This is a genomic window from Mesorhizobium sp. WSM4832 (genome assembly GCF_055811115.1).
The window spans coordinates 54,408-164,643 of sequence record NZ_JBVVQH010000016.1; the positions used below are offsets into that span (position 1 = coordinate 54,408).

Annotated in this window: 114 protein-coding genes and 4 tRNA genes (1 of these 118 running past the window's edge); 84 read left to right on the forward strand and 34 right to left on the reverse strand. The window is 62.6% G+C overall.

Annotated elements, in window-relative coordinates; all coding sequences use genetic code 11:
* Positions 1-137 precede the first annotated feature (137 nt).
* The 4 genes from AC0L2L_RS21970 (at position 138) to AC0L2L_RS21985 (ending at position 3,580) form a co-directional block, all read left to right on the forward strand.
* Positions 138-569, forward strand: a complete 432-nt coding sequence (locus AC0L2L_RS21970) for a CBS domain-containing protein (protein ID WP_473581124.1) — start codon at positions 138-140, stop codon at positions 567-569.
* A 156-nt stretch (positions 570-725) separates the two neighbouring features.
* Positions 726-2,225: an Asp-tRNA(Asn)/Glu-tRNA(Gln) amidotransferase subunit GatB gene (gene gatB, locus AC0L2L_RS21975; RefSeq protein WP_473581126.1), complete on the forward strand. Its 1,500-nt coding sequence runs from the start codon at positions 726-728 to the stop codon at positions 2,223-2,225.
* A gap of 4 nt (positions 2,226-2,229) precedes the next feature.
* On the forward strand, positions 2,230-2,724 hold the full coding sequence (locus tag AC0L2L_RS21980; RefSeq protein WP_473581128.1) for a GNAT family N-acetyltransferase: 495 nt from the start codon (positions 2,230-2,232) through the stop codon (positions 2,722-2,724).
* Positions 2,725-2,743: 19 nt separating this feature from the next.
* Positions 2,744-3,580 carry an AIM24 family protein gene (locus tag AC0L2L_RS21985; RefSeq protein ID WP_473581130.1) on the forward strand — a complete coding sequence of 279 codons (837 nt, stop codon included), beginning with the start codon at positions 2,744-2,746 and terminating at the stop codon, positions 3,578-3,580.
* Between the two features lie 36 nt (positions 3,581-3,616).
* Here AC0L2L_RS21985 and panC read toward each other — a convergent pair whose 3' ends face one another.
* Complete coding sequence (gene panC / locus AC0L2L_RS21990; protein ID WP_473581132.1) at positions 3,617-4,468, reverse strand: pantoate--beta-alanine ligase; 852 nt, start codon at positions 4,466-4,468, stop codon at positions 3,617-3,619.
* Positions 4,465-5,304, reverse strand: a complete 840-nt coding sequence (gene panB / locus AC0L2L_RS21995; protein WP_473581134.1) for a 3-methyl-2-oxobutanoate hydroxymethyltransferase — start codon at positions 5,302-5,304, stop codon at positions 4,465-4,467. Before panB ends, panC begins: the two co-directional genes overlap by 4 nt.
* A 268-nt stretch (positions 5,305-5,572) precedes the next feature.
* Here panB and AC0L2L_RS22000 point away from each other — a divergent pair, with 268 nt between their 5' ends.
* The 3 genes from AC0L2L_RS22000 (at position 5,573) to AC0L2L_RS22010 (ending at position 7,092) form a co-directional block, all read left to right on the forward strand.
* Positions 5,573-5,971: an NADH:ubiquinone oxidoreductase subunit NDUFA12 gene (locus AC0L2L_RS22000; RefSeq protein ID WP_473581136.1), complete on the forward strand. Its 399-nt coding sequence runs from the start codon at positions 5,573-5,575 to the stop codon at positions 5,969-5,971.
* 118 nt (positions 5,972-6,089) lie between these two features.
* A complete protein-coding gene (locus tag AC0L2L_RS22005; protein WP_473581138.1) occupies positions 6,090-6,647 on the forward strand; it encodes a DUF2155 domain-containing protein in 558 nt (185 codons plus the stop codon).
* Positions 6,648-6,708: 61 nt separating this feature from the next.
* Positions 6,709-7,092 carry a hypothetical protein gene (locus AC0L2L_RS22010; protein ID WP_473581140.1) on the forward strand — a complete coding sequence of 128 codons (384 nt, stop codon included), beginning with the start codon at positions 6,709-6,711 and terminating at the stop codon, positions 7,090-7,092.
* Between the two features lie 3 nt (positions 7,093-7,095).
* Here the strand turns inward: AC0L2L_RS22010 and aat are convergent, their stop codons facing one another.
* The 6 genes from aat to AC0L2L_RS22040 all read right to left on the reverse strand — a co-directional run bounded on the left by aat (position 7,096) and on the right by AC0L2L_RS22040 (position 12,544).
* Positions 7,096-7,713 (reverse strand): leucyl/phenylalanyl-tRNA--protein transferase, encoded by a 618-nt coding sequence (gene aat / locus AC0L2L_RS22015; protein WP_473581141.1) that lies wholly within the window; start codon positions 7,711-7,713, stop codon positions 7,096-7,098.
* Positions 7,714-7,725: 12 nt separating this feature from the next.
* Positions 7,726-9,069, reverse strand: coding sequence for an acetyl-CoA carboxylase biotin carboxylase subunit (gene accC / locus AC0L2L_RS22020; RefSeq protein ID WP_027170424.1), 1,344 nt, complete (start codon positions 9,067-9,069; stop codon positions 7,726-7,728).
* Positions 9,070-9,079: 10 nt separating this feature from the next.
* A complete protein-coding gene (gene accB / locus AC0L2L_RS22025; RefSeq protein ID WP_473581142.1) occupies positions 9,080-9,547 on the reverse strand; it encodes an acetyl-CoA carboxylase biotin carboxyl carrier protein in 468 nt (155 codons plus the stop codon).
* A gap of 26 nt (positions 9,548-9,573) precedes the next feature.
* Positions 9,574-10,008 (reverse strand): type II 3-dehydroquinate dehydratase, encoded by a 435-nt coding sequence (gene aroQ / locus AC0L2L_RS22030; protein WP_473581143.1) that lies wholly within the window; start codon positions 10,006-10,008, stop codon positions 9,574-9,576.
* Positions 10,009-10,244: 236 nt separating this feature from the next.
* Positions 10,245-11,072, reverse strand: a complete 828-nt coding sequence (locus tag AC0L2L_RS22035; RefSeq protein ID WP_473581145.1) for a DsbA family protein — start codon at positions 11,070-11,072, stop codon at positions 10,245-10,247.
* A 59-nt stretch (positions 11,073-11,131) separates the two neighbouring features.
* On the reverse strand, positions 11,132-12,544 hold the full coding sequence (locus AC0L2L_RS22040) for a M48 family metalloprotease (RefSeq protein WP_473581146.1): 1,413 nt from the start codon (positions 12,542-12,544) through the stop codon (positions 11,132-11,134).
* A 187-nt stretch (positions 12,545-12,731) separates the two neighbouring features.
* Here AC0L2L_RS22040 and AC0L2L_RS22045 point away from each other — a divergent pair, with 187 nt between their 5' ends.
* Together AC0L2L_RS22045 and AC0L2L_RS22050 are read left to right on the forward strand one after the other, a co-directional pair.
* On the forward strand, positions 12,732-13,880 hold the full coding sequence (locus AC0L2L_RS22045) for a pyridoxal phosphate-dependent aminotransferase (RefSeq protein WP_473581147.1): 1,149 nt from the start codon (positions 12,732-12,734) through the stop codon (positions 13,878-13,880).
* 5 nt (positions 13,881-13,885) lie between these two features.
* Positions 13,886-14,815: a glutaminase gene (locus AC0L2L_RS22050; RefSeq protein WP_473581149.1), complete on the forward strand. Its 930-nt coding sequence runs from the start codon at positions 13,886-13,888 to the stop codon at positions 14,813-14,815.
* A gap of 184 nt (positions 14,816-14,999) precedes the next feature.
* Here AC0L2L_RS22050 and AC0L2L_RS22055 read toward each other — a convergent pair whose 3' ends face one another.
* A complete protein-coding gene (locus tag AC0L2L_RS22055; RefSeq protein ID WP_473581150.1) occupies positions 15,000-17,912 on the reverse strand; it encodes an Rne/Rng family ribonuclease in 2,913 nt (970 codons plus the stop codon).
* 646 nt (positions 17,913-18,558) lie between these two features.
* Between AC0L2L_RS22055 and AC0L2L_RS22060 the strand changes: the two genes are divergently transcribed.
* From AC0L2L_RS22060 to AC0L2L_RS22090, 7 genes are all read left to right on the forward strand, one after another.
* Positions 18,559-19,815: an N-acetylmuramoyl-L-alanine amidase gene (locus tag AC0L2L_RS22060; protein WP_473581280.1), complete on the forward strand. Its 1,257-nt coding sequence runs from the start codon at positions 18,559-18,561 to the stop codon at positions 19,813-19,815.
* Between the two features lie 229 nt (positions 19,816-20,044).
* Positions 20,045-22,501, forward strand: coding sequence for a penicillin-binding protein 1A (locus tag AC0L2L_RS22065; protein WP_473581152.1), 2,457 nt, complete (start codon positions 20,045-20,047; stop codon positions 22,499-22,501).
* A gap of 127 nt (positions 22,502-22,628) precedes the next feature.
* Positions 22,629-23,760 (forward strand): peptide chain release factor 2 gene (gene prfB, locus AC0L2L_RS22070; protein WP_473581153.1). Its coding sequence is split into 2 segments (ribosomal slippage): positions 22,629-22,694 and positions 22,696-23,760, totalling 1,131 coding nucleotides; the frame shifts between segments, so codons are not numbered across the junction.
* Positions 23,761-23,914: 154 nt separating this feature from the next.
* On the forward strand, positions 23,915-24,319 hold the full coding sequence (locus AC0L2L_RS22075; RefSeq protein WP_473581155.1) for a GFA family protein: 405 nt from the start codon (positions 23,915-23,917) through the stop codon (positions 24,317-24,319).
* A gap of 296 nt (positions 24,320-24,615) precedes the next feature.
* Positions 24,616-24,993 (forward strand): hypothetical protein, encoded by a 378-nt coding sequence (locus AC0L2L_RS22080; protein WP_473581156.1) that lies wholly within the window; start codon positions 24,616-24,618, stop codon positions 24,991-24,993.
* Between the two features lie 153 nt (positions 24,994-25,146).
* The gene (locus AC0L2L_RS22085) at positions 25,147-25,515 is read left to right on the forward strand and encodes a GFA family protein (protein ID WP_473581158.1); all 369 of its coding nucleotides are present in this window, start codon (positions 25,147-25,149) and stop codon (positions 25,513-25,515) included.
* 135 nt (positions 25,516-25,650) lie between these two features.
* Complete coding sequence (locus AC0L2L_RS22090; RefSeq protein ID WP_473581160.1) at positions 25,651-26,301, forward strand: YiaD family glycine zipper/OmpA-like lipoprotein; 651 nt, start codon at positions 25,651-25,653, stop codon at positions 26,299-26,301.
* Positions 26,302-26,375: 74 nt separating this feature from the next.
* On the opposite strand, the gene AC0L2L_RS22095 is transcribed toward AC0L2L_RS22090, so the two are convergent.
* On the reverse strand, positions 26,376-27,260 hold the full coding sequence (locus AC0L2L_RS22095) for an NmrA/HSCARG family protein (RefSeq protein ID WP_473581162.1): 885 nt from the start codon (positions 27,258-27,260) through the stop codon (positions 26,376-26,378).
* A 131-nt stretch (positions 27,261-27,391) separates the two neighbouring features.
* Between AC0L2L_RS22095 and AC0L2L_RS22100 the strand changes: the two genes are divergently transcribed.
* Both AC0L2L_RS22100 and AC0L2L_RS22105 read left to right on the forward strand, forming a co-directional pair.
* Positions 27,392-28,285, forward strand: a complete 894-nt coding sequence (locus AC0L2L_RS22100; RefSeq protein ID WP_473581164.1) for a LysR family transcriptional regulator — start codon at positions 27,392-27,394, stop codon at positions 28,283-28,285.
* A 332-nt stretch (positions 28,286-28,617) separates the two neighbouring features.
* Complete coding sequence (locus AC0L2L_RS22105) at positions 28,618-29,226, forward strand: hypothetical protein (RefSeq protein WP_473581165.1); 609 nt, start codon at positions 28,618-28,620, stop codon at positions 29,224-29,226.
* 78 nt (positions 29,227-29,304) lie between these two features.
* On the opposite strand, the gene AC0L2L_RS22110 is transcribed toward AC0L2L_RS22105, so the two are convergent.
* The 7 genes from AC0L2L_RS22110 to AC0L2L_RS22140 all read right to left on the reverse strand — a co-directional run bounded on the left by AC0L2L_RS22110 (position 29,305) and on the right by AC0L2L_RS22140 (position 36,901).
* Positions 29,305-30,846 carry a DEAD/DEAH box helicase gene (locus tag AC0L2L_RS22110; RefSeq protein ID WP_473581167.1) on the reverse strand — a complete coding sequence of 514 codons (1,542 nt, stop codon included), beginning with the start codon at positions 30,844-30,846 and terminating at the stop codon, positions 29,305-29,307.
* Positions 30,847-31,137: 291 nt separating this feature from the next.
* Positions 31,138-31,911: an NAD kinase gene (locus AC0L2L_RS22115; protein ID WP_473581169.1), complete on the reverse strand. Its 774-nt coding sequence runs from the start codon at positions 31,909-31,911 to the stop codon at positions 31,138-31,140.
* Between the two features lie 446 nt (positions 31,912-32,357).
* On the reverse strand, positions 32,358-33,116 hold the full coding sequence (locus tag AC0L2L_RS22120; RefSeq protein ID WP_473581171.1) for an MBL fold metallo-hydrolase: 759 nt from the start codon (positions 33,114-33,116) through the stop codon (positions 32,358-32,360).
* A gap of 2 nt (positions 33,117-33,118) precedes the next feature.
* Positions 33,119-34,183: an ABC transporter ATP-binding protein gene (locus AC0L2L_RS22125; protein WP_473581173.1), complete on the reverse strand. Its 1,065-nt coding sequence runs from the start codon at positions 34,181-34,183 to the stop codon at positions 33,119-33,121.
* Positions 34,180-34,989 carry an ABC transporter permease gene (locus AC0L2L_RS22130; protein ID WP_473581175.1) on the reverse strand — a complete coding sequence of 270 codons (810 nt, stop codon included), beginning with the start codon at positions 34,987-34,989 and terminating at the stop codon, positions 34,180-34,182. Before AC0L2L_RS22130 ends, AC0L2L_RS22125 begins: the two co-directional genes overlap by 4 nt.
* Positions 34,965-35,810, reverse strand: coding sequence for an ABC transporter permease (locus AC0L2L_RS22135; protein WP_473581177.1), 846 nt, complete (start codon positions 35,808-35,810; stop codon positions 34,965-34,967). Before AC0L2L_RS22135 ends, AC0L2L_RS22130 begins: the two co-directional genes overlap by 25 nt.
* 8 nt (positions 35,811-35,818) lie before the next feature.
* Positions 35,819-36,901, reverse strand: coding sequence for a polyamine ABC transporter substrate-binding protein (locus AC0L2L_RS22140; RefSeq protein ID WP_473581178.1), 1,083 nt, complete (start codon positions 36,899-36,901; stop codon positions 35,819-35,821).
* 92 nt (positions 36,902-36,993) lie between these two features.
* Between AC0L2L_RS22140 and AC0L2L_RS22145 the strand changes: the two genes are divergently transcribed.
* Positions 36,994-37,608 carry a TetR/AcrR family transcriptional regulator gene (locus AC0L2L_RS22145; RefSeq protein ID WP_473581180.1) on the forward strand — a complete coding sequence of 205 codons (615 nt, stop codon included), beginning with the start codon at positions 36,994-36,996 and terminating at the stop codon, positions 37,606-37,608.
* Positions 37,609-37,674: 66 nt separating this feature from the next.
* Here AC0L2L_RS22145 and AC0L2L_RS22150 read toward each other — a convergent pair whose 3' ends face one another.
* From AC0L2L_RS22150 to AC0L2L_RS22160, 3 genes are all read right to left on the reverse strand, one after another.
* Positions 37,675-37,842 carry a hypothetical protein gene (locus tag AC0L2L_RS22150; RefSeq protein ID WP_473581182.1) on the reverse strand — a complete coding sequence of 56 codons (168 nt, stop codon included), beginning with the start codon at positions 37,840-37,842 and terminating at the stop codon, positions 37,675-37,677.
* 7 nt (positions 37,843-37,849) lie between these two features.
* On the reverse strand, positions 37,850-38,011 hold the full coding sequence (locus tag AC0L2L_RS22155) for a hypothetical protein (protein ID WP_473581184.1): 162 nt from the start codon (positions 38,009-38,011) through the stop codon (positions 37,850-37,852).
* Positions 38,012-38,188: 177 nt separating this feature from the next.
* Positions 38,189-38,264: transfer RNA gene (locus AC0L2L_RS22160), tRNA-Thr, on the reverse strand.
* A 150-nt stretch (positions 38,265-38,414) separates the two neighbouring features.
* Here AC0L2L_RS22160 and AC0L2L_RS22165 point away from each other — a divergent pair.
* From AC0L2L_RS22165 to AC0L2L_RS22175, 3 genes are all read left to right on the forward strand, one after another.
* Complete coding sequence (locus AC0L2L_RS22165) at positions 38,415-38,582, forward strand: hypothetical protein (RefSeq protein WP_473581186.1); 168 nt, start codon at positions 38,415-38,417, stop codon at positions 38,580-38,582.
* A 135-nt stretch (positions 38,583-38,717) separates the two neighbouring features.
* Positions 38,718-38,918: a hypothetical protein gene (locus tag AC0L2L_RS22170; protein ID WP_473581188.1), complete on the forward strand. Its 201-nt coding sequence runs from the start codon at positions 38,718-38,720 to the stop codon at positions 38,916-38,918.
* Between the two features lie 206 nt (positions 38,919-39,124).
* Complete coding sequence (locus AC0L2L_RS22175) at positions 39,125-39,436, forward strand: BA14K family protein (RefSeq protein ID WP_473581190.1); 312 nt, start codon at positions 39,125-39,127, stop codon at positions 39,434-39,436.
* Between the two features lie 113 nt (positions 39,437-39,549).
* Here AC0L2L_RS22175 and AC0L2L_RS22180 read toward each other — a convergent pair whose 3' ends face one another.
* The gene (locus AC0L2L_RS22180) at positions 39,550-39,912 is read right to left on the reverse strand and encodes a hypothetical protein (protein ID WP_473581192.1); all 363 of its coding nucleotides are present in this window, start codon (positions 39,910-39,912) and stop codon (positions 39,550-39,552) included.
* A 165-nt stretch (positions 39,913-40,077) separates the two neighbouring features.
* Between AC0L2L_RS22180 and AC0L2L_RS22185 the strand changes: the two genes are divergently transcribed.
* Complete coding sequence (locus AC0L2L_RS22185; RefSeq protein ID WP_473581194.1) at positions 40,078-40,437, forward strand: hypothetical protein; 360 nt, start codon at positions 40,078-40,080, stop codon at positions 40,435-40,437.
* 3 nt (positions 40,438-40,440) lie between these two features.
* Here the strand turns inward: AC0L2L_RS22185 and bhcR are convergent, their stop codons facing one another.
* Positions 40,441-41,259: an HTH-type transcriptional regulator BhcR gene (gene bhcR / locus AC0L2L_RS22190; protein WP_473581196.1), complete on the reverse strand. Its 819-nt coding sequence runs from the start codon at positions 41,257-41,259 to the stop codon at positions 40,441-40,443.
* A 203-nt stretch (positions 41,260-41,462) separates the two neighbouring features.
* On the opposite strand from bhcR, the gene gcl reads away from it, so the two are divergent.
* From gcl to AC0L2L_RS22205, 3 genes are all read left to right on the forward strand, one after another.
* Positions 41,463-43,244, forward strand: coding sequence for a glyoxylate carboligase (gene gcl / locus AC0L2L_RS22195; protein WP_473581198.1), 1,782 nt, complete (start codon positions 41,463-41,465; stop codon positions 43,242-43,244).
* Positions 43,245-43,271: 27 nt separating this feature from the next.
* Entirely contained in the window at positions 43,272-44,069 is a 798-nt protein-coding gene (otnI, locus tag AC0L2L_RS22200) for a 2-oxo-tetronate isomerase (protein WP_473581200.1), read from the forward strand.
* A gap of 225 nt (positions 44,070-44,294) precedes the next feature.
* A complete protein-coding gene (locus AC0L2L_RS22205) occupies positions 44,295-45,182 on the forward strand; it encodes a 2-hydroxy-3-oxopropionate reductase (RefSeq protein WP_473581201.1) in 888 nt (295 codons plus the stop codon).
* A gap of 118 nt (positions 45,183-45,300) precedes the next feature.
* On the opposite strand, the gene AC0L2L_RS22210 is transcribed toward AC0L2L_RS22205, so the two are convergent.
* Positions 45,301-46,155: a TrmH family RNA methyltransferase gene (locus tag AC0L2L_RS22210; protein ID WP_473581203.1), complete on the reverse strand. Its 855-nt coding sequence runs from the start codon at positions 46,153-46,155 to the stop codon at positions 45,301-45,303.
* A gap of 198 nt (positions 46,156-46,353) precedes the next feature.
* On the opposite strand from AC0L2L_RS22210, the gene AC0L2L_RS22215 reads away from it, so the two are divergent.
* Positions 46,354-46,438, forward strand: a tRNA-Tyr gene (locus tag AC0L2L_RS22215).
* A gap of 87 nt (positions 46,439-46,525) precedes the next feature.
* Positions 46,526-46,599: transfer RNA gene (locus tag AC0L2L_RS22220), tRNA-Gly, on the forward strand.
* 91 nt (positions 46,600-46,690) lie between these two features.
* On the opposite strand, the gene AC0L2L_RS22225 is transcribed toward AC0L2L_RS22220, so the two are convergent.
* A complete protein-coding gene (locus tag AC0L2L_RS22225; protein WP_027170388.1) occupies positions 46,691-47,146 on the reverse strand; it encodes a YidB family protein in 456 nt (151 codons plus the stop codon).
* A 128-nt stretch (positions 47,147-47,274) separates the two neighbouring features.
* On the opposite strand from AC0L2L_RS22225, the gene AC0L2L_RS22230 reads away from it, so the two are divergent.
* On the forward strand, positions 47,275-47,532 hold the full coding sequence (locus tag AC0L2L_RS22230) for a GlsB/YeaQ/YmgE family stress response membrane protein (RefSeq protein WP_027170387.1): 258 nt from the start codon (positions 47,275-47,277) through the stop codon (positions 47,530-47,532).
* Positions 47,533-47,605: 73 nt separating this feature from the next.
* On the opposite strand, the gene AC0L2L_RS22235 is transcribed toward AC0L2L_RS22230, so the two are convergent.
* Positions 47,606-48,493, reverse strand: a complete 888-nt coding sequence (locus tag AC0L2L_RS22235) for a DMT family transporter (RefSeq protein WP_473581205.1) — start codon at positions 48,491-48,493, stop codon at positions 47,606-47,608.
* Positions 48,494-48,718: 225 nt separating this feature from the next.
* Here AC0L2L_RS22235 and tuf (AC0L2L_RS22240) point away from each other — a divergent pair, with 225 nt between their 5' ends.
* The 6 genes from tuf (AC0L2L_RS22240) to AC0L2L_RS22265 all read left to right on the forward strand — a co-directional run bounded on the left by tuf (AC0L2L_RS22240) (position 48,719) and on the right by AC0L2L_RS22265 (position 57,250).
* Positions 48,719-49,894: an elongation factor Tu gene (gene tuf / locus AC0L2L_RS22240; RefSeq protein ID WP_473581206.1), complete on the forward strand. Its 1,176-nt coding sequence runs from the start codon at positions 48,719-48,721 to the stop codon at positions 49,892-49,894.
* Between the two features lie 219 nt (positions 49,895-50,113).
* Positions 50,114-51,718: a COG3904 family protein gene (locus AC0L2L_RS22245; RefSeq protein ID WP_473581282.1), complete on the forward strand. Its 1,605-nt coding sequence runs from the start codon at positions 50,114-50,116 to the stop codon at positions 51,716-51,718.
* A gap of 182 nt (positions 51,719-51,900) precedes the next feature.
* Positions 51,901-52,386 carry a group II truncated hemoglobin gene (locus tag AC0L2L_RS22250; protein ID WP_473581208.1) on the forward strand — a complete coding sequence of 162 codons (486 nt, stop codon included), beginning with the start codon at positions 51,901-51,903 and terminating at the stop codon, positions 52,384-52,386.
* A 149-nt stretch (positions 52,387-52,535) separates the two neighbouring features.
* Positions 52,536-52,611, forward strand: a tRNA-Trp gene (locus tag AC0L2L_RS22255).
* A gap of 926 nt (positions 52,612-53,537) precedes the next feature.
* Positions 53,538-54,731, forward strand: a complete 1,194-nt coding sequence (locus AC0L2L_RS22260) for an AAA family ATPase (protein ID WP_473581209.1) — start codon at positions 53,538-53,540, stop codon at positions 54,729-54,731.
* A gap of 155 nt (positions 54,732-54,886) precedes the next feature.
* Complete coding sequence (locus AC0L2L_RS22265; protein WP_473581211.1) at positions 54,887-57,250, forward strand: S8 family peptidase; 2,364 nt, start codon at positions 54,887-54,889, stop codon at positions 57,248-57,250.
* A 42-nt stretch (positions 57,251-57,292) separates the two neighbouring features.
* On the opposite strand, the gene AC0L2L_RS22270 is transcribed toward AC0L2L_RS22265, so the two are convergent.
* Entirely contained in the window at positions 57,293-57,538 is a 246-nt protein-coding gene (locus AC0L2L_RS22270; protein ID WP_473581212.1) for a hypothetical protein, read from the reverse strand.
* Between the two features lie 639 nt (positions 57,539-58,177).
* On the opposite strand from AC0L2L_RS22270, the gene secE reads away from it, so the two are divergent.
* The 9 genes from secE (at position 58,178) to AC0L2L_RS22315 (ending at position 71,230) form a co-directional block, all read left to right on the forward strand.
* Positions 58,178-58,381, forward strand: a complete 204-nt coding sequence (gene secE, locus AC0L2L_RS22275; RefSeq protein ID WP_027170383.1) for a preprotein translocase subunit SecE — start codon at positions 58,178-58,180, stop codon at positions 58,379-58,381.
* A 27-nt stretch (positions 58,382-58,408) separates the two neighbouring features.
* Positions 58,409-58,936 carry a transcription termination/antitermination protein NusG gene (nusG, locus tag AC0L2L_RS22280; protein ID WP_027170382.1) on the forward strand — a complete coding sequence of 176 codons (528 nt, stop codon included), beginning with the start codon at positions 58,409-58,411 and terminating at the stop codon, positions 58,934-58,936.
* A gap of 184 nt (positions 58,937-59,120) precedes the next feature.
* Positions 59,121-59,549: a 50S ribosomal protein L11 gene (gene rplK / locus AC0L2L_RS22285; protein WP_095765524.1), complete on the forward strand. Its 429-nt coding sequence runs from the start codon at positions 59,121-59,123 to the stop codon at positions 59,547-59,549.
* A 4-nt stretch (positions 59,550-59,553) separates the two neighbouring features.
* Positions 59,554-60,252 (forward strand): 50S ribosomal protein L1, encoded by a 699-nt coding sequence (gene rplA, locus AC0L2L_RS22290; protein ID WP_473581215.1) that lies wholly within the window; start codon positions 59,554-59,556, stop codon positions 60,250-60,252.
* A gap of 445 nt (positions 60,253-60,697) precedes the next feature.
* Entirely contained in the window at positions 60,698-61,216 is a 519-nt protein-coding gene (rplJ, locus tag AC0L2L_RS22295; protein ID WP_473581217.1) for a 50S ribosomal protein L10, read from the forward strand.
* Positions 61,217-61,270: 54 nt separating this feature from the next.
* Positions 61,271-61,648, forward strand: coding sequence for a 50S ribosomal protein L7/L12 (gene rplL, locus AC0L2L_RS22300; protein ID WP_473581218.1), 378 nt, complete (start codon positions 61,271-61,273; stop codon positions 61,646-61,648).
* 260 nt (positions 61,649-61,908) lie between these two features.
* Positions 61,909-66,045, forward strand: a complete 4,137-nt coding sequence (gene rpoB, locus AC0L2L_RS22305) for a DNA-directed RNA polymerase subunit beta (RefSeq protein WP_473581219.1) — start codon at positions 61,909-61,911, stop codon at positions 66,043-66,045.
* A 184-nt stretch (positions 66,046-66,229) separates the two neighbouring features.
* Positions 66,230-70,426 (forward strand): DNA-directed RNA polymerase subunit beta', encoded by a 4,197-nt coding sequence (gene rpoC, locus AC0L2L_RS22310; RefSeq protein WP_027170376.1) that lies wholly within the window; start codon positions 66,230-66,232, stop codon positions 70,424-70,426.
* 138 nt (positions 70,427-70,564) lie between these two features.
* Complete coding sequence (locus tag AC0L2L_RS22315; protein ID WP_473581220.1) at positions 70,565-71,230, forward strand: O-methyltransferase; 666 nt, start codon at positions 70,565-70,567, stop codon at positions 71,228-71,230.
* A 284-nt stretch (positions 71,231-71,514) separates the two neighbouring features.
* Here the strand turns inward: AC0L2L_RS22315 and AC0L2L_RS22320 are convergent, their stop codons facing one another.
* Positions 71,515-72,444: a Gfo/Idh/MocA family protein gene (locus AC0L2L_RS22320; RefSeq protein WP_473581221.1), complete on the reverse strand. Its 930-nt coding sequence runs from the start codon at positions 72,442-72,444 to the stop codon at positions 71,515-71,517.
* 84 nt (positions 72,445-72,528) lie between these two features.
* On the reverse strand, positions 72,529-72,810 hold the full coding sequence (locus AC0L2L_RS22325; protein ID WP_473581222.1) for a transcriptional regulator: 282 nt from the start codon (positions 72,808-72,810) through the stop codon (positions 72,529-72,531).
* A 462-nt stretch (positions 72,811-73,272) separates the two neighbouring features.
* On the opposite strand from AC0L2L_RS22325, the gene rpsL reads away from it, so the two are divergent.
* The 38 genes from rpsL to AC0L2L_RS22515 all read left to right on the forward strand — a co-directional run bounded on the left by rpsL (position 73,273) and on the right by AC0L2L_RS22515 (position 101,261).
* Positions 73,273-73,644 (forward strand): 30S ribosomal protein S12, encoded by a 372-nt coding sequence (gene rpsL, locus AC0L2L_RS22330; protein WP_006202128.1) that lies wholly within the window; start codon positions 73,273-73,275, stop codon positions 73,642-73,644.
* A gap of 9 nt (positions 73,645-73,653) precedes the next feature.
* A complete protein-coding gene (gene rpsG, locus AC0L2L_RS22335) occupies positions 73,654-74,124 on the forward strand; it encodes a 30S ribosomal protein S7 (RefSeq protein ID WP_027170372.1) in 471 nt (156 codons plus the stop codon).
* Positions 74,125-74,153: 29 nt separating this feature from the next.
* Positions 74,154-76,244: an elongation factor G gene (gene fusA / locus AC0L2L_RS22340; protein WP_473581223.1), complete on the forward strand. Its 2,091-nt coding sequence runs from the start codon at positions 74,154-74,156 to the stop codon at positions 76,242-76,244.
* A gap of 65 nt (positions 76,245-76,309) precedes the next feature.
* Positions 76,310-77,485 (forward strand): elongation factor Tu, encoded by a 1,176-nt coding sequence (gene tuf / locus AC0L2L_RS22345; protein WP_473581206.1) that lies wholly within the window; start codon positions 76,310-76,312, stop codon positions 77,483-77,485.
* 68 nt (positions 77,486-77,553) lie between these two features.
* On the forward strand, positions 77,554-77,862 hold the full coding sequence (gene rpsJ, locus AC0L2L_RS22350) for a 30S ribosomal protein S10 (protein ID WP_006205468.1): 309 nt from the start codon (positions 77,554-77,556) through the stop codon (positions 77,860-77,862).
* Positions 77,863-77,923: 61 nt separating this feature from the next.
* Positions 77,924-78,640: a 50S ribosomal protein L3 gene (rplC, locus tag AC0L2L_RS22355; protein ID WP_027170369.1), complete on the forward strand. Its 717-nt coding sequence runs from the start codon at positions 77,924-77,926 to the stop codon at positions 78,638-78,640.
* Positions 78,640-79,260: a 50S ribosomal protein L4 gene (gene rplD / locus AC0L2L_RS22360; protein WP_027170368.1), complete on the forward strand. Its 621-nt coding sequence runs from the start codon at positions 78,640-78,642 to the stop codon at positions 79,258-79,260. The genes rplC and rplD overlap by 1 nt, the downstream gene beginning before the upstream one ends.
* On the forward strand, positions 79,257-79,550 hold the full coding sequence (locus AC0L2L_RS22365) for a 50S ribosomal protein L23 (protein ID WP_027170367.1): 294 nt from the start codon (positions 79,257-79,259) through the stop codon (positions 79,548-79,550). Before rplD ends, AC0L2L_RS22365 begins: the two co-directional genes overlap by 4 nt.
* A gap of 22 nt (positions 79,551-79,572) precedes the next feature.
* Positions 79,573-80,406, forward strand: coding sequence for a 50S ribosomal protein L2 (gene rplB, locus AC0L2L_RS22370; RefSeq protein WP_027170366.1), 834 nt, complete (start codon positions 79,573-79,575; stop codon positions 80,404-80,406).
* A gap of 16 nt (positions 80,407-80,422) precedes the next feature.
* On the forward strand, positions 80,423-80,701 hold the full coding sequence (gene rpsS / locus AC0L2L_RS22375; protein ID WP_015317982.1) for a 30S ribosomal protein S19: 279 nt from the start codon (positions 80,423-80,425) through the stop codon (positions 80,699-80,701).
* Positions 80,702-80,703: 2 nt separating this feature from the next.
* Positions 80,704-81,093, forward strand: coding sequence for a 50S ribosomal protein L22 (gene rplV / locus AC0L2L_RS22380; RefSeq protein WP_006205462.1), 390 nt, complete (start codon positions 80,704-80,706; stop codon positions 81,091-81,093).
* Entirely contained in the window at positions 81,093-81,815 is a 723-nt protein-coding gene (gene rpsC, locus AC0L2L_RS22385) for a 30S ribosomal protein S3 (protein ID WP_473581224.1), read from the forward strand. The genes rplV and rpsC overlap by 1 nt, the downstream gene beginning before the upstream one ends.
* Positions 81,816-81,842: 27 nt before the next feature.
* A complete protein-coding gene (rplP, locus tag AC0L2L_RS22390; RefSeq protein ID WP_027170364.1) occupies positions 81,843-82,256 on the forward strand; it encodes a 50S ribosomal protein L16 in 414 nt (137 codons plus the stop codon).
* A 14-nt stretch (positions 82,257-82,270) separates the two neighbouring features.
* On the forward strand, positions 82,271-82,471 hold the full coding sequence (rpmC, locus tag AC0L2L_RS22395) for a 50S ribosomal protein L29 (RefSeq protein WP_027170363.1): 201 nt from the start codon (positions 82,271-82,273) through the stop codon (positions 82,469-82,471).
* A 4-nt stretch (positions 82,472-82,475) separates the two neighbouring features.
* Positions 82,476-82,715 carry a 30S ribosomal protein S17 gene (rpsQ, locus tag AC0L2L_RS22400; RefSeq protein ID WP_027170362.1) on the forward strand — a complete coding sequence of 80 codons (240 nt, stop codon included), beginning with the start codon at positions 82,476-82,478 and terminating at the stop codon, positions 82,713-82,715.
* A 72-nt stretch (positions 82,716-82,787) separates the two neighbouring features.
* Positions 82,788-83,156, forward strand: a complete 369-nt coding sequence (rplN, locus tag AC0L2L_RS22405; RefSeq protein ID WP_006205457.1) for a 50S ribosomal protein L14 — start codon at positions 82,788-82,790, stop codon at positions 83,154-83,156.
* Positions 83,157-83,168: 12 nt separating this feature from the next.
* Positions 83,169-83,483, forward strand: a complete 315-nt coding sequence (gene rplX / locus AC0L2L_RS22410) for a 50S ribosomal protein L24 (protein ID WP_454508011.1) — start codon at positions 83,169-83,171, stop codon at positions 83,481-83,483.
* On the forward strand, positions 83,476-84,054 hold the full coding sequence (rplE, locus tag AC0L2L_RS22415) for a 50S ribosomal protein L5 (RefSeq protein WP_036260373.1): 579 nt from the start codon (positions 83,476-83,478) through the stop codon (positions 84,052-84,054). Before rplX ends, rplE begins: the two co-directional genes overlap by 8 nt.
* A gap of 26 nt (positions 84,055-84,080) precedes the next feature.
* Positions 84,081-84,386, forward strand: a complete 306-nt coding sequence (rpsN, locus tag AC0L2L_RS22420; protein ID WP_027170359.1) for a 30S ribosomal protein S14 — start codon at positions 84,081-84,083, stop codon at positions 84,384-84,386.
* Positions 84,387-84,398: 12 nt separating this feature from the next.
* A complete protein-coding gene (gene rpsH, locus AC0L2L_RS22425; protein ID WP_027170358.1) occupies positions 84,399-84,797 on the forward strand; it encodes a 30S ribosomal protein S8 in 399 nt (132 codons plus the stop codon).
* Between the two features lie 90 nt (positions 84,798-84,887).
* The gene (gene rplF, locus AC0L2L_RS22430; RefSeq protein ID WP_027170357.1) at positions 84,888-85,421 is read left to right on the forward strand and encodes a 50S ribosomal protein L6; all 534 of its coding nucleotides are present in this window, start codon (positions 84,888-84,890) and stop codon (positions 85,419-85,421) included.
* Positions 85,422-85,559: 138 nt separating this feature from the next.
* On the forward strand, positions 85,560-85,922 hold the full coding sequence (gene rplR / locus AC0L2L_RS22435) for a 50S ribosomal protein L18 (RefSeq protein ID WP_027170356.1): 363 nt from the start codon (positions 85,560-85,562) through the stop codon (positions 85,920-85,922).
* Positions 85,923-85,999: 77 nt separating this feature from the next.
* The gene (rpsE, locus tag AC0L2L_RS22440) at positions 86,000-86,563 is read left to right on the forward strand and encodes a 30S ribosomal protein S5 (protein ID WP_036260404.1); all 564 of its coding nucleotides are present in this window, start codon (positions 86,000-86,002) and stop codon (positions 86,561-86,563) included.
* A gap of 24 nt (positions 86,564-86,587) precedes the next feature.
* Entirely contained in the window at positions 86,588-86,785 is a 198-nt protein-coding gene (gene rpmD, locus AC0L2L_RS22445; protein WP_027170355.1) for a 50S ribosomal protein L30, read from the forward strand.
* A 22-nt stretch (positions 86,786-86,807) separates the two neighbouring features.
* Entirely contained in the window at positions 86,808-87,281 is a 474-nt protein-coding gene (rplO, locus tag AC0L2L_RS22450) for a 50S ribosomal protein L15 (RefSeq protein WP_027170354.1), read from the forward strand.
* A gap of 191 nt (positions 87,282-87,472) precedes the next feature.
* Positions 87,473-88,813: a preprotein translocase subunit SecY gene (gene secY, locus AC0L2L_RS22455; RefSeq protein WP_027170353.1), complete on the forward strand. Its 1,341-nt coding sequence runs from the start codon at positions 87,473-87,475 to the stop codon at positions 88,811-88,813.
* Positions 88,810-89,400 (forward strand): adenylate kinase, encoded by a 591-nt coding sequence (locus tag AC0L2L_RS22460; protein ID WP_473581227.1) that lies wholly within the window; start codon positions 88,810-88,812, stop codon positions 89,398-89,400. The genes secY and AC0L2L_RS22460 overlap by 4 nt, the downstream gene beginning before the upstream one ends.
* A 208-nt stretch (positions 89,401-89,608) precedes the next feature.
* Complete coding sequence (rpsM, locus tag AC0L2L_RS22465; protein WP_027170351.1) at positions 89,609-89,977, forward strand: 30S ribosomal protein S13; 369 nt, start codon at positions 89,609-89,611, stop codon at positions 89,975-89,977.
* Between the two features lie 157 nt (positions 89,978-90,134).
* Positions 90,135-90,524: a 30S ribosomal protein S11 gene (rpsK, locus tag AC0L2L_RS22470; RefSeq protein ID WP_006205444.1), complete on the forward strand. Its 390-nt coding sequence runs from the start codon at positions 90,135-90,137 to the stop codon at positions 90,522-90,524.
* Positions 90,525-90,620: 96 nt separating this feature from the next.
* Complete coding sequence (locus tag AC0L2L_RS22475; protein ID WP_027170350.1) at positions 90,621-91,631, forward strand: DNA-directed RNA polymerase subunit alpha; 1,011 nt, start codon at positions 90,621-90,623, stop codon at positions 91,629-91,631.
* Between the two features lie 103 nt (positions 91,632-91,734).
* The gene (gene rplQ, locus AC0L2L_RS22480) at positions 91,735-92,166 is read left to right on the forward strand and encodes a 50S ribosomal protein L17 (RefSeq protein WP_027170349.1); all 432 of its coding nucleotides are present in this window, start codon (positions 91,735-91,737) and stop codon (positions 92,164-92,166) included.
* Positions 92,167-92,358: 192 nt separating this feature from the next.
* A complete protein-coding gene (locus AC0L2L_RS22485) occupies positions 92,359-93,852 on the forward strand; it encodes a DegQ family serine endoprotease (protein WP_473581229.1) in 1,494 nt (497 codons plus the stop codon).
* A gap of 39 nt (positions 93,853-93,891) precedes the next feature.
* Entirely contained in the window at positions 93,892-95,202 is a 1,311-nt protein-coding gene (locus AC0L2L_RS22490; RefSeq protein WP_473581231.1) for a replication-associated recombination protein A, read from the forward strand.
* A gap of 205 nt (positions 95,203-95,407) precedes the next feature.
* A complete protein-coding gene (locus AC0L2L_RS22495; RefSeq protein ID WP_473581232.1) occupies positions 95,408-96,235 on the forward strand; it encodes an aspartyl/asparaginyl beta-hydroxylase domain-containing protein in 828 nt (275 codons plus the stop codon).
* Between the two features lie 126 nt (positions 96,236-96,361).
* Positions 96,362-97,342: an RluA family pseudouridine synthase gene (locus AC0L2L_RS22500; RefSeq protein WP_473581234.1), complete on the forward strand. Its 981-nt coding sequence runs from the start codon at positions 96,362-96,364 to the stop codon at positions 97,340-97,342.
* 44 nt (positions 97,343-97,386) lie between these two features.
* The gene (locus AC0L2L_RS22505; RefSeq protein WP_473581284.1) at positions 97,387-98,262 is read left to right on the forward strand and encodes a DMT family transporter; all 876 of its coding nucleotides are present in this window, start codon (positions 97,387-97,389) and stop codon (positions 98,260-98,262) included.
* A 69-nt stretch (positions 98,263-98,331) separates the two neighbouring features.
* On the forward strand, positions 98,332-99,123 hold the full coding sequence (locus AC0L2L_RS22510) for an ATP12 family chaperone protein (RefSeq protein ID WP_473581236.1): 792 nt from the start codon (positions 98,332-98,334) through the stop codon (positions 99,121-99,123).
* Between the two features lie 248 nt (positions 99,124-99,371).
* Entirely contained in the window at positions 99,372-101,261 is a 1,890-nt protein-coding gene (locus AC0L2L_RS22515; protein WP_473581238.1) for an MFS transporter, read from the forward strand.
* 77 nt (positions 101,262-101,338) lie between these two features.
* Here the strand turns inward: AC0L2L_RS22515 and AC0L2L_RS22520 are convergent, their stop codons facing one another.
* Positions 101,339-101,524, reverse strand: a complete 186-nt coding sequence (locus AC0L2L_RS22520) for a DUF2735 domain-containing protein (protein WP_473581286.1) — start codon at positions 101,522-101,524, stop codon at positions 101,339-101,341.
* Between the two features lie 322 nt (positions 101,525-101,846).
* On the opposite strand from AC0L2L_RS22520, the gene AC0L2L_RS22525 reads away from it, so the two are divergent.
* A complete protein-coding gene (locus tag AC0L2L_RS22525) occupies positions 101,847-102,887 on the forward strand; it encodes a glutamine synthetase beta-grasp domain-containing protein (RefSeq protein WP_473581240.1) in 1,041 nt (346 codons plus the stop codon).
* 290 nt (positions 102,888-103,177) lie between these two features.
* On the opposite strand, the gene glnA is transcribed toward AC0L2L_RS22525, so the two are convergent.
* Complete coding sequence (gene glnA, locus AC0L2L_RS22530) at positions 103,178-104,587, reverse strand: type I glutamate--ammonia ligase (protein WP_473581242.1); 1,410 nt, start codon at positions 104,585-104,587, stop codon at positions 103,178-103,180.
* 43 nt (positions 104,588-104,630) lie between these two features.
* On the reverse strand, positions 104,631-104,969 hold the full coding sequence (locus AC0L2L_RS22535; protein WP_018428041.1) for a P-II family nitrogen regulator: 339 nt from the start codon (positions 104,967-104,969) through the stop codon (positions 104,631-104,633).
* Positions 104,970-105,315: 346 nt separating this feature from the next.
* Here AC0L2L_RS22535 and AC0L2L_RS22540 point away from each other — a divergent pair, with 346 nt between their 5' ends.
* Complete coding sequence (locus tag AC0L2L_RS22540; RefSeq protein WP_473581244.1) at positions 105,316-106,830, forward strand: NAD(P)H-hydrate dehydratase; 1,515 nt, start codon at positions 105,316-105,318, stop codon at positions 106,828-106,830.
* A gap of 100 nt (positions 106,831-106,930) precedes the next feature.
* Here AC0L2L_RS22540 and waaF read toward each other — a convergent pair whose 3' ends face one another.
* The 3 genes in view from waaF to AC0L2L_RS22555 are tightly spaced (at most 57 nt apart) and all read right to left on the reverse strand, a layout consistent with a single transcriptional unit that may run on beyond the window.
* On the reverse strand, positions 106,931-107,950 hold the full coding sequence (gene waaF, locus AC0L2L_RS22545) for a lipopolysaccharide heptosyltransferase II (RefSeq protein ID WP_473581246.1): 1,020 nt from the start codon (positions 107,948-107,950) through the stop codon (positions 106,931-106,933).
* A 57-nt stretch (positions 107,951-108,007) separates the two neighbouring features.
* Positions 108,008-108,949, reverse strand: coding sequence for a glycosyltransferase (locus tag AC0L2L_RS22550; protein WP_473581247.1), 942 nt, complete (start codon positions 108,947-108,949; stop codon positions 108,008-108,010).
* Between the two features lie 54 nt (positions 108,950-109,003).
* Positions 109,004-110,236, reverse strand: the 3' portion of a protein-coding gene (locus AC0L2L_RS22555) for an acyl-CoA carboxylase subunit beta (RefSeq protein WP_027170336.1). Its footprint extends 300 nt past the window's final position; only the last 1,233 of its 1,533 coding nucleotides appear in the window; its start codon lies beyond the right edge, outside the window — the gene reads right to left on this strand; its stop codon occupies positions 109,004-109,006.

Here is a 110,236-nt window from a genome sequence, read left to right on the forward strand (position 1 = left end):
GGCGAACGGCATGCATCAAAACACAGACTTAAAGCGCGCTTCGACGCGCTTTAAGTCACCCGGTGCCTTCGTAAGGGCGCCGGGGCGCAAAAGCCGGTCGGGGCGGGGAGCCGGCGTCAACGGCAGTGGAGGACGCCATGACGGTTAAGGCAATTCTTGAAAGCAAGGGCCATGACGTGTTCACGCTTGGGCCCAATGAAAAACTGAGCGCGGCCATTCGCATGCTGGCTGAGCACAGGATCGGCGCGCTCGTCATCACCAACGGCGATCGCAAGATCGTCGGCATTCTCTCGGAGCGCGACATCGTGCGGGTGGTGGCCAAGGAGGGCGCCGCCGCGCTCGACATCCCCGTGCGTTCGGCGATGACGCCGAAGGTGAAGATCTGCAACGAAAATCACACCGTCAACGAGGTCATGGAGATCATGACGAAAGGCCGCTTCCGCCATCTGCCGGTGGAAAAGGGCGGTCAGTTGGACGGCATCGTTTCCATCGGTGACGTGGTCAAGCGCCGCATCGAGGATGTCGAGCGCGAAGCCGAGGAGATCAGGGCCTACATCGCCACCGCCTAGCGGGCGGGAAGCAACTGCTGGCGGGCAGCCGGCGGCGTGTAAGCGCAAGCTGCCCGGGCCTTCGCGCGGCTTTGCGCTTGTCTCGCCGGGCGGTTTGGACTAGCGAGTGACTTTCACTTTTGACGTGAAAATCACGTTTCCAATCTGCAGGCCTCCATGAGCATCATCGACACCCGCACCCCCGACGCAAAACGTCTGATCCCCGGCGCCACTGGCGACTGGGAAATCATCATTGGGCTCGAAGTGCATGCGCAAGTGATCTCCGAAGCAAAACTCTTCTCCGGCGCCTCGACGTCGTTTGGCGCGGCGCCCAACGCCAATGTCAGCCTGGTCGACGCGGCGATGCCCGGCATGCTGCCGGTCATCAACGAGGAATGCGTCAAGCAGGCGATCCGCACCGGGCTGGGATTGAAGGCCGCGATCAACCACAAGTCGGTCTTCGACCGGAAGAACTATTTCTATCCGGACCTGCCGCAGGGCTATCAAATATCGCAGTTCAAGCAGCCGATCGTCGGCGAGGGCAAGGTCATCGTCTCCGTCGGCCCCGACCGCCAGGGCGAGTTCGAGGACATCGAGGTCGGCATCGAGCGCCTGCATCTGGAGCAGGATGCTGGCAAGTCGATGCATGACCAGAACCCGACCATGTCCTATGTCGATCTCAACCGCTCCGGCGTCGCGCTGATGGAGATCGTCTCCAAGCCCGACATCCGCTCGGCCGATGAGGCCAAGGCTTATGTGACGAAGCTGCGCTCGATCATGCGCTATCTCGGCACCTGCGACGGCAACATGGACGAGGGCTCGCTACGCGCGGACGTCAACGTTTCGGTGCGCCGCCCGGGTGGCGAATTCGGCACGCGCTGCGAGATCAAGAACATGAACTCGATCCGCTTTATCGGACAGGCTATCGAATACGAGGCGCGCCGGCAGATCGCCATCCTGGAAGACGGTGGCGCCATCAACCAGGAGACGCGCCTGTTCGACGCCGTCAAGGGCGAGACACGCTCGATGCGATCAAAGGAAGAAGCGCACGATTACCGCTATTTTCCGGACCCCGACCTTCTGCCACTGGAGTTCGATCAGGCCTATGTCGATGCATTGGCGAAGGACCTGCCGGAACTGCCCGACGACAAGAAGACGCGGCTGGTCGACACGCTCGGTCTTTCGGCCTACGACGCCTCCGTCCTGGTGTCGGAGAAGCCGATTGCCGACTATTTTGAGAAGGTGGCGGCCGGGCGCGATGGCAAGCTCGCCGCCAACTGGGTCATCAACGATCTGCTCGGCCAGCTGAACAAGGCCGGCAAAGGCATTGAAAATGCTCCGGTTTCGCCGGAGCAGCTTGGCTCTGTGCTCGACCTGATCAAGGAAGGCACCATTTCCGGCAAGATCGCCAAGGACCTGTTCGAGATCGTCTGGAACGAAGGCGGCGATCCGCGCGCGCTCGTCGAGAGCCGCGGCATGAAGCAGGTCACCGACACAGGCGCCATCGAAAAGGCGGTCGATGAGGTGATCGCCTCCAACCCGGACAAGGCCGAGCAGGCGCGCGCCAAGCCGAGCATGGCCGGCTGGTTCGTCGGCCAGGTCATGAAGGCGACCGGCGGCAAGGCCAACCCGCAGGCGGTCAACGACCTCGTCAAGGCCAAGCTCGGCATCGAATAAGGCGATGTTCGTCCGCACCGCCAGCGAGCGTGACCTGAGCGCCATCCGGGAGCTGCTGGTCGAGACCTGGCACGCGACCTATGATGCTATCTACAGCGTCGAGCGGATCGACCGAACCATCGAGCTTTGGTGTTCGCCGGCAAAATTGAAAGCGCGCATCGAGCGCCCGGATGCGGAGTTTCTGGTCGCCGACGATGGTAAACGCATAGGCGGCGTCGCCTATGCCGAAAGCGCTGACGAGGGCGCTTTGGTCGATCTGGAGCAGCTTCATGTTGCACCGGACCTGCAAGGCCGCGGAATCGGCGGCATGTTGCTTGACGAAGTGATGGACAGCTTTCCCGAAGCCCGCGCGATACGTGTCGAAGTGGCGGACGTGAACGAGCGTGCCGTCGCATTCTATCTGGCGAACGGTTTCGTCCAGATCGGGCGCAGCGACAATTGCGGCCCTGCGCAGTCCGGCATTGCGTCGATCATTCTTGAGCGATCGCTGACCGGCTGATCGCTCGATAGCAGCGCAATTGCTTCACGTTGTTGCGAGTGGAGCGCTGAACGCGACCTTTCATTTGCCGGCCGAAAAGTCCGGCGGCAATGCTGCGACAGCCGACGCGCCTGCGACAGCCTGGTCGACCGGCGGCGCGACGGCGCGGGGGATTGCCATGCCGAGCTTGCCGGAACTGATGCCGACCGAAGTGTCGGACGAGACTTTTGGCGGCGTGACCTATCATGTCGCCGGTGAACTGGTGCCGGTGCTGTCGGTCGATGTGACCAACATGCCGGTCTATTTCGAACACCACATCCTGTTGTGGAAGAACACCACGATCACCATCGGCCTGAAGTCGCTGAAGGGCGCGCTGAAGCGCATGATCGCCGGAATGCAGATCTTCGTCACCGAGGCGTCCGGGCCGGGCATCATCGCCTTCAGCCGCGACGGACCGGGCCATATCGTGCCGATCCATCTGCGGCGCGGCGAGGAGATCCAGGTGCGCGAGCACCAGTTCCTGGCCGCGACCGCCAGCGTCGACTACACCTTCGAGCGCGTGCGCGGCCTGGGAACGATGCTGTTTGGCCAGAGCGGTTTCTTCATCGACCGCTTCCGCGGCGAGACCGGCGACGGCATCGTCTGGCTGCACGGCTACGGCAATGTCTTCGAAAAGCTGCTTGCGCCCGGCGAAACCATCGACATCGAACCCGGCGGCTGGCTGTTCAAGGACGCTTCGGTGAAGATGGATACCAGGATCGACCGGCTTTCCAGCGGCTTCTTCGGCGCCAACATGAATTTCGTCGTCAATCGCTTCACCGGGCCGGGCCGTGTCGGCATCCAGTCGATGTATCTGCATATGCCGTCGGAAGAGTAAGAGGACGCGCATGGTCCGGTTGGATTGAGTCCTCGCTCAGGTGGAGGGAATTTCCACATTGTCGATCAGCCTCGTCGTGCCGAGCCAGGCTGCCGCGAGCAGGCGGCCGTCGCGATCCCGCTGCCAGGGTCCGAGCGTGACACTCGCGCGGGCGGCGACATAGTCGATCTTTTGGAAGCCCGCTGAGACAAGGGCATTCGCAGCGGTATCCATGGCGCCGACTTCATCAGCCTTGGCCGCAAGTGCCGCCGCCGTCTGCCGCAGGACCACATTGAGCTTGCGCGCGATTTCGAGCTCGGCCTCGCCGAGATAGGCATTGCGCGACGACATGGCGAGGCCATGGGCGTCGCGCACCGTCGGCGCGCCGATGATCTCGACGGGCAGGTCGAGATCGCGGCAGAGCTGCCTGACGACGCAAAGCTGCTGGTAATCCTTCTCGCCGAACACGGCGCAATCGGGCGCCGCCTGCAGGAAGAGCTTGGCCACCACGGTCGCGACGCCGTCGAAGAAATTCGGCCTGAAATCCGTCTCGAGGCCTGAGGAGGGGCCGCCCACCGAGATCTTCGTGGCGAATCCGGCGGGATACATTTCACCCACGCCCGGCGTGAAGGCGAGATGCGCCCCCGCATCCCGCAACCGGTCGAGGTCCCGCGCCAGCTGGCGCGGATATTTGTCGAGGTCTTCCGTCGGCGCGAACTGGGTTGGATTGACGAAGATCGAGACGACGCAGCGCTCGGCCCGTTCGAGCGCGATCCTGACCAGCGAGATATGGCCGTCATGCAGCGCGCCCATGGTCGGCACCATGGCGACCCTGAGACCGGCTCGCCGCCAGTCCCGGACCTGCGCGCGAAGGGCGGTGGCGCTGTCGACGACGATTGGCTCGTTCATGTCTCGTCCTTGCCGGATGCCGTCTTGAAGACGTGGTCGGGGCTGGGAAAGGCGCGGCCGCGCACCTCGGCGGCATAACGCGCCGCCGCATCCGCTATCACACTGCGCAAGTCCGCATATTGCTTGACGAATTTCGGCACGCGGTCGACGGTCATGCCGACCATGTCGTCGATCACCAGGATCTGGCCGTCGCAGTCGGCGCTGGCGCCGATCCCGATGGTCGGTATGGAAATATGACGGGTCAGCTTCGCGGCCACGGCCTCCATCGTGCCCTCGATGACGACAGAGAAGGCGCCGGCCTTTTCAACCGCCTCGGCATCGCGGAACAGGGCAGCGATATTGTCCTTTGTCCGGCCCTTGATCTTGTAGCCGCCGTCCTTCTCCACCGACTGCGGCTGCAGCCCGATATGGCCCATGACCGGTATTCCTTCCGCGACGATCGCCGCGATCTGGCCGGCCATGCCGACGCCGCCCTCGAGCTTCACGGCCTGGCAGCCTGTTTCCTCGACGATGCGCCTTGCCGACGCCACGGCCTGTGCCGGCGAGGCCTCATAGCTGCCGGCCGGCATGTCGACCACGACGCAGCCCTGGGCCGAGCCGCGCATCACGGCCTGGCCATGCGCGATCATCATGTCCAGCGAGGCGCCGAGCGTCGTGGCGTGGCCATGCAGGACCATGGCGACGCTGTCGCCGACCAGGAGCAGGTCGACATGCGGATCGAGCAGGCGGGCGACAGGATAGGTGTAGGCGGTGAGGCAGACGATCGGCACGCCGCCCTTGCGGCGGCGAATGTCTTCGGCGTTGATCCGGCTGTCGGCGGACGGATCCCGGGTCAATCGTCACCTCCCTCAGGTGCGCCCGAAACGGGCGGCCGAGCTTTAGAAAGACGGGCCGCGCTTGGCAAGCCGCGCTGTGGCTGGCAGCACGGCTGCATCGATTTAATGCATGTCGCCTAAAAGGCCGCAGCGGTTTTCGGATAACGACATGCATCAAGTAAGAACGCACGAAGCATTGCGTTCGGGACATGGCAAAACTCTTGCCTTCGCGGTGGCGTGACGCCATAAGCAGGGGAAAGGCGCAGCCGCTGCCGCCGCGAGGATCTGGATGAAAACTTTCCTGCTGCAGTTTTTCACTTGGTGGAACAGCCAGACGCTCGGCACCCGCTTCCACACCTGGCGCTTCGGCAAGCGGGTCGGCGAGGACGAGGCCGGCAATGTCTATTACGAGGGCGGCATCGATTCGGAAGGCCGCACCCGCCGCTGGGTCATCTATCGCGACTATTCGGAAGCCTCGAATATCCCGCCGGGTTGGCATGGCTGGATTCACCACCGCGTCGACACAGCTCCATCGAGCGAGAGCTACGAGGCTCGCGAGTGGCAGAAAGAGCATCGGCCGAACCTGACTGGAACGCCCGGCGCCTATCGTCCGCAGGGTTCCATCCTGACCAACCAGCACCGCCCGCAGGTAACCGGCGACTATGACGCCTGGACGCCCGGTTCCTAAACGCGTCTTTCGGTCCTTTGTCGCCACAATTGGCGTTTAGCTGCTTGCTGATATCGCAGCCATGATTAGCCTTGGGCGATTGAGAGAATCACCCGGGCGCAACCACCGGTATCCTTGCATGAGTTATTTCGGCCGAATCTCGACGGGACTGTTCACGGCAGCTTCCGTTTTGGCCGCCTCGACGGCGGTATTCGCCGCCGCGCCGGCGCCGGCCGCGGCACCTTCGGCCTCCGAGCGCGTCACCAATCCGGTAGCGGAGTTTGCCGGCATCGATAAGATCACCGGCCGCATCATCACCTTCGACGTCTATATCGACGAGACCGTGCAGTTCGGTGCTTTGCAGGTGACGCCTCGCGTCTGCTATTCGCGGCCGGATACGGAGCAGCCCAAGACCGATTCCTTCGTCGAGGTCGACGAGATCACGCTCGACCGCAAGATCCGCCGCATCTTCACCGGCTGGATGTTTGCCGAAAGTCCGGGCCTCAACGCCGTCGAGCATGCGGTCTATGACGTCTGGCTCAAAGGCTGCAAGCAGAAGTCGGATGTGCCCCCGCCGACCGCGGCCAAGGCCGACACTGGTAAGCCGAAGACCGAAGCCGCCAAGCCCAACGCTCCGGCGCAACCGGCCGACGCCGCGCCCGAGCCGGCTGACGACGAGCCCGCCACCGCCAACTGATCTCGGAACCTGCCCGCGCCTGAGCCGTTCCAGATCGGCGTCAGGCGAGGAGGATTCCGCGATGACCACCAATAAGCCGATGACCGCCAGCAAGGAGGAGCTTCTCGACATCGAGAGAGGCTTCTGGAGCGGCGATTCTGCCTACTACGAAGCCAATGCGGACACGGAATGCCTGGTCTCGTTTCCGCAGATGGCCAAGGCGATGACCAACGCCGAATTGGCGGCGACGGCCAGCAAGCCCAACCGCTGGCACGACCTCGACATCAAGCTGAAAGGCATGGTCGAACCCGGCAGCGACATCGTCATGCTGACCTACGAGGCACGCGCGACGCGCGACAATGGCGAACGCTATGCCGCCCTCATCAGCACAGGCTATGTCCATCGCGTCAACGGCTGGATGATGATGTTCCATGCGCAGACGCCGATGGATATGGCGCAAGACTGATCTTCAAGGATAGAAGACAGCCTCGCCCTTCAGCGCCTCCGCGAGCAGCTTCTCATACTGGCCGCGCGGCACGTCGACGGCGCCGAAGCGCTTCAAATGCTCGGTGGTGAACTGCGTGTCGAGCAGCGCGAAGCCGCGTGCCTTCAGCCGCTCGACGAGATGGTAGAGACAGGTCTTCGAAGCGTCGGTTTCCCTGGCGAACATGCTTTCGCCGAAGAAGACGCGACCGAGCGAGACGCCGTAAAGGCCGCCGACCAGCCGTTCCTCGCGCCACGCTTCGACCGAATGGCAGTGGCCCAGGCGATGGAGCTCGACATAGGCTTCGCGGATCGGCGCGTTGATCCAGGTCGAGCGACGCTCTTCGCGCTTTTCTGCGCAGCCATCGATCGTCGCCTCGAAATCGAAATCGTACCGGATGTCGAACGGATGCTTGCGGACCGTCTTCTTCAGGCTGCGCGGTGTGTGGAACCTGTCCAGCGGAATGATGCCGCGCGTTTCCGGCCGCACCCAGAACACTTCCGGGTCATTGGCGCTCTCGGCCATCGGGAAGACGCCCGAGGCGTAAGCCCTGAGCAGCAGGTCGGTCGGGATGCGATAGCCTGGCGCGTAGGGGCGGGTCATCGCATCCCCGTGCTATTCACCTTTGGCCAGATATTCTTCCAGCCAGTGGATGTCGTAGTCGCCATTGGCGATGTCGGGATTGCCGACAAGGTCGCGGAACAGCGGCAGCGTGGTCTTGATGCCGTCGACGACGAATTCGTCGAGCGCGCGGCGTAGCCGCATCATGCATTCGACGCGGTTGCGGCCGTGCACGATCAGCTTGCCGATAAGGCTGTCGTAGTAAGGCGGGATCTTGTAGCCGGAATAGACGCCGGAATCGACGCGGATGCCGAGGCCGCCGGGCGTATGGAAATGCGTGATCGTGCCGGGCGAGGGCGTGAAGGTGCGCGGATCCTCGGCGTTGATGCGGCATTCGATGGCATGGCCGTTGAACTTGATGTCTTCCTGCCTGACCGACAGCCCGCCGCCGGAAGCGACGCGGATCTGCTCGTGCACAAGGTCGATGCCGGTGATCGCTTCGGTCACCGGATGCTCGACCTGCAGGCGCGTGTTCATCTCGATGAAGTAGAACTCGCCGTTCTCGTAGAGGAATTCGATCGTGCCGGCGCCGGAATAGCCTAGGTCGGCAATCGCCGTGGCGCAGATGCCGCCGATGCGCGAACGCTCCTCGGCATTGAGGGCTGGTGAATTGGCTTCCTCCCAGACCTTCTGGTGACGGCGCTGCAGCGAGCAGTCGCGCTCGCCGAAATGCACGCCGTGGCCGGCGCCGTCGCCGAATACCTGCACCTCGATATGGCGCGGCTTCTGCAGATACTTTTCGATATAGACGGCGTCGTCGCCGAAGGCCGCGCCGGCTTCCGACTTTGCCGTCTGCAGCGCGACTTCGAGGTCAGCTTCGGTCAGCGCCACCTTCATGCCGCGGCCACCGCCGCCGGCGGAGGCCTTGATGATCACCGGATAGCCGATCTCGGCGGCGACGCGCTTGGCTTCCTTCTCCTCGCTGATCGCGCCGTCGGATCCGGGCACGACGGGGATGCCGAGCCGCTTTGCCGTGCGCTTGGCCTCGATCTTGTCGCCCATGATGCGGATATGGTCGCCCGACGGGCCGATGAAGGTGATGTTGTGGGCGGCAAGGATGTCGGCGAACTTGGCGTTTTCCGACAGGAAGCCGTAGCCCGGATGCACGGCGTCGGCGCCGGTGATCTCGCAGGCGGCGACGATTTGATGGATGTTGAGATAGCTTTCGCGCGAAGGCGGCGGGCCGATGCAGACGCTTTCGTCGGCAAGCCGCACATGCATGGCATCCGAATCCGCCGTCGAATGGACGACCACCGTCTGGATGCCGAGCTCCTTGCAGGCGCGCAGCACCCTGAGGGCGATTTCGCCGCGATTGGCGATGAGGATCTTTTGAAACATCCGGCCCGCTCTACTCGATGACCACGAGCGGCATGCCGTATTCGACCGGTTGGGCGTCCTCGATAAGGACCGCCGTCACCGTGCCGGCGCGCGGCGACGGGATCTGGTTCATCGTCTTCATCGCTTCGATGATGAGCAGCGTCTGGCCTTCCTTGACCTTCTGGCCGATCTCGACGAACGGCTTGGCATCGGGCGAGGGCGCCAGATACGCGGTGCCGACCATCGGCGAGGGTATGGCGTTCTTGGACAAATCGGCGCCCGCAGCCGGGGCGACCGCGCCCGGCTGAGCCGCAGCCAAGGAACCCGCGGCAATCGCGGGCAGCGGCGCGGCGACCGCATGGACGGCCTGCGCCTGGCGCGACACGCGCACCTTGAGATCGCCGAGCTCGACCTCGATCTCAGTCAGGTTGGTGTCGTTCAGTATGCCCGCAAGGTCGCGGATCAGCTGCTGGTCAACACCGTTCTTCTTTATCGACATTTTCGAGCCTTCTGTTTGGGAGCCGGTCACAGGCGTGCCGCCAGTGCCTGCAGCGCGAGCGTGTAGCCGAGCGGCCCGAACCCGCAGATCATGCCGGCAGCGACCGGCGCGACCATGGAGACGTGGCGGAAGGGCTCCCGCGCGTGGATGTTGGAAAGATGGACTTCCGCGACGGGGAGCGGTGCTACGGCGCGTATGGCGTCGTGGATGGCGATCGAGGTATGGCTGTAGGCGCCGGGATTGATGACGATCCCTGCCGCCTTGTCGCCGGCCTCCTGGATCCAGTCGACGAGGTCGCCCTCATGGTTGGATTGGCGAAAGTCGATCTCCAGCCCGAGCGCGGTGCCCGCCGCCTTACAATCCTCGGCAATGGCCGCAAGCGTCTTGCCGCCGTAAATCCCCGGCTCGCGCTTGCCGAGCGCATTGAGGTTGGGACCGTTGAGGACAAAAATCGTTTTCAATATGCCGACCTTGTTTTACGCCGACCCCAAGCCGGCGCACTGGGCCTCTATAATGGGCATAGCCGCCCGCGAAAAGAGCGCAAGTGCGTTCTTTCGCTGTCCACAGCGGCCGGCTTTTGCACTCTAATGCATGTCGCCCAAAAGTGCGCAGCGGTTTTGGGAGAACGACATGCATCAAAACAAGGACCTAAAGCGCGTCGCTTGGACCCGTTTCAACGCGACGCGCTTTAAGACGCTTAGAGCGCGCTCTTTGCCTCTTCGATCTTTTCCGCCAGGACCTGCTGGCCGAGCGCTCCGAAGATCACCTCGTTGCCAACCACATAGGACGGCGTGCCGGTGATCGACAGCTTCGTCGCGAGGTCATAGGTGCGCGACAGCGTTTCGGCGATGCGGGGGTCCTTCATCTTCTCGCGCAGCGTCGCCTCGTCGGCGCCGAGCGAAAGCGCCACCTTGATCGCGGTCGCTTCGGTGGCGCGGCCCTGGCCGCCGAGCAGCGCGGTGTGGAAAGCGCCGTATTTCTCCGGGTGCATCAGGTGGAACGCCATGGAGACGACGCTGGCCTTCTGCGAATCCGGGCTGAGGATCGGGAATTCCTTGAGAACGAAACGCAGGTCCGAGTCGGACTTGGTCAGCGCCTGCATGTCCTCGATGGCGCGTTTGCAGAAGCCGCAATTATAATCGTAGAACTCGACGATCGTCACCTTGCCCTTCGGGTTGCCGACGACGCCGTCGAAGGTGGAGTTGAAGATCTCGTCCTTGGCATTCTTGATCACACCGAGCGCGGCGAGCCGCTGCTCTTCCTTCTGCTTGGCCTCGAGCGCGTCTTGCACCTCGAGCAGGACTTCCGGATTCTTCAGGAGATAGTCGCGGATGATGCCTTCGACCTCCTTGCGATCGATCTTGGTGTCGGCAGAGGTCTTGGTGTCGGTTGAGGACGTGACCTGTGCCACTTGCACGGTGTCGGCCTTCGCGGCCTGCGGGTTCCCCGCCACGAAGCCGAAGGCCAACATGCCGAGCGCCACCGCCAGGCCGCCAGCACTGCCAAGCAGGATTGCCTTGTTCATGATCGTCGTTCCTTTTGCCTGTTCCGGTCCGCCTTGGTCGCCGCCAACGTCCGGGAGGTTCATTTCAGTTTGTTCGATGGCGTGTAGTTTATGATATCCTGAGCACGGACCCAGCGGGGTTCGCCGCGTTTCAATTTCTGTTGAGCGCGCATGGCGAATATTTTGGCGTTTTTATAGTCGCCCGCATAGTAGTGGCCCTCGGCGGTGGCGAGATCGGCGGCCGGAATGTCGCCGAGCTCGCCATATGCCTGCGCAAGGAAGCGATAAGCTTCGGAATTTTCCTTGTCCCGCCCCACGCCGCTGTTGAGCTGGGTGACGGCTTTCTTCAGCGAATCGGGCGTGCCCGCCGCCATCAGCGCCTGGCCGAGAGAAACCGACAACAATCCGGAGCGCGCGGGATCGAGGCTGACCGCCTTGGAATAGGCGTCCGCCGCGTCCTTCGGCTTGTTGATCTTCATAAGGATGTCGCCGCGCAATTCCTGGAAATAGGGGTTCTTCGGCTGCTCCTTGATCAGCGCCGCCGTCTTGGTCAACGCTACGCCCGGATTGCCATAGAGATAGGTCTGCTGCGCGTCGCCATAGCGCGAGGCGAGGCTGGTCGGGTTCTTGCGCATCAGCCGCGCAACGGCCGCCTGGCCCTGCATATAGGCGGCAATCTTGATGCGCATCATGTCATGCCGCTGCTGCAGCGCCGACGGGTCGACGGCGTTGACGAAAGGGCTTTGCTTGACGAGCGCTTCGAGGTTGGCGATGCGTTCCTGCGGCATCGGATGGCTGATGCGGTAGGGGTCGACCTGGGTGCCGGCCAGCGACAGCGCGCTCTGGAAGCGACCGAAGGTCTTGAGCATGCCCATGCCGGACTGGCCGGTGGCGTTCAGATAGGTGATCGCCGAGCGGTCGGCGGTGATCTCTTCGGTGCGCTGATAGGCAAGGATGCTGCGCTGTGCCATCTCGCCGCCGCCAGCGGCAACCCCCATGCCGGCGCCCGCCAGGCCGCGGCTGTTGGTGGTGGCGCCGGCAACCATGGCGCCGGCGCCGAGCAGCGTGGCGATGATGGCCATGGTCTTGGCGCGGTCGAGCTGGTCGCGCAATTTCTGCTGGTGTCCGCCGGCGATATGGCCGGCCTCGTGCGCGATAACGCCGATGATCTCGTTCGGCGTTTCGGCGGTCACCAGCGCGCCGGTGTTGATGAACAGGCGCCGTCCGGTGACGAAGGCGTTGAAACTTTGATCGTTGACCAGGACGATGTCGATTCCGTCATTGGCAAGCCCCGCCGCCTTGAAGATCGGCCGGGCATAGTCACGCACCAGCGCCTCGATCTCGGCGTCGCGCACCACCGGTACGCCTTGCGCGAGGGCGCTGACCGAGCTTGAGGCGGCGACAGTCGCTGCAAGCAGAAGCGTCGCGAAGCCGCGCACGGTTCGGCTGAGAGATTTCGATTTGCCAATCAATGGTCGGGGTCGGCTCAACATAGGTCCACTTGGTAGACGAGCGGGCGAAAGATGAAAAGTCGGCGCCGGTAACTTCCTGCGTGCTTGTGATCCCCACATCAATCGGGCATTTGTGCGGCGCTGCCCTTGAACTGGGGCAGTTCAAGGACAAGTCCACGACGGTTTGTGTCCGGGATTTCGCCGAATAAGGGCAGTTGGAAGAGGTCAAATGGTCGTTTCGCTTTCGCGCCGGGGGGAAGTCGAGCCGTTCCACGCCATGGATATCCTGGCCGAAGCGAACCGGCTGAAGGCCACAGGCGTGCCCGTAGTGTCGATGGCTGTCGGCCAGCCATCCGACCCCGCGCCGGTAGGCGTCCGCGCGGCGGCAGCCGCGGCTCTGAGACACGGCCGCATCGGCTACACCGACGCTTTGGGTCTGGCTAACCTGCGCAAGGCGATAGCCGCGCACTATGGCGAGCATTACGGAATCGACGTCGCGCCGTCGCGCGTTGCGGTCACGACCGGCTCGTCGGCCGCCTTCAACCTGGCTTTCTTGGCGATGTTCGATCCGGGCGACCGCGTCGCCATCGCCGCGCCCGGCTATCCTGCCTACCGCAACATCATGGCCGCGCTCGGCATCGAGATCGTCGAGATCGAGCTCGGCTCGGATGCCTACCTGCATGCCGAGCACCTGAAGGCCGCGTATCGCGAGAAGCCGCTGAAAGGCGTGCTGTTCGCCAGCCCCGCCAATCCGACCGGCGCGGTGATTCCGGCGGACGAACTTGCGGCGCTGGTGAGGACGGCTGAGGAACTCGGCATCGCCGTGATCTCGGACGAAATCTACCACCGGCTGGCCTACGCGGCGCCCGATGTCACCGCGCTGGCGCATGGCGCCGGCGTCACCGTGATCAACTCCTTCTCGAAATACTATTGCATGACCGGCTGGCGCGTTGGCTGGATGGTGCTGCCCGAAGAACTGGTGCGGCCGGTCGAGCGTGTCGCCCAGAGCCTCTACATCTCGCCGCCGGAATTGTCGCAGGTCGCCGCGATCGAGGCTTTCAAGGCAACGGAGGAATTGGAAAAGGTGAAGGCGCGCTATGCCTGGAACCGCGATCTTCTGATGCAGCGGTTGCCGGAACTCGGCTTCGCGCTCGCCGCACCGATGGACGGCGCCTTCTATGCTTTCTGCGACGTCACCCGCCACACCAATGACAGCATGGCTTTCGCGCGCAAAATGCTTGCCGAGGCGCATGTCGCGGCGACGCCCGGCCGCGATTTCGACCCGCTGCAGGGGCACCGCACCATGCGCTTTTCCTATGCCGCCAGCCATGACGACATGGTCGAGGCGCTGGCGCGCATCGAACGCTGGCTGAAATAGCAGCCATGCCGGAACTCGAACAAGCATTGGCCGAAGTGGCCGCCGAAATGGCGGAGCGTACAGATCGCGGCGAGGTGGCGACTTACATCCCGCAGCTCGGCAAGGTCGATCCGAAGAAATTCGGCCTCGCCGCCGTGACCAATGATGGCCGCGTCATCCTTGCCGGCGACGCCGATCAGCCCTTTTCGATCCAGAGCGTCTCGAAAGTCTTCGCCCTGACGCTAGCTCTGGGCAAGGTCGGCGACGCGCTCTGGCACCGCGTCGGCCGCGAGCCGTCCGGCAATCCGTTCAACTCGATCGTCCAACTCGAGCATGAGAACGGCATCCCGCGCAATCCATTCATCAATGCCGGCGCCATCGTCGTCTCCGATGTTTTGCTCGCCGGCCATCAGCCGCGCGAGGCGATCGGCGAAATCCTGCGCTTCATCCAGTTCCTCGCCGATGACGAGACGATCATCATCGACCGCGACGTGGCGGCATCCGAGCGGGCCACCGGCTACCGCAACTTCGCCCTGGCCAACTATATGAAATCCTTCGGCAATCTGCATCATGAGCCGGAGCTGGCGCTGGGCGTCTATTTCCATCATTGCGCGATTGCCATGAGTTGCCGCCAGCTTGCCATGGCCGGCCGCTTCCTCGCCAATGGCGGCAGGAACCCGGCGACCGGACATTCCGTCGTGTCGGCTGAACGGGCCCGCCGCATCGGCGCGCTGATGCTGACCTGCGGCCATTATGACGGCTCCGGCGATTTCGCCTTCCGCGTCGGCATTCCCGGCAAAAGCGGCGTCGGCGGCGGCATCCTTGGCATCGTGCCGGGCGTGGCTTCGCTGGCGGTGTGGTCGCCCGGCCTCAATGAGAACGGCAACTCCAAGCTCGGCTCCATCGCCCTGGAGAAGCTCGCCCGGATGATGAACTGGTCGATCTTCGCGCCTTAAAAAGCAATTCCAGGAAAAGTGTAGAGCGGTTTTCCGTCCGGAATTGCTCAGGCGAAAACCAACTCCAGGAAAAGTGCGCGGCGGTTTCCGTAGGAAACTGTGCGGAGGCCATCGGAGAAATGAAAAATCCCGCGCCGGACGCGGCGCGGGACTTTTAAAAGATCAGTCTAACGATCTGAAAGGTTTAGAAAAAACCCTTGCGCTGCCACCAGCCGGCGCGCTTCGGCTTGTCCTCGGTCTTCTTGGCCTCATCGGACACGTTCGAGGACACGACCGGAACAACCGGCGCGTCGATCGGCTGCTGCTTGCGCCGCGTCGGATGGGCATTGGCCGCAGCCTCCGCCTCGGGCGCCGCCGCGGCAGCTGCCGGCTCGGCAGCCACGGGCGCGACCTGGGCTTCGGCTACAGGTTCGGACACCGTCTCGGCCACGGTTTCCTCGGCTGCCTTCTTAGCCCTCGAACGGCGGGGCTTCTTCGGCTTTTCGACCGCCTCGGCATCGTCATTGGCCGCAGCGGGAGCGACAGGCTCTTCCGCCGGAGCCGCTATTGCCGGCTCGCTAACCGCGTCCTCGCCTTGCGCCGCTTCACCCTCGATGTCGCTAACAGCTTCGCCGGCAACGGCCTCTGAGGCTTCGTCCTCGCGGCGGTTGCGTTTGCCGCCGCGCTTCCCGCGCCGGCGCTTCTTGCCGGAACCGTCGTCGGCAGCGGCCGCCACGGCGTCGCCGCCGGCGGTCACCTCCTCGACGGCCTCTTCTGTCGCATCGTCATCGGCTTCGCCAGCTTCCGTCGATGCAGCCTCGGCATCGCCGTTGTGCTCACGGTCGCGATCCCTGCCGCCGCGCCGCCGCCGGCGCTTGCGGCGCTTGCGATCGCGGCCTTCGCCGTCCTCGGACCGCTGCTGCTGGCCCTGCTGCGGATGGCGCGGCTGTTCGGCCTGGACCGAAACTTCCTCTTCCTCTTCGGCGACGATCTCGTCTTCGGGCTCTTCCGGCTCGGCATAGGCCGGCAGGCTGCGCACCTCGACAAAGCCCTCCGGCTTCTCGGCAATTGCGCCGCGGAAGATCGCGTAGTGCTGGGTGCCGAGGGTTTCGTCAGCCTCGATCGTGATCGTCAGACCGAAGCGGGCTTCGAGCTCCACAAGATTGGCGCGCTTGTGGTTGAGTACATAGAGCGCGGTCGCCGACGGCGTGCGCACGATGATATGGCTGCGCGAATCCTTGAGCAGGAATTCCTCGATCGCCCGCACCACCATCAGCGCCACGGAGGAATCGGATCGCACATGGCCCGTGCCGCCGCAATGCGGGCAGGGCTTCATGGTCGATTCCAGCACGCTGGCGCGGATGCGCTGGCGCGACATTTCCATCAGGCCGAAATGCGAGATTCGGCCGACCTGGATACGGGCGCGGTCGTTCTTGAGGTGATCCTTCAACCGCTTCTCGACGGAGCGGTTGTTACGGTTCTCCTCCATGTCGATGAAGTCGATGACGATGAGGCCGGCAAGGTCGCGCAGCCTCAACTGGCGCGCGACTTCCTCGGCCGCTTCCAGGTTGGTGTGGAGCGCGGTCTCCTCGATCGAATGCTCCTTGGTGGAGCGGCCGGAGTTGACGTCGATCGAAACCAGTGCCTCTGTCTGGTTGATGATGATGTAGCCGCCGCTCTTCAGCGTCACCTGCGGCTGCAGCATGCGGTCGAGCTGCGCCTCGATGCCGTTGCGCACGAAGATCGGCGTCGTGTCGCGGAACGGCTGAACCACCTTGGCGTGGCTCGGCATCAGCATGCGCATGAAGTCCTTGGCCTCGCGATAGCCGTCCTCGCCGGAGACCAGGATTTCGTCGATGTCCTTGTTGTAGAGGTCGCGCACCGAGCGCTTGATCAGGCTGCCTTCCTCATAGACCAAGGCAGGGGCGGAGGACTGCAGCGTCAGGTTGCGGACGTTTTCCCACAGCCGCATCAGATATTCGTAGTCGCGCTTGATCTCCGCCTTGGTGCGGCTTTCACCGGCGGTGCGCAGGATGACGCCCATGCCCTGCGGCACGTCGAGGTCGGACACGACCTCCTTCAGCCGCTTGCGGTCCTGGGCATTGGTGATCTTGCGCGAGATGCCGCCACCGCGCGCCGTGTTCGGCATCAGCACCGAGTAGCGACCGGCAAGCGAAAGATAGGTGGTAAGCGCTGCGCCCTTGTTGCCGCGCTCTTCCTTGACCACCTGCACCAGCAGGATCTGGCGGCGCTTGATGACTTCCTGGATCTTGTACTGGCGGCGCACCGGCTTGCGGCGGTTGCGGATTTCCTCGAGCGCGTCTTCAGCGCCGACCGATTCGACCTCGTGCTCGTCCGAATGCGAGGCCGAGACATCCTCCAGCATGCCGCGATCATCGTCGCTGGCTGCGGCTTCGCCACTCTGCTCGGGCTGATCGGTCTGCGGGACCGCCTCGGAAACCACGTCTGCCTCGATGTTTGCGGCAATCGAGGTGGGGCCACCTTCCGATGGCTTGCCATCCTCGTCATTCCCTGCTGCGGATTCTTCAGCCGTTTCCGACGCGACTTCGACGGCTTCGGAAACTGTTTCGGCATTTTCTGCCGGGGCATCGGCGGTCTCGCCGCCAGCTTCCTCGTTCCAGGCAGCCTCGGCTGCGGTTTCGTCAGCTGCCGCGGCTTCAGCCGGGCTTTCCCCATTTTCCGAGGAAGCGTGCTTGTGCTCGCCACGGTCGCGGTTCTTGCCGCCGCGCCGACGGCTGCGCCGGCCGCCGCGGTCGCGCGCCTGCTGCTCTTCGCCGTTCTCGGCTTCCTCGTCGTCTTCGTCCTCTGCCTCCTGCGCTTCGGCGCGCAACAGAGCCTGACGGTCGGCGACCGGGATCTGATAGTAATCGGGGTGAATTTCACTGAAGGCGAGAAAACCGTGACGGTTGCCGCCATATTCGACAAAGGCTGCCTGGAGGGAAGGTTCGACCCGGGTTACGCGGGCCAGGTAGATGTTTCCTTTGAGCTGCTTCTTGTCCTGGGATTCAAAGTCGAATTCTTCGATGCGGTTACCGCGAACGACAACAACGCGTGTTTCCTCCGGGTGGGAGGCGTCTATTAGCATCTTGTTGGGCATTATTTTGTTTCCTGTCGGCAGCCGATGGCCGCAGCTGGCGTGGCAGAGCCCGCCGCTGTGCGCCAATACTTGTGTGCTTGCCGGATAATTGAATGTCCGCCGGCCGCCGCTTGAGCGCAATGGCGGTGCCGCCCGCAGCCATTATGGCGCGGTTTGATGCGGACCTTTCCATGATTGCGCTTGAAGCCATCGGCACCCAGCAGAACCTTTTGAACCAAAGCCCGGACTTGAGCCGGACCAGCTTGTTTGCTCACAAAGAGCCGGCGCGGGGCAAACCCGGCCGTTTTCCTCACGCAAGCGATTCCCCCGCCACGAGGGCACGCCTGCGAAAATCGTCGCGACCACCTGAGCCTGGAAGGGTAAAGGAGCCGCCTTTGCATCCGACCTTTGGCAGGAAACTGCTAAGGCGAGCGGTTCCAGGATTGCAGTGATCCAACGTCGCTTTTATGATTTGGCGGGATGGAAGGCAACCCCGATTTCGGATGCCGGCAAAAAGCGCTTCCGCAGGGGAAGGCGCCTTCGTCCCACTCCATGAAAGGCTTGGTTAACCTTCTCTGAATACCAATCGTTAATCGAGTTGGTGGCTGACAGGCACTCTGCGAGAAGACCGGGCGCAATGCGTCAAACCGGGAGCGACTGGAAAGAGATGGGACTGGCAGGCACCGCAGACAAGAGGGGTGGGGCCGCGGCGCATTTCCCGCGCGTGGCCTGGGCTGCCTTGCTGCTGGCGGTCCTGTTCTGTTTCACAGCCGCAGCGCGTGCCGACGCCGTGCTTGGCGCGACCGGCTACAAGATGGCCGGCGACGCCACCAAGATGCGCATCGTCGTGAACTTCGACCGCGAGCCGGACGTCAAATGGTTCTTGCTGCGCGGTCCCAATCGCCTGGTTGTCGATCTGCCGCGAACGCGATTCGCTCTCGACACCAAGGATGTGAAGCCGCGTGGCCTTGTGCGGGCTGTCCGCTATGGCGATCAGGGACATGGTTCGCGCCTGATCCTCACCGGTAAGGGCCCCTTCGCGGTCGACAAGCTCGACGTGCTCAAGAACGACGACGGCAACGGCTACCGCATTGCCATCGATATGTCGGCCGCCTCGGAGCGGGAGTTCGACGATGCTCTGGCCAACCAGGCGCTGACGACAGGTTCGACGGTTTCCACCGAAAAAGGCGAACGGGTCGGCACCGGACCGGTCTCGGCGCCCGGCCATCGCTTCACGGTGGTTATCGACCCGGGCCATGGTGGTGTCGACGGCGGCGCCGAAAGCTCCGCCGGCACAATCGAGAAGGACGTCACGCTGGCTTTTGCCAAGGAACTGCGCGACAAGCTGGCCGCGGTCGGCAAATACGATGTCTATATGACGCGCGACAACGACGTTTACCTGCCGCTCGATGAGCGCGTGCGCATCGCCCGCCAGCACGAGGCCGACCTGCTGATCTCGATCCATGCCGATACGATCGCCGTCAAAGGTCTTCGCGGCGCCACCGTCTACACGCTGTCGGATAAAGCATCCGACCCCGAAGCCCAGGCGCTCGCCGATCGCGAAAACCTGTCCGACCAGTTCGCCGGGATGAAGATCGAGGATGAAAACAAGGAAGTCACCGACATCCTGATCGACCTGATCCGCCGTGAAACCCATGGTTTCTCGATGAGCTTCGCCCATACGCTGGTCGGCCAGCTGTCGAGCAGCGTCGGCCTCATCAACAACCCGCAGCGTGCGGCCGGCTTCAGGGTGCTCAAGGCTCCGGACGTGCCGTCCGTTCTGGTCGAGCTTGGCTACCTCTCCAACGCCAGGGACGAGGCGCAACTGCTCAACGCCGACTGGCGCGGCAAGGCGGCCCAAAGCATAACCAACGCCATTGCCCTGTTTGCCGCCGCCAAGGCAGGAACCGCGACAGGCGGCTGACCGGCCGCACCCGTTCACAACCGCCGGACGTCTACAACCACAAGCAGCGTTGCATGACGACAACACCCGGCGTTATTATTCGGCAGCCGAGTCCTCAAATTTCGCGCTGCCGTATTTTGTCCACATGGTCGCGACATGGGTTTTTGATTGCGGATTGGGACCGCCCCGGGAAGCTTGCGCGACTGTCGGCTTCGTTTAGGAAATTCCCGAACCTCGGACTGGAGCGGGCATGATTCGTCTCATCGGCTATTTCTTTGGCATCGGCACGACGCTGGCGCTGCTGGTGGCGGCCGGCCTTGCCATCTACATCAGCCAGCTGACGAAGGACCTGCCCGATTACGAGGTTCTGGCCAAATACGAACCGCCGGTGACGACACGCATTCATGCCTCCGACGGCGCGCTGATGGCCGAATATGCGCGCGAGCGGCGTCTCTATCTGCCGATCCAGGCAATCCCCGACCGCGTCAAGGCCGCCTTCATGTCGGCCGAGGACAAGAACTTCTACAACCATCCCGGCATCGATATCACCGGCCTTGGCCGCGCCATCGTCGTCAACCTGCAGAATTTCGGCTCGGGCCGGCGGCAGGTCGGCGCTTCGACGATCACGCAGCAGGTGGCGAAGAACTTCCTGCTCAGCTCCGACCAGACCTATGAGCGCAAGATCAAGGAGATGATCCTGGCCTTCCGCATCGAGCAGGCCTATTCGAAGGACCGCATCCTCGAGCTCTACCTCAACGAAATCTTCTTCGGCTTCGGCGCCTATGGCGTCGCGGGTGCCGCGCTCACCTATTTCGACAAGTCGGTCAACGAGCTGACTGTCGCCGAAGCGGCCTATCTCGCCTCGCTGCCGAAGGGCCCAAGCAATTACCATCCCTTCAAGCACGCGGACCGCGCGCTGGAGCGCCGCAACTGGGTCATCGACCAGATGGTCGAGAATGGCTACGTCACCCGCGAGGAAGGCGACAAGGCCAAGGCCGAACCGCTCGGCGTGACGCTGCGCCGCAACGGCTCCTATCTGTTTGCCGGCGAGTATTTCACCGAGGAAGTCCGCCGCCAGATCATCGCCCGCTATGGCGAGAATGCGCTCTACGAGGGCGGTCTGTCGGTGCGCACCACGCTTGATCCCAAGATCCAGCTTATCGCTCGCAAGTCGTTGCAGAGCGGCCTGCTCAAATACGACATGCTGCGCGGCTATCGCGGACCGGTGACGCATATCGACGTTTCCGGCGACTGGGGCGTGCCGCTCGGCAATGTGAAAGGCCTCGAGGACGTGCCGGAATGGAGTTTGGCCGTCGTGCTCGACAGTTCAGCCGATGGCCTGACCATCGGCCTGCAGCCGACGCGCCAGGCCTCCGGCGATCTCGTCAAGGAGCGCGTCCAGGGAACCGTCAGCAAGGACGACATGGGTTTCGCCATGCGCCACTTCGTCAACGGCAAGTCCGTGAGGGCGAAGTCTCCGGCGGAAGTGCTGGAACCCGGAGATGTGGTCTTCGTGCAGAAGAATGACGGATCCGACAACACCTACATGCTGCGCCAGGTGCCGGAGGTCGAGGGCGGCCTCGTCGCCATGGATCCGCATACCGGCCGCGTGCTCGCGATGGTCGGCGGCTTCTCCTACGCGCAGTCCGAGTTCAACCGCGCGACCCAGGCGATGCGCCAGCCCGGCTCCTCGTTCAAGCCGATCGTCTATTCGGCGGCGCTCGACAACGGCTATACGCCGGCCTCGGTGATCATGGACGGCCCGATCACCATCCAGAGCGGCAACACCACCTGGACGCCGAAGAACTATGACGGCACGGTCGCTGGTCCGGCCACCCTGCGCTCCGGCATCGAGAAGTCGCGCAACCTGATGACCGTGCGGCTGGCCAACGACATGGGCATGAAACTGGTCGTCGAATATGCCGAGCGTTTTGGCGTCTACGATCATCTGGCGCCCTACCTACCGATGGCGCTGGGCTCCGGCGAAACCACGGTCATGCGCATGGTGTCGGCCTATTCGATCATGGCCAATGGCGGCAAATCGATCAAACCGTCACTGATCGACCGCATCCAGGATCGCTACGGCAAGACGGTGTTCAAGCAGGACGAGCGCGGCTGCGAAGGCTGCAACGCCACCGAGTGGAAGAACCAGGCCGAGCCGGAGCTGGTCGATAATTCCGAGCAAGTGCTCGATCCGATGACAGCCTACCAGATCACCTCGATGATGGAGGGCGTCGTCCAGCGCGGCACCGGCGCCACCATCGGCGAGCTCGGTCGCCACATCGCTGGCAAGACCGGCACGACCAACGACGAGAAGGACGCCTGGTTCATCGGCTTCACGCCGAACCTCGTTGTCGGCCTCTATATGGGCTATGACACGCCGCGCGGCCTGGGCCACGGCGCCACAGGCGGCGGCCTAGCGGCCCCGATCTTCAAGGATTTCATGCGCGTTGCGCTCGACGGCAAGCCGAATACCGACTTCCAGGTTCCGGACGGCATGAAGCTGATCGCAATCAACCGCAAGACCGGCATGCGCGCCGTCGAAGGCGATCCGAACACCATCATCGAGGCGTTCAAGCCCGGCACCGGCCCGGCCGACAGCTACTGGGTGATCGGCATGGGCGCCGATGGCTCGAACGGTTCCGGCGGGGCGCTGTCGCCACAGGCCAACCAGGCCATCCAGGACGGCGGCGGCGGGCTTTACTGACGTCTTGCATTCTCGAATGGGCCGGCGAGAAACCGCCGGCCCATTTCGCTTTACAGGCGTCGATGCCGTGCCTATGTATCGCGCCTATCCCGCAAAAGACCGAAAAAACAGGACTGAACGAAAAGCCATGCGCGCGGAAACGCTCAACATTGTCGACGAGATCAGGCAGGCGATAACCCTGCTGAGGAGGCATCTTTGACTGGGATCAGGCCGTAAAGCGGCTTGAATACCTGAATTTACGCGCCGAGGATTCCAGCCTCTGGAACGATCCGACCGAAGCGCAGAAGCTGATGCGGGAGCGCCAGGAGCTGGAAGATGGCATTGCCGCCGTCAAGGGAATGACGCAGGCGCTGGAAGACAATATCGGCCTGATCGAGCTCGGCGAGGAAGAGGGCGACGAAGGCGTCATCGCGGAAGCGGAGGCAGCGCTGCGCTCGATGCAGGGCGAGGCGAAGGCCCGCCAGGTCGAGACGCTGCTTTCCGGCGAAGCCGACGCCAACGACACCTATCTCGAAGTCCATGCCGGCGCCGGCGGCACCGAGAGCCAGGACTGGGCCTCGATGCTCCTGCGCATGTACACGCGCTGGGCCGAGCGCCGTCGCTTCAAGGTCGAGGTGCTGGAAGTCCACGATGGCGAAGAGGCCGGCATCAAGTCCGCCACGTTGCTGATCAAGGGCCACAACGCCTATGGCTGGCTGAAGACCGAATCCGGCGTCCACCGCCTGGTGCGCATTTCGCCCTATGACAGCAATGCGCGCCGCCATACGTCCTTCTCGAGCATCTGGGTTTATCCAGTCGTCGATGACAAGATCGAGATCGACGTCTCTGAATCGGACGTGCGCATCGACACCTATCGCTCGTCCGGTTCGGGCGGCCAGCACGTCAACACGACGGACTCGGCGGTCCGCATCACCCATATCGCCACCGGCATTGCGGTCGCCTGCCAGGCCGAACGCTCGCAGCACAAGAACAAGGCCAAGGCCTGGGAAATGCTGCGCTCACGCCTCTACGAGGAAGAGTTGAAGAAGCGTGAAGCGGTGGCCAATGCCACCGAGGCGTCGAAGAGCGACATCGGCTGGGGTCACCAGATCCGTTCCTATGTGCTGCAGCCCTACCAGCTGGTGAAGGATCTGCGCACCGGCGTTGAAAGCACCTCGCCGTCAAGCGTGCTCGACGGCGACCTCGACGAGTTCATGGAAGCTTCGCTATCGCATCGCATCGAAGGCGGCGCCGGTGAAGCGGTCGCTGACCTCGACTAGGATATGCTGATGTTCAGGTCAGGCCGGTCCGCAAATCGCTGCGACTTGCGCTTCCGGTTCTCACCGACCCTGTGTCTGCTCGGTTGTCGGAAACCAGCCATTTTCGGGCCGGCGTGATTCCGACACCTGTGCCTCGCAACCGTGGAGGAAGCCGGTGACTCGCACCCTTGCAGGAAAATGCTTCTGCGGCGCCGTCCACTATGATGTGGCCGACGCGTTCGCTTACGCGGCGAACTGCCATTGCTCGAACTGCCGGCGAACGACGGGGTCGGCGTTCAAGCCCTTCGCCGGTATCGAGCGCTACAAGTTCCGTCTCACCGCGGGCGATGACAAGTTGCTGATCTTCGGTGACGAGACAGGTCATGACGCCCATTGCGGGCAATGCGGCTCGCTCATCTATTCATTGGTGCGTGAGGGCGCCTACGTCCATATCGCCATGGGGACGTTGACGGACGATCCAAGCATTCGCTCGACTGCACATATCTTCGTCGGTTCCAAGGCGCCTTGGTTCACGATTACAGACGATCTGCCGCAATATCGTGAACATGTCGACGGCTGACGGCCGGAACCTCGGTGGGCGGAACTTCGTTCTTAGGCACCCTGGTCGCAGGCCTGTCGTTTGGTTCTCAACGAGCAAGTCTGCGCTCTTTTCGTGGCCGAAGCTTAAGCCCGGGCGCGCTACGATGGCGCGCCCACTTCTTGCGCCGGCCACGGAATCAGCTCAGCATTCGGGCTGTGGGATAGAAGCATTGACGGCCGGACGCGGCATCACTGCGCCTGACGATCCGGCCACTGGGAAGATACGTTCTTGGAACGGGCAAGCGAAAACGCTTGATGCTCGAAAGGAACGCTTCGATGTCTGCTGCCATATCAAGATCGGCCCAAGCCGTTCGACCGGCTGGCCGACTTTTATTTTCCCTGCTTGCGGTCGAGATGATCGCCGCGCTGACGGCGACAGCCACTGCGCATGAGGCGCAACCCACGGCGGCCATGCCACAAGGCTGGAAATATCCCTTTGCCTGCTGCGCCAACTACGATTGCAAGGAGGTGCCGCAGTCGTCGATCAGCGAGCGGCCCGAAGGCTATGTCATAAAAGGCACGGGCGAGGTGGTGGCCTATGCCGACAAGCGGGTCAAGAACTCGCCCGACGGCGAGTACCATTGGTGCGCGCATCAGGCCGGGCTCGATGCAGGTAAGACAATCTGCCTGTTCGTGCCACCGCCCTCCTACTAGACGTCGCGACCAGACACCAAGCGCGAGAGAACTTCGAGCACGCAGGATATCTGCCGAAGCTGCTGACAGATGGTTGTCAGGGTCGCTTTCTTATGTTGCCTTGCCGCCAGCGGGAATTCCGGCGTGGCGGCGGGCAACGGAGAGGTGATTCTGATGACAATCAAGGGAAGCTGCCACTGCAAGGCGACGACGTTCGAGGTTTCGGAAGCGCCGCAGACTGTGACGCAATGCACATGCTCCTTCTGCTCCAAGCGCGGGTCGTTATGGGCCTATTATGTGCCGCCGCAATTCAAGCTTACGAGCCCTCCAGGGAACGTCTCCTTCTATCGCTGGGGCTCGAAGACCGTAAAGCACGGTTTCTGCGCTACATGCGGCTGCGGCACCTTCACTGAAACGCCTGACTGGTCGACCGGGAAGCCGGATTTCGACAACCCGAAGATCAGCGTCAATTCGCGCCTGTTCGACGATTTCGACCTGGACAAGGTCGAGGTGGTGGTCATCGACGGCAAGAATTTGTGGTAGGCGGGCGAGGTCGGCCGCCGAAACTCCGCTGGCCGCATTCCTGTTCCGTTTTTCGCCGCATTTTATGTTACAAAGCAGCGGAAGGGCTGATTTGGCGCGGCTGCAAAGGCCGCGAATTGGAGAGGGACCAATCCGATGAAGAAGACTGTGCTCGTCGCCGTGGCGACGGCTCTGCTGGTGAGTGCCTGCACCACCACCGATCCGTATACCGGCGACCAGAAAATCTCGAATACGGCGGCCGGCGCCGGCCTTGGCGCGCTGGCAGGCGCCAGCCTTGGTCTGCTCGCCGGCGGCAATGATCGCCGCAACGCACTGATCGGCGCCGGCATCGGCGCGCTCGCCGGTGGCGCGATCGGCGCGACGATGGACCAGAACGAGGCCGAGCTTCGCCGTCAGCTGCAGGGCACTGGCGTCAGCGTCACCCGCAGCGGCGACCAGATCATCCTCAACATGCCGTCCGACATCACCTTCAACGTGGACCAGGATGCCGTTAAGCCGGGCTTCTATCCGGTGCTGAATTCGGTCGCGCTGGTGCTGAAGAAGTTCCGCCAGACCACGGTGGACGTCTTCGGCCACACCGATTCGACCGGCGGCGACGAGCACAATTTCGACCTGTCGCAACGCCGCGCGCTGGCCGTCGCCAACTACCTGTCCGGCCAGGGCGTCGACCAGCGCCGCTTCGCCGTCACCGGCTTCGGCAAGACCCGCCCGATCGCATCCAATGCGACGGCCGTCGGCCGCGAGCAGAACCGGCGCGTCGAAATCCAGCTGTCGCCGCTCACCTGACAAGGCGGCACCAACATGAAACGGCCCCGGTCTGGGGCCGTTTCTGTTTGAATCTCTTCCAGTCAAAAAAGCGATCACGCGACTTCCACCGCTTGCCGGGCCAGTTCCCGAATGAAGCCTCGCAGCGAACGCGGCTCGCGACCGAGCACGGCGCGCAACGTCAGACTGTTTCCGCCAAGGCCGTATTTGGCATAGTGGTCATGGACTTTGGCCAAGAGCTGCTTTTGGCGGTCGCTGTAGGGAAGGCCGACATTTGCCGCCCATTCGCCAAATGTCGGCTCGCCGGCATCTATGGGGCGACCAAGCTCCTCAGCCATCATCGAAACGATCTCAACGCGGCTATGCATGCCGTCGGCGCATAATTCGAGCGAGGCATAGGACAATCGCGCTTCGGTCAACGCGATGGCCGCCACCTCGGCGACATCGCGGTAGTCGACACGCGCCACCTTCGCGGTCTTTGGAAACGGCTCCGAGAAGACGCCATGCTCGACGACCGATGGCCAGGCGGCTGCGATATTCTGCATGAAATTGGCAGGGTGCAGAATGGTGTAATCCATGTTCGTCGAAAAGAGAGCGTCTTCGACAGGCACCTTGCTGGCATGGTTTTTCAGCTTTGCATTGGTGGGCTGGATCACCGACGAGAAAACGAACTTCCGAACGCCTGCCTCCGCCGCCGACTCGACCATGGCGACACCCATGGCCGCTTCATCGGGTGCAAAGGCCGGGCCAATGTGGAAGACGCCGTCTATGCCCTCAAGGGCGGTTTCGAGGCTTTGACGATTGCGCAGATCTCCAATCGCGACCTCGGATGCTCCGACCTGCCGCGCCTTCCCTGCATCCGCGGAGTCGCGGATGAGCGCTCGAACCTTGGCATTGCGGCGAACCAGCTCAGGCACGACAAGCCCGGCAAACCGGCCTGTGGCGCCTACTACCAGGACGGTTGGATTGGATTCTTGCATGACAATTCCCTTCCATCGATCTGTTCCGGGACCTCCGGTAGGGAAGAAATATTAAGTCATGAATTTCGTTACAATCAGTCGATATTGCGATATGTTCTCTCGCGATTCGGGATAATCCATGAAGACAATCCATGAACCGGATAGATGATCTTGAGGCCTTTATTGCAATCGTCGAGCACGGAAGCCTGACGGCTGCCGCGCGCCGTACGAAGCGCTCGCTGCAGGCGATAAGCCGGTCCCTGGCGACGCTGGAGGAAGCCATCGGGGTCGAACTGGTGCACAGAACGACGCGCAGTTCGACACCGAGTGAAGCCGGAGCGACGTTTTTTCGCCGCATCAAGCCGGCGGTCGACCAGATCAACGAAGCAAAACTTCAAGCGGCCAACCAGCGGTTGGAGCCATCAGGGATACTGCGCATAAGCGCGCCGGTTCTGTTCGGCCCGGACTTTCTCGTCCCGATCATTGCCGAATACATGCGGATATACCCTCGGGTCGAGGTTGACCTCCAGCTTTCCGACGGCTTCGTCGATCTTGGTGCAGAGGGCGTCGATTTGGCGATACGGATTGGCGATTTGCCGGATTCCAGCTTGCGGGCGAAGCGCCTGGGGGCGTTGCGGCGCGTTGTCTTCGGCGCGCCTTCCTATTTTGTACAGCGCGACCGACCGGCCCATCCCTTCGACTTGAACGAGCACAATTGCCTCATTCGAAACGCTGACGGGCGCCCGAGTGAATGGATGTTCCGGATTGAAGGACAGCCTCGGACCGTGAAGGTCACGGGCACTTTCCGATCCAATCTCATGACCTCGATCTATGCCGCCGCAATCCAGGGACTGGGTTTGGGCTACTCGCCGCTTTGGCAGATCAGGCATCTGGTGGACAACGGTCGCGTCGAACTGGTCTTGACGGAGTTCGAGCCGTTGCCGGTGCCGATACATGCGCTGTGGCAGGAAGGCAGGTCTTCTTCGGCCAAGGTTCGCGCGTTTCTGGACATGACGGCGGCCGGGCTGGAGCTCAAGAACCTGTAGCGCTTCGATTTCAGACGTAACCAGGTTCCGCCCTGCTGAAATCGCTGCGTAACGCGGCTCTCCGATATCGAGGCACGACGGTTGAAATCGCCGCCGATCCGCCTCGATCGGTGTTCGCCGTCCATGGCGGCACCGCTCGAGGTCAGCCGAAAGAAGGAGGTATCAATGGCTCACAGACACCCTTTCGCAGCCCTCGGCATGGCTATTCCAAAATCGCGGAAAGGATTAGCATCGATGCTGTTCCAAAGGGGACAGGGCGGTACAACCGGCCGCGCAATCAGCATCTTCCGCCCCGGTCTTGCACGGCCAGATAAAACATGTGGGAGGAATGCATGACAAGAACAGCTCGCCTCGGGCGCTGCGGCGTCCTCGTTTTGGCAGGTCTTATCGGCACTTGGCTCGGCACCGCCGCGGCGCAGGCCGAGGACGCCGGCAAGGCCGACATCGAAGCCTTGAAGAAATCGCTGGCCAAGTATGAAGACTATACGGCCGCCGTGCGCGACCTCTATTTGTCGACCGTCGGTTGCGTCCATTACGCTGGCGAAAAGGTAGCCGGCACCATGTACTATCCGAAGGGCGCCATGGGTATCCATTTCGTCAACGTTCCGAGCATCGGCAGACCGCTCGACCCGATGAAACCCAACGTCCTGATCTACGAGCCGACCAAAAAGGGCTTGAAACTGGTCGGCGTGGAATGGCTGATGCCGCTGACGCCGGACACCAAGGAGGCTCCGACTCTGTTTGGCCAGAAATTCATGGGGCCGATGGAGGGGCACTATCCGCTCATCCCGAGGGAGTTCGTCCACTATGATCTTCACGCCTGGCTGTTCAGGGACAATCCGAACGGCATGTTCAGTCCGACGAACCCGAACGTGAAATGCACCAAGGCCGATTTCCCGATGCTGGAGAAGCCGACCAAGATGATGCCCGGACCGATGTAGGGCAGGGTAAGCGAGGAGCGCATAATGAAAGCGGCCCCGTTTGGGGCCGCTTTTATTTCTGCCTTTGCCGGTCTGAGATCAGACCTTCGCGACGATCCGCATGAAAGCCGGCATGTCGTCGCCGAAGCCGACGGTCGCGTCGTCTTCTTCCTGACGATGGCGGCCGGGCCGGTCGCGCTGCGGCCGGGCGTCGCCGCGCTGCTCGTGGCGGTTGCTCGGGCCCTTGCGTTCGTTCTCGGAACGGATCGCGTCCTTGCGGGCGCGGCGTTCGGCAATATCGGCCACTTCGGCGACAGGCTGCTCGTCACTCACGGTCTCGGGCGTTTCGTCGCGCTTCGGATGACGGTCCTTCTTGCGCTCGCCCCGGTCCTTGCGGTCCTCGTCCTTGCGGCCGGCGCGACGCGGCGCGCCGCGGCCACGGCGCGGCGCCTCCTCGCCCTCGCTTTCGGTTACGGTCGACAGGTCGCCGTCATGCCATTCGATCTTGGTGCCGATCAGCCGCTCGATGGCGTCGACATATTTGGTGTCGGAACGGGTGGCGATGGTGAACGACTTGCCGGAGCGTCCGGCGCGGCCGGTGCGGCCGATGCGGTGGACATAGTCCTCGGCATGGATCGGCACGTCGTAGTTGAAGACGTGGCTGACATCGGGAATGTCGAGGCCGCGCGCGGCGACGTCGGAGGCAACGAGATAACGCAGCTTGCCGTCGCGGAAATTGGCAAGCATCTGCATGCGCGCGCGCTGGTCCATGTCGCCATGCAGTGCACCGGCGTCGAAATCATGCTTCAAGAGTGAGCGGAACAGCTCCGACACCTCGACCTTGCGGTTGCAGAAGATGATTGCGTTCTTCAGGTCCGCGTCTTCGGCCTTTATCAGGTTGCGCAGCGTCTCGCGCTTGTCCCACGGCTTCGCGCCCGACTTCACCAGCCGCTGGATGATGTTGGTCGCGGCGGACGCAGCCTTGGAAACCTCGACGCGGACCGGCGCATGCAGGAATTTCTCGGTGAGCTTGGTGATCTCCGGCGGCATCGTCGCCGAGAAGAACAGCGTCTGGCGCGTGAACGGGATCATCTCGCAGATGCGCTCGATGTCGGGAATGAAGCCCATGTCCAGCATGCGGTCGGCTTCGTCGATGACGAGGATTTCGACGCCATTGAGCAGAAGCTTGCCGCGCTCGCGGTGGTCGAGCAGGCGGCCAGGCGTTGCGATCAGCACGTCGGCGCCACGCTCAAGCTTCTTGTCCTGCTCGTCGAAGGAGACGCCGCCGATCAACAGCGCGATGTTGAGCTTGTGGTTCTTGCCGTATCGGATGAAGTTCTCTTCGACCTGCGCGGCGAGCTCGCGCGTCGGCTCGAGGATCAGCGTGCGCGGCATACGTGCGCGGGCCCGGCCTTTTTCGAGGCGGGTCAGCATAGGCAGCACGAAGGACGCGGTTTTGCCCGTGCCGGTCTGGGCGATGCCCAGAATATCCTTGCCGAGCAGCGCATGCGGGATGGCGCCCGCCTGGATCGGCGTCGGCTGGGTGTAGCCGGCATCGGTGACTGCGGAAAGGACTTTCGGCGACAGGCCGAGGTCCGAAAAGGTCAACGCTTCTTGAGCGGTCGTGGTGTCTGAGGACAAGTGTTTGATGTCTTTGGCTGGTTCGGGAAATCGCAACGCGTGTTGCGGCAGGCGCCGCGCACCTGCAAGGTTGCGGTTGCAGTTAGGCGCAAGTCCGCGATTTGTCAACAGAAACGGGCGGGAATCCGGCGATTGTGAAGACGTAACCTTAATCGCGATGCTTAAAGCGCGTCGCGTTGAAACGGAATCAGGCTGCGCGCTTTTTAAATCTCGCTTGATGCATGCCGTGTTCCCAACCGCTGCGCGGTTTTGGGCGACATGCGTTGATCGAAACAGTATCTTTGCGCCGGCTCAGTAGCGGAATTGCTCGGCAAGGATGCGTTCGTTCCATGAATGGTTCGGATCGAACAGCAAAGTTGCCGTCGCCGTCGGCGATTCCCGCACGGTGACGGAGGCCACCGCCTTGACCTCGGTATGGTCGGCGGCGGCATTCACCGGGCGCTTTTCGGCTTCCAGGATGTCGAAGCGTATGGTCGCCTTGTTGGAAAGCAGCGCGCCGCGCCAGCGCCGCGGGCGGAACGGACTGACCGGCGTCAGCGCCAGGAGCGGCGCGTCGAGCGGCAGGATCGGCCCGTGCGCCGACAGATTGTAGGCGGTGGAACCGGCGGGCGTGGCGATCATCACGCCGTCGCAATTCAGCTCCTCCAGCCGCACCTGGCCGTCGACGGTGATCCGGATCTTCGCCGTCTGGTAGGACTGGCGCCACAACGCCACCTCGTTGATGGCCGGCGCCGATACGGACTCGCCATCATGCGTGACCGCCACCATTTCGAGCGGCCGGATCGTCTCGGCGACCGCAGCGGAGATGCGTTCTTCAAGGCCGCCGGCGCGATACTCATTCATAAGGAAGCCGATGGTGCCACGGTTCATGCCGTAGATCTTCTTGCCCGTGCTCATCGTCTCGCGCAGCGTCTGCAGAAGAAAACCGTCGCCGCCAAGCGCGATGATGATCTCGGCCTCAGCGACAGGCATCTGCCCATAGCGCGCCGACAGGCTTTCCAGCGCGGCGCGGGCGTCATCGGTGTCGGAAGAGACGAAGGCGAAACGGCTGGCGGCTTTGCTCATGGCTCCCGGGGGGCGACCATCTGCGGGGCCGCTCCGGCGACGGGGTAGCATGCGCCGCCCGTGTCTGTGAAGGGCGGGATCTCGCGCTGCCGGCGGGATCGCTGGTGTCACAATCGCGCTTCGTGACAGCCGCGACACGAATGTGATGGTCGCTATGGTTAAGACGAGGCTTAAACACTCGTAAAGCCGGATCGATCATGTTAGCCGACAGTGGATGGGTTAGCGGGGGCTGGCCAGTCGAGAGACCTGTCTATTGCCGGTAACGCGTCTAATCATAGTCTTCCTGATGATGGGAAGTTTCGCGCTCATGTTCGCCGAGCTGGTGCGTCATTCGGAAGAGACGAGCCAGCGGCCGCAGCCGACGGCTTCCCGTTGCGGCGACGCCACCGGAACCCTTTGTCCGCAAAGGGCGCTGTAGACGCTGTAGGTTTCGCTTTTCCGCTCGCTCAGCCGCCCTGCAGGTGACAGCCTGGCTTGCGCTTGCCCGCGACATACTTGTCGATGAGTTGCCGGTAGCGCACCTTGCCGAAGCTCGGAAAATGGCCGCCATGCACGACCGAGACGTCGAGTTCGCGCATGGCAATCAGCGTCCCGACATAATCGTCGATATCGGAATGATAGACGTCGTCGATCAACGGCCCGTCATAGACGATGTCGCCTGACAGCAGGATGCCGGTCTTGCTCTCGTAAAGCGCGATGCCGCCCGGGGAATGACCAGGCGTGTGGATGACCTCGAAAAAGCGGTCGCCGAGATCGACGATGTCGCCGTGCTCGAGCAGCCGGCCGGCCGGAGCGGGCAGGATGCGGTAGCGCGCCGTGTCCCAGCCCTGCGGCATGCCGTCGAACATCTCTTCATTGGCGTAGCGGTCCGCGACCGTCCATTCGTTGCGTGGATCGGCGAGGATTGCGGCCTCAGCCGAATGCACGCAGCGATCGGGAAACTCGTGGTGGCAGCCGATATGGTCGAAATGCGTGTGGCTGGCGACGCAGGTAAGCTTGCGCTCGGTCACCAGCGGCACATGGCGTCTCAGGCTGAAATGACCGAGGCCGGTGTCGAACAACAGGTCGCGGTCACGGCCGCGCACATGCCAGATGTTGCAGCGGAAGAACGGTTTTATCCATGGCTCGTGGATGAGCGTGATATCGTCGCCCATGCGGATGGTTTCGTACCAGTCCGGAGCTTCGATGATCGCAAGCGTGCTCATGCTCAATCCGCCAGCAGGATGATGTCTTGAGCGTTGCACGAAACCACGATTGTGTCGCCTGCCCGAACGGCGGCGGAAGCGGGAGCCTTGGCGATGAATTGCAGTGCGGGATCCAGCGTCGAGGCGGCCAGCACGCGTTTAAAGCTGCCCTGGAAGACGACATCGCCGACCTTGGCCATGCCGAGCGCGACATCGCCCTTCGCTTCGCCCAGGATCAGGTGCTCCGGCCGGATGGCGAGAGCGACATGGGCGCCGGCAGGCGATGCGCCGGGCATTGAAACCGGCCCAACCGGGGTCGAGGCCGTGACGATGCCGTTCTTCGCCTCCGCCACGGTGCCGGAAAGGATCGTGCTCTCGCCCATGAAGGTCGCGGAAAAGCGCGTCTTCGGCCGCGCATAGACCCGTTCGGGCGGGCCTTCGTCCTCGATACGGCCGTCGTTCATCACCACGCAATGGTCGGCCAGCGCCATCGCTTCTTCCTGGTCGTGGGTGACATGGATGAAGGCGGTGCCGACACGCTTCTGGATCGCCTTCAGCTCGTCCTGCATCTGCCGGCGCAGCTTGAGATCCAGCGCGCCGAGCGGCTCGTCGAGCAGCAGCACCGCCGGTTCGATGACCAGCGCGCGGGCCAGCGCCACGCGCTGGCGCTGTCCGCCGGAGAGCTGATGCGGCTTCTTGTCGAAGGCGGCCGCCAACCCGACGAGAGACAGCGCGTCGCGCGCCTTCGCCGCCCGGGTAGCACCGTCGACACCTTGCATGCGCAGCCCGAAGCCGACATTGCCGCCGACGCTCATATGCGGAAACAGCGCGTAGTCTTGGAAGACCGTCGTCGTCGGGCGCTTGGCCGGCGGCACGGCGGTGCAATCCACGCCGCGAATGAACACCTTGCCTTCACTGGGCGTGACGAAGCCGCCGAGGATGGAAAGCAGCGTCGTCTTGCCTGAACCCGAGGGTCCGAGCAGGATCGTGTAGCTGCCGGGCTCGATCGCCAGCGAGACATTCTTCAACACCGCAAGCTGGCCGAAGCGGTGCGAGACGTTGCGGATATCGACCAAAGGCGCGCTCATGCCGTCTTTCTCCGCAACAGTGTCAGTTCGAAAAAAACCACCAGGACTACGGAGACGGCGAACACCAGCGAGCCGACGGCATTGGTCTTGGGATTGAGGCCGGAGCGCAGGAGGTTCCAGATCTCCACCGGCAGCGTCGTCTCGAAACGGGTGAGCAGGAAGGAGATGACGAACTCGTCCCAGGAGAAGGTCATCGACAGGAAGAAACCGGCAAAGATCGCCGGCGCCATCACCGGCACAGTGATCATCAGCAATACCTTCCACTCGGCCGCACCGAGGTCGCGCGCGGCGCGCTCGATGTTGATCTGGTGGTCGCCCATCTGGCTGTAGATGATGGCGAAGCAGAGCGGCAGGTTGATCACGACATGGCCGATGCCGGCAGCAAGCAGCGACTTCGGCACGCCGGCCCAGTTGAACAGCACCAGCAGGCCCATGCCGATGATGAGATAGCTGACGGTGAGCGGCAGCGTGATCAGCCCGCGCAGCAGCGCCGAGCCCGGCAGCACGAAGCGCGCGAAACCCCAGGCCGAGAGGAAGCCGAGCGTGACGGAAGCGAGCGAGGACAACACCGCCACCAGCAGCGAGTTGACCAGCGCCGAGGTCAGCCGCGCGTCGGAAAGCACCGCCTGGTACCAGCGCAGCGACGGGCCGGTGAAAGGCGGGATCGGGAAGGAGGTGGCCTGCAGCGAAAACAGCACCAGCACGACCACCGGCAGGAAGATGAAGCCATAAATCGCGATTGCGTAGGCCCAGGCGGTGAAGCGGATGATGGCGCGCATGGTCAGGCCCGCTCGATCTTCAGCCATCGCGCGCAGGCGACGTATGCAATGGTGACGACGGCCATCAGGATGATCGACAGCGCCGAGGCCAGCGGGAAATCGCCGCGCCGGCCGATCTGCATCATCACCAGTTGCGGCATGACCAGTTCGTTGTTGCCGCCGAGGATCTGCGGCGTGATGTAGTCGCCGATGCACAGCACGAAGGTGAGGAAGGCGCCGACCATGATCCCCGGCAAGGTCAGCGGCAGCACGACATGCAGGAAGGTGCGGATAGGCCCGGCGCCGAGGTCGGCCGCCGCCTTGCGGTAGCTTGGGCTGAGCTGCTTGAGGTTGGCGAAGATCGTCAGTGTCAAAAGCATGACGAAGAAATGTACGAAGCCGGTGACGGTGGCGAAACGCGTATTGGCGAGCTGTAGCGGCTCGCCGATCAGGCCAATGCCGGTCAGCGCCCGGTTGACGACGCCGTTCTGCGCCAGCACCAGCAGCCAGGAATAGGAGCGCACGACATAGGACGTCCAGAACGGCAGCACGGCCGCCATCAGCGCCAGGCGCTGCCAGCGTTGCGGCACCATCTCGGCGAGGATCCAGGCAAAGGGGTAGGCGAGCAGGATCGAGACGACGGTGACGGTTCCCGTCACCTCCAGCGAGTTCACCATCGCGCGCCAGTAGGACGGATCGGTGAAGAACTGGCTGTAGTTGGCCAGCGTGAATGCGCCGCCTTCATGCGCCGTCAGGCTGGACAGCCCCATGGCGATGAAGGGCAGCACGAAGAAGAAAAGCGTCCATGCCAGCGCCGGCGTAACCAGCGCCCAGGGCAGGGCACGCGAATTGCTTCCCGTGAACGCCATCGGCCGATCTACTGCGCCTGCAGCATCTCGGTCCACATATCCTGCATCTTCTTGTCGAGATCGGCGTTCGGCGCCGGATAGGCCTGGGCGCGGGCGAGGAAGCCCGGCTGCTCGTCGAAGCGCAGGATCTTCTTCTGGTCGTCGGTCAGCGCCGCCTTCTTGTTCGCCGGCATGCCCCAATAGCAGGACGAGGTGGCAAGCCGCGCCTGTCCCTCCGGGCTCATGATGTACTGGATGAATTTCAGCGCCATGTCCTTGTTCTTGGAATCCTTGAACATGGCGAGCGACTGCGACCACAGCACGGCGCCTTCCTTAGGGATCGAGAAGTCGAGCGCCGGGTTTTCCTTGGCAAGGCCGGCCGTCACCCATTCGCCGCCGCCGACCAGGATATCGACCTCGCCTGTGGCCAAGGCGGTCTGGCTGGCGGTGACCTCGCCGACCAGCTTGGCGTTGGCCTTCATCTTGAGCAGCTCGGCCTTGAGCGCGGGCAGGTCGGCCTCGGTGAGGTCGGCGGTCTTCTTGCCGATCGCCAAAGCCGCCATGCCGATCACCGGCAGGTAGTAATCGTAGATCGCGACCTTGCCCTTGTATTTGTCGCTGGTCAGCGACGCCAAGGACTGCATGTCGGCCGGATCCACCTTGGTCTTGTTGAAGCCGATCGTGTTGTAGCCGAACTTTTCGGTGATGCCGTAGCGCTTGCCGTCGACGACGGTGGACTTGTCCATCTTCACTTCCGCGAACAGGTCGGCGAAGGGCAATTTGTCTTCGGGAAGCGGCTCGAACAGGCCCTTTTCGACGCCGCGCGGCACATCGATGGAATCGATCACCATCACGTCCCAGTCGCCCGGCTGCGACTGGTCGACGATCGCCAGCCCCGCGCCGGTGCCTTCGAACTCCTTGACGTTGACCTTGACGTTGTTGGCCTCCTCGAAGGGCTGCAGCAGCGCCGGATCGGAGTGATCGCACCAGATCAGCGCGTTGAGATCGGCGGCCTGAGCGCCGCCGGCCGCGATGAGCAGCGCCGCGGCCGCGCAGGCGGCCGAAAGATGAGACTTCAGGGTGGAAAGCGGAGTCCGGGCATTGACGGTCATCGAGTGTTCTCCCTGCCTTGCTGGCTTGTTGGGAGAAAAGTTGAACCAATTCTAAAATTGAGTCAATTATGATTTTGTGGCAGAGAGGCGATATGAGCGGATTGCGCGAGCGGCAGAAGGCGGACCGGCACCGGCGCATCATCGATGCGGCGACCGGGCTTTTCCGAGAAGCCGGCTATGAGGGCGCCAAGATCGAGGCGATCGCCGCGCAGGCCGAGGTCTCGATCGGCACCATCTACAACTACTACCAGAACAAGGGCGATATCCTCGGCGCCATCGTCGCGTTGGAAGTCAACGAGGTGCTGAATGCCGGGCGAGGGGTGGTTGCCAACCCGCCGGCCAATGTCGGCGACGCGCTCGACACGCTGATCGGCATCTACATCGAGCACTCGCTGAATTATCTCAGCAAGGAGATGTGGCGGCAGGCGATGGCGATCTCGACGCAATTGCCCGACAGCCCCTTCGGCCAGGCCTATACCGGGCTCGACCGGGAACTGACCAAGCAGATCAGTGCGCTGATCACGCGGCTGCAGGAGATCGGCCTGGTGCGCTCCGACATCGACGGACCGGCGGTCGGCGAGCTCATCTTCAACAACATGAACATGATGTTCATCGAGTTCGTGAAACGCGACGAGGCGAAGATACCCGAGCTGAGGGCGGCGATACGAAGGCAGAACCGGATTCTGGTGGCGGCGATCGGGGTGTGATGACGGACCGGTCACGCCAAGATCGGACCGGCCCGGTGGACAGCCCGGGCGCCGGATTTCTTCGAGCTAAAGGCCTTTCAAAGCGATCAGCGTCGATGCAATCGTGATCGCCGCCACGATCAACACCCAAATCATTGCACTGCGTGTGAACCAAAGGGCGCGCCGCCGCCGCGCACGCCGTAAATCCTCCCGCCAACGGTCGGCTTGGTCGGCGCCGATGTTGAGTTGCATCATGCCAACTTCAGTGCTTCAGCGGATCGCGGTTGAAGGTGATTGTGGGTGGCTTCCACCCCCCAGGCATTTCCAAGGATGCCTCGCGGAAACTCCGCTCGACATCGGCGGTATATGCGCCGTCATTTTCAAAGCGGTCCCAAAGGATGAAGCCAACAAACAGCGTGATCACGACAAGAGGCCATCGCATCGGAACCTCCCTCAAAGCCCCGGCCGATACTATCTGCCCGCAACTCTTGAAATACAAGAGGTTTCTAATATACGCTGGCTAGACGACCGAAAACCTTATCCAAGCGCAAAGGTTCGCCTGTTGGGCGGCTGGATATTGCAGCATCAGTGTATGATTTTCTGGTGCCCCCGGCAGGAATCGAACCCGCGACCTTCGGTTTACAAAACCGCTGCTCTACCAGCTGAGCTACAAGGGCACGGCGCTCCGGTAGCACATTTCGTGCGCCAGTAAAGACAAAACTCCGTTTTGGATTGCTAATGGATTGCCTGGCTTAGCCGGCATGCTGAAATGCGGCGAGGCGCTTCCTACATGTTCGTCAGGTGCAATCGCATCGAACGGGTGCCGCATGATCAGATTCGTCATCATCCTGCCGCTCATCGTCGTGACCTGGCTTCTGCTGGTGAAGGCTATCAGCGATCTGAAGAAGGCCAACATCGACTGGACCGGCGTCGCCACCTTTGTCGGCTTCATCGCGCTTGCCTTCTGGCTGCGGCATGTCACGGGAATGGGATGAAGGAGTGAGTAGGGTCGCCAACCGGCGTGAACTACCTACCACTCAGTCGAAAACCCTCGAACCTTTTGCTGCTTTACCACGACTGATCTCCCGAGAGGCGAATGGTCGCCTCGATCAAGGATCCAGGAGATCATCATGTTGAAGCGTACCCTTACCTCAGGCATCGTCGCCGTCTTCGTTGCCACCGGCGCGCTCGCCGCTACGGTCGAAACATCCTCGGCTCATGGCCATCATCACCACCACAATCATCATCACAATCATCACGGCACGCCTTGGTGGTGGTGGCACCACAACCACCATCAGCATCACCACGGCAAGGTGATCATCTTCCTTTGACGAGAAGACCAATCGTCTTCGAAGGGCGGCCCAACGGCCGCCCTTTTGCTTTTCAGGGATGGTTCGGTCGCCAGCTCAAAAAAGCGCGACCACGAACGGCCGGCAAAAAAATCTCGAAAAACCTTCGAACCTTTTTCCGGGCCGCGGCGACCCATGATCAAGAGGCGGATGGTTCGCCTCTCCACTGAAACCAAGGAGAGATCGTCATGTTCAAGCGCACCATCGTTTTCGGCCTCATCGCCACCACCGTCGCTGCCGGCTCGCTCGTCGGCACCGTCCAACCTTCGGCCGCCCACGGCCATCATCACCGCCGCGAGCTCGGCATCGGCATCGCCGCCGGCGTCGGTGGCTTCGTGCTCGGCAGCCTGCTTGCCCAGCAGCAGCCCCGCACCGTCTATGTCGAGGAAGACGGCTACGACTCGATCCACGTCCGCCGCTGCTATGCTCGCTACGCCAGCTACGATGAACGCTCCGACACCTATATGAGCTATGACGGCCCGCGCTATTGCAGGCTTTAAGGAGGAGCCGAACCAACGACAGGAAAGTGGGGCTGTCCGCAGCCCCTTTTCTTGCGTTTCAACGTCAGCGCTTCCGCTTGATCCGAAGCGGGCAATGTTCTGCCGCAGCCGTTCTAACGATGAGGCTTGGGATCGGGCATCGCCAGTCCCGCCATGCGGCAGGCGGCGCCAACTGAGGCGTCATCTATCGCCACGAGTTCGAAACTGTTGCCGTTGTCAGGGTAGATCTTGCCGATGAAAGGCTCGTTGCCGTCGCCACCACTGGCCGCGCTTTCGTCGTCCACATAGCCGCACACCACGATCTCGTGGCGGCCGCCCAATGTGCGCTCTCCGGCAAGCATTGTTCCGAACTTGGCAGCGATGGGGTTCCTCAGGTGCTGGCGGACGCCGGCGGTGATGATCTCCTCCAGGGCCAGCGAGATCGGAATGGGATCGACGCGTTGGCTGCCGCTGCGCTCGAGTGGCGGCGTCGCCACGCATCCGCAGAGCGAAACGGCAGACAGGAGCTGAACAGTTTTCCGCATCCGTGCCCTTTCGCATGCATTCCAGCGCGGCCGCAAGGCGACCAAGTCCACGTGAAGGTGTACAGCGAATTTGCCAGCGTTTAGTCTGGCTTTGACGCCAATCGAGGGGAGGGTGGCTTGGACGAGCGGGATCCTAAAGAAGACCTGATCGAGCCGGTTTTTCGCAATGGCACGGTCACCACCGTCGGCATCCTGCTGGCCTTCTCGCTGGGCTTCATCACGCATTGGGCGGCGAACCCCATCCCCTGGCAGACCTACCATTTGCTTGCCGTGGTGCCGATCCTGGTCGGCATCGCCCTGCAGATGCGGGCGCTGGCCATACTGCTCGACACGAAATCGTTGCAGCGTTCGATCCATGCGCGCGCCAACCGGATTTTCATTACCGGCCTGGTCTTCACGGCCTGTGGCGTCGGTGGCGCGATCCTGCTCGATTTCTTCGACATCGCGGCCAGGAGCGCGCTGCCCGGCGCATCGTAGCGCTTAAGCCTTCGCGCCGCCGATCATCTTCGTCACTTCGGCCGCCGCGTCGCGCACCAGCGGACCGATCTCGGCCAGTCGCTCGGGCGTGACCCGCACCGTCGGGCCGGACACCGAAACGCCGCCGATCGGCTCGCCATACTCGTCGAAGATGGCAGCGGCCACGCAGCGCATGCCGGGGTGGCGTTCCTCGTCGTCGACCGACCAGCCGCGATGCTTGATGGTGGCAAGGTCATGGGCGAGCGCCGAGATATCCGACAGCGTCTTGTCCGTGTAGCGCTGCAGGCCTGCCTTGCGCAGGATGATCGCGACCCGTTCCGGCTCGAGATGTGCCAGCACCGCCTTGCCGATGCCCGAGGCATGGAAGGGGCTGCGCGTGCCCGGCCGGAAGAAGGCGCGGATCGCCTGATGCGTCTCGACCTGGCTGACGAAAACGACGCAATCGTCCTCGGCGACGCCGAGATTGGCGGTCTCGCCAGTCTTTTCCATGAGCTCCTGCATGACGATGCGGGCTCGGTCGACCAGCTTGCGCCGGCGCAGGAAGGCCGCGCCCATGCGGTAGGTCTCGACGCCGACGGACCACAGCTGGTCGGTCGTATCGAACTCGACCATGCCGTGGTTCTCCAGCGTCGTCAGCATGCGATAGGCGGTGGAGGCGGCAATGCCGCTTTGCGCCGCGATCTCGCTGAGCGACAGGCCGCTGGCTTCCGCTACGATCGCCAGGATGCGCAGCGCCCGGTCGAGCGACTGCACCGAGGCCGCTTCGGACGGACCGTTGAAGGCGCGCGGCCGGCCGCGCTGGCGTTTTTCCGTCGTTTCCATACACGGCATCCTCGCCGATTTGGCGTCGGATGCAATGAAAAAGTTTTTCACGGATTTTCTAGCGGGCTTTTCTGGAAAACAAAAAGCGCAAAGAAATCAGCGGCCAAGAACCGTTTTCTAGAAATGAAAAAATATTCTGAAAAAATTGAAAAATCGAAAGCGCGCTGGCATTCTCAAGCCAACCAACGAAATGGAGGCTTGCTATGGCCAGGATGCGCGCTATCGACGCGGCGGTTCTCGTTCTCGAAAAGGAAGGCATCACCAACGCCTTCGGCGTGCCGGGCGCGGCGATCAACCCGCTTTATTCGGCGCTGAAGGCGCGCGGCACCATCCGCCATGTGCTTGCACGCCATGTCGAGGGCGCCTCGCACATGGCCGAAGGTTTTACGCGGGCCAAGGCAGGGAACATCGGATTGTGCATCGGCACTTCCGGTCCGGCCGGCACCGATATGATCACCGGCCTCTATTCGGCCTCGGCGGATTCCATTCCGATCTTGTGCATAACTGGCCAAGCTCCCCGCGCGCGCCTCAACAAGGAGGATTTCCAGGCCGTCGACATCACTTCGATAGCGGCCCCCGTGGCCAAATGGGCAGTGACCGTCATGGAGCCCTATCTGGTGCCGATGGCGCTGCAGAAGGCGTTCCACCTGATGCGCTCCTCGCGGCCAGGCCCGGTGCTGATCGACCTGCCGGTCGACGTGCAACTTGCCGAGATCGAATTCGACATCGACGCCTATGAGCCGCTGGCTCCCTTCAAACCGGCGATGACACGCGTCCAGGCCGAAAAGGCGCTGGCGATGCTCAACCAGGCGGAGAAGCCGCTGATCGTCGCCGGCGGCGGCATCATCAACGCCGATGCGTCCGATTTGTTGATCGAATTTGCCGAGATCACCGGCGTGCCGGTCATCCCGACCTTGATGGGCTGGGGCGCGATCCCCGACGACCACCGGCTGATGGCCGGCATGTGCGGGCTGCAGACCTCGCACCGCTACGGCAACGCGACGATGCTTGAAGCCGACTTCGTCTTCGGCATCGGCAACCGCTGGGCCAACCGCCATACCGGTTCCATCGATGTCTATACCAAGGGCAAGAAGTTCATCCATGTCGACATCGAGCCCACCCAGATAGGCCGCGTCTTCGCGCCGGATCTCGGCGTCGTCTCGGACGCGGGCGCCGCGCTCAAGATCCTGCTCGACGTCGCCACCGAATGGCGCACGGCCGGCAAGCTGCGCGACTGGTCCGGCTGGGCCAGGGAATGCCAGCAGCGCAAGAAGACGATGAAGCGCAAGACGCATTTCGAGCAGGTGCCGCTCAAGCCGCAGCGCGTCTATGAGGAAATGAACAAGGCTTTCGGCCGCGACACCACCTATGTCACCACGATCGGCCTCTCGCAGATCGCGGGCGCGCAGTTCCTGCATGTCTATAAGCCGCGCAACTGGATCAATTGCGGCCAGGCCGGCCCGCTCGGTTGGACGCTGCCGGCGGCGCTCGGCGTGCGTGCCGCCGATCCGGACCGGGATATCGTCGCGCTCTCCGGCGACTATGACTTCCAGTTCATGATCGAGGAGTTGGCCGTCGGCGCGCAGCACAAGCTGCCCTACATCCACGTCGTCGTGAACAACGCCTATCTCGGCCTGATACGCCAGGCGCAGCGCGGCTTCTCGATGGATTACGAGGTGAGCCTTGCCTTCGAGAACGTCAACCGTGCAGGCGATCCGGAGGCGGGCTACGGCGTCGACCATGTCGCGGTCGCCGAGGCGATGGGCTGCAAGGCGGTCCGGGTGCGCAAGCCCGAGGAGTTCGCCGGCGCCTTCAAGCAGGCGCAGCGGCTGATGAAGGAGCACCAGGTTCCGGTCGTTCTCGAATTCATCCTCGAGCGCGTCACCAACATTTCCATGGGCACGGAAATCGACAAGATCACCGAATTCGAGGACCTTGCCGAAAGCCATGAAGATGCGCCGACCGCGATCGTCATGTTGGATTAGGGTCCGGCGCAGAGAAGGAGAAAAGGAATGCCGCGTTTTTCAGCCAATCTGTCGATGCTCTTCGGCGAGCATGAGTTCCTCGACCGCTTCGATGCCGCCGCCCGCGCCGGCTTCAAGGGCGTCGAATATATTGGCCCCTATGATCATGCGCCGGACGTCGTCGCGGCGCGCCTGAAGAAGAATGGCCTGACCCAGGTTCTCTTCAACCTGCCGGCCGGCGACTGGGCAAAGGGCGAGCGCGGTATCGCCGTGCTGCCCGACCGCGTCCCGGAATTCCGCCAGGGCGTCGCCAAGGCGATCTCTTATGCCCACGCGCTGGGCTGCGAGCAGGTCAACTGCCTGGCCGGCATCGCGCCGCAGGGTGCGGATCGCACCGTGTTGGAAAACGTCTTTGCCGAAAACCTCGCCTTCGCGGCCGAGAAGCTGGAGCAGGCCGGCATCAGGCTGCTGATCGAGCCGATCAACACCCGCGACATCCCCGGCTTCTTCCTGAACTATTCCGACCAGGCGCTGGCGCTGATCGACCGCATCGGCTCGAAGAACCTGTTCCTGCAATACGACATCTATCACATGCAGATCATGGAGGGGGATCTCGCCCGTACCATCGAGGCAAACCTCGGCCGCATCGCGCATATCCAGCTTGCGGACAATCCCGGCCGTCACGAGCCGGGGACGGGCGAGATCAACTATCCTTACCTCTACGACCACATCGACCGCCTCGGCTATTCCGGTTGGATTGGCGCCGAATACAAGCCGAAAGCCGGGACGGAAGCGGGGCTGGGCTGGTTTCGTGGGTTCGCCGGGCAGGGCAGCGCGGCGGCCTAGCTATTGCACATTGAGGTCGCGTTCCTTCGCGCCCCCCTCTGGCCTGCCGGCCATCTCCCCCACAAGGAGGGAGATTGGATGTCATCACGGCTTTCGCCATTCTCCAACGCCGTAGGAGTGAGCGAGGCGCCGAAGCGGCCAATCTCCCCACCTGTGGGGGAGATGGCCGGCAGGCCAGAGGGGGGCGCGACAGAACGCGGCCCAACAAGAAGACGGAGAACATCAATGGAAACCATCGGCTTCATCGGCCTCGGCATCATGGGCGCGCCGATGGCGGGGCACTTGCTCGACGCCGGCTACTCGGTCGTCGCCAGCGACCATCGCTCCAAGCCGTCGCCTGACCTCGTCGCCAAGGGGCTGAAGACCGTCACCGGCCACAATGCCGTGGCCAAGGCCGCCGACATCATCATCACCATGGTGCCGGATACACCGCAGGTGGCCGACGTGCTGTTCGGCGAAAACGGCGTCGCGTCCGGCCTGTCCAAGAGCAAGCTCGTCGTCGACATGAGCTCGATCTCGCCGATTGCCACCAAGGAATTCGCCAAAAAAATCAACGAGCTCGGCTGCGATTATCTCGACGCGCCGGTGTCGGGCGGCGAGGTCGGCGCCAAGGCGGCTTCGCTCACCATCATGGTCGGTGGCGAGGATCCGGCGTTCGAACGCGCCAGGCCGGTATTCGAGAAGATGGGCAAGAACATCACGCTGGTCGGGCCGAACGGCGTCGGCCAGACCACCAAGGTCGCCAACCAGATCGTGGTGGCGCTCACAATTGAGGCCGTGGGCGAAGCTCTCGTCTTTGCCTCGAAGGCCGGCGCCGATCCGGCCAAGGTCAGGCAGGCGTTGATGGGCGGGCTCGCCGCCTCGCGCATCCTCGAAGTGCATGGCGAGCGTATGATCAAGCGCAGTTTCGCGCCGGGCTTCCGCATCGAATTGCACCAGAAGGACCTCAACCTCGCGCTGGAAGGCGCCAAGGCGCTAGGTGTGTCGCTGCCCAACACCTCGACCACGCAGCAGCTGTTCAATTCCTGCGCCGCTAATGGCGGGGCAAAGGAAGATCACTCGGCGCTGGTAAGAGCGCTGGAGCGGATGGCGGGGCATGAGGTAGGGCAGTAGGGCAGTAGGGCAGTAGGGCAGTAGGGCAGTAGGGCAGTAGGGCAGTAGGGCAGTAGGGCAGTAGGGCTTGCTTATTCAACAGCCGTTCGGATCCCTACTGCCTTATTGCCCTACTCCCTTACTGCCCTAGAAACTTCCTCGCCGCGTAAAGGCTGATCGCCGCCGCATTCGACACGTTGAGCGAGTGGATGGCGCCGGGAATGTCGAGACGGGCGAGCGCGGCAACCGTCTCGCGGGTCTTCTGGCGCAGCCCTTTGCCTTCCGCGCCCAGCACCAGCGCGATTTTCGCGCCGTCGAAGGTCTTTTCGAGCTCGGCCGGTCCTTCGGAATCGAGCCCGATGGTCTGGAAGCCGGCCTCGTGCAACTGTTCCAGCGCGTCAGCGAGGTTCTTCACCTCGATCTGGTCGATGTGTTCCAGCGCGCCGGAGGCCGATTTGGCCAGCACACCGGATTCCTGCGGGCTGTGGCGGGCGGTGGTGATCAGCGCGCCGGCGCCGAAAGCGACCGCGGAACGCAGGATCGCGCCGACATTGTGCGGGTCCGTCACCTGATCGAGCACCAGCACCAGCCTTGTATCGCCAAGCGCGTCGAGACGCTTCGGCCTGAGCGGCTCGGCCTCGATCAGCACGCCTTGGTGCACGGCGTCAGACCCGGTGATCCTGTCGATGTCTTTCGGTTCGACCAATTCGGCCTTGAAGGGCAGGGCGGCGAGATCGGCGATCGCCAGCCGCTCGGCGGCATTGCGGGTCACCAGCATTCTTCTGATCTTGCGTCGCGGATTGTCGAGCGCCGCCCGCACCGTGTGCAGCCCGTAAAGCCGCACCAGTCCGTCGGCAGCCGCGTCACCCGGCGGCACCGGCTGGCGCGGCCGAAAGGCTGGCGCGCCGGCCTTCTGGTCGCGGTGGGCGCGCCGCAGTTTGGCGTAGTGGGTGTCCTTGCGCGTGCCGGGCTTGTTGCTTTGATCGTCGCTCATTGGGCCTCTATAGCGGCCTCGTCCGGCTAAGGATATGGCCTGCGGCAATGAATGCCGAACATCCTCGAAAAACCGTGGCCACGCCGGTTGACACCCACCGGCCTTGCCGCCATAAGGCGCTTCGCTGATTTCGGAGAAGATCCTGCTCGGGTTCCGGATCGGCGCGAATGCCTCGTTGCATGGCTCCGGCGGCAGACTGGAGAGGTGCCCGAGTGGTTAAAGGGGACGGACTGTAAATCCGTTGGCTTAGCCTACGTTGGTTCGAATCCAACCCTCTCCACCACTGCCGGCCCGGAAGCCCTGAAACGAAAAGTCTCGGACCGAAAGTGCATGGCGCTTTTCGGGTGAATCCGGTACTTCAGTGTAAGGCGCGGGTATAGCTCAGTGGTAGAGCAGCAGCCTTCCAAGCTGAATATGCGGGTTCGATTCCCGCTACCCGCTCCAGATTTCCGCCACCCAGATTTCCTGACTGATTGTCTTTCTCGCGAAAGCGCCGCGCGCCTTGGCGCGCAGCGCTTTCGTTTCGTCCAGTTGCTTAGCTGTTGAAAGCCGACGCGACCTGATGGTTCTGCGGGACCTGGCCGTTCGGTGTCAGCTTGTCGACGATGCCGGGCAGCGCCGCGGAGAGCTGCTGCAGGAGTTCCTGCTCGTTGAGGCCGGTGCGCTGCGCGATCTCGCGGATGACCTGCGGACCGATCGCGGCGCCGAGATCATTGGCGTTGATCGGCTGGTTCTGTCCGGTGCCGACCCAGGAATCGGCGACATTGCCATGGCCGGCATTCTTCAGCTTGTCGAGCAGCCCACCGAGGCCGCCGAGCAGGCCGCCATCGGCGGACGTGTCGGTTCCCGCAGGGGTCGGCGCCGGCGCTTGCGGCGCGGCCGGTTCTTCGCTCCTGCCGCTCAGCATCTTGCCGACCAGCAGCGCGCCGAGCGCGATCATCAGGGGTTTGGTGATATTGCCGCCCGGAACGGCATTGTCGAAAAGGCCCATCGTGGATCTCCTTGTCCAGCCAAGTCCGCCCGGCGCCAGAATGGCGCAAACGGGCGGAATTTCAAGCTGCCTTGAGCTTTTGACAATCATATGAACATGATGGCGCGGGCGGGGATTTGGAGGGAATTATGGGCATCATCAGCTGGATCATTCTCGGCATCGTCGCCGGGTTCATCGGCAGCAAGATCGTCAACAAGACCGGTCAGGGCATGATCATGGATATCGTGCTCGGTATTGTCGGCGCCATCGTCGGCGGCGTGATTTTCAGTGCCTTCGGCGCATCGGGCGTCACCGGCCTCAACATCTGGAGCCTGATCGTGGCCGTCATCGGCTCGGTCGTCGTGCTCTGGGCCTATCACCAGATTTCCGGCAAGCGCACGCTGTAGAGCCGAGGAAGCTGTAGTCGTCCGGCTGTGGAAGGTCGATCCGTCGGGGTCGGCCTGCGCTGGGTTCATGCCGTCAGGCGACCATGGCCAGCCGGCGCCTTCTTTCATCGAGCGAGACGATCGCGAGACCGCTGGCCATCACCAGCAATATGCCGCAGACGGCGAGCGCATTCGGAAACTGCCCGAACACCAGCAGCCCCGAAATGACCGCCCAGACGGTGAAGCAGTAATAGAAAGGCGCGACAGCGCTTGTCGGCCCGACCCTGTAGGCCATGAAGATGAAGAAATGGCCGAAGATCAGGAAAAGGCCGGCGCCGGCAATCAGGATGAGATGACGTCCCTCGGGCATCACCCATTGCTCCGAGACAAGGTGCGCCGCGCCAGAGCCGACCAGCACCACCACCACAGCGGAGATGGCGACGATCATGCCGGGCACCTCGGCGCCCACCTTGCGGCCGGCGAGGTCGCGCACCGCCGCGAAGGCCGCATTGCCAAGCGCCAGCAGGGCATAGACCGAAATGCCCTGCATGGTCGGTTGCGCCACCATAAGCGCCCCGATAAAGCCGAGACCGATCAGCGCCATGCGCGTGGCGCCGATCTTTTCGCCGAACAGCATCGAGGAGCCGACCAGCACGATGAGCGGCGTGACCTGCCCGAGCGCCGTCGAATCCGCGATCTGCATGTTGGCCAAAGCGACGACGTAGCAGAGGATCGCCAGAAGCTCGAAAAGGTTGCGGCGCAGCACCTTGCGCTCGAAGAGCAGCGGGACCTGCCTGGCATAGCCCAGCAATAGAAGCAGCGGCACGCCCCACAGCGTCGCGGCCGCGCCGCGCAGCAACAGCACTTCATAGGGCGGCAGCCCGCTGGTCGCGAGCTTCATCATCGTGTCGTTGACGAGGTAGGACCCCGTCGAGACGATCATGAACAGCGGACCGCGGATGTGTGCCGGAATGAACTGCATCCGGCGACAAAATCAGAGCGACGTCGCGGCGGCAATGGGCCAGCCCGGAGCCTTTGATTTCATGCACGGCGTCCCTATATCGGCGCCATATCCCTGAAATCGACCGTTGGTTCGGGTCGGGCGGGAATCCGCTCAGCCACAAGGTACTTGTGTTTTTCAGCCGTTGTCGCTAATCGCCCCGCATTCGATTGAACTGAAGGTCAAGGCCGTCCAAGGAAAGAGACTATGGCAAAAGGTAAATTCGAGCGCACCAAGCCGCATGTGAACATTGGCACGATCGGTCACGTCGATCATGGCAAGACGTCGCTGACGGCGGCGATCACGAAGTATTTTGGCGAATACAAGCGCTATGACCAGATCGACGCAGCACCCGAAGAGAAGGCGCGCGGCATCACGATCTCGACGGCGCATGTCGAGTATGAGACGGCCAACCGTCACTATGCCCATGTCGACTGCCCCGGCCACGCCGACTATGTGAAGAACATGATCACCGGTGCCGCGCAGATGGACGGCGCGATCCTGGTGGTTTCGGCCGCCGACGGCCCGATGCCGCAGACCCGCGAGCACATCCTTTTGGCCCGCCAGGTCGGCGTTCCCTCGATCGTGGTGTTCTTGAACAAGGTCGACCAGGTCGATGACGCCGAGCTGCTCGAGCTGGTCGAGCTCGAGGTTCGCGAGCTTCTGTCGAAGAACGAGTTCCCCGGCGACGACATTCCGATCGTCAAGGGCTCGGCGCTGGCGGCGTTGGAAGACACCAACAAGACCATCGGCGAGGACGCCATCCGCGAGCTGATGGCTCAGGTCGACGCCTATATCCCGACGCCGGTTCGTCCGCTGGACAAGCCGTTCCTGATGCCGATCGAGGACGTGTTCTCGATCTCGGGCCGCGGCACGGTTGTGACCGGCCGCGTCGAGCGCGGCGTGGTCAAGGTCGGCGAGGAGCTGGAAATCGTCGGCATCCGTCCGACCACCAAGACGACCTGCACGGGCGTTGAGATGTTCCGCAAGCTGCTCGACCAGGGCCAGGCCGGCGACAACATCGGCGCGCTGCTGCGCGGCGTCGACCGTGAAGGTGTCGAGCGCGGCCAGGTCCTGGCCAAGCCCGGCACGGTCAAGCCGCACAAGAAGTTCGTGGCCGAAGCCTACATCCTGACCAAGGACGAAGGCGGCCGTCACACGCCGTTCTTCACCAACTACCGTCCGCAGTTCTACTTCCGCACCACGGACGTGACGGGCATCGTGACGCTGCCGGCCGGCACCGAGATGGTCATGCCTGGCGACAACATCACCGTCGACGTCGAGCTGATCGTGCCGATCGCGATGGAAGAGAAGCTGCGCTTCGCCATCCGCGAAGGCGGCCGCACCGTCGGTGCCGGTATCGTCGTCACCATCACAGAATAATCGATCCGGCTGTTGCCGGTTCAAGGAAAGGGCGGTCTTCGGGCCGCCCTTTTTGTTTCGGAAACAGTGTTGCGCGGGGCCTTTTCAATTCTGTTGCAACCACCGTCGCCGCAACTAGTATGGGTTGCACGGAGAGGCTTGTCAGGCGTGGGTTCCGCATTCCGTTCAAAGACCATACGGTACTGGCGCGGGTTGGTCCGCCTGGGATTGGCCATGGCCATGGGTTTGGCTGCCTTCGGCGCCACCGCCAAGGAAGAAGCGCCGGACTACGGTCCGACGATGCGCTTTATCGTCGTGCGCAGCAGCGCGCCGGGCTGCGAGCCGAATTGCCCGGAATGGATTTCGGCCGAAGGCACGATCGACGCGGGCACGCCGAGGCTGCTCAAGCGTCTGCTGAAGACGCTTGGCGGGCGGCAACTGCCGATCGTCGTCAATTCTCCCGGCGGCAATGTCGACGCCGCGCTCCAGCTTGGCCGCATGGTCCGCAAGAACAAGCTCGATATCGCGGTCGGCATCACGGAGTTTTCCGGTTGCTCGCCGGCGATGAAGAATTGCCGGGACAATGACGGCAAGGGCCAGCCCTATTCCGGCGTCGCTTACGACAGCGGCGCGATGTGCAATTCGGCCTGCCCGCTGATGTTTGCCGGCGGCATCCGCCGCGTCGTCGGCGAATGGGCCTATCTCGGCGTCCACCAGATCACCACCACCTATCGGCGCGAGAAGCTGCTCTACCGCACGACCTATCGGGTCGTGAACGGCAAGAAGAAGATCATCAGCACCAAGGTCGTCAGCCGCAAGAATGCCGGCAGCTACAAGACCTATGAGATGGGCAAGGCGGTCGAGAAGCGGCTGTCGGCCTATCTGAAGGAGATGGGCATCGAACAGGGCGTGCTGGGCGTGATGAAGGCCACGCCGGCCAGCGACATCAAGCAGATCGAACCCGAGGACATGCTGGAGATGAAGCTCGTCACCAGCCTCGATTCGCTCGATTTGCTGACCGAGAGGACCATTTGCCGGCGCAATCCCGTGCCTGCGAATTGCCGCGAGGTGCCCTCGAACGCGAAGCCGGTCGAGGTAGCGGCCGTCGAAGCCGGATCCGCCCCCGCTGCTCCCGCTCCCGCCACCGTGCCCGCGCCGCAGGTCCAGGACCAGGAGATGCGCTTCGTTCTCGTTCGCGGCAGCAATCCGCTCTGCAACCCCGATTGTCCGGAATGGATCTCAGCCGAAGGCACGATCGCCGCGGGCACGGCCGACAAGCTTCGCCAGCTGCTCGATACCCTCAGCGGGCGCCGCTTGCCCATTGTCATCAACTCGCCGGGCGGAGATGTGCAGGCTGCGCTTGCCGCGGGCCGCCTGATCCGCGCGCGCGGGCTGAATATGGCGGTCGCCCGGACGGATTTTCTCGACTGCGATCCCGGCGCAGTCGGGTGCGTCGCGACAGACGGTCTCCATAGCGGCCTCACCATCGATGCCGGCGCCGAATGCGATGCCGCCTGCGCGGTGATGATCGCTGGCGGCGCCAGGCGCCTCGTTGGTGCGGATGCGCATTTCCTGGTGCATTCCATGGGCATGGAAGAAAAGGTCAGGGCGTATCTCGATGAGATGGCGGTCGGCTCGGGCTTTTTCGTCGCCATGCAGTCGGCGCAGTACGCCAAGCACAGGGAACTCACGCAGGACGAATTGCAGGAATTCGGGTTGACGACAGGGCCGCAATCGGTGGACGCGCTGACCGGCGCGACCATCTGCAAATCGTCGCCGAAGCCCGATAATTGCAGGGTTCTCCCGGCGACCAATGCCGAGGCGTCGTCGCCGGCGAAGCTTTAATGTCGCCCAAAAATGCGCAGCGGTTTTGCGGGAGCGAACAATGACATAAAGCGCGTCGATTGAATCCGTTTCAACGCGACGTGCTTTTAGCGCCACTTTTGCACTGGCCATCGAGGCAGGTTGAGCAGGGCAGGGTGGTGCCGTTATCTTGCTTGCGCCGTTTGCAGAATGGAGGATCGGCGATGCGCGAGGACGTCCCGACTTTGTATGAATGGGCCGGCGGCGGCGAGGCTCTCAACCGGCTGACCCGGACTTTTTACGACAAGGTAGCGACGGACCCGATCGTCGGCCCCGTGTTCAAGAACATGTCGCCGGACCATCCGGCTCACGTCGCAGCCTTCATCGGCGAGGTCTTCGGCGGACCGAAGACCTACAGCGAAAAGCACGGCGGCCATCGCGAGATGGTGATGCATCATCTCGGCAAGCATTTGACCGAGGAGCAGCGCCGGCGTTGGATCAATCTTCTCGCCGACGCGGCCGATGAGGTCGGCTTGCCGGACGATCCCGAGTTCCGTTCAGCCTTCATGGGCTATGTCGAATGGGGATCGCGGCTGGCCAAGATGAACTCCAACATCGGCGAGACCTGCGACCCGGAGACCGAACCAATGCCGGCCTGGGGCTGGGGCGTTCCGGGCGGGCCCTACAAGCCGCCGGCTGGAAAATCGTGAGCGTGGCGGACCAGACCGTCAACCCGATCCTTTGCCAGCGACCTGGGAAATCCCTATTTCTGGCAAAGCCAATGAAACTGTATCTGACCACTCTTTACAGAGCACGCGGAAGCTTTTAGGAAGCGCCTGCTGCGCCGATTTGCGCACGTACGGGCATAGCTCAGTTGGTAGAGCGGCGGTCTCCAAAACCGCAGGTCGTAGGTTCGAGCCCTGCTGCCCGTGCCATTTCCTCAAGGAAATCAGGTACTTAGATATCGCCTTGCTTGGCGAGGACGCCGAAAGTTGCCTTACACATCTCTTGCACAAACTTGCACGTGCTCAGGGAGTGTCTGGCAGTGGCGGAAAATCACACGATTCTGGAAGGCAAAGTTCACGTCTATCGGCGTAAACTAGGCACGATGGACGACCTTTGCGGACTTTTTTGTAGGGTGCAGAGACGGCCAGTAGCGTTGCGTCTGACAAAGGCCCTCATTTACAGAAACAGCCAGTACCGCCGTGAGACCGGCGAGGCCTTATGCGATTGCGAGGAACTAGTGCCATTTGCAATTGAGCTTGCGGGAAAGGACACTTATCCCGATGTTTTGCCACCGATCAGGTTCGGCAGAGGCAGGCACATAAAGCGGATGGAGTTGACGGAAGCAATCGCCGGCATGCTGCACGGATAGCCAGCTGGCAACTGCCAGACTGGCATTGGAAAGCGCCTCCAGTATCGGTTGATTGATCCGTGTCCCAGGTCCGAAGCACGAAGTTTGACATAGCGCAGCCAGGTCAACGGCGATGACAGCACACCTTCCGTCGGACCGAAAGGTTTACGGCCCTGCCAAGAGCGCCACTGAGCTTGTTTCGGATTGCATCTAGGCCCTCGACGACGGTTTGGCAGCAGCCTTAGAATCGTTTTGAAAGCGCGTGATGGTCCGGTGCCAGATGGCGCACTCAGTGACTGGCGCTTTTGCAGCTCGACCTTTGCTCTCATAGGTAGGGTCCATCAGGTCGTCGACATAACTCCCACACTCTCTGCGATAAATGACGCAACGATGTATCAAACATACGCAACAAGTTGCCAAATAGCGCAACTATGATGCTTGCATACTCATCGTTCTGGTGGCATCATGCAACATACGTCAGATATTTCCAACTCAAAGGCTTCAACCATGGACCACTTTCCGATTGTGCAGGCGCTTTGCCGCGCTGCCATGGCTACGCCGAACCCTGCTGTCCGCAAACAGATCGAACGGCTGTCTGCCGCACTCAAGGAAGCCGGGGAGGCAAAGCAGGCGGGCACTTTGAACGGTATCCTTACTAGTGCGGACCGTGCCGGAGATATGGCACCTAGTAGGCTGGTGCGCTCTAAGGCTGTGTTGGCAGGGGAAACACTGACACCCAATACGCCGCTTCCCGTTGACAAGGAGACGGCTAGTGCTTTGGCGGAGGTGATTTTCCCCCAACAAGTCAGCACGACCGCGCCGTTTTTTAGCGCGCCCGTCGGGGCGGCCGTGAAGAGCTTGCTTGACGAATGGAGCCATTTGAGCGAGCTCGAAGCGCTCGATGTCTCGCCCGCCAAGTCATGCCTGATCTTCGGTGCTCCGGGAACCGGAAAGACCCGGCTGGCCTACTGGATCGCGAGACAACTCGACTTGCCGATCGTTGTGGCGCGTCTCGATAGCCTCATGTCGTCCTTTCTGGGCACATCCGCCCGCAATATCGGTGCGCTTTTTTCGTTCGCGGGCCGGTATCGCTGCATCCTGCTTCTGGATGAATTCGACTCTTTGGCCAAGCTGCGGGACGACCCGCAAGAGGTCGGCGAGATCAAACGTATTGTGAATACGCTGCTCCAGAACCTAGATGCACGCAATGATGTGGGTCTCACCATCGGTATCACAAACCATCCACAACTCTTGGATTCGGCGGTGTGGAGGCGCTTCGAGATACAACTCGAAATCCCGGTTCCGGACCTGCCCCTGAGACTTGAAATGGCGCGTGCTTTCATGGTGCCAGCCGAGGTCCCGGAGTCGCACATCAAGCTGTTGGCTTGGTTTACCGATGGGGCGACCGGCGCCGAACTAGAGACGCTTGTCCGAAGTTACAAGAAGCTCCGGGCGGTCCGCGGCGATGCATCCGAAGAGGTTTTCGACGTGTTCCGGCAGTTTGCCACGATGAACAGCGGTCGGCTTAGTAAAGCGCGGCGCACTCTTCTGTTTGGCGACCAGGCGAACCTAATCTCAGCGCTTCACGATGCCGAGAGCCCCCCCTTTTCCATGTCGGAGCTGGGCGAACTGCTGGGGCGGGACAAGTCCACGATTAGCCGTATCATCAAACAAGATCGCAAAGCGAAAAAGAGCGATTAGCCATGGCAACCCCAGTCCAGATTGTTCTCAATGCCAACAACTTCTCGGAAGACCGAGACGTACCTCCTGGTCGGGGTAATCGGACGGACTTTTTCCAGGACAATGAGAACGCGTTTCCAGCCCATCGCGATAAGATAGTAGGGCAATTGGAGGGAATGGCGGAAGAGATCCGGCGCAACGCCGTTTCTTTCGGCGAAGTGGGTCATATCAAGGTCATCCTGCGCCGGCGAGCCTGGGCGAAGAGTCATCGTCCTTTGTCCGCATTGTTTCCGGGAGACAGGACGCCATTGGTCGGAGGTTTGGATCTCGGCGAGCTGATTCTTGAGGTGACCCCTCGCTCGTTGGATCAGGCCGCAGCCCAAGTGCGGCAGGCAGAGGACCGTGTGAAATGGGAAAAGAACAAGGTCACCAACAAACTTGAGGCACATCCGACCGCTCGCCGCAGTGAAACGGGCGCGATCGAACGGATTGAACTCTACAGTGCCGCTGACCGCCGCCGTTTTGACATCGAGAAGGCCGTGGTCTGGCTCTCCAACAGCAAGACGGGCGGCCAATATGAGGTTGAACTATTCGACTCTCCGCCACCTCAAGGGGACTGGGATGCGGACCGCATGCGGCAACGCCTGTATGTATCTTTCTTGAAAGGGTTGCAGGGATTCGGCAGCGGTCTGACGGTAAACCGCCTGGCGGACAAGTCTTCGCATAACATGGCACGTGTGTCCGTTCGACTGGAACGTTCATCGCTACCTCCGCGTGTCCAGATTACTGGAGAGGGCCCTGGTCCTGGCGCAAAATTCTCCGCTCTCGCGCCTTTCGACGACAGGATGGAGCGGCACATGCAGGTTCTCAAATTTCTTGAGAACCACCCCTTGGTAAAGCGCATCGAGTTGCCAGGCATTTTGGTGCCGAGCGCCAACCCATCCACAACCAGTCGCACTTCGCCAAACGGATTCGTCATGCCTCCCCGGGACGTCACGAGAAGCTGGCCTCGAGTCGGTGTCATCGACGGTGGTGTTAGTGACGCAGCCTTGGGTGACTGGCTTATCGGTCGCTGGGATCAACTGGCGGACGGCGACATCGATCCCACGCATGGCACCTTTATCGGCGGCCTTTTGGTTGCCGCCTCCACCCTTAACGGCTTAGACACCTGCGCCGATCCAGATGGCACCGAGATATACGATATTGCCGTGCTACCCTCTTCAGACACGGCGTTCACCGCTTACCATGGCGACCTCAACGGGTTTTTCGAACAGGTCGAATACGCCATTATTGAGGCGCGCACCCGCCATAACGTGCGTATTTTCAACTTCAGCATGAACGTGCAGACGCTCGTGGCTTCAAATAATTATAGCAAGGTCGCCGAGCGGCTCGATCAGATAGCGGACACGCACGACGTTCTGATCTGCATCTCGGCCGGTAATCTTTCCACGTCCCGCCAGGAATGGAGCGCAGATGTTACCTCTGTCTTGCAGATGATGGCGACGAGCCAAAACGACGGCATCTTTATTCCCGCGGAGAGTGCGAGGAATATCTCTGTAGGGGCATTGAATCCCACCTTCCTTGACGGTGCGATAGGGCATGTTCCCGCCAACTATTCCCGACGCGGGCCAGGGATCCAGTGCCTCGTGAAACCGGACTTTGCCCACGTAGGCGGCTGCGGCCATGGATTGCCATCCAAAGCGCATGGTCACTACTCGGTCGATCCCAATGGGGTTGTCACCGAAAGCTGCGGCACCAGTTTCGCCGCGCCGCTTTTGGCAAAGCAGGCCGCTCTCTTGGACGCGCTAATCGAGGGTAACGTTTCTAGAGAAACCCTGGTGGCTTTGCTCACACACCATGCCAGAACGCCATCAGGCATGGGCGCAAACGAGCTCAGCACTATCGGGCGCCAGCTCGTTGGCCACGGAACGCCCCCCTCTGTCGCCGAGATTTTGGAAGGCGACGACAGTCAGATCACCCTGGTCTTCGCAGCACGTCTTATGCCGGGAAAACAGTTGAAATTCGAATTCGCATGGCCGGCTTGCTTGGTGCAAAGCGGCAGATGCCGGGGCAAAGTGCGCCTAACCCTCGTTTCCAGTCCGCCCCTCGATCAACGCTTCGGTGCGGAGTTCGTTCGCGTCAACGTCGAAGCGGCACTGCAGCAGGAAACAATCAAGGACGGAAAGCACAGCTGGAAAGGGCAGCTGAAGCCGCTTTATCTTCCGGATTCGTCCGTTGAGCATCCAGTCGAGGCGGAGCGTATCGAGCACGGCCTGAAGTGGAGCCCAGTGAAAGTCTACGGGGATCAGATGCCGCAGGGCCGGGGATCGTCATCCACCTGGAGACTTCTGGTGAGTTACCTATCCCGGACCGACAACTCTGCCGTGCCACAGGAGGGCATTCCGTTTACGGCTATTCTCACCATTGAAGACATGGCTGGCGAGGAGCCGGTGTTTAACGTCATGCGCCAGCAATTGGCTGCAAGCCCCTTCCAGATTTCCGACATCCGGACAGCAGCGCGTGTGACGACTCGGGTCTAGACAAGTGCACGACACGCTTGCGGGCGCGAGGGGCGGCGCCCCTTAGCGTATTTCATAGACGGCCATGCTTGCGCTCCCTGCCTTGTGAATTTTGGTGCCCCGGATATCGAACTGAGCCATGGAGGCGCTGTTCGCCTTGTGGATGGAATTTCCGCGGATTTCGTATTCGGCCATGCTCGCGCTGCCCGCCTTATGGATGCGGCTGCCGCGAATGTCATAGATGGCCGAGCTGGCGCTACCGGCCTTGTAGATCTTCTTCCCGTCGAAACGGCTATCGTTCGCACTCATGTTCCCGGGTCCAATTCTGCATTGACAGGCCCATCATACAGATGATGGGCCTTCTGAGCAGGCCCCGCCTATATCCGAACCTTAAGATGTTTCCAGGTTCTCATCATCCACGGTGCAGAAAATGAAGGGAAGAGCCAAAAATACGGTTGAAAAAGGCCAGCTTTCCTTACACAAATCCTTACACATCGATTATGAAAGCGGCTATAATCTGTATGTAAACAAGTAGATGTGAGAAGGCTATTCAGTCTCCAAAACCGCAGGTCGTAGGTTCGAGCCCTGCTGCCCGTGCCATTTTCCAAATTGGCCAATCCAAGCCTACGCGGTTGAAAATCGGCGGGTGGCTTGCCATATGGGGGGAATTGGGGCATAAGCCCCGTATAGCCGGGACGGGACGACTGGATGGTTCCGAGGCGGCGTTAGGGCATAAAGCGGACCTTGCCACTTGCGTGGATCAAGAATCGGTTTTATGTAGACGAGACAGACACGCGACGCGTGGAGCTGGGAAGCCGGCTTTACGCGTCTGATTTGCGTGGGTGAAATAGCGGCGCTGATTCGCTTCGCATAGAGCCCAGGCGGCACGTCCCGGTCAGCGGGATCATCCAGGAGGCCCGGCCAACGGGTCTTTAAAACAGGCGGCGCATGGCTTCGAAAACCACTAATCCCTTCACCTTTCTCCAGCAGGTTCGCGCGGAGACGGCCAAGGTGACATGGCCTTCGCGGCGCGAAACCATGATCTCGACCGTGATGGTCCTCGTGTTCGCGGTGATCGCGATGCTCTTCTTCTTCGCAGCCGACATTCTGATGGGCTATGCGATCGAGTGGATCCTGGGTCTCGGGCATTAATTCGGCGGTTTACGGAGAGGTCGTGAAATGACTGCGCGGTGGTATATCGTCCACGCCTATTCGAACTTCGAGAAGAAGGTCGCCGAGGATATCGAGAACAAGGCCAAGCAGAAGGGCCTGTCCGGGGACATCGAGCAGATCGTGGTGCCGACCGAGAAGGTCGTCGAGATCCGCCGCGGCCGCAAGGTCGACGCCGAGCGCAAGTTCTTCCCGGGCTATGTGCTGTTGAAGGCCAACCTGACCGACGCTGTCTTCTCGCTGGTCAAGAACACGCCGAAGGTCACCGGCTTCCTTGGTGATTCCAAGCCGGTGCCGATCACCGAGGCCGAGGCGCAGCGCATCCTGAACCAGGTCCAGGAGGGCGTCGAGCGGCCGAAGCCGTCGGTCACCTTCGAGATCGGCGAGGCGATCCGCGTTTCGGACGGTCCGTTCGCGTCGTTCAACGGCGTCGTCCAGGAAGTGGACGAGGAGCGCGCCCGCCTCAAGGTGGAAGTTTCGATCTTCGGGCGCGCCGTGCCTGTCGATCTGGAATTCGGACAGGTCGAAAAGGGCTGATCCGAATACCCGCGCCGAAAGGCGACGGGATACCGCGCCGAAAGGCGTCGGGCGGCGCGAATGGGCGCCGCATGAACGGTGGGAGGCGAAGGCGGCATAGCCGGCTGTCGGAACCGCACCACCAGACTGCAACCGCCGTGCTTCCCGGATAATGGGGCCGGCATGAGAAAAGGCAGGAATAGAGATGGCTAAGAAAGTTGCAGGCCAGCTCAAGCTCCAGGTTGCCGCGGGTTCGGCCACGCCGTCGCCCCCGATCGGCCCGGCGCTTGGTCAGCGCGGCATCAACATCATGGAATTCTGCAAGGCGTTCAACGCGCAGACCCAGGAGCTCGAGAAGGGATCGCCGATCCCGGTCGTCATCACCTACTACCAGGACAAGTCGTTCACCTTCGTCATGAAGACGCCTCCGGTGAGCTACTTCCTGAAGAAGGCCGCCAACCTGAAGTCGGGCTCCAAGGAGCCGGGCAAGGTCAAGGCCGGCACGATCAGCCGCGACAAGGTGCGCGCGATCGCCGAGCAGAAGATGAAGGACCTTAACGCAAACGACGTCGAGGCGGCCATGCGCATGGTCGAGGGCTCCGCCCGCTCGATGGGCCTGGAAGTGGTGGGCTAAGATCATGGCAAAGATTGCAAAGCGTGTCGCCCAGAGCCGCGAAGGCATCGATCCGAACAAGGCTTATGCGCTCTCCGAGGCGCTGCAGCTGCTCAAGGACCGGTCCAAGGTGAAGTTCGACGAGACCGTCGAGATCTCGATGAATCTCGGCGTCGATCCGCGCCATGCCGACCAGATGGTCCGTGGCGTGGTCAACCTGCCGAACGGCACCGGCCGCTCGGTGCGTGTCGCCGTGTTCGCCCGTGGCGACAAGGCCGAGGAAGCCAAGGCCGCCGGCGCCGATATCGTTGGCGCCGAGGACCTCGTCGAAATCGTCCAGAAGGGCACGATCGATTTCGATCGCTGCATCGCCACTCCGGACATGATGCCGCTGGTCGGCCGTCTGGGTAAGGTGCTCGGCCCGCGCGGCATGATGCCGAACCCGAAGGTCGGCACCGTGACCACCGATGTGGCAGCGGCCGTCAAGGCTTCGAAGGGCGGCGCCGTCGAGTTCCGCGTCGAGAAGGCCGGCATCGTCCAGGCCGGCGTCGGCAAGGTCTCGTTCGACGTCAAGGCGCTGGAAGAGAATGTCCGCGCCTTCGCCGATGCGGTGAACAAGGCCAAGCCGTCGGGCGCCAAGGGCAACTACCTCAAGAAGGTGTCCGTCACCTCGACGATGGGCCCTGGCCTCAAGCTCGACCTCGCGACGCTCGCCGCGTCGTAAGCGTCATCTGGTCGGCTTTAGGCCGATCGCTAGAGCATGATCCCGAAAAGTGGGAACCGGTTTTCGGGAAGGATCATGCTCCAACAAAGAAGAATTCCGGACCGCCGATCCGTCGGCGGCCCGGTAACCCGGAAGCCGGAAGGTTTCCGGATATCCTGTCCGAGATTGCAGGCGGCCCAAAAGCCTTAATTCACTTTGGGCCTGCATGAGACGGGTGAAGACCCGACAAAGGAGCGACAAGCTCCAATGAAAGGTTCGAACCGTGTTTGCCTTTTGTCTGCGCATCGCCGGCTTGGCCGTCGGTGTGGCGAAAGGGGGCAGGATCCTCGAGCGTCGTTCGGGAGATCCGGTTTTGGATGGCCCGGCCGGCAAAAGGCAACCCGACGCCTGTCCTTTAAATGGGAATGTTCCCATTGGTGGGGCAGGGGTCAACTGGAGATAGGCAGTGGACAGAGCGGAAAAACGCGAACTCGTCACGGGCCTGAACGATGCGTTCTCGAGCGCGGGTTCAGTGGTCGTGGCCCACTATGCCGGTATCACCGTCGCGCAAATGAACGACCTTCGGTCGAAGATGCGCGCTGCCGGTGGCACCGTTAAAGTCGCGAAGAACCGTCTCGCCAAAATCGCTCTTCAGGGCACGGACTCCGCATCGATCATCGATCTGTTCAAGGGACAGACGCTGGTCGCTTATTCGGAGGATCCGATTGCGGCGCCGAAGGTCGCGTCCGATTTCGCCAAGGGGAATGACAAGTTGATCATTCTCGGCGGCGCGATGGGCACCACTTCGCTCAACGCCGACGGTGTGAAGGCACTCGCCACACTTCCGTCGCTCGACGAGCTCCGCGCCAGGCTGGTTGGCATGATCGCCACGCCGGCAACCCGGATCGCCCAGATCGTCAATGCGCCGGCGGCTTCGGTCGCGCGCGTCATTGGCGCTTATGCCCGGAAGGACGAGGCGGCATGAGGCCGTTCCTCGCTATCACAAACACACGTTCGAACCTAACGAAGGAATACAACAATGGCTGATCTCGCGAAGATCGTAGACGACCTTTCGAAGCTGACCGTCCTCGAGGCGGCTGAGCTGTCGAAGCTCCTAGAAGAGAAGTGGGGCGTTTCGGCTGCTGCTCCGGTGGCGGTTGCCGCTGCCGGCGGCGCTGTCGCTGCCGCTGCTCCGGTTGAAGAGAAGACGGAATTCGACGTCGTTCTCGCCGATGCCGGCGCCCAGAAGATCAACGTCATCAAGGAAGTCCGCGCCATCACCGGCCTTGGCCTCAAGGAAGCCAAGGACCTGGTCGAAGCGGCTCCGAAGCCGGTCAAGGAAGCCGTTTCCAAGGCCGATGCCGACAAGTTCAAGGCTCAGCTGGAAGCAGCTGGCGCCAAGGTCGAGCTGAAGTAACAGGCAAGGGCGGACGGTCTCGCGCCGTCCGCCCCTCCCTGCAAAGGGAGGTTTTGTTGCGCGAGGCGTTCGAAAACCTTTTTCCTGAGGGCCGCAAGCGACCTTCAGGAAACGGGTTTTCTCCCGTTTTAGCCGGCAACCGCCAAGCGATTGGAAAGGGCGGCCGGAAAAACAGATTAGGGGCAGCCGCCGAGGCCGCCCGTTGGTGCAAGGCGAACCGCTGCGAGGTTCGCCCCGAGTTTTAGAGCTAAGGAGCGACGATGGCCCAGACCCAGACTTTCAATGGCCGCAGACGCGTACGCAAGTTCTTCGGAAAGATCCCGGAAGTTGCGGAGATGCCGAACCTCATCGAGGTTCAGAAGGCATCCTATGACCAGTTCCTGATGGTGGACGAGCCCAAGGGCGGCCGTCCGGACGAAGGACTGCAGGCCGTTTTCAAGTCGGTCTTCCCGATCTCCGACTTTTCCGGCTCCTCGATGCTGGAGTTCGTGAAGTACGAGTTCGAGGCACCGAAATTCGACGTTGACGAGTGTCGTCAGCGCGACCTGACCTATGCGGCGCCGCTCAAGGTGACGCTGCGCCTCATCGTGTTCGATATCGACGAGGATACCGGCGCCAAGTCGATCAAGGACATCAAGGAGCAGGACGTCTACATGGGCGACATGCCGCTCATGACGTCGAACGGCACCTTCATCGTCAACGGCACCGAGCGCGTCATCGTCTCGCAGATGCACCGTTCGCCGGGCGTCTTCTTCGACCATGACAAGGGCAAGTCGCACTCGTCGGGCAAGCTTCTGTTTGCCGCGCGCGTCATTCCCTATCGCGGTTCGTGGCTCGACATCGAGTTCGATTCCAAGGACGTCGTGCACGCCCGCATCGACCGTCGCCGCAAGATCCCGGTGACGTCGCTGCTGATGGCGCTCGGCATGGACGGCGAGGAGATCCTGTCGACCTTCTACAACAAGATCACCTACAAGCGCTCCGGCGACCATTGGCGCATTCCGTTCAACGTCGAGCGGTTCCGCGGCCTCAAGGCCGTCGGCGACCTGGTCGACGCCGACACGGGTGAAGTCGTTGTCGAGGCCGGCAAGAAGATCACCGCGCGCCAGGCCCGCCAGCTCGGCGATAAGGGTCTAAAGGCCATCAAGGCGACCGACGAGGATCTGCTTGGCAACTATCTCGCCGAGGACATCGTCAACTATGGCACCGGCGAGATCTTCCTCGAAGCCGGCGACGAGATCGACGACAAGACGCTCAAGGTGCTGCTCGGCACCGGCGAGGACGAGATCCAGATACTGGACATCGACCACGTCAATGTCGGCGCCTACATCCGCAACACGCTCAACGTCGACAAGAACGAGAGCCGCCAGGACGCGCTGTTCGACATCTACCGTGTCATGCGCCCGGGCGAGCCGCCGACGCTCGAGACCGCCGAAGCCATGTTCAACTCGCTGTTCTTCGACAGCGAGCGCTATGACCTGTCGGCCGTCGGCCGCGTCAAGATGAACATGCGCCTCGAGCTCAAGGCCGAGGACACCGTGCGCGTGCTGCGCAAGGAAGACATCCTGGCCGTGGTCAGGACGCTGGTTGAGTTGCGCGACGGCAAGGGCGAGATCGACGACATCGACAATCTCGGCAACCGCCGCGTGCGTTCGGTCGGCGAGCTCATGGAGAACCAGTACCGCGTCGGCCTGCTGCGCATGGAGCGCGCGATTAAGGAGCGCATGTCCTCGATCGAGATCGACACGGTCATGCCGCAGGACCTGATCAACGCCAAGCCGGCGGCCGCCGCCGTGCGCGAGTTCTTCGGTTCCTCGCAGCTGTCGCAGTTCATGGACCAGACCAACCCGCTGTCGGAGATCACCCACAAGCGCCGCCTGTCGGCGCTTGGACCGGGCGGCTTGACCCGCGAGCGCGCCGGCTTCGAGGTGCGCGACGTGCACCCGACGCATTACGGCCGCATCTGCCCGATCGAGACGCCGGAAGGCCCGAATATCGGCCTGATCAACTCGCTCGCAACCTTCGCGCGCGTCAACAAGTACGGCTTCATCGAAAGCCCCTACCGCAAGATCGTGGGCGGCAAGCTGACCAACGAGGTCGTCTACCTGTCGGCCATGGAAGAGGCCAAGCACCATGTCGCGCAGGCCAACGCCGAGCTCGACAAGAACGGCGGCTTCGTCGACGAGTTCGTCATTTGCCGCAACGCCGGTGAAGTGATGATGGCGCCGCGCGAAAACGTCGATCTTATGGACGTCTCGCCGAAGCAGATGGTGTCGGTCGCGGCAGCGCTCATCCCGTTCCTCGAGAACGATGACGCCAACCGCGCGCTGATGGGCTCGAACATGCAGCGTCAGGCCGTGCCGCTGGTGCGCGCCGAGGCGCCGTTCGTCGGCACCGGCATGGAGCCGGTCGTCGCCCGCGACTCGGGCGCGGCCATCGGCGCCCGCCGCGGCGGCGTGGTCGACCAGGTTGACGCCACCCGTATCGTCATCCGCGCCACGGAAGACCTCGATCCCGGCAAGTCCGGTGTCGATATCTACCGGCTGATGAAGTTCCAGCGCTCGAACCAGAACACCTGCATCAACCAGCGTCCGCTGGTGCGCATGGGCGACCGGGTGAACAAGGGCGACATCATCGCCGACGGTCCGTCGACCGAGCTCGGCGATCTGGCGCTCGGCCGCAACGTGCTGGTCGCGTTCATGCCGTGGAACGGCTACAACTACGAGGACTCGATCCTGCTCTCCGAGCGCATCGTGGCCGACGACGTCTTCACCTCGATCCACATCGAGGAGTTCGAGGTCATGGCGCGCGACACCAAGCTCGGGCCGGAGGAAATCACGCGCGACATTCCGAACGTTTCGGAAGAGGCGCTGAAGAACCTCGACGAGGCCGGCATCGTCTATATCGGTGCCGAAGTGCAGCCGGGCGACATCCTGGTCGGCAAGATCACGCCGAAGGGCGAAAGCCCGATGACGCCGGAAGAAAAGCTCCTGCGCGCCATCTTCGGCGAAAAGGCCTCGGACGTCCGCGACACCTCCATGCGCATGCCTCCGGGCACTTTCGGCACGGTTGTCGAAGTGCGCGTCTTCAACCGCCACGGCGTCGAGAAGGACGAGCGCGCCATGGCGATCGAGCGCGAGGAGATCGAGCGTCTGGCCAAGGACCGCGACGACGAACAGGCGATCCTCGACCGCAACGTCTATGCACGTCTTTCCGACGTGCTGGTCGGCAAGGAAGCGATCGCCGGGCCGAAGGGCTTCAAGAAGGGCTCGAAGCTGTCGAAGGACACGCTCGACGAGTATCCGCGTTCGCAGTGGTGGCAGTTCGCCGTGGAGAACGAGAAGCTCCAGGGCGAGCTCGAGGCTCTGCGCGGCCAGTACGACGAGTCCAAGAAGGCGCTCGAGCAGCGCTTCATGGACAAGGTCGAGAAGGTGCAGCGCGGCGACGAAATGCCTCCAGGCGTCATGAAGATGGTCAAGGTCTTCGTAGCGGTGAAGCGCAAGATGCAGCCGGGCGACAAGATGGCCGGCCGTCACGGCAACAAGGGTGTCGTGTCGCGCATCGTTCCGGTCGAGGACATGCCTTTCCTCGAGGACGGCACGCATGCCGACATCGTGCTCAACCCGCTGGGTGTGCCGAGCCGCATGAATGTCGGCCAGATCCTGGAAACGCATCTGGGCTGGGCTTGCGCCGGCATGGGCAGGAAGATCGGCGAGCTGATCGACGCGTATAAGGCGGGCGGCGACATCAAGCCGCTGCGCAAGACGCTCGAAAGCTTCATGCCGGCCAACGACCGCAACGAGCCGGTGCGCAGCTATGACGACGAGAGCATCATTCGCCTGAGCGAACAGATGCGCCGCGGCGTCTCGATCGCGACCCCGGTGTTCGATGGCGCGCATGAAGCCGACATCAACATCATGCTGGAGCAGGCTGGCCTGCACACCAGCGGTCAGTCGCAGCTTTATGACGGCCGCACCGGCGAGCCGTTCGATCGCAAGGTGACGATGGGCTACATCTATATGCTGAAGCTCCATCACCTGGTGGACGACAAGATCCACGCGCGTTCGATCGGCCCGTACTCGCTCGTTACCCAGCAGCCGCTGGGCGGCAAGGCGCAGTTCGGCGGCCAGCGCTTCGGTGAAATGGAGGTCTGGGCGCTCGAAGCCTACGGCGCCGCCTACACGCTGCAGGAAATGCTGACGGTCAAGTCGGACGACGTCGCCGGCCGCACCAAGGTCTACGAGGCGATCGTGCGCGGCGACGACACGTTCGAGGCGGGTATTCCGGAGAGCTTCAATGTTCTCGTCAAGGAAATGCGCTCGCTGGGTCTCAATGTCGAGCTGGAGAACACCCAGGTCGAAGAGAACCAGACGCGCCTGCCCGACGCAGCCGAGTAAAGGTCATGGCGCGCCGCGCTTGATGAGGCGGCGCGCCCTGAGCATGATCCCGAAAAGTGGCCACCGGTTTTCGGCCAAGATCATGCTCAACCAAGAGTCTACGGCCGGTTGACCGGCCAGTCTGCGGACATTTGGTCCGCGATCGATGCAAGGGGTTATCGAGGACCCCGAAAAGGAGAACGGCATGAACCAAGAGGTCATGAATCTCTTCAACCCGCAGGCGCCTGCGCAGGTGTTCGATTCCATCCGGATCTCGCTTGCCAGCCCAGAGAAGATTCTGTCCTGGTCGTTCGGCGAGATCAAGAAGCCGGAGACCATCAACTACCGCACCTTCAAGCCGGAGCGTGACGGCCTGTTCTGCGCGCGCATTTTTGGCCCGATCAAGGACTATGAGTGCCTGTGCGGCAAGTACAAGCGCATGAAGTACAAGGGCGTCATCTGCGAAAAGTGCGGCGTCGAGGTCACGCTGTCGCGCGTTCGCCGCGAGCGCATGGGCCATATCGAGCTCGCCGCGCCCGTCGCCCATATCTGGTTCCTGAAGTCGCTGCCCTCGCGCATCGGCACGCTGCTCGACATGACGCTCAAGGACATCGAGCGCGTGCTCTATTTCGAGAACTACATCGTCACCGAGCCCGGCCTCACCGCGCTGAAGGAGAACCAGCTCCTGAGCGAGGAAGAGTACATGCTTGCCGTCGACGAGTATGGCGAGGATTCTTTCACCGCCATGATCGGCGCCGAGGCCATCCATGACCTTCTGGCCGGCATGGATCTGGAGAAGATCGCCGGCGACCTGCGTTCGGAACTGGCTTCGACCACATCCGAGCTCAAGCAGAAGAAGTACCTGAAGCGGCTCAAGGTCGTCGAAAACTTCATGGAATCCGGCAACCGTCCGGAATGGATGATCATGAAGGTCGTTCCGGTGATCCCGCCGGACCTGCGCCCGCTCGTTCCCCTGGATGGTGGCCGCTTCGCCACGTCCGACCTCAACGACCTCTATCGCCGCGTCATCAACCGCAACAACCGCCTGAAGCGGCTGATCGAGCTGCGCGCGCCCGGCATCATCGTGCGCAATGAAAAGCGCATGCTGCAGGAAGCCGTCGACGCGTTGTTCGACAACGGCCGTCGCGGCCGCGTCATCACCGGCGCCAACAAGCGTCCGCTGAAGTCGCTGTCCGACATGCTGAAGGGCAAGCAGGGCCGGTTCCGCCAGAACCTGCTCGGCAAGCGCGTCGACTATTCCGGTCGCTCGGTCATCGTGACCGGTCCGGAGCTGAAGCTGCATCAGTGCGGCCTGCCGAAGAAGATGGCGCTCGAACTCTTCAAGCCCTTCATCTACGCCCGCCTCGACGCCAAGGGTTTCTCCTCGACCGTCAAGCAGGCCAAGAAGCTGGTTGAGAAGGAGCGTCCGGAAGTTTGGGACATCCTCGACGAGGTCATCCGCGAGCATCCGGTGCTCTTGAACCGCGCGCCGACGCTGCACCGCCTCGGCATCCAGGCGTTTGAGCCGATCCTGATCGAAGGCAAGGCGATCCAGCTGCATCCGCTGGTCTGCACCGCCTTCAACGCCGACTTCGACGGCGACCAGATGGCGGTCCACGTGCCGCTGTCGCTGGAAGCGCAGCTCGAGGCCCGCGTGCTGATGATGTCGACCAACAACATCCTGCACCCGGCTTCCGGCGCGCCTATCATCGTGCCGTCGCAGGACATGGTTCTCGGTCTCTACTATCTGTCGATCGTCAACCAGAACGAGCCGGGCGAAGGCATGGTGTTCGCCGACATGGGCGAGCTTCAGCATGCGCTGGAGACCAAGGCCGTGACGCTGCACGCCAAGATCAAGGGCCGCTTCCGCTCCGTCGATGCCGAAGGCAACGTCGTGTCGAAGATCTACGACACCACGCCCGGCCGCATGATCATCGGCGAGCTTCTGCCGAAGAACGTCAACGTGCCGTATGAGACAGCCAACCAGGAGATGACCAAGAAGAACATCTCCAAGATGATCGACACCGTCTACCGCCACTGCGGTCAGAAAGAGACGGTCATCTTCTGCGATCGCATCATGGCGCTCGGCTTTGCGCATGCTTGCCGAGCCGGCATCTCGTTCGGCAAGGACGACATGCTGATCCCGGACAGCAAGATCAAGCTGGTGTCCGAGACCGAAGCTTTGGCCAAGGAGTACGAGCAGCAGTACAATGACGGCCTGATCACGCAGGGCGAGAAGTACAACAAGGTCGTCGACGCCTGGGCCAAGTGCTCGGAAAAGGTCGCCGACGAGATGATGGCGCGCATCAAGGCGGTGGAATTCGAGGACAACGGCCGTCAGAAGCCGATGAACTCGATCTACATGATGTCGCATTCGGGTGCGCGCGGTTCGCCCACCCAGATGCGTCAGCTCGCCGGCATGCGCGGCCTGATGGCCAAGCCCTCGGGTGAAATCATCGAGACGCCGATCATCTCGAACTTCAAGGAAGGCCTCACCGTGCTCGAGTATTTCAACTCGACCCACGGCGCCCGTAAGGGTCTGGCAGACACCGCCTTGAAGACGGCGAACTCGGGTTATCTCACCCGGCGCCTGGTCGACGTGGCGCAGGACTGCATCGTCAACTCCGTGGACTGCGGCACCGACAAGGGCCTCACCATGCAGCCGATCGTCGATGCCGGTCAGGTCGTCGCTTCGGTCGGCCAGCGCGTGCTGGGCCGCACCGCGCTCGACGACATCAGCCATCCGGTGACCGGCGACTTGCTGGTCAAGGCCGGCACGCTGATGGACGAGCGCGATGTGGAGCAGATCGAAAAGGCCGGCGTGCAGTCGATCCGCATCCGCTCGGCGCTGACCTGCGAGATCAGGACCGGCGTGTGCGCGGTCTGCTACGGACGCGATCTGGCCCGCGGCACGCCCGTCAACCAGGGCGAGGCCGTTGGCGTCATCGCGGCGCAGTCGATCGGCGAGCCGGGCACCCAGCTCACCATGCGTACCTTCCACATGGGCGGCACGGCGCAGGTGGTGGATTCCTCGTTCCTTGAAGCCTCCTATGAGGGCAAGGTGCAGATCCGCAACCGCAACGTGGTGCGCAACTCGGAAGGCCAGCAGATGGTCATGGGCCGCAACATGGCGGTGCTCATCCTCGACGAAGCCGGCAAGGAACGCGCTACGCACCGCGTCACCTATGGTTCGCGTATCTTCGTGGACGATGGCGACAAGGTGAAGCGCGGTCAGCGCATCGCCGAGTGGGATCCTTACACCCGCCCGATCCTTACCGAAATCGAGGGCAGGGTGGCGTTCGAGGATCTGGTCGACGGCATTTCCGTTCAGGAAACGGCTGACGAATCGACCGGCATCACCAAGCGCGAGGTCATCGACTGGCGTTCGACCCCACGCGGCAACGACCTGAAGCCGGCGATGGTCGTCCAGGATGCCAAGGGCAAGGTCGGCAAGCTGTCGAAGGGCGGCGATGCACGCTTCCTGCTCTCGGTCGAGGCCATCCTCTCGGTCGAGCCTGGCGCGCATGTCCGTCCGGGCGACGTGCTGGCGCGTATCCCGATGGAAAGCGCCAAGACCAAGGACATCACCGGTGGTCTGCCGCGCGTTGCGGAACTGTTCGAGGCTCGCCGTCCGAAGGATCACGCCATCATCGCCGAGATCGATGGCACGATCCGCTTCGGCCGCGACTACAAGAACAAGCGCCGCATCATCATCGAGCCGCATGACTCGACGCTGGAGCCGGTGGAGTACCTGATCCCGAAGGGCAAGCCGTTCCATCTCCAGGACGGCGACGTCATCGAGAAGGGCGACTACATCCTCGACGGCAACCCGGCGCCGCACGACATCCTGGCGATCAAGGGCGTGGAGGCGCTCGCCTCCTACCTCGTCAACGAGATCCAGGAGGTCTACCGCCTGCAGGGCGTGTCGATCAACGACAAGCACATCGAGGTGATCGTTCGCCAGATGCTGCAGAAGGTCGAGATCACCACGCAGGGCGACTCGACCTATATCCCGGGCGACCACGTCGACGTGATCGAACTGGAAGAGGTCAACGAGCGCCTGATCGAGGACGGCAAGAAGCCGGCCGAAGGTCAGCCGGTGCTCTTGGGCATCACCAAGGCCTCGCTGCAGACGCCGTCCTTCATCTCGGCCGCCTCCTTCCAGGAGACGACGAGGGTGCTCACCGAGGCTGCGGTTGCCGGCAAGACCGACATGCTGCAGGGCCTGAAGGAAAACGTCATCGTCGGCCGTCTGATCCCGGCCGGCACGGGCGGCACGATGAGCCAGATAAGGCGCATCGCCACCTCGCGCGACGAGCTCATCATCGACGAGCGCCGCAAGGCCTCCGGTGTCGAGGTCGCCGAGCCGATGCTGACCGACATGGTCAACGCCGCGCAGTAGACGGCATGAAATGAAAACAGGAAAAAGGGGCCCTCGTGGCCCCTTTTCGCATTTCAGAGCATGATCTTGAAAACTGGGATCGGGACGACGGCTCCACCTGCCGTCATCCTGATCGAGCGTCACGAAAGAGGAAGAGCCATGAGCAGCACGACCTGGACGGCCGTCGACGATTACATCGTTTCCTCGCTTTTCGAATCCGATGCCGTGCTGGACGCGGTGATCAAGACCAATCGCGACCAAGGGCTACCGGCAATCGACGTCTCGGCCGCTCAAGGCAAGCTGCTGTCGCTGCTGGTGCGTATTCGGGGCGCGAAAAAGGTGCTGGAGGTCGGCACGCTTGGCGGCTACTCGACCATCTGGATGGCAAGGGGATTGCCGGCGGACGGCAAGGTCGTGACGCTGGAGCTCGATCCGCATCACGCCGGGGTCGCGCGCTCGAACTTTGAGCGAGCAGGGGTTTCCGCCAAGGTCGACCTGCGGGTCGGTCCCGCGCTGCCGTCGCTTGCCACGCTGGCAAGCGAAAATGCCGGTCCGTTCGACCTGATCTTCATCGACGCCGACAAGCCGAACAACCCGAACTATCTCGACGGGGCGATGAAGCTGTCGCGCTCAGGCACGGTGATCGTCTGCGACAACGTCATACGCGACGGAGCTGTGGTGAAGAAAAATAGCGGCGATGCCAATGTCGAAGGCGCGCGTGCGGCATTCTCCTTCATCGGCGGCGACAAGCGGCTGGACGGCACCGCCATCCAGACCGTCGGCGCCAAGGGCTATGACGGGTTCGCCATCGCGATCGTCAAGTGACATCACACCATGGTGACGGTGATATCAGACCAACTCGGTCGTGCTCACTTGTCATCGGCTGTTCGTTTGGACGACCGGCTTCCCCCAATCCGTCGCTGCTTCGCAGCGCCACCTTTCCCCGGAGGGAAAGGAAGCCGCGTTGAACGAGCGTTGGCGGCAATAGGTTCGCGCCCTTTCTCTACCCCGTCGATCGGGGTGGCTCGGCGTAGCCGAGACGGAGTGGGGGGGCGACCTGGCACCAGCGTGCATTCCAGCCAGGTCCGCGATCCCTTCGCATGCGCAACTCAATCGAAGAACGCCTCGACCACGTTGCGCTTGCCCAGCATGAACGCGTCGGCCACGTGCTGCAGCGGGGCGAGATCGACATCGGAGCTGCCTGCGCGGACAATCTCGGCGAAGCGCCTGTAGAGCATCGGGTACTCGGCCTCTGGCTCGTCGTGGACGACCCGCCCGTCGACGGCGAGTTTCGCGCCGCCGCCGGAAAGCTGCATCCGGCCCTTGTCGGTTTCCGCCAGGATGTCCCAGCTCTGCGGGCCGGTCTGCAGCCAGTCGAGTTCCATCGTCACCGGCAGGCCGGTCGAGGTGCGGAAGGCGACATGCGCGGCGACGGGCGCCGCGCGGTTCTCCGGAAAATCCAGCACGGCCGAGGTGATGAACATCGGCGGCAGGATGTGGGTGGCGATCGAGAGCGCATTGATGCCCGGATCGAACACCCCGAAGCCGCCCGGCTCCCAGATCCATTCCTGGTTCGGATGCCAACGGCGCACGTCTTCCTTCCAGTTGATGGCGGCCGAAGTCATCTTTGCCGAGGCGAGGAACGCACGCGCGGCCTCCACCGCCGGCGCATAGCGCGAATGCCAGCTGGCAAAAAGCGAGACGCCGTTCTTTTCGGCAAGCGCCTTCAGGTGCTCGACCTCGCTGACCGTGGCGCCCGGCGGCTTTTCGAGGAACACGTGCTTCCTTGCTTCAAGCGCGGTGCGCGCGGCGTCGTAGCGAAACTGCGGCGGCATGCACAGCGACACCGCCTCGAGGCCGGGTTCGGCCGCAAGCATCACTTCTATGCTGGGATAGTTCGCTATGCCGTCGACCTTGCCGTGGCGGCTGGCCGCGGCGACGAGCTGATAATTGCCATCCTTGGCGACTGCAGGCAGGTGCTGGTCGCGGACGATCTTTCCCACGCCGACGATGCCGAGCTTGATGGGACTGCTGGTCATGGGAACTCCGAAAATGGACGAGTGACAGTTCTGGGTGGAGGGCTTGCCGACAAGCCGGGAAGGGTAGTTGCGCCGGGCGCGATATCAGAGCGGCTCGTCGAAAGTGACGATCGAGACCTCGCCTTCAAGCGCGCCCTGATAGGCCGACAGATGCGGCTCCTCGTCGGGCACGCCCTCCATGTCGCCGATCTGGTCGAGCTCGGCCTCGGCGAATCCCTCGGCGGCAAGCGATTCGAGCGCACGGCGCACGGCAGAATCATCGTCGGGGGCCACCAGCATCACATGGACGCCTTCCGATTTGCCGCCCTTCTTCTTCCACACCCGGCCGGTGATGATGGTAACCGGGCGTTCTTCATTGTCGTTCACGGGCTGATTCCCCTTGGTAGAGAGATTGGGCGCTGTCCATGGCGCTTTTTTGCATGAAGCCTGCGCGTGTGACAGCCGAAAGCCGGTCACTTTCTTCTTCCGTCTTGAAAAAAGACGCAAGAAAATTACATGCGTTTTCCGCATGGCTGCCAGGCCTCGGGTTGGGCGCAATATTTGGCGTTCCGGGGTTGACGGTTCGAAGGCTTGCGAGTAGAAGCCGCCCAGTCAGAACCGATGTGAGGCTCTCCTGTCCGAAGCGACACGCTTTGGAGCTTGCCTCAAACAGGGTTCGTTTTACGAGCGAAAAGACATTTCCGGCGCGCATGAAGCGGCTCCCGCTTCCTCTGCAATTTGTTCGGGCAGGACCGCGAGGCGCGGTGTGTTGCCCGAATTTGCGTATGGAAATGACGCTTTGAGCGGCCCTGACAGGGCAGACACGGAATTGAGAGACAAGAGGGTTTAATGCCTACCGTCAACCAGCTGATCCGCAAGCCGCGCCTGGCGCCGGTGAAGCGCAACAAGGTCCCGGCCATGCAGCAGAACCCGCAGAAGCGGGGCGTCTGCACGCGCGTCTACACCACGACGCCGAAGAAGCCGAACTCGGCGCTGCGCAAGGTGGCCAAGATTCGCCTGACCAACGGTTTCGAAGTGATCGGCTACATCCCTGGCGAAGGCCACAACCTTCAGGAACACTCGGTGGTCATGATCCGCGGCGGTCGCGTCAAGGATCTGCCGGGCGTCCGCTATCACATCATCCGTGGCGTGCTCGACACGCAGGGTGTGAAGAACCGCAAGCAGCGTCGTTCGAAATACGGCGCCAAGCGTCCGAAGTAAGGGTTTCCCATGTCCCGTCGTCACAGTGCAGAAAAGCGTGAGATCAATCCGGACCCCAAGTTCGGCGATCTGATCGTCACCAAGTTCATGAACGCCGTCATGTATGACGGCAAGAAGTCGGTTGCCGAGACCATCGTCTACGGCGCGCTGGACCAGGTCCAGGCCAAGACCAAGCAGGAGCCGGTCACCGTCTTCCATCAGGCGCTCGACAATGTCGCGCCGCATGTGGAAGTGCGCTCGCGTCGCGTCGGCGGCGCCACCTATCAGGTTCCGGTCGATGTCCGCCCCGAGCGCCGCCAGGCGTTGGCCATCCGCTGGCTGATCGCCGCTGCGCGCAACCGCAACGAGACCACCATGGTCGACCGCCTCTCGGGCGAGCTGATGGACGCGGCCAACAACCGCGGCACGGCTGTCAAGAAGCGTGAAGACACCCACAAGATGGCAGAAGCCAACCGCGCCTTCGCGCACTACCGCTGGTAAAGCGCGAACGAGACTGAGAGGCACCTCCCATGGCCCGAGAATACAAGATCGAAGACTACCGCAATTTCGGTATCATGGCGCATATCGACGCCGGCAAGACGACGACGACCGAGCGCGTCCTCTATTACACGGGCAAGTCGCACAAGATCGGCGAAGTCCATGATGGCGCTGCCACCATGGATTGGATGGAGCAGGAGCAGGAACGCGGCATCACCATCACCTCGGCCGCGACCACGACCTTCTGGAAGGGTCGCGATGGCAAGATGCGCCGCTTCAACATCATCGACACTCCCGGACACGTCGACTTCACCATCGAAGTCGAGCGTTCGCTGCGCGTGCTCGACGGCGCCATCGCGCTGCTCGACGCCAACGCCGGTGTCGAGCCGCAGACCGAGACCGTCTGGCGCCAGGCCGACAAGTACCACGTGCCGCGCATGATCTTCTGCAACAAGATGGACAAGATCGGCGCCGACTTCTACCGCTCCGAGGAAATGATCGGTTCGCGCCTCGGCGCGCAGGCTGTCGTCATGCAGCTGCCGATCGGCGCCGAGACCGAGTTCAAGGGCGTCGTCGACCTCGTCGAGATGAATGCGCTTGTATGGCGCGACGAGACGCTGGGCGCTGCCTGGGACGTCGTCGAGATCCCGGCCGACCTCAAGGACAGGGCCGAGCAATACCGCGAGAAGATGATCGAAGCCGCCGTCGAGATGGACGAGACCGCGCTCGAGAACTACCTCGAAGGCAGGATGCCGTCTAACGACGAGATCCGCGCGCTGATCCGCAAGGGCACCATCGCGGTCAAGTTCTTCCCGATGTTCTGCGGCTCGGCCTTCAAGAACAAGGGCGTGCAGCCGCTGCTCGACGCCGTTGTCGACTATCTGCCGTCGCCGGCCGAAGTTCCTGCCATCAAGGGCGTCGACGCCAAGACCGACGCCGAGATCGAGCGTCATGCCGATGACAATGAGCCGCTGTCGATGCTGGCGTTCAAGATCATGAACGACCCGTTTGTCGGCTCGCTCACCTTTGCTCGCATCTATTCGGGCAAGCTCGCCAAGGGCATCTCGGTCGACAACACCGTCAAGGGCAAGAAGGAGCGCATCGGCCGCATGCTGCAGATGCATGCGAACTCGCGCGCCGACGTTGAAGAAGCTTACGCCGGCGACATCGTTGCGCTTGCCGGCCTCAAGGACACGACCACCGGCGACACGCTGTGCGATCCGCTGCACCCGGTCATCCTCGAGCGCATGGAATTCCCCGATCCGGTCATCCAGATCGCCATTGAGCCGAAGACCAAGAACGACCAGGAAAAGATGGGCCTCGCGCTGCATCGCCTGGCGGCCGAGGATCCGTCCTTCCGCGTCAAGACCGACGAGGAAAGCGGCCAGACCATCATCGCCGGCATGGGCGAGCTGCATCTCGACATCATCGTCGACCGCATGCGCCGCGAGTTCAAGGTGGAAGCCAATGTCGGCGCGCCGCAGGTGGCTTATCGCGAGACCATCACCCGCACGCACGAGCAGGATTACACGCACAAGAAGCAGACCGGCGGTACCGGCCAGTTCGCTCGCGTCAAGATCATATTCGAGCCGAACACCGAGAGCGAAGAGTTCGTGTTCGAGTCCAAGATCGTCGGCGGTGCGGTTCCGAAGGAATACATCCCGGGCGTCGAGAAGGGCATCAACAGCGTCATGGGTTCCGGCCCGTTCGCCGGCTTCCCGATGATCGGCGTCAAGGCCACCCTCATTGACGGCGCGTTCCACGACGTCGACTCCTCGGTGCTGGCGTTCGAAATCGCCTCCCGTGCCTGCTTCAAGGAAGCCGCTCCGCGCCTCGGCGTGCAGCTCCTGGAGCCGATCATGAAGGTCGAGGTCGTGACGCCGGAAGATTATGTCGGCGGCGTCATCGGCGACCTCAACGGCCGCCGTGGCCAGATCCAGGGTCAGGAAGCGCGCGGCGTTGCCGTCGTCATCAACGCGATGGTGCCTTTGGCCAACATGTTCAAGTACGTCGACAATCTGCGTTCGATGTCGCAGGGCCGCGCCCAGTACACGATGCAGTTCGACCACTACGAGCCGGTTCCGACCGCGGTCGCCCAGGAAGTTCAGAAGAAATACGCGTAACTCGAGCGGGTTGCACGAGACCTTAATTCAAGGCCCGCACGGGCGAGCAGGAATGGAGAGATCACATGGCAAAAGGTAAATTCGAGCGCACCAAGCCGCATGTGAACATTGGCACGATCGGTCACGTCGATCATGGCAAGACGTCGCTGACGGCGGCGATCACGAAGTATTTTGGCGAATACAAGCGCTATGACCAGATCGACGCAGCACCCGAAGAGAAGGCGCGCGGCATCACGATCTCGACGGCGCATGTCGAGTATGAGACGGCCAACCGTCACTATGCCCATGTCGACTGCCCCGGCCACGCCGACTATGTGAAGAACATGATCACCGGTGCCGCGCAGATGGACGGCGCGATCCTGGTGGTTTCGGCCGCCGACGGCCCGATGCCGCAGACCCGCGAGCACATCCTTTTGGCCCGCCAGGTCGGCGTTCCCTCGATCGTGGTGTTCTTGAACAAGGTCGACCAGGTCGATGACGCCGAGCTGCTCGAGCTGGTCGAGCTCGAGGTTCGCGAGCTTCTGTCGAAGAACGAGTTCCCCGGCGACGACATTCCGATCGTCAAGGGCTCGGCGCTGGCGGCGTTGGAAGACACCAACAAGACCATCGGCGAGGACGCCATCCGCGAGCTGATGGCTCAGGTCGACGCCTATATCCCGACGCCGGTTCGTCCGCTGGACAAGCCGTTCCTGATGCCGATCGAGGACGTGTTCTCGATCTCGGGCCGCGGCACGGTTGTGACCGGCCGCGTCGAGCGCGGCGTGGTCAAGGTCGGCGAGGAGCTGGAAATCGTCGGCATCCGTCCGACCACCAAGACGACCTGCACGGGCGTTGAGATGTTCCGCAAGCTGCTCGACCAGGGCCAGGCCGGCGACAACATCGGCGCGCTGCTGCGCGGCGTCGACCGTGAAGGTGTCGAGCGCGGCCAGGTCCTGGCCAAGCCCGGCACGGTCAAGCCGCACAAGAAGTTCGTGGCCGAAGCCTACATCCTGACCAAGGACGAAGGCGGCCGTCACACGCCGTTCTTCACCAACTACCGTCCGCAGTTCTACTTCCGCACCACGGACGTGACGGGCATCGTGACGCTGCCGGCCGGCACCGAGATGGTCATGCCTGGCGACAACATCACCGTCGACGTCGAGCTGATCGTGCCGATCGCGATGGAAGAGAAGCTGCGCTTCGCCATCCGTGAAGGCGGCCGCACCGTCGGTGCCGGCATCGTCGTCACCATCACAGAATAATTGGACTGAAACCGATCTGTCGCGGGCGCGGGAGCTGCCCGCGCCGCGCCAGAACAAGGAATTGACGCATGAACGGACAGAATATCCGCATCCGCCTTAAGGCGTTTGACCACCGGGTGCTCGACGCCTCGACGCGCGAAATCGTGTCGACCGCCAAGCGCACCGGCGCCAACGTCCGCGGCCCCATCCCGCTGCCGACGCGGATCGAAAAATTCACGGTCAACCGGTCGCCCCACGTCGACAAGAAGAGCCGTGAGCAGTTCGAGATGCGCACGCACAAGCGGCTGCTCGACATAGTCGATCCGACCCCGCAGACGGTCGATGCTTTGATGAAGCTCGATCTGGCGGCCGGTGTCGACGTCGAGATCAAGCTCTAAGGGAATGAGAGCGCGGTAAGGGGCGGTGCCCCTGGCCCGGAACTCTAAAGGAATTGAACCGATGCGTTCAGGTGTGATTGCAAAGAAGGTGGGAATGACCCGCATCTATAACGATGCCGGCGAGCACGTTCCCGTCACTGTTCTTCAGATGGAGAACTGTCAGGTCGTGGCCCAGCGCACGCAGGAGAAGAACGGCTACACCGCCGTCCAGCTCGGCGTTGGCCTTGCCAAGGTGAAGAACACGTCGAAGGCGATGCGTGGCCATTTCGCCGCCGCGTCCGTCGAGCCCAAGGCTAAGGTCGCCGAGTTCCGCGTCTCCGCCGACAACATGATCGACGTCGGCGCCGAACTGACGGTCGAGCATTTCGTCGTCGGCCAGAAGGTCGACGTCACCGGCACCTCGACCGGTAAGGGTTTCCAGGGCGTGATCAAGCGGCACCACATGGGTGGCGGCCGCGCTACGCACGGCAATTCGGTCTCGCACCGCACGCACGGCTCGACCGGTCAGCGCCAGGATCCGGGCAAGGTGTTCAAGGGCAAGCATATGGCTGGCCACATGGGCGACACTCGCGTCACCACGCAGAATGTCGAGGTCGTGTCGACCGACGCTGATCGCGGCCTGATCCTGATCCGCGGCGCGGTTCCCGGCGTCAAGGGCGCCTGGATCCTGGTTCGCGACGCTGCCAAGGTTGCGCTGCCGGCCAATGCGCCGAAGCCTGCCGCGATCCGTGCCGCTGCCGCCAAGAACGAAGCCCCGGCCACCGAGGGAGCGGAATAATGGATATCAAGATCACAACGCTGGGCGGCAAGGACGCCGGCAAGGTGAAGCTCTCCGAGGAGATTTTCGGCCTTGACCCACGCGAGGACATCCTGCAACGCGTCGTGCGCTGGCAGCTCGCCAAGAAGCAGCAGGGCACGCACAAGGCCAAGGGCCGCGCCGAGATCGCGCGCACCGGCGCCAAGATGTACAAGCAGAAGGGTACGGGCCGCGCCCGTCACCACTCGGCTCGCGCTCCGCAGTTCCGCGGCGGCGGCAAGGCACACGGCCCGGTCGTGCGCAGCCACGAGCACGATCTGCCCAAGAAGGTCCGCGCGCTCGGCCTCAAGCACGCTCTCTCGGCCAAGGCCAAGAGCGCGTCGATTATTATCATCGACGAGCTGAAGCTGACCGAGGCCAAGACAAAGGCGCTGATCGCGAATTTCGCGACGCTCGGCCTGACCAACGCTTTGGTTATCGGCGGTGCCGAGCTTGACCAGAACTTCAAGCTGGCGGCGACAAACATCCCGAACATCGACGTGCTGCCCATTCAGGGCATCAACGTCTACGACATTCTGCGCCGCGGCACGCTGGTCCTTTCGAAGGCCGCCGTCGAGGCTCTCGAGGAGCGCTTCAAATGACCGACCTTCGTCACTACGACGTGATCGTCTCGCCGGCGATCACCGAAAAGTCGACCATGGCTTCCGAGAACAACCAGGTCGTCTTCAACGTCGCCAAGAAGGCGTCGAAGCCGGAAATCAAGGCCGCCGTCGAAGCGCTGTTCGGCGTCAAGGTCACGGCTGTGAACACGCTTGTCCGCAAGGGCAAGATCAAGCGCTTCCGCGGCACGATCGGCCGCCAGAGCGACGTCAAGAAGGCGGTAGTGACGCTGGCCGACGGCCAGTCGATCGACGTCGCGACGGGTCTCTGAGCAAGGCCGCGAGGACAGGACAATGGCACTTAAGAAATTCAACCCGGTAACGCCGAGCACCCGTCAGCTGGTCATCGTCGACCGCTCGGGCCTCTACAAGGGCAAGCCCGTCAAGGGCCTGACCGAAGGCCTGACCAAGTCGGGCGGCCGCAACAATTACGGCCGCATCACGGCCCGCTTCATCGGCGGCGGTCACAAGCGTTCGTACCGCATCATCGACTTCAAGCGTAAGAAGTACGATGTCGTCGGCACGGTCGAGCGTATCGAATACGATCCGAACCGCACCGCCTTCATCGCCCTGATCAAGTATGACGATGGCGAGCTGTCCTACATCATCGCCCCGCAGCGCCTTGCCGCCGGCGACAAGATCGTGGCCGGCGAAGCGGTCGACGTGAAGCCGGGCAACGCGATGCCGCTGGCCTCGATGCCGGTCGGCACGATCGTCCACAACATCGAGCTGAAGCCGGGCAAGGGCGCCCAGGTCGCCCGTTCGGCGGGCGGTTACGCCCAGCTCGTCGGTCGCGACCAGGGCATGGCGATCCTGCGCCTCAACTCGGGTGAGCAGCGTGTCGTGCATGGCTCCTGCATGGCCACCGTCGGCGCGGTTTCCAACCCTGACCACGGCAACATCAACGACGGCAAGGCGGGCCGCACTGTCTGGCGCGGCAAGCGCCCGCACAATCGCGGCGTGACCATGAACCCGGTCGACCATCCGCACGGCGGCGGCGAAGGCCGCACCTCGGGCGGCCGGCATCCGGTTTCGCCCTGGGGCAAGCCGACCAAGGGCAAGAAGACGCGGTCCAACAAGGCGACCGACAAGTTCATCCTGCGCTCGCGCCATCAGCGCAAGAGCTAAGAAGAGGTAACGCCAAGTGACTCGTTCTATTTGGAAAGGCCCCTTCATCGACGGCTACCTTCTCAAGAAGGTGGACAAGGTTCGTGAAGGCGGTCGCAATGAGGTGATCAAGATGTGGAGCCGCCGCTCCACCATCCTGCCGCAGTTCGTCGGCCTCACCTTCGGTGTCTACAACGGCCAGAAGCACGTTCCCGTCTCGGTGAACGAGGACATGGTCGGCCACAAGTTCGGTGAATTCGCTCCGACCCGGACCTATTACGGTCACGGCGCGGATAAGAAGGCGAAGAGGAAATAATCATGGGCAAGGCCAAAGCTCCGCGCAGGCTTGCTGACAACGAAGCGCGCGCCGTTCTGCGCACGATCCGTATCAGTCCGCAGAAGCTGAACCTGGTTGCCGCGCTGATCCGCGGCAAGAAGGTCGCGACCGCGCTTTCCGATCTCGAATTCTCGGCCAAGCGGATTTCCGGCACGGTCAAGAAGACGCTGGAATCGGCGATCGCCAACGCGGAAAACAATCACGACCTCGATGTCGACGCGCTGATCGTGGCGGAAGCCTATGTCGGCAAGTCGATCGTCATGAAGCGCTTTCACGCTCGTGGCCGCGGTCGCGCCAGCCGTATCGAGAAGCCGTTCTCGCACCTCACGATCGTCGTTCGTGAAGTCGAGGAAAAAGGGGAGGCCGCATAATGGGCCAGAAAGTCAATCCGATCGGGCTGCGTCTCGGCATCAACCGCACCTGGGATTCGCGCTGGTTCGCGAACACCGGCGAGTACGGCCAGCTGCTGCACGAGGACCTCAAGATCCGCAAGTATCTTGAGAAAGAACTCAAGCAGGCCGCGATCTCCAAGGTCGTGATCGAGCGTCCGCACAAGAAGTGCCGCGTCACCATCCACGCGGCGCGTCCGGGCCTCATCATCGGCAAGAAGGGCGCCGACATCGAGAAGCTTCGTAAGAAGCTGACCGAGATGACGAAGTCCGAAACGCACCTCAACATCGTCGAAGTGCGCAAGCCGGAGATCGACGCCACGCTGGTCGCCCAGTCGATCGCACAGCAGCTCGAGCGCCGCATCGCGTTCCGCCGCGCCATGAAGCGCGCCGTTCAGTCGGCCATGCGTCTCGGCGCCGAAGGCATCCGCATCAACTGTGCCGGCCGTCTCGGCGGCGCCGAGATCGCGCGCATGGAGTGGTACCGCGAGGGCCGCGTGCCGCTGCATACGCTGCGCGCCGATGTCGACTACGGCACGGCCGAGGCGAACACGGCTTATGGCATCTGCGGCGTCAAGGTGTGGGTGTTCAAGGGCGAGATCCTCGAGCACGACCCGATGGCTTCGGAGCGTCGCGCCACCGAAGGTGATGCCGCGCATGGTGGCGGTGAGCGTGAACGCGGCCGTCGTCGCGAGAACGCCTGAGACATTTGAGAATTTGGAGTTAGAACGATGCTGCAGCCAAAGCGCACAAAGTTCCGTAAGCAGTTCAAGGGCCGTATCCACGGTACCGCCAAGGGCGGCACCAACCTGGATTTCGGCGGTTTCGGGCTGAAGGCGCTTGAGCCGAACCGCGTCACCGCGCGCGAGATCGAGGCGGCCCGCCGCGCGATCACCCGCGAGATGAAGCGCGCCGGCCGCGTCTGGATCCGGGTGTTCCCGGACCTGCCGGTCACCTCGAAGCCGACCGAAGTCCGCATGGGTAAGGGCAAGGGCGCGGTCGACTACTGGGCGGCGCGCGTGAAGCCCGGCCGCATCATGTTCGAGATCGACGGCGTCAGCGAGGAGACGGCGCGTGAAGCGCTGCGTCTCGGCGCCGCCAAGCTCTCGGTCAAGACGCGCTTCGTACAGCGCATCGCAGAATAAGGACGGGCTGAACCATGAAAGCCGAAGACATCCGGACCAAGACCCAGGATCAGTTGACCGACGACCTGGCCAATCTGAAGAAGGAGCAGTTCAACCTGCGCTTCCAGAAGGCCACCGGCCAGCTCGAGAAGACCGCGCGCGTGAAGCAGGTCCGCAGGGACATTGCGCGCATCAAGACCATCGCCGCGCAAAAAGCCGCGGCCAAGAAGGGTTAAGACCATGCCAAAGCGCATTCTGCAGGGCACCGTCGTCAGCGACAAGAACGAGAAGACGGTCGTCGTCAAGGTCGAACGGCGCTTCACGCATCCCGTGATGAAGAAGACCGTGCGCATGACCAAGAAGTACAAGGCGCACGACGAGAACAACGCCCACAAGGTCGGCGATCAGGTGTTCATCCAGGAATCGAAGCCGATTTCCAAGGACAAGCGCTGGATCGTCGTCACTTCGGATCAGGCGTAAACAAGCGAATTTTGGACAGACCGGGGAGGGGCTTTGCGCCTGTCCCGTTAGAAAAGAAGAAGGCGGCCAGTCATGATTCAGATGCAAACAAACCTCGACGTCGCGGACAATTCCGGCGCCCGTCGTGTCATGTGCATCAAGGTGCTGGGCGGCTCGAAGCGGAAGTATGCCTCCGTCGGCGACATCATCGTGGTGTCGATCAAGGAAGCCATTCCGCGCGGCCGCGTTAAGAAGGGCGATGTGATGAAGGCGGTCGTGGTTCGCACGGCCAAGGACATCCGCCGCCCGGACGGCAGCGTGATCCGTTTCGACAAGAACGCGGCCGTTCTCGTCGACAACAAGAAAGAGCCGATCGGCACCCGTATCTTCGGACCGGTTCCGCGCGAGCTTCGCGCCAAGAACCACATGAAGATCATCTCGCTCGCGCCTGAAGTGCTGTAAGGAGCCGGACCAATGCAAAAGATCAAAAAAGGCGACAAGGTCGTCGTGCTTGCCGGCAAGGACAAGGGCCGTTCGGGCGAAGTCCTGTCGGTTCAGCCGAAGGAAGACACCGCGCTCGTCCGCGGCGTGAACCTCATTCGCCGTCACCAGAAGCAGTCCCAGTCCCAAGAGGGCGGGATCATCACCAAGGAAGCGCCGATCCACCTGTCGAACATCGCGCTGGCCGACCCCAAGGACGGCAAGCCGACCCGCGTCGGCTTCACCATCCAGAAGGATGGCAAGAAGGTGCGCGTCGCCAAGCGTTCGGGAGAAGTCATCAATGGCTAAGGCTGAAACCAAGCAGGCAACTGCCAAGAACGAGCCCCGCCTCAAGAAGGTCTATAACGAGACCATCCGCAAGGCGATGCAGGAGCAGTTCGGTTACGACAACGACATGCAGGTTCCGCGCATCGACAAGATCGTGCTGAACATGGGTGTCGGTGAGGCGACCGCAGACTCCAAGAAGCCCTCGGTCGCGGCCGAGGATCTCGCGATGATCGCCGGCCAGAAGGCCGTCGTCACCCGTGCCCGCAACTCCATTGCCGGCTTCAAGGTGCGCGAGAATATGCCGATCGGCGCCAAGGTCACGTTGCGCAAGGAACGCATGTACGAGTTCCTCGACCGCCTCGTGAACATCGCGCTGCCGCGCGTTCGCGACTTCCGCGGGCTGAACCCGAAGAGCTTTGACGGTCGTGGCAACTACGCCATGGGCATCAAGGAACACATCGTGTTCCCGGAGATCAACTACGACAAGGTTGATCAGGTCTGGGGCATGGACGTCATCGTTTGTACGACGGCGAAGACGGACGACGAGGCGAGAGCTCTGCTCAAGGCCTTCAACTTCCCCTTCCGCCAGTAACGGCAGCGAAAAAGGAAACATCTGAAATGGCAAAGACCAGCTCAGTCGAGAAGAACAACCGGCGCCGCAAGCTCGCCGATCAGTACGCCGCCAAGCGCACGGCGCTCAAGGCCATCATCATGGATCAGTCCCAGCCGATGGAAGAGCGTTTTCGCGCCCAGTTGAAGCTTTCGGCGCTGCCTCGCAACTCGGCCAAGATCCGTATCCGCAACCGCTGCGAAGTCACGGGCCGTCCGCGCGCCTATTATCGCAAGCTCAAAGTTTCGCGTATCGCGCTTCGCGATCTGGGCAATACCGGCCAGATCCCGGGCCTGGTCAAGTCGAGCTGGTAAGGAGACACTGAGATGTCATTGAGCGATCCTCTCGGCGATATGCTGACCCGCATCCGCAACGCCTATGGCCGTAAGAAGTCGAGCGTTTCGACCCCGGCCTCGCGTCTGCGCGCCCGTGTCCTCGAAGTGCTGAAGTCGGAAGGCTATATCCGCGACTACAGCCAGACCGATTTTGAAAACGGCAAGTCGGAAATCGAGATCGAGCTGAAGTATTTCGACGGCGCTCCGGTCGTGCGCGAAATCGCGCGCGTCTCGAAGCCTGGCCGCCGCGTCTATGTCTCGGCCAAATCGATCCCGCACGTCGCCAACGGCCTCGGCATCGCCATTCTTTCGACGCCGAAGGGCGTCATGGCCGACCATGAAGCGCGCGAGCAGAATGTCGGCGGCGAGATCCTCTGCCAGATCTTCTGATCGGGCATGAGATTGAATGAATGGGCTTCGGTTCTCGGGATCGCGCCCGGGAACTGGAACTGAAACCAAAGAAGTGACGAGGACAACAAAATGTCTCGTATCGGAAAGAAACCCGTTTCGCTGCCGCAGGGCGTGACCGCGACCGTCAACGGCCAGACCGTGACGGCGAAGGGCCCCAAGGGCGAGCTGAAATTCGTGGTCAACGACGAAGTGCTGGTCAAGATGGAAGGCAGCGAGATTGCTGTCCAGCCGCGCGACCAGACCAAGGCGGCCCGCTCCAAGTGGGGCATGTCGCGCACGCAGATCGTCAACATCCTGCAGGGCGTGAAGGACGGCTTCGAGAAGAAGCTCGAGATCACCGGCGTCGGATATCGTGCGGCGCTGCAGGGCAAGAACCTGCAGCTCGCGCTCGGCTTCAGCCACGACGTGGTCTATGAGACGCCCCAGGGCATCACGATCACGGTGCCGAAGCCGACCGAAATCACGATCACGGGCATCGATAAGCAGCAGGTCGGCCAGGTCGCCGCCGAGATCCGCGAATATCGCGGTCCGGAGCCCTACAAGGGCAAGGGCGTGCGCTATGCCGGCGAGAAGATCGTCCGCAAGGAAGGCAAGAAGAAGTAATAGACTTGGCCCCGAAAAGTTGCAGACTTTTCGGAAAGGGCCAAGCCAGAGAAGTGTAACGCCGCGGGGAGCGGCCGCGGGAGGCCTGGCCTACCGCACAGGGTTGCCCCCGTTTTCTGAAGGCAAGGAACTGACATTATGGCAAGCCCCAAAGAAACCATCCAGCGCCGCGCGCAGCGCGTGCGCCGCCAGTTGAAGAAGGTCGCCGGCGAGCGTCCGCGGCTTTCGGTGCACCGCACCTCGAAGAACATCTACGTCCAGGTCATCGACGATGCCAACGGCCACACGCTGGCAGCTGCCTCGACGCTCGAGAAGGACCTCAAGGGTTCGCTCAAGACCGGCGCTGACACCGCCGCCGCCGCCGCGGTCGGCAAGCTGATCGCCGAGCGCGCCACCAAGGCCGGGGTCAAGGAAGTCGTCTTCGACCGTGGCCCGTACATCTATCATGGCCGCGTCAAGGCGCTGGCCGAGGCTGCCCGCGAGGGTGGACTGAGCTTCTGATTTATCGCCGTCGGCGACCCGAATGAGGCGCCGGCAAACAGCAACCCGTGCTTCCGGAAAAGAACAAGGAACAGGATATGGCACAGGAACGTAGGGACGGCGGCCGCGGCCGCGAGCGTGAAGAACGCGACGACGGCATGGTGGACAAGCTGGTCCACATCAACCGCGTCGCCAAGGTGGTGAAGGGTGGCCGTCGCTTCGGCTTCGCCGCTCTTGTCGTCGTCGGCGACCAGAAGGGCCGCGTCGGCTTCGGCCACGGCAAGGCGCGCGAAGTGCCGGAAGCGATCCGCAAGGCGACCGAGTCGGCCAAGCGCGACATGATCTTCGTGCCGCTGCGCTCGGGCCGTACGCTGCATCACGACGTCGAGGGCCGTTGGGGCGCCGGACGCGTTCTGCTGCGCGCTGCCAAGCAGGGTACCGGCATCATCGCCGGCGGCCCGATGCGCGCCGTCTTCGAGACGCTCGGCATGCATGACGTGGTCGCCAAGTCGATGGGTTCGTCGAACCCCTACAACATGGTTCGCGCCACCTTCGACGCGCTGAAGAGCCAGATGCATCCCAAGGATGTGGCTGCCGCGCGCGGCATCAAGTACTCGACCCTTCAGGCCCGCCGCGGCACCGCCGTTGCGGCTGAAGAATAGTCGATCTGACCAGGGATTTCGACCATGGCCAAGAAAGCTACCAAAACCATCACCGTCGAGCAGATCGGCTCTCCGATCCGCCGGCCGAAGGAGCAGCGCGCGACGCTGGTCGGCCTCGGCCTGAACAAGATGCACAAGCGGCGCACGCTGGAAGATACCCCTTCCGTGCGTGGCATGATCGCTGCCGTCCAGCACCTCGTCCGCGTCGTGGACGAGGCCTGAACGGAAGCGCAGGAGAAGCAACATGAAACTCAACGATCTGCGTGACAAGGACGGCGCCACGCACTCCAAGAAGCGCCTCGGCCGCGGCATCGGCTCCGGCTCGGGCAAGACCGCCGGTCGCGGCGTCAAGGGCCAGAAGGCCCGCTCGGGCGTTGCCATCAACGGCTTCGAGGGTGGCCAGATGCCGCTCTACCGGCGCCTGCCGAAGCGTGGCTTCAACAACATCTTCGCCAAGAGCTTCAACGTCGTGTCGCTGGCCAGGATCCAGGCGGCCATCGACGCCAAGAAGCTCGACGCCAAGGAGACAGTGACTGTCGAGGCGCTCATCGCTGCCGGCGTCATCCGCCGCGCCAAGGACGGCGTGCGCGTGCTGTCCGACGGCGAGCTCAAGGCCAAGCTCTCCTTCGACGTCGCCGGCGCCTCCAAGGCCGCGATCGAGAAGATCGAGAAGGCCGGCGGTTCGGTGAAGCTGCCGGAAGCGGCCGCCGCCGAGTAACGGCGATTTGAAGCGCGGCCGGCGGCGATGACTTCGCATTTTCCGTCGAAGCGCGCTTTGATCAGTTGAATTGGGCGGCCGCGTCGACGCGGCCGCTTGCATGTTCACGGTCCGGAGCTTATCTCGTGAGCTTCGGTGACACGCGCCGCCTGAGCTGCGGGCATCGAGCGTGATCTAGCGGAGAATCAGGCATGGCTTCGGCTGCTGAACAACTAGCCTCCAATCTGAATTTCGCGGCCTTCGCCAAGGCCGAGGATCTCAAGAAGCGCATCTGGTTCACCATCGGCGCGCTGCTCGTCTATCGCCTCGGCACCTATATCCCGCTTCCCGGCATCAACCCCGACGCTTTCGCCCAGGCCTTCTCCTCGCAGAGCAAGGGCGTGCTCGGCATGTTCAACATGTTTGCCGGCGGCGCCGTGCAGCGCATGGCAATCTTTGCGCTGGGCATCATGCCCTACATCTCCGCCTCCATCATCATGCAGCTGATGACGTCGGTCATCCCGTCGCTGGAAGCGCTGAAGAAGGAAGGCGAGCAGGGCCGCAAGATCATCAACCAGTACACGCGCTACGGCACCGTGCTTCTGGCGCTGATCCAGGCCTACGGCATTTCGGTCGGCCTCGAAGGCGGCAACGGCATCGTCAACGATCCCGGCATGTTCTTCCGGATATCGACCGTCGTCACGCTGGTCGGCGGCACCATGTTCCTGATGTGGCTCGGCGAGCAGATTACCGCGCGCGGCATCGGCAACGGCATTTCGCTGATCATCTTCTCCGGCATCGTCGCCGGCCTGCCGCGGGCGATCTCCGGAACGCTGGAGCTTGGCCGCACCGGCGCGCTGTCGACGGGCCTGATCCTGGCGATCATCGTGCTGGCCATCATCGTCATCGCGCTGATCGTTTTCTTCGAGCGCGCCCAGCGCCGCCTGCTCATCCAATATCCGAAGCGCCAGGTCGGCAATCGCATGTTCCAGGGCGACACCTCGCACCTGCCGCTGAAGCTCAACACCTCGGGTGTCATCCCGCCGATCTTCGCGTCCTCGCTGCTGCTGCTGCCGGCGACGGTGGCGGGCTTCTCGCAGTCGACCAACCTGCCGGCCTGGGCAAGCACCATCCTGGCCTCGCTCGGCCACGGCCAGCCTCTCTACATGATCTTTTATGCAGGCATGATCGTCTTCTTCGCCTTCTTCTACACGGCGATCGTCTTCAACCCGAAGGACACGGCCGACCAGCTCAAGAAGCACTCCGGCTTCATCCCGGGTTATCGTCCGGGCGAGCGCACCGCCGACTATATCGACTATGTTCTGACGCGTATCACCGTCATCGGCGCCATCTACCTGGTGCTGGTCTGCCTGCTGCCGGAGTTCCTGATTTCGGCGACTGGCGTACCTTTCTACCTCGGTGGCACATCGCTTCTGATCGTGGTCAGTGTCACGCTCGACACGGTGGCGCAGATTCAGGGTCACCTGATCGCGCACCAGTATGAGGGCCTGATCAAGAAGTCGAAGTTGCGCGGGGGGAAGAGGAGCAGATGAGGCTGATATTGCTTGGGCCGCCAGGAGCGGGCAAGGGGACGCAAGCACAAAGACTGGTAGAAAAACATGGCATACCCCAGCTCTCGACGGGTGACATGCTGCGTGCCGCCGTCCAGGCCGGGACCGAGGTCGGCAAGCGCGCCAAGGCGGTGATGGATGCCGGTGAGCTGGTCTCGGACGCGATCGTCAACGCCATCGTCGCCGAACGCATCGATCAGCCGGATTGCGCCAGGGGTTTCATTCTCGACGGCTATCCGCGCACGCTGGTCCAGGCCGACGCGGTCGAAGCCATGCTCGCCGAGCGTGGCTTCGCGCTCGACACCGTCATCGAGCTCGTCGTCGACGACAAGGCGCTGGTCGGGCGAATCGTCAAGCGCGCCGATGATGCCAAGGCCGCCGGCCAGCCGGTGCGCAAGGACGACAACCCTGCGGTGTTCGAAGAACGCCTGCGCGAATACTACAAGAAGACTGCGCCGCTGATTGGCTACTATTACGCCAAAGGCAAGCTCAAGACCGTCGATGGCATGGCGAGTATCGATGCCGTGACCGTCGAGATCGGCAAGGTGCTCGCGGCTGCGGTGAAGTAAGCCGGGCCGGCAATTAAAGATTGCGCTTGACTGGACTGGGCCGTTGGGGTATGGCGGCCCGTCTTCCTATCAGGCATGGACTTTGCTTGCCCTTGCGGGCAAAGCGGTCGCTTTGAACCAGGAAACCCTCGCAAGGGCCGGCCTCCACCGGACGCGGGGCAACTTCGATAGCGCCGGCATATCCGGCCCATATGGAGAAAGAGAAGAAATGGCTCGTATAGCCGGCGTCAACATTCCGACCAACAAGCGCGTCGTCATTGCGCTTCAGTACATTCACGGCATCGGCAAGAAGTTTGCCCAGGAGATCGTCGACAAGGTCGGCATCCCGGCGGACCGCCGCGTCAACCAGCTGACCGACGCGGAAGTGCTGCAGATCCGCGAGACGATCGACCGCGACTACCAGGTCGAAGGCGACCTGCGCCGCGAAGTCTCGATGAACATCAAGCGGCTCATGGACCTCGGCTGCTACCGCGGCCTGCGTCACCGCCGCTCGCTGCCGGTCCGCGGCCAGCGCACGCATACCAATGCGCGCACCCGCAAGGGCCCGGCCAAGGCGATCGCCGGCAAGAAGAAGTAATTTAGGGGAATAAGGGAGTAGGGGAGTAAGGCAGTAGGGAATGCCCGCAATCGGGTCGCACTTTCCCTACTCCCTTACTGCCCTATTCCCCTGCTCCCTTACGAAGGGTGGAGCCGCTGGCATTACGGCGGTGTAGAGATCAACTGAAAGGACTATTATGGCCAAGGAAGCCGCTCGTGTTCGCCGTCGCGAACGCAAGAACATCTCGTCGGGCGTTGCCCACGTCAATTCGACCTTCAACAACACCATGATCACCATCACCGACGCGCAGGGCAATTCGATTGCTTGGTCGTCGGCCGGTGCGCAGGGCTTCAAGGGTTCGCGCAAGTCGACCCCGTTCGCTGCCCAGATGGCCGCCGAAGACGTTGCCAAGAAGGCGCAGGAACACGGCATGCGTATGCTCGAGGTCGAGGTCTGCGGACCCGGCTCCGGTCGTGAATCGGCGCTGCGCGCGCTGCAGGCCGCCGGCTTCACCATCACCTCGATCCGTGACGTGACGCCGATCCCGCACAATGGCTGCCGTCCGCGCAAGAAGCGCCGCGTCTAATTTTTAGAACGCCGCGCGAACGCCAGGGCGTTCCTCCGCGGTTTTCCGTGTCGCTCGCCACGATTGGATGGTGGCGGGGCAAAGGAAGGAAACACTATGATCCAGAAAAATTGGCAAGAACTGATCAAGCCGAACAAGATCGAGTTCTCGTCGAAGAAGAAGACGCTGACCACGCTGGTGGCCGAACCGCTCGAACGCGGCTTTGGCCTGACGCTGGGCAACGCGCTGCGGCGCGTGCTTCTGTCTTCGCTGCGCGGCGCGGCTGTGACCGCCGTGCAGATCGACGGCGTGCTGCATGAATTCTCGTCCATCGCCGGCGTGCGCGAGGACGTGACCGACATCGTTCTAAATATCAAGGAAATCGCCATCCGCATGGAAGGCGATGGTCCCAAGCGCATGGTCGTGCGCAAGCAGGGCCCGGGCGCCGTGCTCGCTGGCGACATCCAGACCGTCGGCGACGTCGAGATCCTCAACCCCGACCACGTCATCTGCACGCTGGACGAGGGCGCCGAGATCCGCATGGAGTTCACCGTCGACACCGGCAAGGGCTATGTGCCGGCCGAGCGCAACCGCGCCGAGGACGCGCCGATCGGCCTGATCCCGGTCGACAGCCTCTACTCACCGGTCAAGAAGGTCTCCTACAAGGTTGAGAACACCCGCGAGGGCCAGGTTCTCGACTACGACAAGCTGACCATGACCATCGAGACCAACGGCTCGATCTCGGGCGAGGATGCGGTGGCTTTTGCCGCCCGCATCCTGCAGGATCAGCTCGGCCTGTTCGTCAACTTCGACGAGCCGCAGAAGGAAGTCGCCACTGAGGCCGTCACCGAGCTCGCCTTCAACCCGGCGCTGCTCAAGAAGGTCGACGAGCTCGAGCTTTCGGTGCGTTCGGCCAACTGCCTGAAGAACGACAACATCGTCTATATCGGCGACCTGATCCAGAAGACCGAAGCCGAGATGCTGCGCACCCCGAACTTCGGCCGCAAGTCGCTGAACGAGATCAAGGAAGTGCTGGCGGCCATGGGCCTCCATCTCGGCATGGAAGTGCCGGACTGGCCGCCGGAAAACATCGAAGACCTCGCTAAGCGTTACGAAGACCAATATTGAGCATGAATTCCAAGGATCGGCGGCGCGAGCCGCTCGATCCGACGGTCATGCGGAAAACCATCAGAGGCTTGGCCTCTTGAACAACTGAAGAAGGAGAAGAGCCATGCGCCATGGTTTTAAGGGCCGCCGGTTCGCCCGCAGCATCAGCCATCGCAAGTCGATGTTCGCCAATCTCGCCGTCTCGCTGATCGAGCACGAGCAGATCGTCACCACCCTGCCGAAGGCGAAGGACCTGCGTCCGATCGTCGAGAAGCTGGTGACGCTCGGCAAGCGCGGCGACCTGCACGCCCGCCGCCAGGTGATCGCGCAGATCGGCAACGAAGGCGTGGTCAAGCGCCTGTTCGAGACCATTGCTCCGCGCTACGCCACCCGCAATGGCGGCTATCTGCGCATCATGAAGGCGGGCTTCCGCCATGGTGACAACGCCGCGATGGCCGTGATCGAGTTCGTCGACCGCGACACCTCGGCCAAGGGCGCCGGCGATCGCGCCCGCCTCGAGGCAGAAGGCGCCAATGAGGAAGCCGCGGCCGCCTGAGGCCAAGCGTTTTCGTCAATGACTTCAAGGGGCCCACGGGCCCCTTTTGCGTTTATCGGAATAGGCGAGCAGCGGGCGGTTTTCGTCCTTGCGTGCATGCTTTTGCGCGACAAGTGTCGCATTTGTGTGCATTAGCCTTTCATTCTGCACAATCGTCGGGACAATGGCGCCCGATCTGGAAGGATTCGAAAAATGCACCTCAAACGACTGTTTCTTGTTGCGGTTTGCGCGCTGGCCATCTTCGCCGCGGCACCGGCCGCAAGACAGGCGCTGGCAGAGGACGCCGCCAAGCCGGCCGATCCGGGCCTCTCCGATGTGCTGACCGATCTGCTGCATGGTGTGGAAGGCGAGAACGGCACGTCCGGCCCCGACAAGCGCGTGCCGTTCGGCCGCGAGGAGGTACAGCTCTCCTTTGCGCCGCTGGTCAAGCAGACGGCGCCGGCAGTCGTCAACGTCTATGCCTCGCAGACCGCAAAGGTGACTTCGCCCTTCGAAGGCGACCCGTTCTTCGAGGAATTCTTCGGCCGTGCCCAGCCCCGCGCGCAGTCTTCGCTGGGCTCGGGCGTGCTGGTCGATCCGAGCGGCGTGATCGTCACCAACTTCCACGTCATCAAGGACGCCGACGAGGTGAAGGTCGCGACCGCGGACGGACGCGAATTCACCTCCAAGGTCATGCTCAAGGACGAGACGCTCGATCTGGCGGTGCTCAAGATTTCTGCCGACAAGCCGTTTCCGGTGATCGCCATTGGCGATTCCGACGCGCTCGAAGTCGGCGACCTTGTGCTGGCGATCGGCAATCCGTTCGGCGTCGGCCAGACCACCACCAGCGGCATTGTGTCGGCGCTCGCCCGCAGCCATATCGGCGTTTCGGATTCGGGCTATTTCGTCCAGACCGATGCCGCCATCAATCCCGGCAATTCCGGCGGCGCGCTGATCAACATGGGCGGCCAGCTGGTCGGCATCAATACGGCCATCTACAGCCGCAGCGGCGGCTCGATCGGCATCGGCTTCGCCATTCCCTCGAACATGGTGCGCGCCTTTGCCGACGCCGCCAAGGCCGGGCTCGACTTCTTCGAGCGGCCCTATATCGGTGCGGAATTCGAACTGGTGACGCCGCAGATCGCTGAATCGCTCGGCATGGAGAGGCCGACCGGCGCATTGGTGTCGGCCGTCGACGCCGCGGGACCTGCCGGCAAGGCTGGGCTGAAGGCCGGTGACGTCATCCTGTCGCTCAACAACACGCCCGTCGAAAGCATCGAAGCGCTCGACTATCGCATGGCGACGCTGTCGATCGGCACCAAGGCGACCTTCGCCGTGCTGAGCAAGGGTCAGCAGGCGACGCTGGAAATCCCGCTGGAGCGTGCGCCGGAGGGCGTCAAGCCCAGCGAGGTGACTTTGCGTGGCCGCAGCCCCTTTTCCGGCGCCAAGGTCGCGGAACTGTCGCCCAGGCTTGCCCAGCGGCTTGGCCTGCGCACCGATCTCAAGGGCGTCACGGTCGTCGACATCAACCGCGATTCGCCGGCCGCCGATTTCGGCTTCCAGTCCGGCGATATCGTGCGTGAGGTGAACGGGACCACCATCGACACCGCGGCAACGCTGGCACAGGTTGCCCAGCAGGACACGCGCTGGTGGCGCTTTACCGTCGAGCGCGGCGGGCAGATACTGCGCCAGGTATTGCGATATTGAGGCGATCCGAGGGATCGTCCTCCAGCTTCGAAGACGTGCATGGCCGATCTGTTCAGTTCCGATGAACCGGAGAAGGCGCCGCCCGGGCGGCCGCTGGCCGATCGCCTGCGCCCGAAGAACCTCGGCGAAGTCGTGGGGCAGGAGCATCTGACCGGCCCCGATGGCGCGCTGACCAGGCTGATCGATTCCGGCTCGCTCGGCTCGATGATCTTTTGGGGGCCGCCCGGCACCGGCAAGACGACGGTGGCGCGGCTCTTGGCCGGCGAGACCGATCTCGCCTTCGAGCAGATTTCTGCGGTGTTTTCGGGCGTCGCGGACCTCAAGAAGGTCTTCGAGGCCGCCAAGCTGAGACGCACCAACGGCCGCCAGACGCTGCTCTTCGTCGACGAGATCCACCGCTTCAATCGTGCCCAGCAGGACGGCTTTCTCCCGGTCATGGAAGACGGCACGGTGGTGCTGGTCGGCGCCACGACGGAGAACCCGTCCTTCGAGCTGAACGCCGCGCTTCTGTCCCGCGCGCGTGTGCTGGTGTTTCGCTCGCTGGGCGAGGAAAGCATCGCCAAGCTTCTGGCGCGTGCCGAAGAAACCGAGGGCAGGGCGCTGCCGCTCGATGAAGAAGCGCGCGCCATGCTCATCCGCATGGCGGATGGCGACGGCCGCGCCTCGCTGACGCTGGCCGAGGAAGTCTGGCGCGCCGCCAAAAAAGGCGAGGTGTTCGGCCCGGAAGGCCTGCAGCGCGTTATCCAGCGCCGTGCGCCGATCTACGACAAGGGCCAGGACGGTCACTACAATCTGATCTCGGCGCTGCATAAATCGGTGCGCGGCTCCGATCCGGATGCCGCTCTTTACTACCTCGCCCGCATGTTCGATGCCGGCGAGGATCCGCTGTATCTCGGCCGCCGGCTGGTCCGCATGGCGGTGGAGGATATCGGGCTCGCCGATCCTCAGGCGCTTGTCATCGCCAACGCGGCCAAGGACGCCTATGACTATCTTGGCTCGCCAGAGGGCGAGCTCGCCTTCGCCCAGGCGGCCGTCTACCTCGCCACCGCGCCGAAATCGAACGCTGTCTACACTGCCTTCAAGGCGGCGACTGCGGCCGCCAAGGAATTCGGCTCGCTGCTGCCGCCCAAACAGATCCTCAATGCGCCGACCAAGCTGATGAAGCAGGAGGATTACGGCGCCGGCTATCGCTACGACCATGACGAGCCGGACGCGTTCTCCGGTCAGGACTATTTTCCCGAAAAGATGGGCCGGCACACTTTCTACGATCCGCCGGAGCGCGGTTTCGAGCGCGATATCCGCAAGCGGCTGGAATACTGGGCAAAGCTGCGCAGCGAACGCAACAGCTGAGTCGCCCGGCGGTCCGCACGCTTCCTGCCCGCGGTGCATTGGTAATAAGTGGGGTTCTTTACTCCAAATATTTATGCTGGCCGACCGGCCGGACCTATGCGGCGGCATTGTGCCGGGAAACAAAAAATCCTATCAAGACGCACGGCTGGCGGGGGTTGCCGTGATTTGGCTCATGGAACAGGATCGCGCTCCCGCGCGTAACGCAATGACAAAGCAAACCGTCAAGACCCTTCGCAAGGCTGCGATTGCAGTCGTGGTTCTCGCGCTCGCCTTCTACTTCATCCCGATCCTGACCACGATCTGGGTCGTCTGCGGCCTGATCGACGTCATGCGCAACGACCAGAAGAACCGGAACCTGTTCGAGCGCTACTTCCTCGGCAATGGCCTGTTCACATGGCTGCTGTCGCCGTTGAACCTGATCGTCGACCTTCTCTGCTACCGCAACCCCGGGGTCTGGAAACCCGAGCAGTTCCCCGAGGACTATCAGCGCGAGATCAACGAGGTCCTGGGCGTCTTCAAGGCGCGCAAGGACGAGATCATCGCCGACATCGATGCCAATTTCGGCGCCGGCCGACGCGGCATGTATGTCTACCAGTGGTACGGCAAGCACAGGATTGACAACGTCCCCGAATTCAACAAGGACTACAAATATATCAAGACGATCGCGGTATCCGTTTTCAGCAAGCGTGAATCCACGTCCTGGCATTTCGGTCCGCTCCGGCTCAGCCTGCGCATCCTCTACAATCTGATTCCGGTGAAGGCCGAGATCTTCGTCCAGTGCGGCAGCAAGAAGAACTACTGGTACGACAACCCGCTGTTCATCTTCGACGACACGCTGTTCCATCGCTCGGTCAACGAATATGACGGCCGCCGCTACTGCGTCTTCGTCGATATCATCCGTCCGTCTCCATTCCCGAAGCTGATCGCGGGCCTTCTCGCCGTGGTCTCGGTGAGCGTGGAGCGCATCAATTCCGTCTTCTACAAGAATTGGAAGATGATCGGCTCGTCCAAGCCGAAAGCCGCCGCCAACTGAGACATCCGGGCGCCTGCTGTGCCAGACGCGCCGTTTTGGCGTGATCTTTGTTCGAGTTTGGGTCTTTGGCTCGCAACCTGCCCGCCTTAGTGCTATGGCCCCGCTTTCAAATGGAAAAGCGAAGTCATGGCAGGTGTTGAACAGATCACGGTGGAGGCCGGCGAGGCGGGCATGCGGCTCGACCGCTGGTTCAAGGTCCACTATCCGGGCCTCGGCTTCGGCCACCTGCAGAAGCTCTTGCGCTCCGGCCAGGTCCGGGTCGACGGCGGCCGGGTGAAGGCCGATACCCGCGTCGAGCCTGGCCAGACGGTGCGCATCCCGCCGATCGAGGTCGACAAGAAGGGCGACGCTTCGCTCACCGGCCACTCGATCCGCAACCAGGACGATGCCGATGTGCTGGCCAAGATGCTGCTGTACGAGGACCCGAAGGTCTTCGTCTTCAACAAGCCGGCTGGCTTGGCGGTGCAGGGCGGCTCGGGTGTGACCCGCAACGTCGACGACATGCTGGAGGCCTGGCGCAGCCAGAAGGGCGAGAAGCCGCGCCTGGTCCACCGCCTCGACCGCGACACGTCCGGCGTGCTGGTCGTTGCCCGCACCCGTCTTGCCGCCATGAAGCTCTCCGAGGCTTTCCGGGCGCGCGAGACCAAGAAAACCTATTGGGCGCTGGTCAAGGGTGTGCCGCCGAAGCGCGAGGACAAAATCTCGACCTGGCTGATCAAGGAGTCGACCGAGGACGGCGACCGCGTGCGTGTGGCCGCGCATGGTGAAAAAGGCGCCGACCACGCCGTGTCCTTCTACCGCATCATCGAGCAGGCGGCGCAGACGATGACCTGGCTGGAGATGGAGCCTTATACCGGCCGTACCCACCAGCTTCGCGTTCATGCCGCCCATATCGGCTGCCCGATCATCGGCGACCCTAAATATTTCGAGGCCGACACCAACTGGGATTTTCCGGGAGGCATCCAGAACCGCCTGCATCTGCATGCGCGCCGCATCATCATTCCGCACCCCGACAAGGGCGTCATCGACGTCACCGCGCCCATGCCGCCGCATATGCGCCAGAGCTGGAACCTGATCGGCTTCGACGACCAGAGCGCGGAGGACTGATAGTGGCCGCTGCGCCAGCATTGGACCGCCGCGACGCTGTCGACATGGCGGCGGCGGCCATCATGGTCGGGCTGACCTTCTCCTGGGGTCTGAACTACGTCGCCGCCAAGATCTCCTATGCCGGCTACGACCCTGTCTTCGTCTCGATCGCACGCTCCCTTCTCGGCGGGCTTTGCGTGCTCGGCTGGTGCCGGCTGCGCGGCATCAAGCTGTTCCAAGCGGATGGAACGTTGACCGCCGGCATCGTCGTGGGCGTGCTCTTCGGTGTCGAGTTCCTGTGCCTCTATATCGGTCTCGAATACACGACCGTTGCCCGCAACACGCTGCTGGTCAACACCATGCCGTTCTGGGTCCTGATCGGTGGTCATTTCCTGCTCGGCGAACGCATCAACACACGTAAGCTCGCCGGTCTTGTTCTCGCCTTCGGCGGTCTGGTCGCCGTGTTCTCGGACGGCATCGTGGCAGGCACCGACACGACCCTGATGGGCGATCTGCTCAGCCTGGGTTCAGGCGTCCTGTGGGCAGCGACCAGCATCGTCATCAAGCGCTCGAGACTGGTCGAGACCAGTGCCGAGAAGCTGCTGCTCTACCAACTGGCGGGCGCTGCCGTTGTCGGTGTTCTGGTGATGCCTTTGGCCGGCCCGCCGATCCGTGACGTCGCCGCCTTGCCGACGCTGGCGCTGCTGTTCCAGTCTTTCTACATCGTCGCCTTCACCTATGTATTGTGGTTCTGGCTGCTTCGGCGCTACCCGGCGTCCGGCCTGTCGAGCTTCGCCTTCCTGTCGCCGGTGTTCGGCGTCTTGTGCGGCGCGGTGGTCCTGGGTGAGGCGCCGACGACCAGGATATTCCTGGCTCTGGCGCTGATTGCCGCTGGCCTGATCATTGTCAACCGGTCGGCGCGCAGGCAGCCCGCACCCTGAAGAGTCTGACGCAATTCCGGACGGAAAACCGTTTCATACTTTCCTGGAGTTGCTCCAAAGGAGTTCGACATGCGCGACATCCTCGAAGACCTCGAAGCCGGAAAACTGCTTTCCGATCCCGACCCGGTGCGCCGCGCCCAGATCCAGATGAAGACGCCGCTGCCGAAGCGTTTTTACAAGGCCGTTTCGGTCGCCCCGATGGAAAACGGCTTTGCCGTGCATCTCGATGGCAGGCCGGTGCGCACGCCGGGCAAGGCCGTGATGGTGCTGCCGACCGAAAAGGCCGCCGCGCTGGTGGCCGATGAATTCAGCGCGCAGGGCGACGTCATCGATCCCGTGACGATGCCGGTCATGCGCCTCGTCAACACCGCCATCGACGGCGTCGCCTCCGACCCGCAAGCGGTGCTGGAGGATATCCTGCGCTTCGCCTCGGCCGATCTGCTCTGCTATCGGGCCGACGCTCCGCAAGGCCTGGTCGACCGTCAGAACAAACTCTGGGATCCGGTGCTCGACTGGGTGCGCAGCCGCCTCGGCGCGCGCTTCAACCTCGCCGAAGGCGTCATCCATGTCGAGCAGCCGCGCGAAGCCATCGCCGTCATCGGCGCGCATCTTGGCCAGCGCTCCGAGCCGATGCGGCTGGCCGCCATCCATGTCATGACGGCGCTGACCGGTTCGGCGCTGCTGGCGCTGGCCGTCGATTTCGGCGAGCTCGACGGCGAGGAAGCCTGGGCCGCCGGCCATGTCGACGAGGACTGGCAGATCGAGCAGTGGGGCCAGGATGCAGAGGCCGTCGCGCGCCGCTCGGCCCGCAAACGCGACATGATGGCGGCGGTCAGCCTGATCGAGGCATTGCAGGCCTAGGCAAATCCAGGAAAGTGGGCAGCGGTTTTCCGCCCGACTCTATCGAACGCCGAATTGCTCTGAGCGCAGCGCCGCTTTCGCAGCGCACCTAATACCAAAGTCATAATCCCATTGTCGCGGTGCCTTTCGCCTGCCCTTTCTGTCATTTTTTCCCGCGATGGCTGCGTTTTTGAGTCCGCGTTCGGAGGAGCGCGAACGGTGGCGCGCAGCCATCGAGGACAGACGGGATCTCACGGGAGGATATATAAATGGCAATGGCTTCGACCGCCGGCGGGACCAGCCGCGGCATGACGCGGGAGGAGAAGAAGGTCATCTTCGCCTCATCGCTCGGCACTGTGTTCGAATGGTATGATTTCTATCTCTACGGTTCGCTGGCCGCCTTCATCGGCTCAACCTTCTTCAGTCCGGCGATTCCGGAGGCGACGCGCAACATCTTCGCGCTGCTGGCCTTTGCGGCCGGTTTCCTTGTGCGTCCGTTCGGCGCACTGCTTTTCGGCCGCATCGGCGATCTCGTCGGCCGCAAGTATACCTTTCTCGTCACCATGACGATCATGGGTCTTTCGACCTTCCTCGTCGGCTTGCTGCCTGGCTACGCAACCTTGGGCATCCTGGCTCCCGTGATCCTGATCGGACTGCGCATGCTGCAGGGCCTGGCGCTCGGCGGCGAATATGGCGGCGCGGCGACCTATGTCGCTGAGCACGCGCCAAATGACCGCCGCGGCTACTACACGTCGTGGATCCAGACCACGGCGACGCTCGGCCTGTTCCTGTCGCTTATCGTCATCCTGATCGTGCAGGGCTCGCTCAGCAAGGAAACCTATGCCGCCTGGGGCTGGCGCATTCCCTTCATCGTTTCCTTTGTCCTGCTCGCCATCTCGATCTGGATCCGGCTGTCGCTCTCGGAGTCGCCGACCTTCCAGCGCATGAAGGATGAGGGCAAGGGCTCCAAGGCGCCGCTGACGGAAGCCTTCGGCCAGTGGAAGAACGCCAAGATCGCGCTTCTGGCGCTGCTCGGCCTTACCGCCGGCCAAGCCGTCATCTGGTACAACGGCCAGTTCTACGCGCTGTTCTTCCTGCAGAACGTGCTGAAGGTCGACCCGCAGTCAGTAAACATCATGATCGCGATCGCGCTTGCCGTCGGCTCGATCTTCTTCGTCGTGTTCGGCTGGCTGTCCGACAAGATCGGCCGCAAGCCGATCATCATGGCCGGCCTTGCACTTGGCATCGTCTGCACCTTCCCGCTGTTCAAGGCGCTGACCTGGGCCGCCAATCCGGCTCTGGCCACCGCCCAGCAGACCACGCGCGCGACGGTGACGGCAGCGCCCGGCGACTGCAAGTTCCAGTTCAACCCGGTCGGAAATGCGAAATTCACAACGTCATGTGATATCGCCACTTCGTTCCTGACCAAGAACTCGGTGCCTTACGACGTCGTCACGACGGCCGCGCCCGGAACTGCGGCCACGGTCAAGATCGGCAACGAGACGGTGGAGTCTTATGACGCCGTTGCCGCTGGCGATCAGTCCAAGGCCAAGGAGGCTTCCTTCCAGAAGGCGGTGAACATGTCGCTGCGGGACGGCGGCTATCCGCTGAAGCGTGCCGCAGCCAAGGTGCCGGACCAGAAGCTCGATGGCTTCGTCGCGGCCAATCCGGAACTGAAGCTCGATGCCGCGGCGATCCGCGGCGGCGAGAAGACGACGGTTCCGGCCGACAAGGCGATCGCCGACAAGCTGCTGACCAAGGATGAGGCGGCCGGCGCGCCGGAAGTCACCGTCTACAACATTCCGGGCGGTGGTCCCTTCGCGATGGTCGCCGACCCGGCGGCCGTGAACTGGCCGATGACGATCGGCATCCTGTTCATCCTGGTGGTGTTCGTGACCATGGTCTACGGGCCGATCGCCGCGATCCTGGTCGAGATGTTCCCGACCCGCATCCGCTACACCGGCATGTCGCTGCCCTACCACATCGGCAACGGTTGGTTCGGCGGCCTGCTGCCGGCTACGGTGTTCGCGCTCAGCGCCTATAAGGGCGATATCTACTACGGTCTCTGGTATCCGGTGATCATCGCGGCAATGTCGCTCATCATCGGCATGATCTTCGTCAGGGATACGCTCGGCACCGATCTGCACGCCAAGCAGTAGTCGATCGGTCCTCTGCAACGAAAAGCCCGGCGTGGGTAATCACGCCGGGCTTTTTCATTCCGGACTGGAAGAAGCAGTCAGCTCTTGCGCTGCTGGTTCTCCTCCTCGATCGCCGCTTCGTGGTACCAGCTGTCGAAGTCGGCGTGCTCGCCGCGAAGTGCAGCAAGTTCTGCCGCGAATTTGGCCTTGGCGCCTAAATTTAAGGCAGACTTGCGTGCTGCCAGCGGGAACATCAGGATTTTTGCCGACGGGCGCGGTTGCATGACTTGCACTGGCTGCCCTCCTTGCTTTTCCAGGGGCCTATCGATTCAGCTTTCCGTCAAGATAGGTTCTGCGATTCCTTTAGGCAATATGCCTACGTAAAGATCATCTTTTGCCTATGATTTAAGCAAAATCGGCAACTGAGCGATCCGGGCGCATTGCTGAGATGGCTCAGCAAAATCAACGTCTTGCCAGGACTATTTTGCCGCACCCGCCGGGAGGCGAGTGGCATACGATTTGCTTTTTAACGATCGGCAGGCCGGCCGGTCCGGCCATGCGTTGACGCCGCCCGCTTGCGGCGTCCAAGCAACGAGAGGCACTGGAATGACCAAATACAAGCTCGAGTATATCTGGCTCGACGGCTACACCCCGACCCCCAATCTGCGCGGCAAGACCCAGATCAAGGAGTTTGCCGAGTTCCCGACGCTCGAGCAGCTGCCGCTATGGGGCTTCGATGGTTCCTCCACCAACCAGGCCGAGGGCCGCAGCTCCGACTGCGTGCTGAAGCCGGTCGCGGTTTATCCCGATCCGGCCCGCACCAACGGCGCCCTGGTCATGTGCGAGGTCATGATGCCCGATGGCGTCACCCCGCATGCATCGAACAGCCGCGCCACCATCCTCGATGACGAGGGCGCCTGGTTCGGCTTCGAGCAGGAATATTTCTTCTACAAGGACGGCCGCCCGCTCGGCTTCCCCGAGAGCGGCTACCCGGCCCCGCAGGGTCCCTATTACACCGGCGTCGGCTACAGCAATGTCGGCGACGTCGCGCGCCAGATCGTCGAGGAGCATCTCGACCTCTGCCTCGCCGCCGGCATCAACCATGAAGGCATCAATGCCGAAGTGGCGAAGGGCCAGTGGGAATTCCAGATCTTCGGCAAGGGCTCCAAGAAGGCCGCCGACCAGATGTGGATGGCGCGTTACCTGCTGCTGCGCCTGACCGAAAAATACGGCATCGACATCGAGTTCCACTGCAAGCCGCTCGGCGACACCGACTGGAACGGCTCGGGCATGCATTGCAACTTCTCGACCAGCTACATGCGCGAAGTCGGCGGCAAGGCCTATTTCGAAGCGCTGATGGCGCAGTTCGAAAAGAACCTGATGGATCACATCGCCGTCTACGGCCCGGACAACGACAAGCGCCTGACCGGCAAGCACGAGACAGCGCCGTGGAACAAGTTCAGCTACGGGGTTGCCGACCGTGGGGCTTCGATCCGCGTGCCGCACTCCTTCGTCAAGAACGACTACAAGGGTTACCTGGAAGACCGCCGCCCGAACTCGCAGGGCGACCCCTACCAGATCGCCTCGCAGGTGCTGAAGACGATCTCGCAGGTCTCGACCGACGCGAAGGTCTCGGCCGCGGCGTGATTCGTCCAGTCGCGGGCCTCGCCTGCGCTAGATGAGCTTCAATCGTAAAAGGCCCCGGCGTTCTCTCCGCCGGGGTCTTTTTTGCACGGCGACAACCGCCTGCTGCCCGTCAACTGGCAATAGGCGTCAGCCCTCCGGCGCCTATCCATGCGAGAACCCCGGCGAAGGCCGGGGTTCTTTTTTGTCGGATGGAAGAAGCACCGCGGAGCGCGAAACTCGTCTCCAAAAAAATGAAAAGCCCTTGGAAGGGAGAACCTTCCAAGGGCTGAATTTTTCATCCAATCAGAAGCTTAGACCGAATAGTACATGTCGTACTCGACCGGATGCGGGGTCATCTCGAAGCGCATCACCTCGGCCATCTTCAGCTCGATATAGCTGTCGATCTGGTCGTCGTCGAAGACGCCGCCGGCCTTCAGGAAGCCGCGGTCCTTGTCGAGGCTCTGCAGCGCTTCGCGCAGCGAGCCGCAGACGGTCGGGATCTTCTTCAATTCCTTCGGCGGCAGGTCGTAGAGATCCTTGTCCATCGGCTGTCCGGGGTGGATCTTGTTCTTGATGCCGTCGAGGCCGGCCATCAGCATGGCGGCGAAGCCGAGATAGGGGTTCGCGCCCGGATCGGGGAAGCGAACCTCGACGCGCTTCGACTTCGGCGAGTTGCCGAACGGAATGCGGCAGGAGGCCGAACGGTTGCGCGCCGAATAAGCGAGCAACACCGGCGCCTCATAGCCCGGCACCAGACGCTTGTAGGAGTTGGTGAGCGGGTTGGTGAAGGCATTGATCGCCTTGGCGTGCTTGATGATGCCGCCGATGTAAAAGAGGCAGCTCTCCGACAGGCCCGCATATTCATTGCCGGCGAAGGTCGGCTTGCCGCCCTTCCAGATCGACTGGTGGACATGCATGCCCGAGCCGTTGTCGCCGAACACCGGCTTCGGCATGAAGGTGGCCGTCTTGCCGTAGGCATTGGCGACCTGGTGCACGACATACTTGTAGATCAGCATCTTGTCGGCGTTGCGCACCAGCGTGTCGAACTTGATGCCGAGCTCGTGCTGGGCGGCGGCGACCTCATGGTGATGCTTTTCGACCCGCACGCCCATCTCGGCGAGCACGGTCAGCATTTCGGAACGCATGTCCTGGCAGGAATCGACCGGCGGCACCGGGAAATAGCCGCCCTTGATGCGCGGACGGTGGCCGAGATTGCCGGTTTCGTAGTCGGTGTCGTCATTGGAAGGAAGTTCGGTCGAGTCGAGGCGGAAGCCGGTGTTGTAGGGGTCGACCTTGTACTTGACGTCGTCGAACACGAAGAACTCGGCTTCCGGGCCGACATAGATGGTGTCGCCGATGCCTTCCGACTTCATATAGGCCTCCGCCTTCTTGGCGGTGCCGCGCGGATCGCGGTTATAGGCCTCGCCCGAGATCGGATCGAGGATGTCGCACAGGATGACCATGGTCGACTGGGCGAAGAACGGATCCATGTGGACGGTATCGGTATCCGGCATCAGCACCATGTCGGACTCGTTGATCGCCTTCCAGCCGGCGATCGAGGAGCCGTCGAACATGACGCCGTCGGCGAACATATCTTCCTCGACCTCGACCACATCCATCGTCACATGCTGCAGCTTGCCTCGCGGATCGGTGAAGCGCAGGTCGACGAACTTAACGTCGTTGTCCTTGATCTGCTTCATGATGTCTTTGGCTGTCGTCATGTCGTTTCTTCCCTGTGTGATGACGTCTGGAATGGATTGAAGGTCAGATGGCGTCGATGCCGGTCTCGCCGGTGCGAATGCGCACCACTTCCTCTATGTTGGAGACGAAGATTTTTCCATCGCCGATGCGGCCTGTTTGCGCCGCCTTGCGGATGGCCTCGATGGCGCCTTCGACGGCCTCGTCGCCGAGCACCACCTCGATCTTCACCTTGGGCAGGAAGTCGACGACATATTCGGCGCCGCGATAGAGCTCGGTGTGCCCTTTCTGGCGACCGAAACCCTTGGCCTCGGTGACGGTGATGCCTTGCAGTCCGGCCTCCTGAAGCGCTTCCTTCACTTCGTCCAGCTTGAATGGCTTGATGATCGCTTCGATCTTTTTCATGTAAAAAGTGGCCTCCACTGCCAAGAAAACGGGTTGTGTGCCCCGCTTGCGCCTCCATCAAGCACGAAGCGTGCCAACCTATAGGAGTGGAGGCGGCATAGGGCGTTTTCGACTCCATGCCGCGTTCGGATGCAAATTCGCGTCATCCGCTGCATTGGATGCGTCATGGACGCCCAAACCCTATACATCGCTCCTCCTCACGTCTGCGCAAAAAATGGGCAGACAGCGCAATTTGCAGGCAGACCCCTCCCGGGTGCGGCGCTTTTGCAAGACGATGCGCGGCCGCGGTGGTTTGCTTCGAACCGAAAACTGGACAATGCTTGATCGCATGGAGATCGGCAATCCCATGCGCAATGAACTTCTATCGCCGGCCGAAATGGCCCAGGCAGACAGACTGGCGATCGCGGCCGGGCCGCTCGACGGCTATCGCTTGATGCAACGCGCCGGCGAGGCGGTCGCCGCCGTCGTGCTGGCGCGCTACCCGGCGGTGACGAGGGTGCATGTGCTGTGCGGCCCCGGCAACAATGGCGGCGACGGCTACGTCGTTGCGCGCTTGCTCGCCGAGGCCGGCGTCGATGTGGCGCTGTGGGTGTTGGGCGAACCTCGTGCGGGCAGCGACGCCGCGCTCGCCGCCGCTGACTGCACTTTGGAACGGCGCCCGCTGTCGGCTTTCACCCCTGAACCTGGCTCGCTGGTCGTCGACGCGCTCTACGGCGCAGGGCTGTCGAAGCCGTTGTCGGGCGACGCCAGGGGCGCGGTCGACGTCGCGACAGGAATGAACCTGCCGGTTGTCGCGGTCGACCTGCCTTCGGGCGTTTCCGGCGAGGGCGGCGAAGTTCTCGGCTCGGCATTTCGCGCGGTCCTCACTGTGACCTTCGCAAGAAAAAAGCCCGGCCACCTGCTTCTGCCTGGCCGCGAGCGATGCGGCGAGGTCGTGTTGGCCGACATCGGCATTCGCGACGAGATCATCGACGAGGTCGCACCGCGAGCCTTCGAGAACCGGCCTGGGCTCTGGATCGCGAACTTTCCCGTGCCGGCGGTCGACGCGCACAAATACAAGCGCGGCCATACGAGCGTCTTTTCGGGCGGACCATCCGCGACGGGCGCGGCACGCCTTTCGGCGCTTGCGGCAGCAAGAAGCGGGGCAGGGGCCGTCACCGTGTTTTCGCCGGCGAACGCCATGCAGGTCAACGCGGCGCATCTCACCTCGATCATGCTGCGCAAGGTCGATGCGATCGAGGACGTGCATGAAATTATCGGCGACCGCCGGCCGTCGACCTTTGTCCTCGGCCCCGGCTTCGGTGTCGGCGACAAGGCGCGTGATTTCACACTTGCCGTGCTCGCCAGGAAGCGCCAGGACGGCGGCGTCGAGGGCCTCGTGCTCGACGCCGACGGCGTCACGTCCTTTCGCAATACGGCCTCGACGCTGTTCGAGGCGGCCGGCAAGCCGGACGCGCCCGCGCTGATCATGACGCCGCATGAGGGCGAGTTCGGCAGGCTGTTTGCGGACATCGCCGGCGACAAGGCCCTGTCCAAGCTGGCCAAGGCGCGCGCCGCCGCGCAGCGCTCCAACGCCGTGATCGTCTATAAGGGCGCCGACAGCGTGATCGCTTCGCCGGATGGCCGCGCCGCGATCAACAGCAATGGCGCGCCATGGCTTGCCACCGCTGGTTCGGGCGACGTGCTGTCGGGCCTCATCGCGGGCCTGCTTGCCCAAGGCATGCCGGCCTTCGAAGCGGCCTGCGCCGGGGTCTGGATCCATGCCGAAGCCGGCAGTCGTTTTGGACCGGGCCTGATAGCCGAAGACCTGCCTCTGGCCATGGTGCCGGTGTTGCGGGAATTGATTAAGAGCGCCTGCTGATGCGGGCGCTCATCTGCATCGATAACCATGCCATACCGTGGGCGGCCACGGCCCGTGCAAGCACGGGTGCCGGCTTTGGCGCGGCAGTCGAGGAATAAGGTTAGCCGAATTGCGGCGCGTTCTTCCGGGTCGCCGCCGCCAGCGCTTCGCGAACCCTGTCTTCGCTGACGGCGCGCGTGTTCTCCACCCAACCGGGTGTCGAAATCGGCGGCTCGAGAAAAATCACCTGTTCGTTCACCGGACCATGCACATAAGCCCGGTTCGAGCCGTAGATGAGCACGCATGGACCGCCAAGCGCCCCGGCGGCATGGGAGAGGCCGCCGTCGACACCGAGGAAGACGGTCGAGGCCGCGATCTGGCACATCGCTTCCGCAATATCGGGCGTCGCGGTGAAATCGATCGCCTCGGGCAATTGCGCCTTTATGTCGGCCGCAGCCTGCCGTTCCCGCGGCCCGCCGATAAGCCAAACCGACCAACCGCGAGTAGCATGGTCGCGCGCGATCGAGACGAAGCGCTCCATCGGCCACGAGCGCTTGTTGGCAAAATCGGAAGTGTAGAGGGCGAGCACCGGCCTAGCCGGGTTGATGCCGTTGCGCTGCCGCCAACCGGCGAGCTCGTCGGCGGAAACGACAAGCTGTGGAGCCGGCAATGGCCTGTCTTCGGCTGGCCTTTTGCCGAGACGCGCGATTGCGCAGACCTGTTCGGCAAGCCGCGTCTTGCGCGAGCCGAATGCAATCATCGATCTCAGCCAACCAGCGGGCAGGCGGTTGACGATGCCGAACTGGAACTCGCGCGGATAGCCGATGCGCTCCGGTATTCCGGCCAGCCACGGCACCAGTGAAGCCTTGGCGCTGCTGGTTAGCATATAGGCCGCCTGATAATTCTCCTCGCGCAGTTTTCGCGCTAGGCCTGCTCGCTCTTTCAGCCCGGGCTTCCAGTGCTTCTCCGCTATCCAGACCTTGCAGACATGCGGCATCAGCCGCGCCAGCGGCGCGGCGATCCTCGAGGCGACGATATCGATCGGCTGCCCGGGAAATCTCTCGGCGATGATCCGGATGGCCGAGTGGCAGCGGATGAAATCACCGATCGCCGGCAGGCAGAAAACCAGGATGGGGCGCAATGCGCGATACCTTTTCGATCCGGAACGGCCGCCGACACGGGACGCCTGCGAGATTTCTCACGGAAGCGCTTCGCCATCAAGAATGCGGCGGTAGAGCTCCAGATAGGCTGTTGCTGCCTTCTGGATCGGAAACCGGTCTGCCGCGGATTCGCGGCATCTTTGCGCCGACAAGCCGCCGATTTCACCCAAACCGCGTGCGAACTCGTCGTCCGTGTCGAAGAAGCGGCCGGTATCGGCATCGACGGTTTCAGGCAGCGCGCCATGCGCCGTCGTCAAAACCGGCGTGCCGCACAGCATGGATTCGACCGGCGCGTTGCCGAAAGGCTCTTCCCAGGAAATCGGGTTCAGAAAGGCCTTGGTCTCGCCCAACAGGCGCACCTTCGGCTCGCCGTCGACCATGCCGTGGTAGCGGAAGCGGGACGACAAGCTTTTGAAGAAGACGCCTTCGCGGCGGGTCTTGCTGCGGCCAAGCAGCTTCCAGCGCGAACCGCCGGCGATGTCGAGCCTGAAATCGTACTTTTTCGCCAGGTCCACCGCCCGGTTGAGGCCCTTTCCGGCCCGCGCGATGGCCGCCATGAAAAACAGATGGTCGTTCTTCGAAGCCGCCAGCCGATAGGCGTCCACCGGAAAGCCGTTGTAGACGAAGGTCTTGCGGCCATGCAGCTCGGCATGGCGGGCGCTGATGAAGCTCCAGTTCGGCTGCGGCCTCGGGTAATCGGGCAGATGGCCGCGTTCCGTATTGAGCGTCGGAAATGGGACTTCGACCTTCCAGGCATGAAGATGGACGATGTCGGTGTCCTTGGGGACAGCCGCGCGGCATTCGTCATTGGTGACGGCGTGGCGAACCTCGCACATCGGATGCGACGATCCCGGGCCGGCGATCAATGTCACCCGATGCCCCATCTTGACCATTTCCGTGGTCAGCCATTCGACCTGCCGCTGGATGCCGCCATAGCCTTTGCACGGAATAAGGCCCTGGGCCGCAAGTGTTATTCGCATCTCGTCTTCGCGCTCATGTTGGCGGTGGTCATCCTTTTGCCTGACGGAGGTCTTTCACAACGGGATGTTGTCGTGCTTCTTCCAAGGGTTTTGCATGTCCTTGTTGCGCAGCATGCGCAATGCTCGCGCCACGCGGCGCCGCGTCGAATGCGGCATGATCACCTCATCGACATAGCCGCGTTCGGCGGCCACGAAAGGCGACAGAAAGCGATCCTCGTAAGCCTTTGTATGCGCAGCAATTTTCTCCGGATCGCCGATGTCCTTGCGGTAGATGATCTCGACCGCGCCCCTGGCGCCCATCACAGCGATCTGCGCCGTCGGCCAGGCGTAGTTCATGTCGCCGCGCAAATGCTTCGAGGCCATCACGTCATAGGCGCCGCCATAGGCCTTGCGGGTGATGACGGTGATCTTCGGCACGGTCGCCTCGGCATAGGCGAAGAGCAGCTTGGCGCCGTGCTTGATCAGCCCGCCATATTCCTGCGCGGTGCCCGGCAGGAAGCCCGGGACGTCGACGAAGGTGACGATGGGAATCGAAAAACAGTCGCAGAAACGCACGAAGCGCGCCGCCTTGCGGCTGGCGTCGGAATCGAGCACCCCGGCCAGCACCATCGGCTGGTTGGCGACGAAGCCCACCGTGCGGCCCTCGACCCGGCCGAAGCCGGTGACGATGTTCTTGGCAAAATTCTGCTGGATTTCGAAGAAATCACCCTCATCGGCAACCTTCAGGATCAGTTCCTTGATGTCGTAGGGCTTGTTGGCATTGTCGGGAATCAGCCGGTCGAGCGACAGGTCGTGATCGGTGACCGACTGGTAGCACTCGATCTCGGGAATCTCGGCCGTGTTGGACGCCGGCAGAAGATCGACCAGACGGCGCATCTGCAGTAGCGCCTCGACATCATTGTCATAGGCGCCATCGGCGATCGAGGACTTCGTCGTGTGGACGGAGGCGCCGCCGAGACTTTCCGCGGTCACCGTCTCGTTGGTCACCGTCTTCACCACGTCGGGCCCGGTGACGAACATGTAGGAGGTGTCGCGCACCATGAAGATGAAATCGGTCATGGCCGGCGAGTAGACGTCGCCGCCGGCGCACGGGCCCATGATCAGCGAGATCTGCGGGATGACGCCTGAGGCGAGCACATTGCGCTGGAAAATCTCCGCATAACCGCCGAGCGCGGCCACGCCTTCCTGAATGCGGGCGCCGCCGGCATCATAGAGGCCAATGATCGGCGCGCGATTGCGCAGCGCCATTTCCTGGACTTTTACGACCTTCTCGGCATGCGCTTCCGA

What these genes read in the sequence shown, in the direction of transcription:
- AC0L2L_RS22000 (WP_473581136.1), top strand. Translation starts at nt 5,573, where the DNA reads ATGAAAACTTTCCTGCTGCAGTTTTTCACTTGGTGGAACAGCCAGACG.
- AC0L2L_RS22170 (WP_473581188.1), top strand. Translation starts at nt 38,718, where the DNA reads ATGTTGAAGCGTACCCTTACCTCAGGCATCGTCGCCGTCTTCGTTGCC.
- rplA (WP_473581215.1), top strand. Translation starts at nt 59,554, where the DNA reads ATGGCAAAGATTGCAAAGCGTGTCGCCCAGAGCCGCGAAGGCATCGAT.
- AC0L2L_RS22270 (WP_473581212.1), bottom strand. Translation starts at nt 57,538, where the DNA reads ATGAGTGCGAACGATAGCCGTTTCGACGGGAAGAAGATCTACAAGGCC.
- AC0L2L_RS22250 (WP_473581208.1), top strand. Translation starts at nt 51,901, where the DNA reads ATGCGCGAGGACGTCCCGACTTTGTATGAATGGGCCGGCGGCGGCGAG.
- AC0L2L_RS22320 (WP_473581221.1), bottom strand. Translation starts at nt 72,444, where the DNA reads ATGACCAGCAGTCCCATCAAGCTCGGCATCGTCGGCGTGGGAAAGATC.
- AC0L2L_RS22010 (WP_473581140.1), top strand. Translation starts at nt 6,709, where the DNA reads ATGACCACCAATAAGCCGATGACCGCCAGCAAGGAGGAGCTTCTCGAC.
- AC0L2L_RS21970 (WP_473581124.1), top strand. Translation starts at nt 138, where the DNA reads ATGACGGTTAAGGCAATTCTTGAAAGCAAGGGCCATGACGTGTTCACG.
- AC0L2L_RS22175 (WP_473581190.1), top strand. Translation starts at nt 39,125, where the DNA reads ATGTTCAAGCGCACCATCGTTTTCGGCCTCATCGCCACCACCGTCGCT.
- rplK (WP_095765524.1), top strand. Translation starts at nt 59,121, where the DNA reads ATGGCTAAGAAAGTTGCAGGCCAGCTCAAGCTCCAGGTTGCCGCGGGT.
- AC0L2L_RS22125 (WP_473581173.1), bottom strand. Translation starts at nt 34,183, where the DNA reads ATGAGCGCGCCTTTGGTCGATATCCGCAACGTCTCGCACCGCTTCGGC.
- AC0L2L_RS22315 (WP_473581220.1), top strand. Translation starts at nt 70,565, where the DNA reads ATGAGCAGCACGACCTGGACGGCCGTCGACGATTACATCGTTTCCTCG.
- rplL (WP_473581218.1), top strand. Translation starts at nt 61,271, where the DNA reads ATGGCTGATCTCGCGAAGATCGTAGACGACCTTTCGAAGCTGACCGTC.
- rpsK (WP_006205444.1), top strand. Translation starts at nt 90,135, where the DNA reads ATGGCCAAGGAAGCCGCTCGTGTTCGCCGTCGCGAACGCAAGAACATC.
- AC0L2L_RS22055 (WP_473581150.1), bottom strand. Translation starts at nt 17,912, where the DNA reads ATGCCCAACAAGATGCTAATAGACGCCTCCCACCCGGAGGAAACACGC.
- AC0L2L_RS22525 (WP_473581240.1), top strand. Translation starts at nt 101,847, where the DNA reads ATGACCAAATACAAGCTCGAGTATATCTGGCTCGACGGCTACACCCCG.
- bhcR (WP_473581196.1), bottom strand. Translation starts at nt 41,259, where the DNA reads ATGGAAACGACGGAAAAACGCCAGCGCGGCCGGCCGCGCGCCTTCAAC.
- AC0L2L_RS22080 (WP_473581156.1), top strand. Translation starts at nt 24,616, where the DNA reads ATGTCTGCTGCCATATCAAGATCGGCCCAAGCCGTTCGACCGGCTGGC.
- rplR (WP_027170356.1), top strand. Translation starts at nt 85,560, where the DNA reads ATGGCAAGCCCCAAAGAAACCATCCAGCGCCGCGCGCAGCGCGTGCGC.
- rplV (WP_006205462.1), top strand. Translation starts at nt 80,704, where the DNA reads ATGGGCAAGGCCAAAGCTCCGCGCAGGCTTGCTGACAACGAAGCGCGC.
- AC0L2L_RS22165 (WP_473581186.1), top strand. Translation starts at nt 38,415, where the DNA reads ATGATCAGATTCGTCATCATCCTGCCGCTCATCGTCGTGACCTGGCTT.
- AC0L2L_RS22510 (WP_473581236.1), top strand. Translation starts at nt 98,332, where the DNA reads ATGCGCGACATCCTCGAAGACCTCGAAGCCGGAAAACTGCTTTCCGAT.
- AC0L2L_RS22540 (WP_473581244.1), top strand. Translation starts at nt 105,316, where the DNA reads ATGCGCAATGAACTTCTATCGCCGGCCGAAATGGCCCAGGCAGACAGA.
- gatB (WP_473581126.1), top strand. Translation starts at nt 726, where the DNA reads ATGAGCATCATCGACACCCGCACCCCCGACGCAAAACGTCTGATCCCC.
- AC0L2L_RS22120 (WP_473581171.1), bottom strand. Translation starts at nt 33,116, where the DNA reads ATGAGCACGCTTGCGATCATCGAAGCTCCGGACTGGTACGAAACCATC.
- AC0L2L_RS22265 (WP_473581211.1), top strand. Translation starts at nt 54,887, where the DNA reads ATGGCGGAAGAGATCCGGCGCAACGCCGTTTCTTTCGGCGAAGTGGGT.
- AC0L2L_RS22085 (WP_473581158.1), top strand. Translation starts at nt 25,147, where the DNA reads ATGACAATCAAGGGAAGCTGCCACTGCAAGGCGACGACGTTCGAGGTT.
- rpsE (WP_036260404.1), top strand. Translation starts at nt 86,000, where the DNA reads ATGGCACAGGAACGTAGGGACGGCGGCCGCGGCCGCGAGCGTGAAGAA.
- AC0L2L_RS22115 (WP_473581169.1), bottom strand. Translation starts at nt 31,911, where the DNA reads ATGAGCAAAGCCGCCAGCCGTTTCGCCTTCGTCTCTTCCGACACCGAT.
- panC (WP_473581132.1), bottom strand. Translation starts at nt 4,468, where the DNA reads ATGAACGAGCCAATCGTCGTCGACAGCGCCACCGCCCTTCGCGCGCAG.
- AC0L2L_RS22260 (WP_473581209.1), top strand. Translation starts at nt 53,538, where the DNA reads ATGGACCACTTTCCGATTGTGCAGGCGCTTTGCCGCGCTGCCATGGCT.
- rplP (WP_027170364.1), top strand. Translation starts at nt 81,843, where the DNA reads ATGCTGCAGCCAAAGCGCACAAAGTTCCGTAAGCAGTTCAAGGGCCGT.
- AC0L2L_RS22105 (WP_473581165.1), top strand. Translation starts at nt 28,618, where the DNA reads ATGACAAGAACAGCTCGCCTCGGGCGCTGCGGCGTCCTCGTTTTGGCA.
- AC0L2L_RS22520 (WP_473581286.1), bottom strand. Translation starts at nt 101,524, where the DNA reads ATGCAACCGCGCCCGTCGGCAAAAATCCTGATGTTCCCGCTGGCAGCA.
- AC0L2L_RS22245 (WP_473581282.1), top strand. Translation starts at nt 50,114, where the DNA reads ATGGGTTTGGCTGCCTTCGGCGCCACCGCCAAGGAAGAAGCGCCGGAC.
- AC0L2L_RS22090 (WP_473581160.1), top strand. Translation starts at nt 25,651, where the DNA reads ATGAAGAAGACTGTGCTCGTCGCCGTGGCGACGGCTCTGCTGGTGAGT.
- AC0L2L_RS22515 (WP_473581238.1), top strand. Translation starts at nt 99,372, where the DNA reads ATGGCAATGGCTTCGACCGCCGGCGGGACCAGCCGCGGCATGACGCGG.
- AC0L2L_RS22535 (WP_018428041.1), bottom strand. Translation starts at nt 104,969, where the DNA reads ATGAAAAAGATCGAAGCGATCATCAAGCCATTCAAGCTGGACGAAGTG.
- AC0L2L_RS22495 (WP_473581232.1), top strand. Translation starts at nt 95,408, where the DNA reads ATGACAAAGCAAACCGTCAAGACCCTTCGCAAGGCTGCGATTGCAGTC.
- rplQ (WP_027170349.1), top strand. Translation starts at nt 91,735, where the DNA reads ATGCGCCATGGTTTTAAGGGCCGCCGGTTCGCCCGCAGCATCAGCCAT.
- AC0L2L_RS22460 (WP_473581227.1), top strand. Translation starts at nt 88,810, where the DNA reads ATGAGGCTGATATTGCTTGGGCCGCCAGGAGCGGGCAAGGGGACGCAA.
- AC0L2L_RS22235 (WP_473581205.1), bottom strand. Translation starts at nt 48,493, where the DNA reads ATGCAGTTCATTCCGGCACACATCCGCGGTCCGCTGTTCATGATCGTC.
- AC0L2L_RS22225 (WP_027170388.1), bottom strand. Translation starts at nt 47,146, where the DNA reads ATGGGCCTTTTCGACAATGCCGTTCCGGGCGGCAATATCACCAAACCC.
- AC0L2L_RS22065 (WP_473581152.1), top strand. Translation starts at nt 20,045, where the DNA reads ATGATTCGTCTCATCGGCTATTTCTTTGGCATCGGCACGACGCTGGCG.
- secY (WP_027170353.1), top strand. Translation starts at nt 87,473, where the DNA reads ATGGCTTCGGCTGCTGAACAACTAGCCTCCAATCTGAATTTCGCGGCC.
- rpmC (WP_027170363.1), top strand. Translation starts at nt 82,271, where the DNA reads ATGAAAGCCGAAGACATCCGGACCAAGACCCAGGATCAGTTGACCGAC.
- AC0L2L_RS22040 (WP_473581146.1), bottom strand. Translation starts at nt 12,544, where the DNA reads ATGTTGAGCCGACCCCGACCATTGATTGGCAAATCGAAATCTCTCAGC.
- AC0L2L_RS22210 (WP_473581203.1), bottom strand. Translation starts at nt 46,155, where the DNA reads ATGAGCGACGATCAAAGCAACAAGCCCGGCACGCGCAAGGACACCCAC.
- AC0L2L_RS22475 (WP_027170350.1), top strand. Translation starts at nt 90,621, where the DNA reads ATGATCCAGAAAAATTGGCAAGAACTGATCAAGCCGAACAAGATCGAG.
- secE (WP_027170383.1), top strand. Translation starts at nt 58,178, where the DNA reads ATGGCTTCGAAAACCACTAATCCCTTCACCTTTCTCCAGCAGGTTCGC.
- AC0L2L_RS22060 (WP_473581280.1), top strand. Translation starts at nt 18,559, where the DNA reads ATGGGACTGGCAGGCACCGCAGACAAGAGGGGTGGGGCCGCGGCGCAT.
- rpsG (WP_027170372.1), top strand. Translation starts at nt 73,654, where the DNA reads ATGTCCCGTCGTCACAGTGCAGAAAAGCGTGAGATCAATCCGGACCCC.
- fusA (WP_473581223.1), top strand. Translation starts at nt 74,154, where the DNA reads ATGGCCCGAGAATACAAGATCGAAGACTACCGCAATTTCGGTATCATG.
- AC0L2L_RS22095 (WP_473581162.1), bottom strand. Translation starts at nt 27,260, where the DNA reads ATGCAAGAATCCAATCCAACCGTCCTGGTAGTAGGCGCCACAGGCCGG.
- AC0L2L_RS22485 (WP_473581229.1), top strand. Translation starts at nt 92,359, where the DNA reads ATGCACCTCAAACGACTGTTTCTTGTTGCGGTTTGCGCGCTGGCCATC.
- AC0L2L_RS22050 (WP_473581149.1), top strand. Translation starts at nt 13,886, where the DNA reads ATGCCGGAACTCGAACAAGCATTGGCCGAAGTGGCCGCCGAAATGGCG.
- nusG (WP_027170382.1), top strand. Translation starts at nt 58,409, where the DNA reads ATGACTGCGCGGTGGTATATCGTCCACGCCTATTCGAACTTCGAGAAG.
- AC0L2L_RS22145 (WP_473581180.1), top strand. Translation starts at nt 36,994, where the DNA reads ATGAGCGGATTGCGCGAGCGGCAGAAGGCGGACCGGCACCGGCGCATC.
- rpoC (WP_027170376.1), top strand. Translation starts at nt 66,230, where the DNA reads ATGAACCAAGAGGTCATGAATCTCTTCAACCCGCAGGCGCCTGCGCAG.
- rpsL (WP_006202128.1), top strand. Translation starts at nt 73,273, where the DNA reads ATGCCTACCGTCAACCAGCTGATCCGCAAGCCGCGCCTGGCGCCGGTG.
- AC0L2L_RS22100 (WP_473581164.1), top strand. Translation starts at nt 27,392, where the DNA reads ATGAACCGGATAGATGATCTTGAGGCCTTTATTGCAATCGTCGAGCAC.
- rplF (WP_027170357.1), top strand. Translation starts at nt 84,888, where the DNA reads ATGTCTCGTATCGGAAAGAAACCCGTTTCGCTGCCGCAGGGCGTGACC.
- AC0L2L_RS22035 (WP_473581145.1), bottom strand. Translation starts at nt 11,072, where the DNA reads ATGAACAAGGCAATCCTGCTTGGCAGTGCTGGCGGCCTGGCGGTGGCG.
- rpsJ (WP_006205468.1), top strand. Translation starts at nt 77,554, where the DNA reads ATGAACGGACAGAATATCCGCATCCGCCTTAAGGCGTTTGACCACCGG.
- rpsH (WP_027170358.1), top strand. Translation starts at nt 84,399, where the DNA reads ATGTCATTGAGCGATCCTCTCGGCGATATGCTGACCCGCATCCGCAAC.
- rpsN (WP_027170359.1), top strand. Translation starts at nt 84,081, where the DNA reads ATGGCAAAGACCAGCTCAGTCGAGAAGAACAACCGGCGCCGCAAGCTC.
- rplN (WP_006205457.1), top strand. Translation starts at nt 82,788, where the DNA reads ATGATTCAGATGCAAACAAACCTCGACGTCGCGGACAATTCCGGCGCC.
- tuf (WP_473581206.1), top strand. Translation starts at nt 48,719, where the DNA reads ATGGCAAAAGGTAAATTCGAGCGCACCAAGCCGCATGTGAACATTGGC.
- rplD (WP_027170368.1), top strand. Translation starts at nt 78,640, where the DNA reads ATGGATATCAAGATCACAACGCTGGGCGGCAAGGACGCCGGCAAGGTG.
- rpsM (WP_027170351.1), top strand. Translation starts at nt 89,609, where the DNA reads ATGGCTCGTATAGCCGGCGTCAACATTCCGACCAACAAGCGCGTCGTC.
- AC0L2L_RS22365 (WP_027170367.1), top strand. Translation starts at nt 79,257, where the DNA reads ATGACCGACCTTCGTCACTACGACGTGATCGTCTCGCCGGCGATCACC.
- AC0L2L_RS22505 (WP_473581284.1), top strand. Translation starts at nt 97,387, where the DNA reads ATGGCGGCGGCGGCCATCATGGTCGGGCTGACCTTCTCCTGGGGTCTG.
- rplX (WP_454508011.1), top strand. Translation starts at nt 83,169, where the DNA reads ATGCAAAAGATCAAAAAAGGCGACAAGGTCGTCGTGCTTGCCGGCAAG.
- otnI (WP_473581200.1), top strand. Translation starts at nt 43,272, where the DNA reads ATGCCGCGTTTTTCAGCCAATCTGTCGATGCTCTTCGGCGAGCATGAG.
- accB (WP_473581142.1), bottom strand. Translation starts at nt 9,547, where the DNA reads ATGTCGATAAAGAAGAACGGTGTTGACCAGCAGCTGATCCGCGACCTT.
- AC0L2L_RS22140 (WP_473581178.1), bottom strand. Translation starts at nt 36,901, where the DNA reads ATGACCGTCAATGCCCGGACTCCGCTTTCCACCCTGAAGTCTCATCTT.
- AC0L2L_RS22130 (WP_473581175.1), bottom strand. Translation starts at nt 34,989, where the DNA reads ATGGCTGAAGATCGAGCGGGCCTGACCATGCGCGCCATCATCCGCTTC.
- glnA (WP_473581242.1), bottom strand. Translation starts at nt 104,587, where the DNA reads ATGACGACAGCCAAAGACATCATGAAGCAGATCAAGGACAACGACGTT.
- AC0L2L_RS22150 (WP_473581182.1), bottom strand. Translation starts at nt 37,842, where the DNA reads ATGATGCAACTCAACATCGGCGCCGACCAAGCCGACCGTTGGCGGGAG.
- rpmD (WP_027170355.1), top strand. Translation starts at nt 86,588, where the DNA reads ATGGCCAAGAAAGCTACCAAAACCATCACCGTCGAGCAGATCGGCTCT.
- AC0L2L_RS22135 (WP_473581177.1), bottom strand. Translation starts at nt 35,810, where the DNA reads ATGGCGTTCACGGGAAGCAATTCGCGTGCCCTGCCCTGGGCGCTGGTT.
- rplC (WP_027170369.1), top strand. Translation starts at nt 77,924, where the DNA reads ATGCGTTCAGGTGTGATTGCAAAGAAGGTGGGAATGACCCGCATCTAT.
- rpoB (WP_473581219.1), top strand. Translation starts at nt 61,909, where the DNA reads ATGGCCCAGACCCAGACTTTCAATGGCCGCAGACGCGTACGCAAGTTC.
- rplB (WP_027170366.1), top strand. Translation starts at nt 79,573, where the DNA reads ATGGCACTTAAGAAATTCAACCCGGTAACGCCGAGCACCCGTCAGCTG.
- AC0L2L_RS22550 (WP_473581247.1), bottom strand. Translation starts at nt 108,949, where the DNA reads ATGCGAATAACACTTGCGGCCCAGGGCCTTATTCCGTGCAAAGGCTAT.
- rplO (WP_027170354.1), top strand. Translation starts at nt 86,808, where the DNA reads ATGAAACTCAACGATCTGCGTGACAAGGACGGCGCCACGCACTCCAAG.
- rpsC (WP_473581224.1), top strand. Translation starts at nt 81,093, where the DNA reads ATGGGCCAGAAAGTCAATCCGATCGGGCTGCGTCTCGGCATCAACCGC.
- AC0L2L_RS22230 (WP_027170387.1), top strand. Translation starts at nt 47,275, where the DNA reads ATGGGCATCATCAGCTGGATCATTCTCGGCATCGTCGCCGGGTTCATC.
- tuf (WP_473581206.1), top strand. Translation starts at nt 76,310, where the DNA reads ATGGCAAAAGGTAAATTCGAGCGCACCAAGCCGCATGTGAACATTGGC.
- rpsQ (WP_027170362.1), top strand. Translation starts at nt 82,476, where the DNA reads ATGCCAAAGCGCATTCTGCAGGGCACCGTCGTCAGCGACAAGAACGAG.
- accC (WP_027170424.1), bottom strand. Translation starts at nt 9,069, where the DNA reads ATGTTTCAAAAGATCCTCATCGCCAATCGCGGCGAAATCGCCCTCAGG.
- AC0L2L_RS22490 (WP_473581231.1), top strand. Translation starts at nt 93,892, where the DNA reads ATGGCCGATCTGTTCAGTTCCGATGAACCGGAGAAGGCGCCGCCCGGG.
- AC0L2L_RS22005 (WP_473581138.1), top strand. Translation starts at nt 6,090, where the DNA reads ATGAGTTATTTCGGCCGAATCTCGACGGGACTGTTCACGGCAGCTTCC.
- AC0L2L_RS22045 (WP_473581147.1), top strand. Translation starts at nt 12,732, where the DNA reads ATGGTCGTTTCGCTTTCGCGCCGGGGGGAAGTCGAGCCGTTCCACGCC.
- AC0L2L_RS22205 (WP_473581201.1), top strand. Translation starts at nt 44,295, where the DNA reads ATGGAAACCATCGGCTTCATCGGCCTCGGCATCATGGGCGCGCCGATG.
- aat (WP_473581141.1), bottom strand. Translation starts at nt 7,713, where the DNA reads ATGACCCGCCCCTACGCGCCAGGCTATCGCATCCCGACCGACCTGCTG.
- AC0L2L_RS22500 (WP_473581234.1), top strand. Translation starts at nt 96,362, where the DNA reads ATGGCAGGTGTTGAACAGATCACGGTGGAGGCCGGCGAGGCGGGCATG.
- AC0L2L_RS21980 (WP_473581128.1), top strand. Translation starts at nt 2,230, where the DNA reads ATGTTCGTCCGCACCGCCAGCGAGCGTGACCTGAGCGCCATCCGGGAG.
- gcl (WP_473581198.1), top strand. Translation starts at nt 41,463, where the DNA reads ATGGCCAGGATGCGCGCTATCGACGCGGCGGTTCTCGTTCTCGAAAAG.
- rplE (WP_036260373.1), top strand. Translation starts at nt 83,476, where the DNA reads ATGGCTAAGGCTGAAACCAAGCAGGCAACTGCCAAGAACGAGCCCCGC.